Raw genomic sequence first — 109,399 nt, forward strand, 5'->3', positions numbered from 1 at the left:
GAGTTCAGCGCGAAGCAGATCTGGCCGTCCAGGCGGAGGAAGTCCTCCTCGCGGAGGGTTTGGGTGGGCTGCTCGCTCATGGACGCAAGTGTACCTGGGCAAGGCTTGCGAGGCATTTAGTTGTGCACAACTAAATTGTGTGCTCTACTTCTGGATGTCAGCCGATCACCGGCTGCACGGTCACCACCGCGAGAGGAACCCCCTGATGGACGCGCTGTACACCGCTGTCGCCACCGCCAACGGCCGCGAAGGCCGCACGGTCAGCTCCGACGGCCAGATCGACCTCGCTCTCGCCATGCCCCCGGCGCTCGGCGGCAGCGGCCAGGGCACCAACCCCGAGCAGCTCTTCGCGGCGGGCTACGCGGCCTGCTTCGCCAGCGCGCTCGGCCTGGTCGGCCGGCAGGCGAAGGTCGACACCGGTGAGGTGTCGGTCACCGCGGAGGTCTCGATCGGCAAGGACGACACGGGCTTCGGCCTGGCCGTCACCCTGCGTGTCGAGCTGCCGGAGTCCCTCGCCGGCGAGACGGGCGAGCTGCTGGTCAAGCAGGCCCACGAGGTCTGCCCCTACTCCAAGGCCACCCGCGGCAACATCCAGGTCGAGCTGGTGGTCGAGTAGCCCCCACGGGGGTCCTCCCCTAGGGCCCCCGACCCGCCCCCTCAGGGGTGGGTCAGGGCGTTCCCCGAGGACGGGCCGGTCCGGCGTGGCCATGATCGAACCATGTCGAACTCACCATGGCAGCGTGCGGCGTTCAGCGCCGGTCCGCTCTGCATGACGGCCTACGGGCTCATCCGGCTGACCGACGAGGAGCACGGCCCCGGGATGGCCTGGTCCTCGGGCCATCTCTTCTTCCTGGCAGCCGTGTTGTGCTTCGTCCCCGTCGTGCTGGGGATGCGGCGGATGGCCACTGAGGGCCGGGGCCGGGCCGGTCGGGGACTCGCCGGAGCCGGGGCGGTGACCGCACTGATCGGCGTGGCCGCCGTCCTCGCGCAGGTGGTCATCGACCTCGTCGCCGGGTTCCTCAGCGAGGACCGCGAGGCGATGCGCGAGCTCTTCCGGCGCGTCAAGAGCCACGCCGGCGTGGAGCCCGCCGTCTACACCGTCGGTCCACTCCTGTTCTACGTCGGCCTGCTGCTGCTCCTGACCCAGCTGGCGGCGCTGCGCCGGGCCGCGGCCTGGCGGCCCGGCGCGGTGGTCGCCGGCATCGTTGCCACGGGTGTCAGCCTGGACCTGCTGCCGCTGGCGGGGCTGTTGTTCCTCCTCGCCTTCGCGCCCCTGGGGCGGCAGGTCGACGACTTGGACCGGCGTCCACCGGCGACCACGGTTTCACCGGGCCGCTGACGGGACCGGCGCGGCAGGGACATGGTCCGTGAACAGGGATTCCGGGAGCGGGGCCAGGCCGAGCAGGCCCAGCGTCGTGTCCGTCGTGACCCGGTGCCAGGCGGCGGCCCGGCGGAGCATCGCGTGCCCGCCGTGCGGCATGGCGATGCCCGCCGCCCGGGCGCCCCGGGCCCGGGCCCGCCGTACGTAGTCCCACGACCCCTGCGCGTCGGTGACGCGGTCGGCCTCGTCGTGCAGGAGCACCACGGCCGTGTCCCCGAGGTGCAGGACCGGCTCACCCGGCGGGCACCACGGCGCGAGCCCCACCACCGCGCGGACCAGCGGATCGGCGGCGGCCCGCAACGCGGCGCGTCCGCCCATGGAATGCCCGACCAGCACCACCGGCAGGGGCCCGGCCACACAGCACAGCTCGCGCAGCGCCTGCCACACGTCGTGGACCGGATCCGCGCGGTGGCCGTTCCAGCCCCGGTGCTCGTAGCGGACCTCCGCCACCACCACGCCCCGCGCCGCCCCCGCGCCCGCGATCGCCCGCGCGAACGGACGCATCCGCAGCCCCGGCAGGTTCGCCCGCGGCGGCGCGTCGAGCCCCTCCGCCCGCCCCCCGTGCAGCAGGAGCACCGCGGCCGTAGGGTCCTGCGGCACCCGGTGCAGCACCAGCGCACCCGTCGGCCCCCTCACGCCCGGCCTCCCCGCGGCGGCAGCGGGAAGAACCCGCTGGTACGGGCGGTGTAGTCCGCGAAACCGGGCCGGTCCGCCATCCGGGCCTCCAGCAGCCGCTTGCCGCTCCCCACCGTCAGCAGCAGCGTCATGACCAGCGGGGACACCAGGCACAGCAGCGCGGCCCGCCAGGTCCCGCATGCCGGCAGGTAGAGCCCCCACCAGACCAAGGAGTCCCCGAAGTAGTTCGGATGGCGGGTCCACGCCCACAGACCCCGGTCCATGACCGCGGCCCGGTGCGCCGGATCGGCCTTGAACCGCGCGAGCTGGAAATCCCCCACGGCCTCGAAGCCCAGACCCGCTGCCCACAGCGCCGCTCCGAGTGCGTCGGGCACGCCGACGGGGGAGTCCACGTACGACGCGGTCTGGACGGGCAGGGAGACCAGCCAGACCAGGCCCGCCTGGAGCAGGTACACCGTGAGCAGGGCGCGCACCTGCGGATTCCCCCGCCCCCGGGCCAGGAGCTCCGCGTAGCGCGGGTCCTCGCCGTGCCCGCGGCCGCGCCAGGCGAGGTGGACGGCCAGCCGTAACCCCCAGACGACCGTGGCCGTGGCGACCAGGAGCCGCCGGCCGCCGTCCCCGTAACCGGCCGACAGGACGTACGAGACCACCGCGACCGCGGCGAACGCGAGGCCCCAGGCGATGTCCGCCGTCCGGTGCAGGCGCCGGGCCGTACCGACCGCGAAGGCCAGGAGCAGGACGGCGGCGGCCGCGCCGGCGGTCGCGGCCAGGTTGCTCCCGAGGGCCTCCCACGAGGCGGCGTTCACCGCCCCGCACCCAGCGAGACGTCCTCCGTCAGCAGCAGTTGCCGGACGTCGAGGTAGCGGGCCCGGAACCCGGCTTCCGAGTAGGCCAGGTAGAACTCCCACATCCGCCGGAACGTCGCGTCGAAGCCGAGCGCCGCCACGGCCTCGGCCCGCTCCGCGAAGCGCTCCCGCCACAGGCACAGGGTCTGCGCGTAGTGGTCGCCGTACCCCTGGTCGGAGACGATCCGCAGCCCCGCACCGGCCGCGTGCGCCTCGATGGCCTCGCGGGAGGGGATCAGGCCGCCGGGGAAGACGTACTTGCTGATCCAGGTGTGCGTACGGGCGGTCCCCAGCATCCGCTCGTGCCCCATGGTGATGGACTGGAGCGCGATCCGTCCGCCGGGAGCCACCGCATCGCGCAGGGCGCCGAAGTACGTCGGCCAGAAGTCCCTGCCGACCGCCTCGATCATCTCCACGCTCACCACCGCGTCGTACCGCCCTTCCAGGTCACGGTAGTCCCGCAGTTCCACGTCCACCCGGTCGGCGAGCCCCGCTGCGGCGATCCGGCGGCGGGCGAGGTGCTGCTGCTCCGCGGAGAGGGTCACCGTCGTCACCTGCGCCCCCCGGTCGGCCGCGCGCAGCGCGAGCTCACCCCAGCCGGTCCCGATCTCCAGCACGCGCTTGCCCGGGCCGACGCAGGCGAGGTCCAGCAGCCGGTCGATCTTCCGGTGCTGCGCGGCCGGCAGGCTCCCGCGGCGCGCGGGGAAGGAGGTGAACACGGCGGAGGAGTACGACAGGGTCTCGTCGAGGAAGAGCGCGAACAGCTCGTTCGACAGGTCGTAGTGGCGGTGGACGTTCTCCCGGGCCCCGGCCCGGGAGTTCAGCTGCGCCTCGGGCCGGCGCTGCACCCACGCTCCGCGCAGCCTGCGCAGCGGGGCGGGGACGAGGTCGTCCACGTGCACGGCGAGGACCGTCAGCAGGCCGGTCAGGTCGTCGCTGTCCCATTCGCCCGCCATGTAGGACTCGCCGAAGCCGATCAGGCCCTGCGCCCCGATCCGCCGGAAGAAGGCGTCCGGGTCGTGGACGGTCAGCGAAGGACCGATGCCGCGGGGCGGTTCGGCGCCGAAGCGGCAGCGCAGGGGCAGCGCGGTCACGGCACGCCGGACCAGCCGGCGGGCGACGGCCGCGTGCCCGAAGGGGGCCGCAGGAGGCCGCGCTACATCCGGCCACGCGTGGGCGCGGGGATCGGCATCGAAGTCGACGGCTGCGGCGTGCCGCTTCGTGTGTCCGTCGGCGGTGCGGGGGAGCGAAAGGGTCACGAGAGGATGCCTTCCTGGGGCGCGCGGTCGGGTCGGGGCTGCACGGGCAGCCCGCGGAGCAGCAGGCGGACAGCCTGTCGGCGGATCCCGGCCCAGACGGCGGCCGTGGACCACGGCCGCCTGGCGACCGCGCGCAGCAGGGCGAGGGAGGTGGCGGGGCGGTGCCGGCCGTGCAGGGTCGCGGTGAAGGCCCGCTGCCCGGCGCGTTCGAGCTGGACGGCGATCTCCAGCCGCTCCCGCGGCTCCGGCAGTCGCATGCGGTAGTGGCCGTCGACGGGGAAGAACGGCGAGACGTACAGCTCCTTCGCCGCCCCGGCCCGTCCGGCGTCGTCGGTCCGCAGCAGGTAACAGTGGCGCTGTCCATACGTGTTGTGGACCTCGCCCACGACACAGACCAGGGCTCCGGCGCGGTCGTGGCACCAGTACAGCGTCAGCGGGTTGAACACGTACCCCAGGACCCGGGCGTGGGCCAGCATCAGGACCCGCCCGCCGTCGAGGTGTACGTCGCGGGAGGCCAGGTACGCGTCGAGGCCGGCCCGGATGGTCGGCGCGGCGGCGAAGTGGTCCCGGGCGTCGAAGCGGGCCAGCGGGCGCAGCGGCCACGGGAGGCGGGGCAGTGCGTCCAGGTCCACGAGCCACATGTACGTGCGGTGCCGGAAGGAGTGCCGTACGGGGGCCGTCCGCACGTGGGAGACGACGCAGTCGTACAGGGCCGGCACGGCGACGGCGGGCAGGGCGGGGGGTGTCGGGACCGCCGCGGCCTCCGGGTCCGCCGGTGCCACCGGGATCTTCGGCTCCGCCAGGACCGTCCGGCCCGCCCGCTGCGCCACCGTGGGCGCCTCGACCCCGCTCACCAGCGGACCCCCAGCGCCGCGGCCGCCCGTACGCCCGAACGGCAGCCGTCCTCGTGGAAGCCCCATCCGTGGTACGCCCCGGCGAACGCGGTGACCCGCGTGTTCAGGCGGGGCAGCGCCCGCTGGGCGGCCACCGACTCGGGCGTGTAGACCGGGTGCGCGTAGTCCATACGGGCCAGGACGCGCTCGGGGTCGATCCGCCCGCCCGCGTTCAGGGTGACGACGTACCGGGTGGCGCCCGGCAGCCGCTGGAGGCGCGTCATGTCGTAGCTGACCCGGACCCCGTCCGCCCCCGGGAGGCAGTCGTCGAGGTGGTAGTTCCAGGAGGCCCGGGCTCTGGGCGAGCGGGGCAGCAGGCCGGTGTCGGTGTGCAGCACCGTCGGGTTCGCCTCGTACCGGAAGGCCCCGAGGATCCGCTGCTCGTCCCGGGTGGGATCGGCCAGCAGGCGCAGTGCCTGATCGGGGTGCGTGGCGATGACGACCGCGTCGTAGGCCTCGGTGGTGCCGTGCTCGGTGCCCACCAGGACGCCGCTCGGTATCCGGTCCACCCGGTTGACCGGGGTGGCGGTCCGGATGTTGCTGATCTCCTTGGCGGCCTTCTCCACGTAGGCCGCGCTGCCGCCGGTGACGGTCTTCCACTGCGGGGAACCGGTTACGGACAGCAGCCCGTGGTGGTCGAGGAAGCGGAACAGGTACGCGGCCGGGTACTCCAGCGCGGTCTCGGCGGGACAGGACCACACGGCAGACACCAGCGGTGTGATGAAGTGACCGACGAAGTACGGGGAGAAACCGCCGTCGGCGAGAAAGGCGCGCAGGGTGAGCTGCTGCGGGGGGCCGTCCCCGGCCAGCAGGGCGCGGGCGCGGCGGTGGAAGAGCGGTACCTCCGCCAGCAGCCGCAGGTACCGGCCGCTCAGGGCGGCCCGCCCGGTGAACAGGCCCGCGGGCCCGCGGGCACCGGCGTACTCCAGCCCGCAGCCGTCGCACCGTACCGACATGCTCATCTCGGAGTCCTGCGTGGCCACTCCGAGTTCGCGGAAGAGCCGGATCAGCAGGGGGTAGGTGCGCTCGTTGTGGACGATGAACCCCGAGTCCACCCGCGCCGTTCCGCCGCCCGGGGCCGGCAGTTCGTGGGTGTGGGCGTGGCCCCCCAGCCGGGGGTCCGCCTCGTACAGCGTGACGTCGCACGCCTTTTGCAGGACGTAGGCCGCGGTCAGTCCCGCCACGCCGCCGCCGATCACGGCCACACTCTGGGTACGCACAGTCCGTCACTCCCCACCGGTCGCCACGCCGCCGTCCGGGACGGCGTTTCCCCTTGCTTCGCGGCCGAAGCGCCCGCGGATTGGTGGCAGTTGCCGAAAGCGGAATCAGCAGCTGAGCGAGAGGTTGCACATTGATCGGGAATTGGCGACCTGGTTGACCAATCCGCACAGATGTCCGCTCCGAAGACCGGTCAAGAACGCGAACCTGGCAGCATCCGGAGCGGTCGGCCCTCTGAGTGGAAGGGCCGGTCCTTTCAACAGGAAAGGACTGTCATGCGACGGACGGACCCCGGCGGACCATCCGCCACCACCGGGCAACCGCTGCCCTTCGGTGTCCCCGACACCGCGGCTCCCCGGCTCGAAGACCTGATGTCCCGGGTGGCCCGCGGCGACAAGGACGCCTTCTCCGCCCTTTACGACGCGCTGTCCGGGACCGTGTTCGGACTGGTCGTCCGGGTCGTACGCGACCGCGCCCAGTCCGAGGAGGTGACACAGGAAGTGATGATCGACCTGTGGCGGCAAGCCGCCCGCTACCGCCCCGAACAGGGCAGCGTGCTCAGCTGGGCCGCCACCCTCGCCCACCGGCGGGCCGTCGACCGGGTCCGCTCCGCCCAGGCCGCGATCAACCGCGAACACGACCAGGCCGCCCGCCAACAGGCGCGCCCGTTCGACGAGGTGGCGGAACAGGTCGAGACCCGACTGGAGAGCGAACAGGTACGGCGCTGCATGCGCGGCCTGACCGAGATCCAGCGCCAGGCCGTCACCCTGGCCTACTACCAGGGCCTGACCTACCGTGAGGTCGCAGAGACCCTGCGCACTCCACTGCCCACGATCAAGACACGCATGCGCGACGGACTCATCCGGCTGCGCGACTGCATGGGGGTGACCACATGAAGCACGACGGGGAACTGCACACCCTCACCGGCGCGTACGCCCTCCACGCACTCACACCGGCGGAAGACGGGGTGTTCACCGCACACCTCGCCGACTGTCCGTCCTGCCGGCAGGAAGTGGCCGAATTCTCCGCCACCGCCGCCCGCCTGGCCGGGGCCGTCACCCAGCCGCCGCCTCCGCGCATGAAGGAAGCGGTCCTGTACGGCATCGAGTCGATCCGTCAACTGCCCCCGCTGCTCCCGGCCACGGGCAGGCCGATGACGTTCACCGCCATCCTGCGCCGCAAGGCCATCACGCTGGCCATCGCCGCGAGCATCGCCGGCGTGGCCGTGCTCGGCGGCGTCACCGTCCGGCAGAACCAGCTCGCCGAGGAGGCCCGGCAGCAGGCCCAGGCCACCGAACGCCGCCTCCAGGACGTCACCGCCGTCGTGGCCGCCGCCGACGCCCGTACGGTACGAGGTCGCACCACCACCGGCGCCACCACCTCCGTGGTCAGCTCCAAGCTGCAGAACAGGGCGGTCTTCATCGGCGCGGGGCTTCCCGACCCGGGCGCGGACCGGACGTACCAGCTCTGGTTCGAGGACCACGGCACCATGCGCCCCGCCGGGTTGCTCACGCAGGACGGGGCCACCCTCATGCAGGGCGGCATCCAGGGCGCCTCCGGGGTGGGACTCACCCTCGAACCCGCCGGCGGGTCCGCCCGGCCCACCACCCGCCCGCTGATGCTCCTCAACCTGCCGGCCTGACCCGCGACGCCTCACACCGGCCGGTCGGCGCCGGACTGTCGGGCGGGCTTCGGAGCGGGCTTCGGATCGGGTTTCGGATCGGGTTTCGGAGTGGTTCTCGGAGTGGGCTTCGCGCGGACGTGCATGCGTTCGCCCTGCCTGCCGAAGAGACTGAGCACCTCGACGGGCCGGCCATCCGCGCTGCTGAACCAGTGGGGCAGCCGCGTGTCGAACTCCGCGACCTCGCCGGGGCCGAGGACCAGATCGTGCTCCGGGAGCACCAGCCGCAGCCGGCCCTGCAGCACGTACATCCACTCGTAGCCCTCGTGGGTACGCAGATCCGGCTCGGAGCCCCGGTCCGTGATGATCATCTTGTACGCCTGAAGGGGACCCGGAGTCCGGGACAGCGGGACGAACGTACCGCCGCTCGGCAGCTCATGGGGGGTCAGTCGGACCCGGGGGTCGCCCACCTCGGGCGCCCCCACCAGGTCGTCCAGCGGCACGCGGTACGCGCCGGCCAGCGGCAGCAGCAGCTCCAGGCTGGGGCGGCGCTGCCCGGACTCCAGCCGGGACAGCGTGCTCTTGGAGATGCCGGTCGTCTCGGAGAGCGCGGCCAGCGTGAGGCCGCGCTTGGCACGGAGCCGCTTGAGCCGGGGGCCGACCTCGTCGAGGACGCTCTGGTAGGGCGGCGGTGCGCCGGCTGGCGTGTCGGATGGTGTGTCGGCTGGTGTGTCCACGGGGGCATTCCACCCCGCTGTCCCGGAAACAGCAACAAGAGTTGTCGTATCGGATCCGCGGCGGGCAGGCTCCGCGGCATGAGCCCACGCAGCGATTCCACCCCCGCACACGACAACGGCCGCCACGGCCACAGCCACGGACACGCGCACGCGCCCGGCCACGACTCCGGCCACCACTCCACCGACCTCGACTGGGACGTCATGGCGACCCAGCTGGAGAACGGCGCCGAACTGCAGCTCCCCGGCCTGCGCCGGACGGCGGCCCACCTCGGCGAGCTGCTCGGCCCCTCGGCCGAGGTCCGCCGCATCCTCGACATCGGCAGCGGACCCGGCGTGATGACCTGCGTGCTCGCCGAGGCCTTCGCCGGCGCCGAGACCGTCGCCGTCGACGCCACGCCCGGCCTGCTGGACCGCACCCTGGCCCGCGCCGGGAAGCTCGGCCTCGGCGACAGGGTGACCGTACGGCACGCGGAACTGCCCGAAGGCCTGGGCAGCGGTGACGGGCCCGGCGGGGACGGCCTCGGCACCGCGGATCTGATCTGGAGCAGCAAGACCGTCCACCACCTCGGCGATCAGCAGGGCGCGCTGAACGCGCTGGCCGGTGTGCTGCGGCCCGGCGGGGTGCTCGCCGTGACGGAGGGCGGCCTGCCGATGCGCTTCCTCCCGCGTGACATCGGGATCGGCAGGCCGGGCCTGCAAGCCCGGCTCGACGCCGTCCACGAGCACTGGTTCTCGGTCATGCGGACCGAACTCCCCGGCAGCACCCCCGTCGTCGAGGACTGGCCCGCGATGCTCCGCCGCGCCGGGCTGTCCCGCGTCGGGAGCTTCACGTACCTCCTCGACCTGCCGGCCCCGCTGGACGCGACGGCCCGTGCCTTCCTGCACACCCAGCTGACCCGGCTGCGGGAGGCCGCGAGCGACATGCTCGACGCGGACGACCTCGACACCCTCGACGTGCTGCTCGACCCCGAGGCGCAGCACGGCATCCTGCGCCGGCCCGACGCCTTCCTCCTGTCCGCCACCACCGTCTTCACCGGCGTGGGGGAGGACCCCCTGGAGGCGTGACCCGGGGCACAGGTGAGGGCCGAGTGGGGACGTGGCGGTGCGGGCACGTTCAGGGGGCGACACAATGACCACTGTTGTTCTCTTTGATCCAGTACGGAGGAATGGGCGGATGCTCAACGAAAGAGCGGGGCAGCAGGCGCGCCCGGAGGACCTGGTCGACGTGGCCCGGCTCGTGACCGCGTACTACGCACTGCACCCCGATCCCGCGGATCCCGGCCAGCGCGTCAGCTTCGGCACCTCGGGACACCGCGGCTCCTCCCTCGCCACGGCCTTCAACGAGGACCACATCGCCGCGACCAGCCAGGCGATCTGCGAGTACCGGGCCCAGCAGGGCATCGACGGCCCACTCTTCCTCGGTGCGGACACCCACGCCCTGTCCGAACCCGCCCGGGTGACCGCCCTGGAGGTCTTCGCCGCGTGCGGCGTGACCGTGCTCGTCGACGCCGCCGACGGCTACACCCCCACGCCCGCCGTCTCGCACGCGATCCTCACCCACAACCGCGGTCGTACCTCGGGCCTGGCCGACGGAGTGGTGGTCACCCCCTCGCACAACCCGCCCGCGGACGGCGGCTTCAAGTACAACCCGCCGCACGGTGGGCCCGCCGGATCGGATGCCACCGGCTGGATCCAGGAGCGAGCCAACGAGATCATCACCGGAGGCATGAAGGAGGTCCGGCGGATCCCCTTCGCGCGCGCGTCGGCGGCCTCGACCACGAGTACGTACGACTACCTCGGCACGTACGTGCGCGATCTGCCGTCCGTGCTCGACCTGGACGCCGTACGCGCCGCGGGCGTGCGCATCGGGGCCGACCCGCTCGGCGGGGCCTCCGTGGCGTACTGGGGGCGGATCGCCGAGGAGCACCGCCTCGATCTGACCGTCGTCAACCCGTACACCGACCCCACCTGGCGGTTCATGACGCTGGACTGGGACGGCAAGATCCGGATGGACTGCTCCTCCCCGTACGCGATGGCCTCGCTGATCGAGGGCCGCGGCCGGTTCCAGATCGCCACCGGCAACGACGCGGACGCCGACCGGCACGGCATCGTGACGCCGGACGGCGGACTGATGAACCCCAACCACTACCTCGCCACCGCGATCGAGTACCTCTACAGCCACCGCGAGCAGTGGCCGGCGGACGCGGGCGTCGGCAAGACGCTGGTGTCCTCGGGGATGATCGACCGGGTGGCCGCGGACCTGGGCCGCGAACTGGTCGAGGTGCCCGTCGGTTTCAAGTGGTTCGTGGACGGGCTCTCCGCGGGCAGCATCGGCTTCGGCGGCGAGGAGTCGGCCGGGGCCTCCTTCCTGCGCCGCGACGGCTCGGTGTGGACCACGGACAAGGACGGCATCCTCCTCGCCCTGCTGGCCTCGGAGATGCTCGCCGTGACGGGGCAGACCCCGAGCGAGCGGTACGCCGGCCTCACGGCCCGGTTCGGCGAGCCGGCGTACGCGCGGATCGACGCCCCGGCCACCCGGGAGGAGAAGGCGGTGCTGGGCCGGCTCTCCCCCGAACAGGTCACCGCCGACACCCTGGCGGGGGAGCCGGTCACGGCGGTGCTGACGGAGGCTCCGGGCAACGGGGCCGCCATCGGCGGCATCAAGGTCACCACGGAGCACGCCTGGTTCGCGGCCCGCCCGTCGGGCACGGAGGACGTCTACAAGATCTACGCCGAGTCCTTCCTCGGCCCCGACCACCTGGCCCGCGTACAGGAGGAGGCCCGTTCCGTCGTCTCGGCGGCACTGTCCGACTGATCCTCCCGCCGGCGAACCCCTCGCCGACCCCTCGCGGACGAACCCGCCACCCCGACCGGAGATTTCTCAGTAGGGTGGCGGGCTCCGGGAGTTCGCGCGGAGGGAGCAGGCATGCGAGGCGGTACGGTCGCGGTGGTCGGCGGGAGCGTTGCCGGTTGCGCGCTGGCCTCGGCGGCGGCCCGCGCGGGCGCCGACGAGGTGGTGGTGCTGGAGCGCACCCACGGACGGCTGGCGGACCGGGGCCTGGGGCTCTGCATCCACGACGGCCGGGCCGCCGAACTCGCCGCCACCGGCGCGCTGCCCGCCGGCATCGCCGCGCACCCCCTGACCCGGCGCCGCTGGATCGTCCGGGACGACGCGGCGGCCGGGCCGGCCGGGCGGGTGTTCTGGGAGCAGCCGTTCCCCTTCCACTCGTACCACTGGGGCCTGCTGTGGCGGGGGCTGCGGGAGGCGACACCCGCCTCGGTGGTCTACCGGCAGGGCGCGGCGGTGACGGGCGTGGCCGACACCGGCGAGCTGGCCGAGGTACGGCTGGCCGACGGGACCGCCGAGCGGTTCGACCTGGTCGTCGGCGCCGACGGGTACCGCTCGGTGGTGCGAAAGGCGGTCTGCCCCGGGTCCCGGCCGGTCTACGCCGGGTACGTGTGCTGGCGCGGCAACCTCGACGCCCGGGGGCCGGCCGCGCTCGGCGAGGGCGCGGTGCCCTCCGACGCGGTGACCACCATCTGCTTCACCGGCGGGAGCTGCGTCATCTACCCCACCCCCGGACCGGACGGCCCCCGCGTGAACTGGGTCCTGTACGCCATGCCTCCGCGGAGCGGCCGGCTGCCGTTCGACGACCCGACGAGCTTCCCGCCGGGGCGGGTGACCGAGGAACTCACCGCGCACCTGCACACGTTGCTGGAGCGGGAGTTCCCGCCCCACTGGGCGCGGGTGCTCGCCATGACGGAGCCCGCGGACACCTACGTCCAGCCCATCTACGACCTGGAGACGGCGCGTACGACGGCCGGGCGCCTGCTGCTCGCCGGCGACGCGGCCACGGTGGTGCGCCCGCACAACACGAGCGGGGTGGCCAAGGCCCTCCAGGACGCCACCGCGTTCGAGGACGCCTGGCGCCGGGCCGGCACGTGGGCCGAGCTGCTGGGCGGGTACCACGCCGCGCGCGGTGCGGCAGGTCGGGAGATGGTCGCCCTGGCCCGCCGCCTCGGCCGGGGCCAGGTGGAGCAGACCCCTGCCTGGGCCACGATGAACCACCGCGAGGTCCAGTCGTGGTGGCAGGAACTGCTCGACGGGGCCGCCGACATCGGCGGCCAGGCCATGAGGCCGTAGACCCGTACGCGAAGACCCGTCCCCGTAGACCCGTCCCCGAAGGCCCGTACCCGACCGGACAGTCCTGCCGCTCGTCATCGGCCAAGTGGAGTGTCACCGCCCCGGGAGTCGTACCGCAGGCCCTACGGTGATCCCGATGCGCCTGCCGGCGCAGCACCATGGGCGCGTGGCCGGGGAGTCGAGGCATGAAGCAGCGCTGGGGTGTCCTGGTCGCGGTCGGCGTCCTGGCGTGCGGAGCCGCCGGCCCGGTTCGGGGACTCACATGACGACCGTGCCCTCGGAGCGGCAGCACCCGTACCTGCCGGTCATGTCGTACTCGTGGCCGATGATGACGATCGTGCGGCAGACGGAGCAGACCGTGGGCGTCACTGGGTTCACCCGCAGAACGTACGTGTTCTCCAGCGCCAGGACTGCGTCCACGGACTCCTTGCCGTGCTCGGCGACGCCCTGTTCGATGAACTCGAAGGCGCCGTACTGGGCCCCGCACTCGCAGTCGATGCGGTTCGAGTACGCGGGCCCGATGTCCTTGACCCGCAGCTCCGAGCTGATCTTCTCCCGCTCCGCGCGCGATACGGGCTCCATGCCCCGGTCCTTGACCCGTTGCGGGGTCCAGTACCACGCCTTGAACGCCGCGGCCTGCGCCGGGGACAGGTAGAACGTCAACGATCTGCCGGCCTTCAGGGCATCCTGCACCGCCGCCACGACCGTGCTGTCGTCGGCCGACACGACGACCTTGCCGTCGCGGACCATGGCATCGATCTCGGCGAACGAGCTGCTCTTCATGGGACGTCCTTCCGGTGGGTTCCGTCGGCTCCGACCGTTCGATGCTCACCCGCCGCCGTGCCGTCGGCCAGCGGGCGCGGGCGACCGGGGGCCGCCCGTACGAGCGGGGCCCGCCGGGTGGCCGTCACTGAGCGGGGCGGCGGCACTGCGGCCTACCCTGGAGACGGCGGCCGTCCGCGGTGAGCGGCCCGGGCGGCCGCCCCGGCGGCTGCGGGCACGTACCCCTCCTTGAATCCCGCGCCCGCGGCGCCGGCACGGCGGCCGGTCACGGCGGGGCGGCGCGGTCACGGCGGGGCGGGACGCGGCGGGCGGCGCGGGCGTGGAGCCGAGCCGGAAGAGCCCTCGCGGTGGGACAGTGGATGCCATGTGCGGTCGATATGCCTCCAGCCGCGCCCCCGAAGACCTGGCCGACCTGTTCGAGGCCCGCTGGGATCCCCGGGAGACGCTGGCACCGAGCTGGAACGTGGCCCCCACCGACGAGGTGTGGGCGGTCCTCGAACGCCCCGACCGCACGACGGGGGAGGTGGAGCGCCGGCTGCGCGCCCTGCGCTGGGGCCTCGTCCCCTCCTGGGCGAAGGACCCGAACGGGGGCGCCCGGATGATCAATGCGCGGGTGGAGACGGTGCACGAGAAACCGGCCTACCGCCGTGCCTTCACCCGGCGCCGCTGCCTGCTGCCCGCCGACGGCTTCTACGAGTGGCAGTCCGTGGACGCCACCGCCACGGCGAAGGCGTACAAGCAGCCGTACTTCATCACTCCGCAGGACGCCGGGGTGATGGCCATGGCCGGGCTGTACGAGTTCTGGCGCGACCCGGCCGTGACCGACGAGGACGACCCGGCCGCCTGGCTCCTCACCACCACGATCATCACGACCGAGGCCACCGACGCGGCCGGCCGCATCCACCCCCGCATGCCCCTGGCCGTGGCCGCGGAGGACCAGGAAGCCTGGCTGGATCCCGCCCACGAGGACGTCCACGGCCTCCGGGCCCTGCTCCACACCCCGTCCGACGGCCACCTCGACGTACGGGCGGTGTCCACGGCGGTCAACAGCGTGCGGAACAACGGCCCCGAACTGCTCGAACCCCCGGCCGACCGCTGAGCCCGCGCCCGGTCAGGCGCCGATGGCCGCCATCAGCATCGGGAACGAGGACACCAGCTCGCGCTCCCAGTACGGCCACGCGTGGCCGCCCTGGTACGAGCACACCACCGCCGGAACGCCGAGCTGGGCGAGGCGCAGCCGCAGGTCCTGGTTCATGCCGTGAATGAGTCGTTCCACGCGTTCCGTGCCGTGGCGGACCGGGTTCGTGCAGCGCGTCGGGCTCGGCGGCGGGTCGCCCCACTGCCAGCCCGTACCGGCGTCCGTGCCGTCGCCGTACGAGACGTAGAGCGGGGTACCGGTCAGCCCGGCGGCCTGATGGACCGGGTCGTTGCGCTCCCACACGGCTCGCTGGCGCACGTCCGCCGGGTCCGCGGTGTCGTAGGGGAACCCCGGCTCGCCCCAGATGCGCCTCCAGTCGGTGTGGCACGCGCCGCCGGCGCCCTTCACCAGATCGGGCCCGGAGAGCCCGCCGTCGAGCGACAGGTGGAGCGTGCTGACCGCCCCGCTGTACGAGGCCACCGCGCGGAACATGCCGGGGTGCATGGCGGCGAGCTTCATCGCGCCGAGCCCGCCCATCGACAGCCCCGCGACGGCACGCTCCGTACCGGCGCGGTACCCGCTCTCCAGCAGCGGCCGCACCTCGTCGACCAGGTACGTCTCCCAGGCCGGAGGGCCGCCGCCGGCGGTGTTGTACCAGTCGCTGTATCCGCTGCACGGGCTGGTCTGCGGCAGGACCACGAGGACGTCCCGGGGGGCGGCCAGCTCCTCGATGTGGGTGTTGGCGGTCCAGTCGGTGTGGTCTCCAGGCCCGCCGTGCAGCAGCCACAGGACCGGCCACGTACGGGTGGCGGTCTTGGACCAGGCCGACGGCAGCAGCAGCCGCACCTTGACCGGCGCGTCGATCTCGGGCGAGGAGACGGTGAGATCGAGCGTCCGGTCGTCGATCCGCTGCTCCTCGACCACGTGGGCCGGGTTGTCGGCCGCACGGGCGGCCCCGGCCCCCGCCGGCTGCATCAGGAGTACGAGCGCAGTCAGTACCGCGGCTGCGTGTCGCGTGATCCGATGGTGCACGAGAACCTTCCGTCCGTCGGAAGCGCTGTTCCCCGGCCGGTCCCTCCGGACGCCGGTCACAGGACGGCTCGCACGGTGGCCCGCCCTCGTACGGTCAGGGCGTGCGGGGCGCGGCCCGGATGCGCGGGAAGGCGCAGCGGGCGGCTGCCCGGGGTGAGCGACCCGAGGACGCGCGGCCCCGCGGCGCCCGTGCACCCCGGGTCATTGCCCGGGAGGCCGTGCAGGGTGAGGTATCCGAGCACCGCGAAGGCGTAGGCCTCCTTCGCCTCCGCGGGCAGCCCCAGCTCCTGCGAACCGCGTACTGCCGTACCGCCCGTGCGGTCCGTATCGCCCGTATCGCCCGCCAGCTCGTCGCGGAGCATCGCCATCAGCGCGGGGTTCCGTACGCCGCCACCGGACACGAACACCTCGGTGGTTGCGAACGGGCGCAGCGCGTCGGCCACCGTCCGGGCGGTCAGACGCGTGAGGGTGGCGACGAGGTCCTGCGGCCGGAGCTCGCCGAACCCGGCCAGCCGGGCCCGCAGGTAGCCCGCGTGGAACAGCTCCTTGCCCGTCGTGCGGGGAGCCGGCATCCGGTAGTACGGCTCCCCGCACAGCAGCCGCTCCAGCAGCCCCTCGTGGACGCGCCCGGCGGCCGCGAGCGCGCCGTCCGCGTCGTACGCGAGCTTGCCGGCGCTCAGTTCACGGACCGCGGCGTCGATCAGTGCGTTGCCCGGGCCGGTGTCGAACGCCACGGGATCGCCGCCCGCCGGCAGCACGGTGACGTTGGCGATCCCCCCGATGTTCAGGGCGGCGGGTACGCCGGGGCGCCCGCGCAGGAGCATCAGGTCGATCAGACTCACCAGGGGTGCGCCCTGCCCGCCCGCCGCCACGTCACGCGGCCGGAACCCGGAGACGACCGGGCAGCCGCTGCGCTCGGCGATCCAGGCCGGTTCGCCGAGCTGCAGCGTGCCGTGCACCCGGCCGTCCTCGGCCCAGTGGTACACCGTCTGCCCGTGCGAGGCGACCAACTCGGCGCGTCCCGCGCACAGTTCCCGGTCGGCGCGGGCGGCGACGGCCGCGAAGGCCTGCCCGATCCGGGTGTCGAGGCGGCAGACCTCGGCCAGGGTGGTCGCCGCGGGCGGCAGGGCGGCGGCGAGGGCCTCCCGTACGTCCGCCGGGTACGGCTCGCTGATCATGCCCAGCGGCGCGAGGTGCAGCGCGCCGTCCTCGGCGCAGAGTTCGAGATCGGCGGCCGCGGCGTCGACGGCGTCGTACGAGGTCCCCGACATCAGCCCGATCACCCTCATCGCAGCGGCTCCCGATGGTCGCGGCCGCGCAGGCCCAGCAGGGCGAAGCAGCTGAGGGCGCAGGCGCCGGCGGCGTAGTACGCGGGCACGGAGGTGTCTCCCGTCCGGGCGATCAGGGCGGTGATGACGAGCCCGGCGCAGCCGGAGAACATCGCGTTGGCGAGGGCGTAGGCCAGCCCGAGCCCGGTACAGCGCACCCGGCGCGGGAACATCTCGGCGAGCATGGCCGGCCCCGGTCCGGCCATCAGACCGACCAGCGCACCCGCGAGCAGTACGGCCCCGGCCCTGGACCACGGCGAGGCGCCGGGGGACTGGAGCACGTGGAGGAGGGGGAGGGCGAGCACCACGACCCCGGCGGCTCCGCCCAGCATCACCGGGCGCCGGCCGATCCGGTCGCTGAGCGCCCCGGCGGGCAGGATCGAGGCGGCGAACCCGGCGTTGGCCAGGGCGGTGGCGAGCAGGGCCTCGCGCAGGGAGGCGCCCAGGGTGGCCTGGAGGTACGAGGGCAGGACGACGAGGAAGGTGTACCCGGCCGCGGACCAGCCCATGATCCGCCCGATGCCGAGGACGACGGCCCGCGCGAGCTCCCTGCGGCCGACGGGACGGGCGTCTGCCGCGGGAGCCGGCGGCGTGGGCGGTTCCGCCAAGGCCGTACGCAGCCACAGCGCCACCGCACCCAGCGGCAGGGCCAGCAGGAACGGGATGCGCCAGCCCCACGCGTGCAGGGCTCCGGCGGGCAGCGCGCTCGCCAGGGCGGCGGCCGTACCGGCCCCCGTGAGCAGGCCGAGCGCGACGGTGAAGGACTGCCAGGCGCCGAAGAGGCCGCGGCGGCCCACGGGCGCGTACTCCGTCATGAGGGCGACGGCCCCGCCGAACTCGCCGCCCGCGGAGAGCCCTTGCAGCACCCGCAGGAGGGTGAGCAGCCAGGGCGCGGCAGGGCCGATGGCGGCGCGGGTCGGCAGCAGCCCGATCGTCACGGTGGCGAGGGTCATGAGGCCGACGACCACGATGAGGGTGGGCCGCCGCCCCAGCCGGTCACCGAGCCGCCCGAACAGGACGGCGCCGACGGGCCGGAAGAAGAAGGCGAGCGCGAACGAGGCGTACGTGGCCACCAGCGCCTCGGCTCCGCTGCTCCCGTCGTACCGGAAGAAGTTCGCGGCGATAACGGTGGCCAGGCATCCGTAGACGCCGAACTCGTACCACTCGACGAGATTGCCGACCGACCCGGCGAGCAGCGCCCGCCGGGACGTGCTGCGGCGGACGGCCGGGGAACGCAGCTCAAGAGGTCTCACCCGTCAGAGGTCCTCGCCCGAGAGGAGGGGTTCGAACGCCGTGTACGCGGCGAAATCGCGGAAGTGTCTCGTGTAGAGCTCCGCTCCGTCGCCCAGGCTGTCGTCCGGTACCTCCGCGACATCGACGAGCTGCCGGAACGTCCAGGTGATCAGCTCGCCCTTCTCGTTCCGGTAGCTCGTTTCGAGGCCTTCGCCGTGGGCCCGGGCCTTCGACCTGGCCTCGTCCTCGGTCCGGGCGGTCAGCAGGACGAAGCTCTCCCGGTACAGGGGCGCTTGACTGCCGGAAGCCGCCGCGGCCTCTGCGACGCAGACGAGAACGGCGACGTACGTCCTCACTTCTTGAACCGGTTGTCGTTCAGCAGCTTCCACGCCGTCTGGCAGGACTTGAGCCCGCAGCCCCGGACGTACCCGAGCGTGTCCCCGTAGTGCTCCCCGGGGAACGCCTGCCGGATGGACCCTTTGCGGCACCGCGAGATGAAGTTGTTCGCGATCTCACCCAGGTTCTCGCCCGCCACGCACGCGTCCGCCGGGCGCAGCGGCACGGCACCGGCAGCCGTCGGCGCCCCGAACAGGACGGCGCACGCGAGGACGAGCGCGGCCGCACCACGCGCCGGCTTCCCGTTGACGGCCATGGTCAGCAGCCCGCGAGCTTCCCGTACGCGATCCAGACCTCGCCCTTGCCGTTGATGCTGACGTTGCCGGTCTTGTGCAGTCCGGTGTACTTCCCGCGGTACTTCCTGAGCTGCCCGAACTGCGATTCCAGGGAAAGGTACGGGGAATCGGGCCTCCAGTCGCCCGAGAACTCGGCGTACACCCCGTCGGTTCCGTCGGTGCCACTCGCCCAGCAGGCCCGACTGCCCGAATAGAGGACCAGGTTGCCGTCGTACTGCATCTCCAGGCGGTTGGCGCCGTTGCTGATGCACTGCCCGGGGATCAGCTTGTCGGTGAACGAGGTTCCGATGTTGCGGCACTGCGCCGCCCGCCCCGTCGCGGCGGAGACCTGCCCGGCCGGTACGGCTGCCGCCGCCAGCAGGCTCACCACCGCGAACGCCAGTGCACGGGTCGTGTTCCCGACCGTCTTCATGGACGCACCCTTCTACGCGTGATCACTTCCTTCGGCAATCACGAAAGGTAGCAGGTCGACTACGGAAAGTCGTGCCCCGTGGTGCCCTGTTGACGCGTACCGGGGCTGCGGACGGGCGGGCGGTCCGGGTGCTGGTCCGGTCCGCCGGGGACGGTGGTGCCGGGGACGGTGGTGCCGAGCCACTCGGCGCCGAGGAGGAGTTCGGCCGAGCGCAGTGCCGTGTAGGCGTTCCGTTGACCCATCAGGATGCACAGGGTGTAGGTGGCGTCGTCGAGCTCATCGCGTACGGCCGGGTCGTGGGGCGCGGCCAGGGCGCGGCGCCGCAGGCCGCGGTGCCGCTTCAGCAGCTCGCCGATGGTCTGCGGGTCGGGGAGCAGTCGCGTGTACGGCCGGGTCACGGACTCGGTGGCGGACCGGGCCTCGTCCATCGCGTCCGCCAGCGCCCTGCCGAAAGGGGCCGGAGGCTTGCCGCCGCCTCCCAGGAGGAGTACGGCCTCGGCCGTCTCGCGGAGGCCGGCGCCGGCGGCCCACGCCGTGTCTGCCAGGATCTGCCGCGCGGTATCGGCGCCGCACGGCACCACCGCCATCAGGACGGTGACGGCCTGTTCCGCGGTGGCCTGCTGGGGTGGTGTCTCGCTCATCCGCCTGATTCCTCATTCCTGCGGCTGCTGGTTCGGTTCGGGGTGTCCGCCCCCGTCGGCCCGGGTGGGGTGCGCCGTAGGCTGGCGGCAGGCAGCCCTTGCCGATTCCTCCCGGAAGGACGTACGTGATGAGTGCGAAGGCCCGCAAACTGTTCGAGGCGCTCGATCTCAACCATGACGGCACCCTGACCCGCCTGGAAGTGATCACCGCACTGCGGACGAAGGGCCCGACGCTGGCCGCCAACGGCGACCTGCCGTTCTGGGGTCTGGGGGATGTCGACGCCTCGTCCGCGCTGTTCGACGCCGCCGACAAGAACGGCGACAACGTGCTGACGTTCGAGGAGTTCGCCCAGGAGGTCGACCGCCGCTTCGGCTGGTAGCCGCAATCGGCCCGCCCCGCCCCGCCCCGCCCGGCGAATCGGCGAATCGGCGACGGCGGCTACGCCGTCCGGCTGTCGGTGTCCCGGTCCGGGCCGGACGCTTCGGCGGCGGCGAGCGTCGCGGCCCGGCGGCTCAGTACGACGGTGGCCGCGGCCGCGCTGAGCGCGAAGGCCATCACCACCGTGGCCGGCCGGTCCAACCGGTGCCGCGTGGCATGGTCGAGCGAGAAGCGGCCGGGCCCGGACAGGCCCAGGCAGGCCGCCACGAAGCCGAGGAAGGCCGGGTACTCGAAGCCGCCGGCCTGGGCGAAGAACCCGGCGGGCGCATGCACGGCGGCGGCGCCGGCCATGGCACCCGCGGCGGCGGCACCGGCCGCCGGAGTCGCCAGCCCCAGCGCGAGCAGCAACCCGCCGCCCGCTTCGCCGAGCCCGGCAGCGATCGCGCTCTCCCGGCCCGGGGTGAACCCCATGTGCTCCATACCCCGGGCAGTGCCCTCGATGCCGGCCCCGCCGAACCATCCGAAGAGCTTCTGCGACCCGTGTGCGAGCAGCACACCGCCGGCCCCCAGGCGCAGGGCGAGAAGTCCGAGATCCTTGCGATGCGTGAGCGGCATGAGGACAGGCCCTTCCGAAGGGGTTGCGTGTCACCTGGTCTCAAGCTTCACGCGAGCACACGGCGCGCGCACGCGCTGTGTGCTCGTCTGGCCGCACCCGCGGCGGGGCCAGACGAGGGTAAGGCATACAAACTGCTATGCATTTGATTGCTTTCACGGCATTCGCGCCATACGGTCCCCACGGATTCGAGCCTGGTTCCCTGGACAGCCGGAACGGCTGTGCACACTCCCACCGGAGGTCTGTATGCCTTGCCGTAAGTCACTCACGCTGCTGGCCGCAGCCGCGTTGCTCTCCCTCGGGGCCCCGGCGGCGGTCGCCCACGCGGCCGACGCCACCTGCTTCGGGCAGCCCGCGACCATCACCGGGTCCGGCACGATCACCGGGACGGAGGGCAACGACGTCATCATCGGGTCGGCGGAAGCGGACACCATCGACGGACTCGGCGGCAATGACCTGATCTGCGGACTCGGCGGCAACGACACGATCGCCGGCGGCCTGGGCGACGACCGGCTGGACGGTGGCGACGGCGCGGATCTCATGCGCGGCGACCTGCTCTCCACCAGGGCTCCCGTGGACGGCGGGGGCAACGACATCCTCTTCGGCGGGCCGGGTGACGACCGCATGGGCGGCGACAGCATGGCCTTCGGCTCCAGCGCGTCGGGCGGTGGCGACGACATCCTGTTCGGCGAGGCGGGCAACGACGCCATGATCGGCGACAGCCGCGGCGGCATCAACGCGACCGGCGGCGGCAGGGACATCCTCGACGGCGGACCCGGAGACGACAGCATCACCGGCGACTCCTCCGCCGAGGGCAGCGCGACCGGCCACGGCGAGGACGTACTGCTGGGCGGACCCGGCGTCGATGCCATCATCGGCGACAGCAACTCGGGCCACGCCGCGCACGGGAAGGGCGAGAGCGGCCTGACCGGCAAGCCCGCGCGCCCGGGTCGCCAGGGCCGTCCGACCCCGGCGGTGAAGCCCGCGCCGGGCGCGCCGGTCGCACCGGTCGCGCCCGTCGCCCCGGACGCGGCGGCGGGCGGCAACGACGTCATGGACGGGGGTGACGACGCGAAGGACACCTGCGACGGGACGGACGGAGCCGACATCGCGGTCCGCTGCGAGACCGTGTCGAACGTCCCGTAAGCGGTGACGGCCGGCGCTCGCGCTGCCGCGGTCAGTGGATTGCGTACCGCGCGGCGATGCCCTCGATGACGATCTGCAGACCCTCTTCGAAGTGCTCGTCGTACTCCTGGAAGAGGTGCGTACCGGCGGCCGCGGCGAGCGGGTAGTCGGCCAGGCGCTCGCCGCGCTCCGCCACGTCGTAGCCCTCCCGGCGCTCGCCCGGGGCGGGGTGGACGCCCTGTTCCTCGATCACGAAGCCGAGCGTGTAGGCGAAGGTCGTCGCCATGGCCCGTACGGCCTGCGGCAGTTCGAACCCGTCCGCCAGCAGGGCGCGCAGATGGGCCTCGGACTGCTTCGCGTGCTCGGTTCCGGTGAAGCGGGAGCCGGTGAACACGCGGGCGCCGTCGCGATAGGCGAGCAGGGCCTGGCGCAGGCCCCGATTGGCGACCGACATCCGCTCGCGCCAGGGTGTCGAGGAGGCGTCCGGCCAGGTTTCCTCCGGGCCCGTGGCCATGCGCCGGAACATCTCCGTGGCCATCTCGTCGATCAGCTCCTGCTTGTTCTTGAAGTGCCAGTACAGGGCCGGCGCCTTCACATCCAGCTCCTGCGCGATGGCGCGCAGGGTGAGCTTGTCGAGCCCGCCCTCGTTCAGCAGCCGCAGCGCGGTCTCGGCGACGGTCGAGCGAGTCAGGGGAGGGACGCGCGGCGGAGTCTGCTGCGGCTTGGCGTTCATCGTCTGCTCTGTCTCCCGGGGCGGTTCACTCTTCCGTGGCGTTGACAGCTTAACAACGTTAAGGGCATTCTTGCGTGAAGAGGCTCCTTAACGTTGTTAAGGAGCCGTGGCGAAGCGAGCGAACGGGGAGATCGATGAACCAGAGGCGATACCAGGAAGACCGGACCGATGTGCTGATCGTGGGCGCCGGTCCCACCGGCCTTGTACTGGCCTGTGACCTTGCCCGGCGCGGTGTGCGCGCCCTGGTCGTCGAGCGGTCGCCGGAGCTGTTTCCCGGTTCCCGCGGCAAGGGCATCCAGCCGCGGACCCTGGAGGTCTTCGACGACCTCGGTGTCCTGGAGGAAGTCATGCGATGGGGCGGCCAGGCGCCGATCGGCATGACATGGCAGGGCGGCTCCCGTGCCGGTGAGTTCCGCATGTTCGAGGACGTCGAACCGACCGAGGGCGCGCCCTACACCGGGCCCGCGCTGCTGCCCCAGTGGCGCACCCAGCGGATCCTGCTCGACAGGCTCCGCGAACTGGGCGGTGACGTCGTGTTCGGAGTCGAGCTGACCGGCCTCACCCAGGATGCCGAGTCCGTGTGCGCCACCCTCATACCGGTGGAGGGCGGGAGCCCGAAGTCCGTCCGCGCGGGATACGCCGTCGCCGCCGACGGCGGCCGGTCCACGGTCCGCCGGCTCGTCGGCATCAAGATGACCGGTGAGCGCGTCGACCCCGCCCCGATGCTCGTGGCCGATGTGGTCATACCGACGCTCGACCGGGACAACTGGCACATCTTCCCGCCCGCCGCGGGCGGCACGGGCTTCGCCGCCCTCTGCCCCTTGCCGCATACGCGGGAGTTCCAGTTCGTGGCCCAGTCGGCATCGGTCGGCAAGGAGGTCACGGCGGAGGAAGTGCGTGCGGTGGTCGCCGCGTTCACCCACATATCGGCCGAGGAAGTCACCGAGGTCCTGTGGGCATCGGACTTCACCGTGAACGCCGCGCTCGCCGACCGCTTCCGTGAGGGCCGGGTCTTCCTCGCGGGCGACGCCGCCCACATCCATTCGCCGGCGGGCGGCCAGGGGCTCAACACCAGCGTCCAGGACGCCTACAACCTGGGCTGGAAGCTCGCCGCCGTGCTGCGCGACGGAGCCCCGGAGGCGCTGCTGGACACGTACGAGGAGGAGCGTCTCCCCAATGCCGCCGCGATGCTGGGGTTGTCCACCCGCATCCACCGCGGTGAGGAGCAGCGTGGCGCCGCCACTCGCCAACTCGGCCTCGACCAGCGGCACTCCTCGCTCACCCGCGAGATACGCAGCGGCCTGGCCGACGAGGCCCTGGCCGCGGGAGACCGGGCACCCGACGGCAAGCGCGACGGGCTGCGGCTCTTCGACCTCTACCGCGGCCCCCACTTCACCCTGCTCGCGGTCGACACCCCGCTGCCGGAGCGACTCCCGCCGCTCCCTGGCCTGCGCACCGCACAGACAGGTGCGTACGAGGCCTATGGACGCGGCCTGTACCTGATCCGCCCGGACGGCTACATAGCCTGGGCCGGTCCCGGCGGCGACGCGCTCGAAGCCTCGGCCGACGACCTGCGGAGCTGGGCATCCCGGGTCGCACACCCCGCCCGGGTCGGTGTGTGAGGGGGCTCACGGGCCGGCGGTCAGGAAGATCTCGCCGCTCGTGCGGCCGGACCCCTACGGGCGAACGTAGGGGCGGGTCATGATCTCCATGTTGTGGCCGTCCGGGTCGGCGAAATAGGCGCCGCGACCACCGAACAGGCGGTTGATCTGCCCCGGTTCGGTGTGGTGGGGGTCGGCGTAGTAGGTCACCCCGACCGCCTCCAGGCGGGTGATCATGCCGTCGAACCGCTCGTCGGGCACGAGGAACGCGTAGTGCTGCGGCTGGATCGGCTCGTCGGTCATCGCGTAGTAGTCGAGCGTGACGCCGTTGCCGAGATCGACGGGCAGGAACGGCCCGAACGGAGCGCCGACCTCCAGTCCCAGGATCACGGCGAGGAACTGGGCCGACAGGCCCCGGTCCCTGGCGTGGACGACGGTGTGGTTCAACTGGACGGCGTTCGGGTACTGCTGGGTGTTCGACATGAGTGGTGTGTCTCCGGTTTCGGGTTCCCGTGGAAGGGCGCCGCACGCGGGCGCCGGGCGCAAGAAACGCGGAGAAAGGGCGGGCTCCTGGCCCGCCTCGGGCTCACGCCGAGGCCGGGAACCCTACTCGTACATGGCCCAAGGCCGACCCGGCAGTCACCCGGTCGACCTTAGTGATCATCACCGGCCTGCGCAACGCGCATTTCCCGCCGGGTCACCGACGCGTTCTGACCGCCGCCCGCACCCACGCGCGCTCCTGCAGGCGAAGGCGGGGCAGCGTCCCGAGCACCGGCGGACCCCATGCCACGAGCGCCGCCACGGCCGCCGACGCCCCCGTGACGGCGGCGAACCCGTAGGACCAGGTAGCCGACGTCCCACTGGGCAGCACCATGAACAGCAGCACCAGCATCGCCAGCCGCGCCCACATGCTCTCCAGCAGTCGCCAGGCCGCCGCCGCCAGCGGCACCATCCCCCACAGCACGTACCAGGGCTGTACGACCGGAGCGGTCACCACCAGCCCCAGCAGCGCCATGCCGGTGGCGTACTCGGGCCCCGTACGCGGCGCACGCCACGCGCAGAAGCCCACCAGGCACACGCCCAGCACCACCCCCACCGAGCGGGCGGCGGCGATCGCATCGGTCGCGGTACCCACGCCGAACCCCTCGGACAGCAGCCCGAGCACCCGGCCCACGTCCGTACTCGGCGAGAGCACCGTGTAGATCTGCGCGGGGCCCCGCAGGGTCGACAGCCACCCCCAGCCCTGGCCGCACACGGCCACGCCCAGGACCAGCGCCGCGAGACCCACCAGCGCGATCCCGGCCGCCCGCAGCCATCCCGCTCGCCGATCCGGCCGCCCGCCCACGGACCACGCGGCGGCGCACAGCAGAGCCACCGCGGCGGGAACCTTGACCAGCGCGGCCGAGACGAGCACGACGGTGCCCAGCACCCAGTGCCCCCGGCGGAAGGCCACCAGCCCCGCCACCATCAGGCCGATCATCAGCGCCTCGTTGTGGGCGCCGCCCACCAGGTGCACCAGGGCGAGCGGGTTGAGCACGGTCGCCCACAGCGCCCCGGCCTCCCCGGCGCCGGATGCGGAACCCCGCTCGGAACCCCACTCGGACGCGAGCCGCCCCACACCCCAGACGATCAGTGCCAGCCCGCACAGGGCCAGCAGCCGCATGCCCAGCACCGCGGCCACCGTGTGGTGCTCGCCGGTGACGGCCATCACGGCCCGCGTCGCCGAGACGGCCAGCGGCCCGTACGGCGCCGGTGCGTCCTGCCACATCTCCGGCACGTTGCCGGCGAGCGTACCGCCGAGCGCCGACGGCCCCAGCCGGTACACGTCCCAGCCCCGCACCGCCAGCGCGCCCTGCGCGACATAGCTGTACGCGTCGCTGCTGAAGATCACCGGGCCCGGGACGAGGGGCAGGACCCAGGACCACAGCACGGAGCGCAGCCGTCTCGGGCCGACCGGCTCCCCGGCCCGCAGCAGCCCGCCCAGCCGCCACCAGGCGACCACGAGCAGCACCAGCCCGGCGTACGAGGCCGCCGCTCCCAGCACCGTGTGCGCGGGGCTCCGCTGCGCCCATACCCCGTCAGGAACGCCGAAGGGCAGCGCGCCCGCCGACCAGCTCCCGGCGGCCAGCAGCACCGACCCGAGCGTTCCGATCAGCCGGCAACCCCGGACCGTGACCCCCACCTCAGACATGGCGGCAGCCTAGGGCGGGCAAGGCTGATGATCCGCCTGCCCGAGGCGTCAGGGAGGTGAATTTCGGGCGTCCTTACGCCAAGCGGGTCATCATGCCGACGGGCCGAGCCGGACGGGCAGTGAACGGTGGCCGTTGCTGATGAGGGAGGTGACGGGCAGCAGATCGTCGGCGGGCACCGCCGGCTCGATGGCCGGGAAGCGGTCGAAGAGCGCTTCGAGCGCGGTCGCGACCTCCAGCCGGGCCAGCGGGGCACCGAGACAGAAGTGGACCCCGTGCCCGAACGCGAGGTGGTCCTTCGTGATCCGCGTGACGTCGAAGGTGTCGGCGTCCGGCCCGTGCCAGTCGGGGTGCCGGTTGGCCGCGGCGTACGAGGCGAGGATCGCCTCACCCTTGGCGATGGTCCGCCCGTCGGCCAGCGGGATGTCGGCCAGCGCGAAGCGCATCGGCAGATGCTTCACGGCCGACTCGTGCCGCAGGGTCTCCTCGACGACGTCGCTCCAGCTGTTGCGCCCGGCGCGGACGTGGTCCAGCTGGCCGGGGTCGCTGAGCAGGGCGGTGACCGCCTGGTCGATGACGTTGACGGTCGTCTCGTACCCGGCGCTGATCATCAGGATCAGAGTGTCGCTCAGCTCGGAGTCCGAGAGCGCGGAGCCGTCCCCCTCCTCGTCGCGGGCGGCGATGAGCAGAGAGGTCATGTCGTCACCGGGCACGGCGCGCTTGGCGGCGATGAGCTCTGCGAGGACCTCGTAGACCCGGACCGTGTTCGCCGCGGCCTCCTCGGGGGTCAGGGTAGTGTCGAAGACCCCGTCCACCACCGTACGGAAGTCGCCGCGCTGCTCCTCGGGGAGGCCCATCAGGTGTCCGATGACCGCGATGGGCAGCGGGTAGGCGAGCCGTTCGCGCAGATCGGCCACCTCGCCCGGCGGGAGGGCGGCGAGCTCGTCGAGGAGGCCGGTGACGATGTCGTCGACGGTGTCACGGAGCAACGCCACACGGCGGGCGCTGAACGCGGGAGCCACCATCCGGCGCAGCCGCCGGTGGTCGGCTCCGTACGCGGTGAACATGTTGGTCACCGAGACCCAGAGGGCGAGCGGCCACGTCTGGACGGCCTGCTCGAACTCCGGCCAGTGCGCGCGGGCGTCCTTGGACACGTCCGGGCTGGTGAGCAACTCCTTGAGCAGGGCGGGGTCGGTGACGGCCCAGGCCGTTACGCCGAGTATGTCCACGCGGGCCGCGGGCCCTTGGGCGCGCAGCAGCCGGTGCTCCGCGTGCCGGTCGGCGCCGGCGGGGTCGAGGACCAGCGGTGCGGTGGGGGCCTGGTTCACGCGGGACTCCTTCGAGAGGTCGTGTAAGAGGTGTTCACGGCGGTGTGAGGGCTTCTCCATCTCCCGCACAACGTGCGTGGTGGGCGGGGTGTTCCACGGACGGTCAGGGTGTTACCCGTGAGTTCAAGGGGTTGCGTGAGGAGGAGATCGCTCCGCCATGGAGAGCACCGCGCCGACCGGCTCTCCACCGGTCCACGAACGCTGGACGTCTCCCGGCGGGGCGAAAACCACCGCGCCGCCGGGAGACGTCCACGCACCGCCGTCCGGTCAGGCGATCTGCCACCGCTGGTAGACCGAACCGGAACCCGGCTGCTGCGTGGCGAGGGCGCCGTCCGCCCCGGACGCGGTGGTCAGCAGGAGCGCGCTCTTCTTGTTGACCACCGAGTAGTCGCCCCCGCCGAGCGCGGTGAGCAGCCAGCGCTGGCCGTCTGCGCCCGTGCAGGCGCCCTGGACGACGGCAGCGCCGGGCGCCGTGGAGCCGCCCGACACGTCCGCGCAGAGCCTCGACGATCCGTTGACCATGGAGTAGGAGCCGTCGGCGTTGAGCGACAGCTGCCACTGCTGGTTGGGGCCGCCGTGCGGTGTCCAGGTGATCAGCTGCGTACCCGGCGCACTCGAACTCCCCGGGTCGTCGAGGGCCTTGCCGGCCGCGCCGAGGGTCCGGGCGCCGCTCAACTCGCCGCCGTACACCTCGAACTCGTACAGCGAATAGCCGTACGCGGTGCCGCGCCTGGTCCCGTACACGCGGATGTAGCGGCCCGATCCGGACAGGCCGGTGAGCTCCTGGACCCCGCCGGCGCCGGTCGCCGTGGTGTAGACCGTGCGCCAGGTCGCGCCGTCGTCGGAGAGCTGGATCTGGAAGGCCTTTCCGTACGCAGCCTCCCAGCGCAGCACCACGCGGCTCACGGCCTGACTGGATCCCAGGTCGACCTGGAGCCACTGCGGGTCGGCGTACGCGCTGGACCAGCGGGTGCCGGGGTCCCCGTCGGTGGCCGACGAGGCCGGGAAGTCGGCGGTCTCGGTACTGGAGGCGGTGGTCGGCCGGTTGCGCGCGAGGTTGCCGGGCTGGGCGAGACCGGGCCACGCGGGGTTGTGCCCGACCGCGGCCGCGATCGGGGTGAACGCGGCGTACGTGGCGGCCGGCTTGGGGGAGCCCCAGGTCTGCTGGGCCAGGGCGCGCAGCGGGTACATGATGCCCGCGGCGATCTGCTCCTGCGTCTCGGCGGTGGGGTTGTCGCACCACACGTGGATCAGCGAGCCGGGGTTCTTCGAGGGGTCGGTGAGGGTGGCCCCGCCCTCGAAGCGGTCGGGGGTCCAGGTCTCGTACATCCACTTGGTGTCGGGTTTGGCGCCCCCGAGCACGTAGTACGTCGGCGTCCAGGACTCGTTGGCGACGGTGTGGCCGGCCGCGGCCAGCTGCTGCGGGGTGAGCCCGTAGCTGTACCAGTACTCGACGAGGATTCCGGGGTGCGGCGTGAGCGTCCCGTCCCCGGCCTTGATGCCGTCGTTCCACATCCGGGTGGTCTTGCCGGCCGCCCGCACCAGGTCGTCGGCCCAGTTCACGAACCCGTAGTAGGTGTCCTTGGCGGTGGCGCCCGCCCCGTAGTGGGAGCGGGCGTAGCTGAGCAGCTGCGGGTACTTGGCGTAGTCGGTGACGTATTCGTCCGCGCCGATGTGCCAGTACGGGGCCGGGAACAGCGGCAGGTACTCGTTCACCAGGTCCTTGATCAGGGTGTACGAGGCCGGCAGCGAGAGGTCGATGAAATCGGGACTGGCCGTGCCGGAACTGTTCTTGAGCTTCAGCTCAGGGTGGGCGGCCAGGACGGCGTTCATGTGCCCCGGTGTGTCGATCTCGGGAACGATCGTGACGTGGTACTTCTGCCCGAGCGCGACGAGGTCGGCGATGTCCTGCTTGGAGTAGTGGTCCGCGGAGACGATCTCCGGGTGGGTGGAGCTCTCGAGCCGGAACCCGAAGGTGTCCGACAGGTGGAAGTGGAAGTAGTTGAGCTTGAGGTAGGCCAGCTCCTTGATGTGCTGCTCGACCCAGTCGACGGTGAAGAACTTCCGGCCCTGGTCGATCATGAGCCCGCGCTCCGCCTTGGCGGGCCAGTCGACCGCCGTACCGGCGGGCACCGACGCCGACTGGTGCAGGAGCTGGAGCACGGTACGGGTGCCGTAGAACGCGCCGGTGTCGGTCCCGGCCCGGATGGCGACGGACGCTCCGACGGTCAGCCGGTAGCCCTCGGCGGGCAGCCCCGGGTCACCGAGGCTCAGCGCGATGTCGCCCGGGGAGGCGCTCCCGGTGACGACGGCGACGGGACGTCCGGCCAGGGCGCCCAGGTCCTCGGCGAAGGTGGCGGCCTCGTCGGAGAGCTGGGCGGCGTAGGCGGGATCGACGACGATCCGGCCGGTCCCGGTGAAGGTGTAGGCACCGGTGCCGGCCGTCCACTGCCGCAGCGCCGGAACGGTCTGCGGCGGCCCGGCGGCGGCCTGCGCGGGACCGGCGACGGCGACAGCGGGTAAGGAGAGCGCGGCCACCGCGCAGACGGCGGCGACCAGCAATCTGAGCAGACGCATGGCGAGTCCCCAAGGCATGTGAGGGAAGGGGGAGTTCAGAACACGGCCAAAGTGCAGGCAAAGTGCAGCGCAGCGCCGGATGCATGTCAATAGCTGCTCGAAACCCCGCCCCACCGAGCAGGATCGCGCACCCACCCGTCACAGGGGTCGCGTGTTACCGTCGCGCCATGTCCAAGGGTGAAATAGACGCACTGACCGACGAGTTCTTCGGCGCGTTCGACAACCGGGGCGGCAAGACCGCCGACGTGGCCCGGATCCGGCGGCTGGTCCTGCCGGGCGGGGTGATCGTCAAGACGGGGCCGGAGCTCACGGTCCACACCGTCGAGGAGTTCATCGAGCCCCGCCGGAAGCTGCTGAACGAAGGCCGGCTGGTCGAGTTCTCCGAGTGGGAGACCTCCGAACGGACCGACATCGCCGGCGACATCGCGTCGCGGTTCGGCGAGTACCGGAAGTCCGGGATCCTGGACGGCGAGCCGTACGAGGGCCGCGGGACCAAGACCATCCAGTTCGTCCGCACCCCGGACGGCTGGCGGATCGCCGCGTTCTCCTGGTACGACCAGCCCTGAGCCGGCGCGGAGTCGGCGCTGAGCCGCCCGGCCTACGCCGACTCCGTGCCGGGCCCCGCGCCGCGCTGCCGCTGCCACCGCACCGCCGTGACCACGAGCACCAGCAGCGCGGCCGCCCCGTACGCCACGGCACTCACCGCCCCGCGCGAGCCGAACGCCTGGCCCGTGACGTAGACGGCGGGGCCGGCGACCGCGACGCCCAGCCACTCCCAGCGCCCGTCCAGGGCCACGAGCCCGACGAGCAGCAGGGCGTACCACGAATAGCCGGGCGTGAGCAGGACGAACGCCCACCCCGTCACCAACAGCGCGCCGCTCCACGGCCGTCGGGGATCCCCGCGCCACAGCACGTACCCGCACACGCCCGCCATCACGGCGAGCAGCACCGCCACCGCCCAGTCGCCCGGCAGCACCAGCCGCAGCAGCGCGTAGCGGGACCCGGCCGAGGGGTCCTCGTACCCCTCCTCCTCCACGTACCCGCCGAGGTACCCGAAGACGGAGCCGTGCGAGAGCAGCACGTACGGCAGGTACGCGAGCGCCGTGAACGCGGCGGCCGGCAGCAGTACGGCGACCGCGTCGCGCACCCGGCGCACGCCGGACAGGGCTCCCGGGAGGACGATCGCCGGCATCAGCTTCGTGGCGACGGCGGCGCCGAGGACCAGCCCGCCGCCCGCCCGGCGCGCCAGGCTCCGCGCGGCCACGAGCCCGAGACCGGCCACGGCCAGCAGCACCCCCAGTACGTCGACGTGCGCGTTGTTCACGGCTTCGATCGGTACGGCCGGGCACCACGCCCAGTACGCGACCCCGCGCGGGTCCGTGCCCCGGCGGCGCAGGATCAGCAACAGCGCGCCGCTCACGCCGAGGGACAGCAGCCCGCCGCCGATCTGGAGCGGTTTGTGCCGGGCGCCCTCGGGGGAGAGCCGGTCGACGGCCAGGAAGTACGCCTCGGCGACCGGCGGGTAGATCGTGTGCACGGCGGGCCGGTTGATCCGCGTGCAGTGCGGGGTGTCCCCGGCGGACGGGATCCGGGCCCGGTCCGGGCCGGTGCAGGCGGCGGCGCCCGTGGGGAAGAGCCACGGGTCGCGGAGCCGGCCCAGCGCCGGGTCCTGCGGGGCGTGGTCGTACGGGGAGACCCCGGCGGACTGCACCCGGCCGTCCCAGGCGTAGCGGTACGAATCGGTGCTGGTCCGGGGCGCCGCCACCAGCCCCGTCGCCGTCACCGCGACGGCCCCCGCCAGCACCAGCGGCACGACGAGCGCCGCCGGCACCCGGCGCAGCGCGAGCAGTGCGACCGCGAACAGCGCCCAGCAGGCCGCGTACCGCCAGGACAGTCCGGCGGGGTCGGTGAAATTGCCGTCGTAGCGGATGGTCCACACCAAGGCGGCGACGAGGGCCGAGAGACTGAGGACGGGGAGGGCGAGGGCGGGCAGGGCGCGGGCGGGGAGGGCGCGGGCGGGGAGGGCGCGGGCGGGGAGGGCGGAAGGGCCGGGGGCGGTACGCAGGTTCACAGCCGCAGCGTTCCAGGCAACGGCGCCCAGCGGGGTCCCGCGCCGCCCATGTCCGCGTTTCGTAAGGTGTCCGAACCGCCTCTGAGCGGCTTCCCGGGGGTGTCATGGGTCCATGCGCTTCCCCATCCGTCTCCCTTCCGACCCGCCCGTCACCTTCAAGGCGCGGCTGCACGACGCCCGGACCGCGACCGCCATCGGCCGCTGGCTCGGGCTCGCCTTCGCCGTCTGTTTCGCGACCGGTGTGCTCAGCCACTACTTCCAGCACCCGCCGCACTGGCTCGCCGACCGGCTGCCGAGCCGCCCCTATTGGGGCTACCGGTTCACCCAGGGACTCCACGTGGTCTCCGGGATCGCGGCGATCCCGCTGCTGCTGGCGAAGCTGTGGGCGGTCTACCCCCGGCTGTTCGAATGGCCGCCCCTGCGGTCGGTACGGCACGCGCTCGAACGGGCCTCCGTGGCGGTCCTGGTGGCGGCCGGTGTGTTCGAGCTGTTCACCGGCCTCCTGAACACCTTCCAGTGGTACCCCTGGCCGTTCTCCTTCGTCCCCGTGCACTTCGCGCTGTCCTGGCTGCTGCTGGGCGCGCTCATGGTGCACATCGCCGTGAAGTGGCCGGAGATCCAGGACCATTGGACCCGCCGCTCCCCGGGCACGCTCGCACTGCCCGAGGCCGACGGCCCCGACCGGCGCGCGCTGCTGGTCGGCGTCGCGGCGGCGGTGGGGGCGGTCACGCTGACGACCGCCGGGCAGTCCGTGACCGCGCTCGGGCGGCTCGACCTGTTCGCCCCCCGCGACCCCGCCGTCGGACCGCAGGGGCTCCCGGTGAACCGTACGGCGAAGGCGGCCGGGATCACCGCGGTCTCCGTACGGGACTGGCGGCTGACCGTCGCCGGACCGCGCCCGTACACCCTCACCCTCGACGAGCTGCGCGCGATGCCCCAGTACGAGGTGACGCTGCCCATCGCGTGCGTCGAGGGCTGGAGCAAGAACGCCCGGTGGACCGGGGTCCGCGTGCGCGACCTGCTGGAACGCGCGGGCGGCGGCCCGGGAGCCGGCGCCCGCGTGGAGTCCCTGGAGCCGGTCGGCGCGTACCGGGTGACGGAGATGGGCCGCGAGTACGCCCAGGACCCGCTCACCTTGCTCGCGCTGCGCCTGGGCGGCGAGGAACTCTCCCCGGACCACGGCTACCCGGCGCGGATCATCGCCCCGAACCGGCCCGGCGTGCTCCAGACCAAGTGGGTCGGCCGACTGGAGGTGGCGTGATGACGTACCGGTACGCGGTGGCAGGTCTCGGCCTGGTCCTGATGGGCCTGGGCGGCGCCCTGCTGGTCCAGCAGCCCTCGCCCTGGCGGATCGCGCTGTGGCTCGCGGGTGCGGTCGTGGTGCACGACGGGCTGATCGCGCCGCTCGTGATCGCGGTCGCCGCGCTCACCGGCGCCGTCGGCCTGCGCCTGCGTGGGGTCCCGCGCGCCGCCCTGATCGTCGCGGGTTCCCTGACCGCGATCGCCCTCCCGCCACTCCTGCGCCCGGGTGGGGCGGCCAACCCGACCGTGGTGCCGCTGGACTACCTGCGCAACTGGCTGCTGACGATGGCGGCCATCGCCGTGGCCACGGGCCTGTACGTCGTGGCGCGCACGGCGCGGCGCGGGGCGCGCCGGCGGACCTGAGCGGCCGGACACGCGAAAGCGGCTGACGCGCTCTCGCGTCAGCCGCTCTCCGTACTTCCGTATGTCCTGGTGAGCGCTCAGCGCCACAGCTGAACGAAGGCGCGGCCCGCCGCATGCCAGGTCACCGCCCGGGTCCACCCCGCGTCCGCCGCCTCCGTACGGAGCGCGCGGGGGCCGAGCCGGGCCCACGGGAAGGGCGCCCCACGGCCGCCGTTCCCGTCCTCGACGTGCACCTCGACGCGCTCGTCGACGTCCACGGTGGCCGCCTCGACCAGCAGGGTGCCGCCGGGGGCCGCGAGCCGGGCGGCCCGGCGCAGCAGGGCGCCGGGGTCGCCGCCGATGCCGATGTTCCCGTCGATGAGCAGGACCGTGCCCCAGCGGCCCTCGCTGGGCAGCGGGTCGAACACGGACCGGCACAGGGCGCTGCCGCCGGTGCGCACCGTACGGGCCACCGCCGCCGGGGTCACGTCCACGCCCAGCGCGGGCTGCCCGAGGCGGGCGAGGGCGGCGACCAGGCGGCCCGGTCCGCAGCCTATGTCCAGGACCGGGCCCTCGCAGCGGGCCAGGACGGTGTCATCGGCCGCGTCGGCTTCGGCGCACCAGCGCTCCACGTCGAGCGGCAGCAGCCAGCCGTCGCTGCGGCGCAGGAAGAGGGGCCCCCGTCCGGTGCGCACGGCGTCGGAGTACGGGTCGGCCCGCCAGGCCTGGGCGGTGGGCTCCACCGGCCGCGCGGACAGCTGCGCCGTCATCTGCGCGGTCACCGTACGGCCGCGCACAGCTCGGCGTGCAGGGCGGCGAACCGGGTCCCGGGTGCCGAGGCGGCCACCTGCACGGCGTCATCCGGCGTGTCGACGTCGCGCAGCGCCGGGAGGTCCCGTACGGCCCGCCCCGACGCGGTCAGCCGCAGGCGCTGCACCGTCCCGGTGTCCGAGACGGACATGGGCACGCCCAGCAGCAGCGCGGGATCCGGCTCGGCGAGCCCGAGGGCCCAGAATCCGCCGTCCGGGGCCGGGCCGAACCGGGCGTCCGTACCGTCGAAGTCGAGTCCCTGGGCGAGGAGCTCCGCCGTGACCTGTGGGGTGTCCATGCCGATCAGGAGCGCGGGACCCTCGTACAGGGCGAAGGCCGCGGCCAGCCGGACGTCGAGCCCGCCCGCGCACTGAGGGACCACCTCGATGCCGTCGGGCAGCCAGTGCGTCGGCGCCCCGTCGAGGTAGAGGACGCGCCGCCGGGCCGGCGTGGCGAGGACGGCGTCCAGGGTGTCCTGGAGCGAGGCCCGGGCCAGGGCGGCGGCCTGCTGCGGGGTGAAGTGCGGGGTCAGCCGCGTCTTGACCCGGCCGGGGACCGGGGCCTTGGCGACGACGATCAGCGTGCCCTCGCCGCGGCCGTCGTCGGTGCGCTCGCTCGCGTGGGTGCTCACGAGGAGACCCCGCCGGCCGGGACGGACCGGGTGCCGGGCGTCTCGGCCAGCACCCGCCGCATGTCCCGCACCGCGTGCCAGGTGCCCCGCCACGTGCCGGTGACCTTCGACCTGCCGGCGCGCGGCAGGTACGGGACGTCCGTCTCGGCCACCCGCCAGCCCGCGTCGGCCGCCCGTACGACCATCTGGAGCGGGTACCCGCTGCGCCGGTCGGTCAGTTCCAGGTCCAGCAGGGCCTCGCGGCGCGCGACCCGCATCGGTCCGAGGTCGTGCAGCCGCAGCCCCGTACGGTGGCGCAGCATCCGCGCCAGCGCGAGGTTCCCGGCGCGGGCGTGGGCCGGCCAGACGCCACGTCCCTGCGGGCGTCGCCGCCCGAGCAGCAGGTCGGCCTCCCCGGCCTCGACCCGGGCCGCCATGGGGGCGAGCAGCCCGGGATCCAGGGAGGCGTCGCAGTCGCAGAAGCAGACGAGGTCGGCGCGCGCGGCGAGCAGGCCGGCGTGGCAGGCCGCGCCGAAGCCGCGCACGGGTTCGCGCACCACGGTCGCCCCCAGGCTGCGGGCGATGTCGGCCGAGCCGTCTGTGGAACCGTTGTCGACGACGATGGCCCGCCAGCCGGCCGGCACCCGCGCCAGCACCCAGGGCAGCGCCTCCGCCTCGTCGAGACACGGCAGTACGAGGTCCGCGCGGGGCGGCACACAAGCAGAATCAGTCACGTCCACACCGTAGGAAGCGGGCGCGGACGAAAGGGGCTTTCACTCCTTACGAAACGCGGACGCCGTGCCCGATCCGGGGAGGGCGCCGTACACACGGACCGGAGCGGATGTCAGGCTGTGGCCATGGCAGTCAGCAATACGCAGAGTACGGACGAGGGCCGCGAGGCGGCCGGGGCGGGCACACCGGACCCCGTCCTGGGCAACATCCTGGTCGTCGACGACGACCCGACCGTTTCGGAGGTCGTGGCCGGGTACCTCGACCGCGCCGGCTTCACCGTGCGCCTGGCCGCCGACGGACCGGCCGCCCTGCGCGCCGCCGAGGAGCGGCGCCCGGACCTGGTGGTCCTCGACCTCATGCTGCCGGGCATGGACGGGCTGGAGGTCTGCCGGCGGCTGCGGGCGCGCGAGCGGGCCGCCGCCCTGCACGGCGGCCAGGGCGCGACCCCGCCCGTCCCGGTCATCATGCTCACGGCGCGCGGCGACGAGGACGACCGGATCCTGGGCCTGGAAGTCGGCGCGGACGACTACGTGACCAAGCCCTTCAGCCCGCGGGAACTCGTCCTGCGCGTGCAGTCCGTCCTGCGCCGGGCCGCCCCCGCCGCACCGGCCGCCGGCCCCCGGCTCACCGCGGCGGGCCTGATCCTGGACCCGGCGGCGCGCCGCGTCAGCAAAGACGGCCAGGAACTCGCCCTCACCCTGCGGGAGTTCGACCTCCTCGCCTTCTTCCTGCGGAACCCCGGGCAGGTCTGCGACCGGGAACGGCTCATGCGCGAGGTCTGGGGCTGGGACTTCGGTGACCTGTCCACCGTCACCGTCCACGTCCGCAGGCTCCGTGGCAAGATCGAGGACGACGCGGCGAACCCCCGGCTGATCCAGACCGTCTGGGGCGCCGGCTACCGCTTCGACACCCACCCCACCCCGGCGGCGCCCGCCACGGACCCGAGAACGGCGGACGGCCATGAACATGCGTGACCAGGACCTGCTGCTGATCGCCCTGTACGCACTCCTCGGTGCGGGCGGCGCCGGAGCGCTCGGCGCCGTCGCCCTGCGGATACTGCGGCGGCGCAGCATCGCCGTCTCCCTCGCCGTCGTGACCGCCGTCGCCGTGCTCGCGATGCTCGCCGGAACGCTCGCGGTGGCCTGGGCGATGTTCCTCTCCTCCCACGACCTGACCGCGGTGACGGTGGTCGTCGCGGTGGCCGCCGCGATCTCGCTGGGCACGGCCCTGCTGCTGGGGCGGCAGGTCGTACGGCGCTGCCGTGAGCTCGTCGAGGCCGCGCGCGTCTTCGGCGAGGAGGGCACCTTCACCACGCCCAGCGTGCCCGCCCCGGCCGAACTCACCGCGCTCAGCCGCGAACTGGCCCTGACCAGCGAACGCCTGACCGCGTCCCGGGAGCGCGAGCGGGCCCTGGAAACCTCACGCCGGGAGCTCGTCGCCTGGATCTCGCACGATCTGCGCACCCCGCTGGCCGGGCTGCGCGCCATGTCGGAGGCGCTGGAGGACGGCATGGCCGCCGACCCCGCCCGCTACCACCGGCAGATGCGCACCGAGGTCGACCGCCTCAACTCCATGGTCGGCGACCTCTTCGAGCTCTCCCGCATCCACGCGGGCGCCCTCAGCCTCAGCCCCACCCGGTTGAACCTCTACGACCTCGTGGGCGACGCCCTGGCCGGCACCGACGCCCTCGCCCGCGAGCACGGCGTACGGCTGGTCGGCGACGGGATCGCATCGCTCCCGGTGGAGGTGGACGGCAAGGAAATGACCCGCGTCCTGTCGAACCTGCTGGTCAACGCAATCCGCCACACCCCGGCCGACGGCACGGTCGCGATCGCCGCGGAAGCCCGAGAGGGCTCGGTGGTGCTGTCCGTCACCGACGCCTGCGGCGGCATCCCCGAGGAGGACCTCACGCGCGTCTTCGACACCGGCTGGCGCGGCACCCAGGCCCGTACGCCCCCGGGGGGCGCGGGCCTGGGCCTGGCGATCGTCCGCGGCATCGTCGAGGCGCACGAAGGGCACGCGCACGTCCGCAACGTCACCGGAGGCTGCCGCTTCGAACTGACCCTCCCGGCCCCCGCGTAGCGATAAGGGCTACTTGCAGGTGACGTTCACGTTCTCACTCCGTGCGGTCATGTTGAACTCCGGCACGTGCAGGGTGACGAACGCGCTCACCGTCTTCGTGTTCGCCATCACCGACCCCTCCACCACCTTGAGGAGGGAGACGCTCGTGGTGCCGGGGTTGAACGCGGCCGTGCCCGAGGAGATCGGATCGGCGCTGGACGCGTACGTCCAGAAGTAGCGGACCTTCCCCTGCCCGGTGCCCGTGATCTTGCCGTCGAACTCAAGCTTGGGCGGCTTGGTGCAGTCGACGGTGGTCCCCGACTTGGTCAGCGTCAACACCTCGACCTTGGTGACCTGCACGTTCCCCTTGCCGCTGCCCGGCTTCTCCCTGGGCGGGGTGACACAGGCGACTCGCTTGCCCTGCTTCGAGCCGCCCTCTCGGTAACCGACACCGTACGTGCCGTAGCGGACGCCCGGCCGGTCGAGCGAGCCCGCGCCGTCCACCGTGGTCCGGAAGGACGAGTTCCCCTCGACGCGCACCGACTGGTTCGGGGCGAATCCGCGCAGGTGGAGGTCGTAGCGCATGTTCCCGCCCGGATTGCCGCCACCGCTGCCCGGAGTCAGCTCGCAGGAGGGCGCCATCGGGGCCCGGGCGGCTGCCGGCCCCGCCGTTCGGCCCTGGGCCGCGAATGCGGGGGTCAGGGCGACCGAGGAGGCGAGGACCGGAGCCGCGAGAAGCATGAGACCCCGGTACCGGTTCGTATGCCGATTCATCGTGCTGTCCTTCCTGAGAGGAAAGCCCCCGATGTCGGACCACCAGGATATCGGGCGGGGACGAAGGTGCCGCGGCCGCCGAAATCCGGTCAGAGGACGTCCGCGTACGCGGTGAACCCGTCCGGCGAGCCGGCCAGGGACTCCACCGCCACGGCGTTGGCCGCGGCCGCGTCCCGTACGTGCACGAAGTCCCGCCGCTGGCCGCCGTCCTCGAAGACGCGCGGGGCCTCGCCCCTCGCCGGCGAGGAGCGCAACAGCGCGGCGACCCCCGCGTACGGGGTGTCGCGGGGCGTCCCCGGCCCGTACACGTTGTGGTGGCGCGGCGAGATCGCGGAGCCGCCGGTGGCGCGCGCCCAGGAGGCCGCGAGGTGCTCCTGGGCCGGCTTGGTGGTGGCGTAGACGTTCCGCGGGTCCATCGGGGCGTCCTGCGCGACCAGGCCGGGCGCGAGCTCGGCGCCGCAGCGCGGGCAGCGAGGCTCGAACCGGCCGGCCGCCAGATCGGCCCCGCGGCGCGGGCCGGGCCGGACCACGCCGTGCGCGGCGCACGCGTACCCGCGCATGATCCGACGCCGTGCCCCGGCCCGCCCGCCCGCAGAGGTGCTCTCCCGGCCGCACGTCACGGACCGTGAGACGTCTCGGGGATCCATGACAAGCTGGCCGGATGACGACCCACCCCGAGCGCTCCGCCGATCCCCGTCCCACCCCTGCCGGTCCCGTACCGTGGCCGGACGCGATCCGGGTTCACGGCGATCTCCTCGCGGCGAGGTCACGTGTCTACGACCCGTGCGGATTCACCTGCTCGCAGCCGGTTCCCGAGGCCGAGGGCGCCGCGTACGCCGCGCACGAATTCACCCTGGACGGACGCGCGGTCCGGTTCCGCGCGGCCAAGACGACGCCCACCAAGGTCGGGCAGTTCGTCACCGTGTGGAAGCGGTCCCCCGGCGGTCCCATCCAGCCCTTCGACACCGCGGACCGGGTGGACCTCGTCGTCATCAGCTGCCATGACGACGAGGGCTTCGGCCAGTTCGTCTTCCCGGTGGACGCGCTCCGCCGGCACGGCGTCGTATCGGTGGACGGCTCCGGCGGGAAGCGGGGCTTCCGCGTCTACCCGCCGTGGGTGGCCACCGCCAACCGCCAGGCCGACCGCGCGCAGGCGTGGCAGGTGGAGCACTTCCTCCACCTGCCGCAGGACGCCGCCGCCGACCTGGCCCGCGCCGAGGAGCTGTACCACCCATAAGGGTTCGGCTCAGCCGGTGGTGGCGGGCGAACGGGGCGGGGCCTCGCGCTGGTGCGGGACCGGGGGGAGCGCCGACGCCTGGAGCCCGTCGTGGTGGAGCTGGACCGTCCGCGTGGGCGCGGGGATCGAGATGCCCTCCGCCCGGAACCGCTCGTGCAGGCGCTTGATGAACTCGTGCTTGATCCGGTATTGGTCGCTGAACTCACCGACGCCCAGGATCGCCGTGAAGTTGATCCTGGAGTCCGCGAAGGTGTGGAACCGGACCTTGCCCTCGTGGTCGGGGACCGCGCCGTTGATGTCGGCCATCACGCTGTCGACCACGTCGAGCGTCACCCGCTCCACGTGCTCCAGATCGCTCTCGTAGCCCACGCCCACCTGGACCAGGATCGACAACTGCTGTTCCGGCTGGGTGAAGTTGGTCATGTTCGTCCGCGCGAGACGACCGTTGGGGATGATCACCAGGTTGTTCGACAGGTTGCGGACCACGGTGTTGCGCCAGTTGATGTCGACGACGTACCCCTCCTCCCCACTGCTGAGGCGGATGTAGTCACCCGGCTGCACGGTCTTCGAGGCGAGGATGTGGACGCCCGCGAAGAGGTTGGCGAGGGTGTCCTGCAAGGCCAGGGCCACCGCCAGACCGCCCACCCCGAGGGCGGTGACCAGGGGTGCGATGGACACGCCCACGGTTTCGAGCGCGACGAGCACACCCATCACGAGGACCACGATCCGCGTGATGTTGACGAAGATGGACGCCGATCCGGCGACGCCGGTCCGGGCCCCCGCCACCGACTGGACGAGACCGGCGATGACCCGGGCCGCGCTGAGCGTGGCGATGAGGATGAGCACGGCGGTCAGGGACTGGTTCACGAACCCCAGGACCCGCGCGGTGAGCGGCAGGGTCGAGGCGGCCACCGCGGCGCCGGCGATGACGGCCGCCCAGGGGGCGAGGGTGCGCAGCGCGTCGACGATGACGTCGTCGCCGGTCCATCGGGTCCGCTCGGCGTGCCGGCCCAGCCAGCGCAGCAGGGCGCGCAGCAGCAGCCCCGCCAGGGCGCCCGCGGCCAGCGCGATCCCGGCCACCACCCAGTCGTGCAGGAGGAGTTCCCGGTTCAACGGACGCCCTCCGCTCGGCGCCGGACCGGGGGAGCGGGGACGGGCCCGGCGGGCCGTCGTATGAGGTGTGTCGTCACCTTGTCACCTGTCAGTTTCTCGTGCGTGGAGCCGCGTTCGGGCGCGTGTACGCATTCCGGAACGGGCTGCCATCCTGCCCCATGGCCCGAGGCCCCTCAGCAGGCGGGCCGGTGTCAGGAGGCGGGGACCGTGGCCCTCGGTGTGTTCCAGCCGGAGATCCGGATCCTGGGCGCGGACCCGTGCAGGTCGGCGGTGCGGTAGGTCGCCGTCAGGGTGGCCGATTCGCCGGGCCAGAGGCTGATCTGGTTGTCGGACCACTGCACGGGCAGGACGGGGGTGTCCTTGCCGTCGACCAGGTGGAGGTCGGTGAGCAGGGCCGGGGTGTCCCCGGTGCCGGTGTTCCGTACGGTGACGACCGTCGTGGAGGTCGACGGCGCGTCGGCGCTCACGCTCGTCGCCGCCGTGGCGGAGACGGCCGCCTGAGCCATCGACCGCAGCCCGGTGAGATCGGCGTAGGCCGTGGCCGGCGTGTGGTACCAGTCGCTCTCGTCGTAGTCGAGGACGTCCCGGCGCGTGGAGAGCCAGTACACGTTGCGGCTCACCTCGCGCCCGGCGGCGTCGGTCAGGACCAGCCGTGCGAGATGGGTCGCGGACAGCCCGTCCAGGGACGCCGGGAGCGTCAGCGCGATGGCCTTCGCCCCGTCCCCGCCGACCGCCAGGCCGGTCACCGTCCGGTCGTACTTCTGCGTTCCGTCGGTGTTGAACAGGGAGACCCGCGCGGTCAGCCCCGACACCGCCGCCGTACGGCGGTTGAGGACGGCCACCGTGCGGTCGTCGTACGAGTACTGGATGTGCAGCGGCTCGTTCGCCTTCTTCGCGCCGAAGTAGGCGCCGTTCTGGTCGAGGTAGCGGTCCACGAGCTGCCAGTGCAGCGAGGTCCAGCCGCTGTTGAACATCCAGTAGATCACCCCCGTCGACGGCTTCGAGGCGTCGGTGGCGTTGCGCGCGTACGCCTCGTACTGCGCGCGGACGTTCTCGTACTGGGCGAGCTGCGCCTCGGCGACGTAGTCCTCCAGGCTGCGCGGGGCGCCGTACCGGGCGCTCAGCGCATCGTCGTAGAGCTTGAGCGTGGCGTACGTGCGCGAGGGCGAGCGGTGGTACTGCGGCGCGGCCGGGTCCTTCCACAGGGAGGTCAGCTCGGCCGGGGACATCATGCGGCGCAGGGTGTCGAGGGTGGGGATGTCGGGGCCCGCGCTGGTCTCGGAGTTGAAGCCGGTGGCCCCGCCCTCCCGCTTGTCGTACCAGTAGCCGGGCGGCACCCATTCGTACGGTCCCGGCATCCGCATCCCCGAAGCACCGGTGAGCGGCGCCGACTTGGCGGCCGCGGCGGGGATCACGGGGGTGGGCCAGTCGGCGGCCTTCAGCGCATCGACGTAGCCCCGCTCGATCTCCGCGTCCGGGGCGAAATCGCTGCCGATGAGGAAGGAGATGACGCTGGGGTGATCGCGCAGTCGGGCGGCCTCGGCCGCCATGGAGGCCTTGGCGACGGGGTGGTCGGATTGCGTCCAGCTCTCTCCGGCCTCGGTGCCGTTGACCTCGCCCTCCCATTTGGTGCAGCACTGCCAGCCGGGCAGGGTGAGGATCCCGTACCGGTCGGCGAGGTCGAAGAACTCGTCCTGTTCGAGGTGCCCTTCCAGACGCAGGGTGTTGAGGCCCAGGTCCCGTGCGTACGCCAGCCGGTCCTCCGTGTAGGCGGGGTCCCAGCGCAGCAGCTCGTCGGGGGACCATCCGGCGCCCCGGATCAGCAGCGGCCGGCCGTTGACGGAGTACTGGCGGGCGCCGTCCTTGTTGAGCGGCGCCTGCACGCTGCGGATGCCGAAGCCGTGGCGGGCCCGGTCGGAGACGCCGGCCCCGGCCCCGACGCCGGCCCCGGCGTCGGCCCCGGCGTCGGATCCCGGGACCGTGACCGCCAGATCGAGCTCGTACAGCTCCTGCGCACCCATTCCGGCCGGCCACCACACCCGCGGCCGGTCGAGGTGCAGCTGCGGGGTGTCGGCCGGGGTGAAGGCCACCGTCTTCGTCTCGTGGGCGCGCAGGGGCACGTCCCGCCGGAAGGCGATCCCCGACCCGATGCTGCCGGAGACCGCGGCGGTGACGGCCTCGGCCGACTCGTTGCGGACCTTCGCCTTCACGGTCAGGTCCGCGGAGGCCAGGGACGGCAGCGCCAGGCTCGTCAGTACGTGCGCGTCGCGCAGGGCGACGGGGCCGCCGCGCCGTACGAGCACGTCGCGGACGATGCCCATGTTCTCGTCCGGGGGCGGCTGCAACCAGTCGAGCCAGCCCATCGTGAGGTTCTTGCGCGGATCGTTCGGCTTGATCCGGAAGGCCACCGCGTTGGCGCCGTCCCGTACCAGTTCGGTGACGTCGAGCTCGTGGTGCGTGTACGCGCCGGCGACCGCGGACGCCGTGGCCACCTGCTTCCCGTTGACGAACACGTCCGCCGCGGAGACGACCCCGCTGAAGTCCAGGTACGTGCGCGCGGAGGTGTCGGCCACGGTGAACTCGGCGCGGAACCACCACGGCACGGTGAAATCGGCGGCCGGGATGCGCTGCTGGTCGGTGGAGTAGAAGGGGTCGGGATGCGTGCCGTCCGCGACCAGGGCGGCCAGCACGGTGGACCGGGGCCCCGCCGGGTGCCAGCCGGTCGTCCGGTAGCCCGGGGCGGAGACGAGGGCCGCCGCGTCGGAGACCTCGGCCGTCGAGCGGATGGCGTACCCGGACAAGGGCGTGGCGCTCCCCGCGGCCGCGGGGACGGCTGTCACCGCCCGTACGTGCGGCGCCCGGGGGGAGGGAGCCGCGGCCGGGGCGCCCGCGACGAGCGCGCCCAAGAGGCCGAGCAGGGCCAGGACGGAGGTTTCCCGTCGAACAACACGGACAGGAGAAGCGAACACGGTGGTCTCCGGGAGGCTCAGGCGGCGAGGGCCGAGGTGATCACGAGCGGCGGTTCGGCCCGCTCCGCGGTCCACGGGTAGCGGTCCAGAAGACCCGGGTCGGCGAGGGCCAGTGCCTCGTCCACCGTGGGCCGGCGCTGGGTGAGCGCGCGGAAGCGGGCGCTCTCGAGGAGGGCGGGCAGCCGGTCGACGGGCCAGGCGTGGTTGCGTACCTCCTGCCAGGTCCCGTCCGTGCGCCGCAGCCGGAGCGGCATCTCCTCGCCCGGCCGGTACGAGACCCCCGCGGCGCCCACGCGCAGCGAGGCGTACTCCAAGTCCGTGCACGTGGGGTCGGTGGACAGCAGGACGAGCGGGGACCCGGGCCGCAGCAGGCGGCGGATCTCGGCGAACACCCCGAGCAGGGCCTCCTCGGTCGGCAGCGACGCCAGGACGTGATTGCACATCACCGCGTCCGCGCACCCGTCGGGCAGGCCCGTCACCCGGCCGTCCCTGACCAGATGGAACTCCGCCACCGCCGTCGCCGTGCTGCGGGCCAGCGCCAGCATCTCGGCGGACGTGTCCACGCCCAGCACCCGCGCGCCCAGCACCCGCGCCGCCCGGTCGGCGACCCGGCCGGGCCCGCAGCCGTAGTCCACGAGCACCCCGTCCGCGCCGATCCGGCGGGACAGGGCCTCGAACACGAACGGATAGCCGAGCAGCCAGTCCGTGGCCGCCTCCACCGCCGCGAACGCCTCTGCCCCGGCGGGCCCGGACCAGGCGCCGCCCTCTTCCTCGTGTCCGTCTTCCGCATGTCCCTCTGACGCGTTGTTCACAGCTCCCCACTATCGGCCCGGCGGGCCGGGCGGCGGTTGCGGCGCGCCCGTCCGGCACCCCGACGGCGACGGTCGGCCAAGTGGGGCGAGTGCGGTGTTCCACCGGGGCGGCTGATGTTTCCGGCCCCGCGAGCCGGGCAGTGTGGTGGGCGCGGGCCCGGCATGATCCGAAAGACACGGCCCAGGCCCTCGAACGACGCGAAAGGCACGCCATGACCTCGTCCGTCGGCAGCGAGCCGCTCCCCAACGCCCGCGAGCTGTTCGACATCCCCGACGGCATCGCCTACTTCAACACCGCCAGCGTGGCACCGACGCTGCGCACCGGTCTCGTCGCGGGCGAGGCCGCCCTGCTCAAACGTGCCCAGCCCTGGCGGCTCCTGGGTCCCGACTGGTTCAGCGGGGCCGAGCAGCGCCGAGCGCTGTTCGCGGGCCTCATCGGGGCCACCGCCGATGACATCGCCCTCGTACCGGCGACCAGCTACGGGTTCGCGGTGGCCGCCGCCAATCTGACGGCGGGGGCCGGCAGCCGGGTCCTGGTCCTCGACGGCGAGTACCCGTCCGGGATCTACACCTGGTGGCGGTTCGCCGAGCGCACGGGGGCCTCGATGCTCACCGTCCGGCGCGAGCCCGGCCAGACCTGGACCGAGGCCGTCCTGGACGCCCTCGACGACACCGTGGCCGTGGTCTCGGTGCCCCGGGTGCACTGGACCGACGGCGCCCTGCTCGACCTGGACCGGATCGCCGATGCCACCCGGGCCGCCGGCGCCGCCCTGGTCATCGACGCCAGCCAGTCCGCCGGGGCGATCCCGATCGACATGCGCACGCTGCGGCCCGACTTCCTCGTCAGCGTCGGCTACAAGTGGCTGCTCGGCCCCTTCGGGCTCGGCTACCTGTACGTGGCTCCGGCCCGTCAGGAGGGGCGGCCGCTGGAGGAGAACTGGATCGTGCGCAAGGACTCCGACGACTTCGGTCGGCTCGTCGAGTACCGCACCGAGTACCAGCCCGGAGCCCGCCGCTTCGACATGGGCGCGCGCACCGCCTTCGAACTCACCCCCATGGCGCTCGCCGCCCTGGAACAGCTGTCGGCCTGGACCGTCCCGCGGGTCGCCGTCACCCTGGCGGCCACCACGGCCCGAATCGCCTCGGCGGCGAGGGAGCGGGGGCTGCCCGTCCCGGCGCCGCGCGGCCCGCACATGCTCGGCATCACGGTCCCCGACGGACTCCAGCGGCGCGTGGTGGCGGCGCTGGAGGAGGCGAACGTGTTCGTGGGGGCCCGCGGCTCGGCCATCCGCATCAGCCCCCATCTCCACACCACCGGCGCCGACATCGAACAGCTGCTGGCCGCTCTGGACGCCGCCCTGAACCGGTCGTGACCCGGCCCTGAACGGCAGCGCAGGAATGCCCTCTGCGTCGTTCTGGTGGAAACGCACACCTGTGCGTAGGATTCCGGCGTCCCATCGCACCTTGAACGCAGCTGTCCACAAAGCGAGTTCGGAGGTCATGTTGAGATCGAACCAGCGTGTCCCGCGTCGATTAGCCGTCCTGGCCGTGGGCTTGGCGGCCGTCCTGGCCGCCCCCGTCGGCTCGTCGGCCGTGGCTGCCGCGCAGCCGGCCGCGCCCGCGGTCACCACGGTGGCCGCCGCCCCGGCGGTGGCCTTCCCCGGCAATCAGGTCAACTACCAGTACGACGGCGCCCGACTGCAGATGTCCGCCACCGGCGGCACGAACCCGTACGCCTGGTCGGCGGTCAACCTGCCGACCGGCCTCACGATCAACGCCTCGACCGGGCTGATCTCCGGCGTGCTGCGCGGCAGCGGCACCCGCACCGTGACGGTCACCGCGAAGGACGCGGTCGGCGCCACGGGCTCCACCACGTTCACCTGGCGCGTGATCCGCGACGCCTGCCCCCGCTGCTGAACCGCCGGCCCCGAGCCCCGCGTCGCGGGGCACCCGGAAACCATCCGTGCGCCCTGCGGCGTCCCTGCGGGGGAGGGGGGGGTGGTGTTCATGTCAGAGGCCGAGCCGCGGGTGCGGGGGCTCGCCGCGCTGGTGCCCGTCGTGGCGGCCGCGGCCCTGTACGGCTGGGCGCACTGGTGCTACGCCGGCGCCTCGGCGCCGTCCGGCACGGTCGCGCTGGCGGGCGGAGCGGTCCTGGTCGTCGGCGCCTCGGTGCTGTACTTCGCGTGCGTCGGCGGGAGCCGGAGCGTCTTCGGGGCGCTCTTTCTGGCCCTCGGGCTGCTGCTCACGGTGACGGCCACGGATCAGGCGGCGGCGCGCGCGGAGGTCGCTCCGTGCGCCGTACGCGATGTGCAGGAGCTGACGACGAGCTCCGCCGGCGAGGGCCTCCCGGGCGAGAGGATCGTCTACCGCCACGTACTGAACTGCCCCGGCGGCTATCCGGACGAGCTCACGGACGACCGGCGCATCGCAGCCGCGGGCGGGGAGATCCGCGTCGCCTACGACCCGCGCCACCGGGTGTCCCCGGCGCTGGAGGGCGCGAACTCGCCCTGGGCGGCCGGTCTGGGCGCCGTGGTCCTGCTCGCCCTGAGCGCGCTGCTGGCCGGCGCCGGCCGCATCCGGGACGCGTAGGCCTCCCGTCGGGGAGCGGGTTATTCCGGCTTCGGGGGTACGTAGAACTCGGTCGTCGCGTGCACCGCCGCGGCCACGGCCGCCGCCGACTCGCCGGAGGCCGTGTGCGCCTCGCCCCATGCCTCGCTGCTGCCCGTCATGAACGCCCGGGCATCGTCCGACGCCATCCACGCGACCGCCTCCGACGGGTGCACGGAATTGCCCGCCAGGTGCATCCCGAGCCCCAGCACGGTGAGGTCCCAGCCGACACCGACCGCCCCCGGCCCGTACTGGCCCCAGAACTTCGGATCCACCACCGCAACGTGTTCGAGCTCGAAGACGGTCCGCTCCGCGCCCTCGGGAGACAGTCGTACCTCCACCTCGCTGAACCCGGGCGCCTGGCCCATCACCCAGCTCACCCGCAGCAGCCTCGGCGGCTCGCACCGCAGGATCTCCCCGCCCGCGTTCCCCTCCAGCTGGTAGCGCCCGCCCGGCCGCAGGTCGCCGCTGACCGGGAGGAACCACCGCCCGAGCCGGTCCGGGCTCGTACAGGCGTCCCACACGTCCTCGACGCCGGCCGGGTACGTACGGCGCAGCAGTACGGTCCGCGCCTCCTCACCACCCGCCTCGCGGCGGCCGACCTCGCGGTGGATGTCGTTGATCTGTCCGACGATGTCGCTCATCGCGCCTCTCCTCGTTCCTGTTCCCGCCGCTCGCGGCGGCCCCGCGCGAGCTCGGTGCCCAGCGCGTCCAACCGCTGCTCCCAGAAGCCGCGGAACCTGTCCAGCCAGGCGTCGACCTCGCGCAACGGCTCGGCCTGGACGGCGTACAACCGCCGGGTCCCTTCCGCCCGTACCACGGCGAAGCCGCTCTCCCGCAGCACCCGCAGGTGCTGCGACACGGCGGGCTGGGAGATCCCGAACTCTTGCCGGATCACCTCGCTGACAGCCCCGGACGGCTGCTCGCCGGCGGCGAGCAGCTCCAATATCCGGCGCCGCACGGGGTCTCCGAGTACATCAAAGGCGTGCACACCCGCCACTATGCCACCCCTCACTTATATAAGCAACGACTTAGATACCTCGCCCTCGCCGACGGCAGGCCCCGGCGATCGAGTGAATCCGCTTCCCGGACGGACACGCCACCGCGGTCTGCACGGCGGACCGATGACGGGGCCGGTACGGTCCGGTTCGGTTCGACGCATCGAGGACGAGGAGGGCCGGACGTGCCCATCGCAACCGTCAACCCCGCGAACGGCGAGACGCTCAAGACCTTCGACGAGCTGGACGCCGAGCAGATCGAGCAGCGCCTGGCAGCCGCGCACGCGGCCTTCCGCAGCTACCGCACGACGGGGTTCCCCGAGCGCACCCGTCTCCTCAATCGCGCGGCCGACCTGCTCGACCAGGACCAGGACGACATCGCCCGCACGATGACGATGGAGATGGGCAAGCCGCTCGCCGCCGCCCGGGCCGAAGCGGCGAAGTGCGCGAAGGCCATGCGCTGGTACGCGCGCAACGCCGAGGAGCTGCTGGCCGACGAGCACCCCGCGCAGGCCGAGGTGGCGGACGCCGGAGCCTCCCGCGCCCGGGTCCACTACCGGCCCCTCGGAGTGGTCCTCGCCGTGATGCCGTGGAACTTCCCCCTCTGGCAGGTGGTCCGCTTCGCGGCTCCCGCTCTGATGGCGGGCAACGCGGGGCTGCTCAAGCACGCGTCGAACGTGCCGCAGGCGGCGCTCTACCTGGGCGATCTCTTCGGGCGCGCCGGCTTCCCCGACGGGGTGTTCCAGACGCTGCTGGTGTCCTCCCGCGCCGTCGAGGGCATCCTGCGCGATCCCAGGGTCGTGGCGGCGACCCTCACCGGCAGCGAGCCGGCCGGCCGGGCCGTCGCGGCGGTCGCCGGCGACGAGGTGAAGAAGACCGTCCTGGAGCTGGGCGGCAGCGACCCGTTCGTGGTGATGCCGTCGGCCGACGTCGAACGGGCCGCGGCGGTCGCCGTCACGGCCCGGGTGCAGAACAACGGCCAGTCCTGCATCGCGGCCAAGCGGTTCCTCGTACACGCCGACGTCCACGAGGAGTTCACCCGCGCCTTCACGGCCCGGATGGCCGCGCTGACCGTCGGCGACCCGCTGTCCGAGTCCACGGACGTCGGTCCGCTCGCCACCGAGCAGGGGCGCGCCGACGTCGAGGCGCTCGTCGAGGACGCCGTACGCCGCGGGGCGACGGCCCTGTGCGGCGGGCAGCGGCCGACCGGCCTGCCGGAGGGCCTGGCGCAGGGCTGGTTCTTCGAGCCGACGGTACTCACCGGGATCACTCCCGAGATGCGCATCCACCGTGAGGAGGCGTTCGGCCCGGTGGCCACCGTGTACCGGGTGCGGGATCTGGACGAGGCGGTGGACCTCGCCAACGACACCCCCTTCGGCCTGAGTTCGAACGTCTGGACCCGTGACGAGGCGGAACAGGAGCGCTTCGTACGGGACATCGAGGCCGGCGGCGTCTTCTTCAACGGCATGACCGCCTCCCACCCGGCGCTGCCCTTCGGCGGTGTGAAGCGCTCGGGGTACGGGCGAGAGCTGTCGGGCCACGGCATCCGCGAGTTCTGCAACGCGAAGACGGTCTGGCACGCGGCCGAGCCCGGCAAGGGCTCGTAGGCGCTGTCGGACCGCGAGCGGCGCTCGGGCTCAGGCCCGGTGCGACATGCCCCTGTAGTAGCCGCTCAGGCTGCTGTGGTACTGCGGGTCCCCGAGATGTTTCTCCGCGTCGAACTCCGGGGCGGACTTGATCTGCTCCTTGGTGAGGTCGACGTGGATCCTGTGCTCGTCCATGTCGACGAGGCTGACGGTGCCCGCCGGCAGCAGTACGTGCTTGCCGAAGATCCACGGACCGGTGTCGACCACGAGGTAGGACGCGGCGGCTTCGTCCGAGTGCTTGTCGACCTTGCCGATGGAGCCGTCCAGCGCCTCGACCTTGCAACCGGTCAGGTCGGTCCCCGCCAGGCGTCCCGATGTCTCACGGTAGATCCACAGATTGACCATGGCGTCTCGCTCCTCCGTTCTGCTCGGTGGCTTCCACCCGCGCGCCTGCCCAGCCGTCCCCGCCCCACACCTCGGCCCGGTCAGGACGAGGCGTTCCCCCAGCCGTGTTCCAAGAGGTCGAACACCTCTCGCAGGGCCTTCTGCGGGTCCGCGTGGCCGCGGACCAGGCTCGGGCTCTCCATGACGAACCGGGCCAGCGCGGCGGTGCGGATGTCGCCCTCGGGGGCGCCGGTGGCCTCCGTGAGGGCGGTGACCAGGGCCTTCTCGTGCCGCAGCCACATCCGGTGCATGTACTCCTGCAGGGCGGGGGTCGAGTCCACCAGTGCAATGAACGTCGTGAACTCCGGGGTGTCCTGGCCGGCCGCCATGCGCGTCTGCGCCAGGTGGTCGCGCAGGGCGTGGAGCACGGACCGGCCGGGGGCCCGGTCGTGTACGGCCGCGACCAGCGCGGCCTCCTTGTCCTCGTCCTCGTCGAAGATGAGCGCTTCCTTGCTCGGGAAGTGCTTGAACAGGGTCGTCACCGCCACGTCCGCCGCCTCGGCCACGTCCCTGACGCCCACGTTGTCGAAGCCGCGCTCCGTGAAGAGCCGCAGGGCGGCGTCCGCCAGCGCCTTGCGCGTCTGGGCCTTCTTGCGCTCGCGGCGCCCTGTCGTCTCGCTCATGACCGCCATCCTACCGTGAGCCGACTAGCGACTAATTAAGGCTATCGGTTTCACTTTTGAACGAACGCAGGTTCCGCTCCGACATGCGGGGTAGGGGCCATTCGTGAACGAGCGGAAGGGATCAAGTGCCCGAACGAGGCGGCTCGGCCTGTACGGCGCCGCCACGGTGGTCGGCCGCTGCCGGGCCTTCTGCCGCAGCGCGATCGAGGACTGGGCCTGGCCCGAACCGGAACACTTCGGCGGGCTCACGCACGAGGAACGGGGCGCCGTCGTCGAGGACGTTCTGCTGCTGGTCTCCGAGGCGGTGACCAACGCGGTCAAGCACGGGGGAGGCCCCACGGAGCTCGTACTGAGGCTCGGCCCCTCCGGCCCGGATGCTGCGCTCCGGCGAGCGGGAGACCTGCGGATCGAGGTCAGCGACGCCAGCCGTGCGATGCCGCGGCTGCGGACCCCGACTCTGCTGGGGCTGCCCGGCGGATACGGCCTGATGGTGATGAACCTGCTGGCCAGGCGCTGGGGAGTGATGCCGCGGGACGGCGGGAAGACCGTCTGGTTCGAGGTGGCGGCCCCGGTTCCGGCCCGCGCGATGCGTTCGTTCCCCGACGGGTCGCCGCAGGCACAGCGGGGGCGCTGATCCCAGCCGGGGCCGGAGCCGTTCCGGAAGCTCCGGCGGATGCCGGACGCGGGACACCCGTACGGGGGAGAAGGCCGCGGCCGGCCAAGGCGAACGGGCCGGAACCGGCGGGGGAGTGCGAAGTTGCCCGTGGCGGTCGGTGGACACGGCCGTCGCGTTCCGTCCCGTCCCCGGATGCCCGAGGAGCCGGCCATGGCCCAGGTCCTTCGTCCCGCGCTGCACGCGACCGAGTCCTGCTGTGTCGGGCGCCGTTCACTGCTGCTCGGCACGGCTGCCTGGTGCGCCGCTGCCGCCGGGTGCGCGCCGGGTACGGGGCCGTCGGCCGCGACCCCGCCCGCCGCAGGCGTACGTACCCCTGCCGGGGCCGCGCGCGCCACCGCCTCGGCGCCCCCGGGGCGGCTTCCCGCCGCGGCTCCGTGGCGGCCGGGGCCGGGCGAGATCCAGCCCGCGGCCAAACTCGCCGCCGTACGGCTCGTCGAGGCGCTCGGGACCTGGCCGGCGGGCCGGGGCGGCCCGCGCAACGCCGCGGCGCGGGCCGCCGCGCTGGGCATCCCCGCGCCACTGGCCGCCCGGCTCGCAGCCGGGGCGGGCCCGCTGACGCCCGCCGCGGACCAGGCGGTCCTCCGCGTGATCGACGCCCAGTACGGCGGTCTCCTGCCCGACACGGCGAGCGTCCTGGTCCCCTGCGCCCAGTCCACCCGGACCGGCTCCGCCGTCCGCGAGGGCGGAACCACGATCGACGTACGCCTCGAACGCACCTCCGCGGGCTGGGCCGTCACCGCGCTGCACCCAGGGCAGCCGGGCCCCGCGGCACCCCTCGGTGCCTCGGCGCGGGCCGTGCTCGACCGGCCCCGGATCGAGCTGCCGCCCGCCTCGGCCGCAGACGTCCGCGGCGGCGCGGTGCACGAGAGCGTGCTACGCGGGATGCTCCGGCTCGCGGACACCTACCGGATGTCGGTCAGCGTGGTCCGGTCGGGACACCCGCTGAACGTGTTCGGCACCGACCGGCCGAGCGACCACCCGGTCGGCCGGGCCTTCGACGTCTGGGCCGTCGACGGCCATCCCGTCGTGGACCCCGCGACACCGCGGAGCCTCGTGACCGCGTTCATGCGCGCGGCAGCGGCCGCGGGCTCGTACAACGTCGGTGGCCCCGTACGGCTTTCGGGCGGAACCCGGCCGAACCAGTTCTTCTCCGACGCCACGCACCACGACCACGTGCACATCGGTTTCGCCACCTGAAGCTCCGCCGCCCCGGCACACGGATGAACACGCCCGGCCTCAGGGCCGGATGCTTGTAGCATTCCTGCCCATGTCGAAGCCTGACGACCTGCTCGTCGCCATCGCCGCCGCTGTGGAGTCGCAGCAGACCAATCAGATGTCGTTGACCGTCCTGGTGCACGGCGCCGTCATCACCGGCCGCCTCGCTCCCGAGAGCACGTGGCGCCGGCGGGTGGCCGAGGTCCTGGCGGACTCGGACCGGCTCGGTACGTTCGCGAGCCTGTTCTTGGACGCCGAAGACGGCGATTCCGCGCGCAGCGCACCACCGCCACCTTCCTACCTGCACTTCCACGTTGCCCGGATCCTCCAGGGCACCGTGGGCATCCCCGAGACCGGCGGGATGTACCGGATCGCGATCAAGGACGTCAGCGCCTGGACGATGGGAGACTTCAGCTACTCGGAGCCCGACTGATTTGCGGGCGTCCTCCAGGCATGAAATGCGGCGTGGATGGTACACGCAGGGTGTCCTGGTACGCCGAGTTGCCGGGGCGCTGGGAGGTAGTCGTGATTGTCCTCGGAGTGATCCTGCTGATCCTAGGGTTCGTCTTCGGAATTTCGATTCTGTGGACGATCGGCCTGATCCTGGTCGTCATAGGCCTGATTCTTTGGGTCCTCGGCGCTGTCGGGCACGCGGTGGGAGGTCGCAAGCACTATTACTGACGGCGGCCCCCACCCGTCGGCGGCCAAGCGCTGCGCCATACGAGCGAGTGGGCGGCACGCCGCCGGACCGGGCGCTGTCTCCCGGGGCAAGGTCGAACGCAGGCTGGCCGAGCGGCCGGCCCGGGATGCCTGCCAGGGAACGGGAGACAGTGCATGGGGCAGCGGATGAACCAACATACGGTGATCGCGATGGCCACGGTGGGCCTCGGCTTGGGGCTTCTGCTCCCCGGGGTCCCGGCGGCCGCCGCGCAAGCGGGCGCGGCGCACCCGGCACCGAACGCGGCCGCGCTCGCCGAGGCCGCCGACGCGCACGTGCAGGGCGTCGTGGTCAGCCGCGTATCCCTCTACGTCCGGGCCCGGCCGACGACGTCGGCGAAGGCGCTCGGCTCGCTGGACCCGTTCGAGAAGGTGCAACTGTCCTGCCAGGACAAGGGCCACTCGGTGGAGGGCAACAACATCTGGTACCGGCTGCACGGCGAGCCCGGCTGGGTCTCGGCCCGCTTCGTGCACAACTACACGCCGGTCCGCTGGTGCTGACCGGCGCCGCGCCGCGGCGCCCGGCCGGCCCGCGTCCTACCGGTCCTCGGCCGAGCGGTCGCGCCACAGCCGGCTGAGCCGCGGGCGCCGGGCGCGCTGCGTGCGAGAGTGCCGGTCGAGCTCCTCCACGAGCCGTTCGGAGCGCTTCTCCACGCCCAGTTCGTCCAGTACCCGGTCGGCTTCCGCGAGCAGGGCCCCGTACAGCTGCCACGTCCCGGGCCTCGCCCGCGCCTCCTCCCGCAGGAGTCGCGCGGCCCGCTCGCGGCTGACGCGCGCCGCCGCGAGCTCCTGCGTCAGCCGGACTTCCGCCTCCTCCGCGCTCGTGCTGATCTGCGCGGTGATCAGCACGGCGAAGCTCTCGACGGCGCTCGCCATGTGCGCGAACAGCTCCCGCAGCGCCTCCGCGAGGTGGTCCGGGAAGAGGGCTCCGTCCGTACGCGTCTTGGCGAGGTCGGTCAGCGTCCGGCAGCAGACGCGCAGGACCACAGCGCAGATCTCCAGGGTGTCCAGTCCCGTGCGGAGCACGAGGCGGAAGAGGAGCCCCTCCTTCACCCGGGGATTGAGCCGCAGGCTGTCCTCGGCCTGCCGCAGCGCCGCGTCCACGTGCGCGATGTCGTTGTCCAGTCGCCGGGCCTCGTGCAGCCGGGCGGCCGCCTTCTCCACCGGGGTGTGCTCCGCCAGCTCGCCGCCGAGGTGGACCAGCAGGTCGCGCATGCGGCCGGCGAGCGAGGTGATCGCCTCGCTCGCCGGCGCCACCCACACGGGCGGCGTGAGGAAGACGTTGAAAAGGAGCCCCACGACCGCTCCGATCAGCGTTTCCAGCACCCGGTCCCAGGCAGTGGCCGCCACCTGCGTCACCCCGAGCACCAGCATCGCGCTGATCGCGACCTCGGGGACGAACTCGTCCACCCGTACGAGATGGCCCACGACGAGCGAGGTGAGGATGACCAGCCCCAGGCTCCACCAGGTGAGGCCGACGAGGGCGCTGAACCCGATGGCCACGAGGACACCCGCGACGACCGAGTTCACCCGGCGGATGCCGGTGGTGAGGGTGGTGTAGAGGGTGACCTGTACGACGAGCAGCGCCGTCAGCGGTGCGGTCAGCGGCGCCGGCTCGCTGCTCAGCCAGAGCGCGACGACGTAGGACACGACGGCCGCCGCCGTCGACCGGACGGCCTGTACGACGACGGGCTCCCGGCGGCGGCTGACGAGGGTTCGTACGGTGACGATGACTTCCGGCATACGTGCCAGCCTTCCCGGACTCGGCGGCACCACGCGTCACACGGATCAAGACGGCACCACCGTACGCGAGGCGGGTTCCCCCAGGCTTCCCGCCGGCTCCGCCCGGCCGCGCCCCCTACCCCGTACGGCCTACGCCGTCTTCGGACCCGAGCGGCCCGGCCTCGGAGCCGGCCGCGCGACCCGGGGCTAGGGTGGGTCGGGGGGAGGTCGAGGGAGGTCGGAGCCGGTGTCGACGTCAAGCCATGAGGTGTTCGGGGCGCCGTGCTGGGTCAGCCTGATGACCGGCGACCTCGATGCCGCGCAGCAGTTCTACGGCGCCGTGCTGGGCTGGGGGTTCCGCCCCACCCGCCTCGGCGAGGGGTTCTCCGTCGCGATGCGCGACGGGGCGCCGGTCGCCGGCCTCGGCGGGCTGGCCCGGCGCCTGGGGGTCCCGGTGGCGTGGACACCGTACTTCGCCGTCGACGACGCGGACGTCACCGCCGCCCGGGTGCGCGAGCGCGGTGCCACGATGGCGGTGGGCCCGCTGGCCTTCGGTACCGGCCGGGCCGCGCTCGCCGCCGACCCCGACGGCGCGGTCTTCGGGTTCTGGCAGGGCGAGGTGATCCCGGACTGGACGGCGCATCCCGGCGGCGCCGCCGCATGGCTCGAACTGCGCACCCGGGACGCCTTCGCGGCAGCCGTGTTCTACGGCGAGGTCCTCGACTGGGCCTGCGAGCGCTCCGGGTGCTGCGACGTCTCGTTCGAGCACGACCACGTCGTCGTCCGCCGCGGCCGCGACACCGTCGCCGTGATCAGCGGCGGAGCCGTCGAAGAGGCCCCGGACCCGCAGGTCCGGCCGCGCTGGCACGTCCACTTCGACGTGCCGGACCTCGAAGCCGCCGTGGAGACCGCCACCCGGCTCGGCGGCCGCGCCGTGACACCCGTCCACACCACGCCCACGAGCCGCCGGATCACCCTGGTCGACCCGGGCGGCGCCCTCTTCACGATCGTGACGCTCCGGAGCACTCCGGGGGCCGACCGCCGGGGTTCGCCGTCCGGATGACGACAGCCGTCTCAACCGCGGGCGGCGAAGGCCTTCGTGAAGGCCAGCGGTTCCTGGACTATGGACGAGCACGTCGCGTCGGCGGAGTTCTTCGCGCCGCCCGGGCACTGCTTGTCACGGGCACCCGACCACATCGCCAGCCAGCCGAGGCCCTTGGCGCGGGCGAAGTCCACGAGCTGCTTGGCGTCGTCCACCTTGAAGATCTCGCTGGAGACGTCGTTGACCCCGATCATCGGTGTCACGGCCACCGCCTTCCACGCCGCCGCGTCGCTCAGGCCCAGTACGCCCTTGATCTGCGCCTGCGTCGCGGTGGCCGCCTGGATGGCGTAGCCGCCCATGTCGCCGCTGTACGCCGGGCCGTAGTCCATCGCCATGATGTTGACGGCGGACACCGTCACCCCGTTCCGCTTGGCATTGGCGATCAGGTCGACGCCCGGCTGCGTGAGCCCCTCCGGCATCACGGGCAGGGTGAACGAGACGTCGAGCCCGGGATGCGACTTCTGCAGCTGCGCGATGGCCTGCGCGCGCCGGGTGTTCGCCGCCGTGTCGGGCAGAGCCGCGCCCTCGATGTCGAAGTCCACCTTGGTCAGCCGGTAGGTGTCCACCACCTTGCCGTATGCGGCGGCGAGTTCGGCGGGGGAGGCGCACACCAGGCCCAGTTCGGAGCCGGACGCACCGCCGAACGACACCCGGACGTCCCCGCCCTTGGCCCGCAGGGCGGAGATCTGCGAGGCGACCCGGTCGTCCCCGAGGGCCGTGACCCCGCCCCACAGCGGGGAGCAGCCGCCGCCGGAGGTGATGAAGGCCAGGTTGAACTCCTTCACCCCCGTCTTGGCCGCCGTGTTCAGCAGGTCGAAGGCCGGGTAGAGCGAGGTGTCCACGTACGGCGCGAACCCGGCCGACGTGGTGCTGCCGCCGCCCGGGGGCACGGTCGGGGCCACGGTCGGGGTCGGCTTCGCCGTCGCCGTCGCCGTGGGTGCGGCCGTCGGCTCGGCGGTGGGCGAGGCGGAAGCCGTCGGCGCGGTGGTGGGCCGGCCACTCGGGCTGGGCGTCGGCCCGGTGGCCGGAGAGCACTTCTCCTTGTTGATGAGGCACCCCGTGGGACTGCCCGCGTTCCCGCTCGCGTTGGTCACGAACCCGACCGTGACGGAGGCGCCGGCCGCGAGCCCGGCCGTGTCCCACCGGGGCGGCTTGACCGTCACGTGCTGCCCGCTGACGGTGTGTTCGCCGTTCCAGAGGGAGGCGAGGGAGGTGCCGGCGGGCAGGTCGAATTCGAGGGTCCAGTCCTTGAGCGATCCGCCGCTGTGGTTGGTGACGACGTACTGCCCGGTGTAACCGGTGGTCCAGCTGCTCGCCTTGGTGAAGGTCGCGCCGACCGACGCTGCCTGTGCGGTACCGGTCAGCGCCAGGGCGGTGCCCCCGACGGCCGCCGCGACGGCCAGTGCCGCGGCCGCCTTCGTCTTGGCACTCGTCGTACGGCGATGGGAATGGCCAGCCATGAGGACCTGCCTCTGTGCTTGGGGGATGAGGTTCGAGCAGCACGCTAGCGGCCGCAAAACGGACGAATGTGCGGTTCGGGCGCCGCTCGCGCGTTCTTGAGGCCGCCTTAAGGAACGGATCGGGGAGGGTTAATGACCGCGGAGCGGTGGGCATGCCCCGCGATCAAGGAAGCCGACCGTCACCCCGGCCGTCGACGTAAGACTTTCGTCATCCGCAGATCCTGGCTCCCGGATCTCCCGCCGCATTGAATGTGGGGGAACGGAACGACGAAGAGGGGCTGGCATGACGGGGACGACGACGGGCGCGGTGTCGGGGACGGGCGTGGGGAGGCGTCGGCGCCGCCCGCTGCTGGCCGGAGTGCTGATCGCGGCGGCGCTGGTGCTGGGCGCCGGGCTGTACTGGGCCCAGCCGTGGAAGCTCTGGCAGAACTCCACGGTCAACGAGGCACTCCCCACCGCCTCCACCGCGCCGGCGCCCGGCTCCTCGCGGCCGGGAGCCGCCCCGGCGCCGGGACCGCAGACCATTGCCCAGGGCTCGCTGATCAGCCACGAGCACAGCACCACCGGCACGGTGAAGCTCATCAAGCTGCCCGACGGCTCGCGCACGCTGCGCCTCGAAAACCTCGACACCAGCAGCGGACCCGACCTGCGCGTGTGGCTGACCGACGCGCCGGTGAAGGAGGGCGCGGACGGCTGGTTCGTCTTCGACGACGGCAAGTACGTGAGCCTGGGCAAGCTCAAGGGCAACAAGGGCGATCAGAACTACGAGATCCCGGCCGATGTGAACCTCGCCGACTACTCCAGCGTCACCATCTGGTGCGACCGCTTCAACGTGTCCTTCGGCGCGGCCGCCCTCAGGGCCGCCTGAACGTACGGGCGAGCGCGGTGCCGATGCTGAACCGGTCGGCGATGCGGTCGAGAGTGGAGCCACCACTCGTCTGCCCGACGTGCCGTCACCCGGAGGGCGTGCGGCGGGCTTCAGGGTCGGGGGTATGAAGATCGCGCTCACCGCCCTCCTCGCGGCCGCCACGCTCACCCTGACGGGGGCCGCCCCCGCGCCCGCCCCCGCGTCCGTGACCGCGTCCGTGACCGCCGGATCCCGCGGAACCACCCGTACGGTCTCCGCCTGGCTGCCCTGGTGGAACATCGAGACCGGCTACCAGGACGCCCGGGCCCATGCCGACCAGCTCCACACGGTCAGCCCGTTCTGGTACGCCACCTCCTCCGCGACCGCCGTCAACGGCGAGACGGGCGCGGGGAACCGGCGGATCATCGACGGCCTGCACGCCAAGGGCATCAAGGTCGTCCCCACCGTCACCGAAAGCCTCGACGCCCCCGCGATGGCGGCCCTTCTGGGCGATCGGGCCCGCCGCGCCGCGCACGTGGACGCCCTGATGGCCGTCGCCGCGAGCCGCGGCTACGACGGACTCGACCTCGACTACGAGCGGATGACCGAGACCGAGGACGCGGCACTGCGCGAACGGGTCCGTACCGGCTACAACGCGCTGACCACCGAACTCTGCGCCCGCCTGCACGCCCTGGCCAAGCAGTGCGTGATCACGGTCATGCCCCGCACCCGCGACACGGGCCTGGCCTTCGACTACGCCCACCTGGGATCCGTCGCCGACCGCCTGCGCATCATGGGCTACAACCTGCACAACGCCCTGCAGGCACCGGGCCCGCTCTCCTCCCTGGCCTGGTACGAGGAGTTCCTCACCTACGCCACCGCCACCGCCAAGGTCTCCCGCGACAAGCTGGAGGTGGCCCTCCCCGCCTACGGCTGGAACTGGACGGTCGGCTCCACCGCCCGCGCGACACACGTCACCACCCAGGAGGCCGAGGCCCTGCGCCGCGCCGTGGGCGCGCCGTACACGTACGACACCGCCTCCGGAACCCCGCACTTCACGTACACGGACGACGCCGGCCGACGCCACGAGGTCTGGTACCAGGACGCCCGCGGCACGGCCGCCCACCTGGCCGTACTCACCCGCTTCGGAGTCCGCGCCCCCGGCCTCTGGGCCCTGGGCTTCGAGGCCCCCGACCTGTGGCCCACGCTGGCCGAGCGGTGATCCGCCCCCTGAGCCGGCGTCAGGCCTCCCGGATGAAACGGGTCAGGGCGGCCACGTAATCCTGGGGATGCGTCACATGCGGCATGTGACCGGCGCCGTCGAAGGTGGTGCGCCGGGCCTGCGGCAGGGCCTCGGCCAGCCGGTCGAGCACGGCCGCGAACCACCCCGGGCTCTCCGTCCCCCCACTGAGCATCACCGGCACGGTGCACGCGGAAAGCCCGTCGAGGTCCAGCGAGGCCCACTGCGGGTCGGACTGCTCGTCCAGCCAGGTCTGGGCGTGCGCCACGAATGCCTCCCGCATGTCCTGCGGCAGCCTGTCCCACATGCCGGACCCCATCGCGATCTCCTCCACGAACAGCCGGGCGCCCGGCCCGTCCTCGCCCTTGCGCAGGTGGTCCAGCACGGCGTCGACGGAGGTCATCGTCGGCTGCAGCTGCGCCAGCACCGCCGGGTCGTTCGCGACGACGCCGACGAGCGGCGGCTCGTGGGCGGTGATGCTCCGGAACAGCTCGGGCCGGCGCGCGGCCAGCCCCAGCACGACCGACGCCCCGAACGAGTTGCCGGCCACGTGGGCCGGGGCATCCCCCAGCCCCTCCATCAGCGCCGCCAGGTCGTCCTCGTCCTGCCGCCGCGTGCCCTGGCCCGGCGCCGAGTCGCTCCCGCCGTGCCCCCGGCGGTCGTACGCCACCACGGCGAAGCTCGCCTTCGCATCGGCGTCGATCGCGGGCTGCCAGACCCTGTGGTCGGTCCAGGATCCGTGCACCAGCACGAGGGGATCTCCCGTACCGGTCCTTTCGTAGAAGAGGTTCACACCGCCGGCGCGCACCTGTGCCATGTCGTGACTCCTCGGAGCGGGGGTATCCGTCGCAGGGTGTCTTAGCAGGCCCGGTCGCGCTTCCGCGCGCTGGCGCGCCGGTCGGAGGACCGGCGGCGCGCGGGCACAGGCGCAGGAGCGGGCGCAGAAGTGACGATCCGGTCTCGGATGCGGCGATCACCGTTGCTTCCGCCGCCGGCCGCCCGTTTGGCGGTCATGGAAGCAGCTTCTACGCGTCCAGTCGTGTCCCCGGAAGTTTCTTTCGCAGAGCTGAACGGCGCGTACTGGATCGACTCCGACTCCTCCCTCCACGGTACGGAGGAGTGCGCCCAGTGCGCCCTCCTGCGCGAGGCGACAGGTGGTGAGACCCCGGCCTTACGGGAGGACGCGGCGGCGGACGGCGCCTGCTGCGGCGGCATCGGCTGGGTGCTGACGACGGGACGGACCTTACTGGTGACCTGCGCGGCGATCACCGTCACCGCCGCGCTCGTCACCGTGGCACTGGGCTGATGGGTCCGGCGGTCCGCCGTCGCCGGTGGCTCGCGGTTGCGGGCGAGTTCGCTGAACCGCGGGTGCGCCGCGCCCTGTCCGTCGGCCCGCTCCGGACCTGCGGGCTTTCGGAGGACCGGTCCGTGCGCGTAGCGTGTTCGCATGACTACGACACCGGCTGAAGCGGGCGGGCCGAAGGTGCCGCCGTCCTCCCCGCCGCGTACGCCCGTCGAAGCGTCGCGAGACCGGCCCGTCGCGCGGCAGCCGGGTCGCCAGGCCGTGGACCGGGCCCGCCCGCGGATGGAGATCCGCAACCGGCAGACCGCGGGGCTGACGTTCCGCGCGGACCAGTGGGCCGCGAAGAAGGCCGGTGCCCAGGCGACGGCAACGGTCCGGGCCTGGGGGTACGCACACCTCGACGAGCCGGACCTGGACGCCGCCGTACGACGTCTCGTCCAGGCGGCGGTCGCCGACGGCGGGAAGCGGATCAGCGTCCACCTCGCCGACCAGGACCACCGCATCCTCGCCGTCGCGCTCAGCCACGTCGCCGGCGCCGCCCCCGGCGAGGACGCCGTACTCACCGAACTCGCCGCCCTGCGCACCGTCGTGAGCTGCGGCAGCGACGTTGCGCCCGACGGACGCCGGGTGTGGGCGCTGCTCGACGCCGCGCCGTGCACGTCCCGGGCACGGCCGTCGGGACCGGCCGCGGCCGGTCCCGACGCCGAGGGGTGAGGGCGGCTCAGGACGGGGCTGCCGCGGCCGGGTTCGGGCGGCCGGCCCTCGCCCGCCTCGATCCGGACGCGCGCCGCCCGCGGCGGCGGTGCAGCAGCGCGTCGAGGGAGAGGGCGGGGGCGCCCGCGAGGATCAGCGGGATCCAGGCCATCAGGTACACGAGGTCGTTGCCGTAGTAGTACGGGGTGGTCGGCCAGCTGACGGTCAGCCACAGGCTCAGGGAGATCAGGGCGCCGCCGAGAGCGGCGAACCGGGTCAGCAGCCCGGCCAGGGCGCCCAGTCCGACGGCCAGTTCCCCGAGGGCGATCGCGATGCCGAAGCCCACCGGGTCGTGCGAGGAGAGCTCGACCAGTCCCGGGAGGGCGGCGGAGTCCCGTACGGCGTCCATCTGCTGTCCGATCGAGCCGTCACCGGCGGCTGACAGGAACGCCGTGTCCGTCAGCTTGTCCAGCCCGGCGTAGACGAAGGTGATCCCGAGGAAGAGGCGCAGCGGCAGGAGTGCGTACTCGGCCGCTCGCGCGCGCAGGTCGGAGGATGTCGTAGTCACACCCTGCACACGCGGAAACGCGCGTCGCGGTTCGCTCGTATTCGGTTGCGGACGCGGTGAACCATGAGCCGCGTCCCCGCGTGTTCCTGCTGAGGCTGGGGTGGCAAGGGATGCTCCGGTCCGCTTCCGGTACGAGAAGGAGATACGGCAATGGGCGACACCACGCGTCGGCGCACGGTTCTCGCGGCGGGCGCCGCCACGCTGGCAGGCACCGTGCTGAGCGGCTGCGGCAGCGACGGCGGTACCGAGGCGGCAGCCGACAACGCAGCCGGTACCGCACCCGGTGACGTACAGGCCCAACCCTCGGCGGGCGCCGCGGCCGGCGGTGCCGGCGGCGGGGGGCAGGCACTCGCGCAGACGTCGGACATCCCGGTCGGCGGCGGCAAGGTGTTCAAGGACCAGAAGGTGGTGGTCACCCAGCCGATGGCCGGGCAGTTCAAGGCCTTCTCGGCGACCTGCACCCATCAGGGCTGCTCGGTGGCGACGGTGAAGGACGGGAACATCGTCTGCCCGTGCCACCAGAGCCTGTTCAAGATCTCGGACGGCACGGTCGCCGGCGGGCCCGCGACGCGGCCGCTGGCGGCGGCGAAGATAGCCGTGGAGGGCGACAAGATCTCCCTCGCCTGATCCGTCGAGTCCGCTGCCGGGCTCACCGAGCCCGGCAGCGGCGTCCGTCGGGCGACCTGGCGCCTTCGGGGGGACACTGGAGCCAGGGGGCCGATGCCGGACGAGCTGCGGCGAACGGAGGGCAGCCACGATGCTGGGAGACAGCAAGGGATTCAGCGGCTACTCGGTGGATGACATCGAAGGCGCCAAGGGCTTCTACGGCCAGACGCTCGGTTTGCGGGTGTCCGAGGACAACGGTCTGTTGACCCTGCACCTGGCAGGGGACACCGATGTGATGCTGTACCCGAAGGAGAACCACGAGCCCGCCACGTTCACGGTGTTGAACTTCCCGGTGGACGACATCGACCGGGCCGTCGACGAACTGGCCGCACGCGGTGTGTCGTTCGAGCGGTACGAGGCATTCGACCAGGACGCGAAGGGAATCGCCCGGGAGGCGCCCGGCCCCGCGATCGCCTGGTTCAAGGACCCGGCCGGAAACATCATCTCCGTCCTCCAGCCGAACGGGATGTAGCGGGACGCCACCGTCCGCCGAACCGGGGCCGGGGGCCCGACTGCCGGACGGTGGGTGGCCGCAGCCCGGAGGGGGTGGCTAGCCCCATGGTCGAGTCCTCGTCGTGCCGCGATGCTTGAAGCAGTTGAGGCGGACTTGAACGAGGAGGACGACATGCGGATCGTGGCAGCGGACGGCGTGACCGGAACGGCTCTGGCGGACGGCCGGATGAAGGTACGGACGGCAGAGCGCGGCGAGTTCCGCTGCAGCCCGGTGGGCTCGGCGATGTGGGTGGCCCTGCGGGTCAACGACGGGTTCCTGGAGCTGGCCGCGTCCTCCCTCGCCGATGCCTGGCAGACCGACGAGGGCAAGGTCCGTACGGCGATGAACGCCTGGGCCGAGCGCCTGATGGACGCGGGACTGCTCAAAGCCGCGGCGTGAACCCGGTCAGGCCAGGGCGGTCCCACCGTCCACGCTCACCACGGTGCCGGTGGCGTACGACTGCCGGAGCAGGTAGACGTACGCCTCGGCGACCTCCGCGACTTCGCCCACGCGTCCCAGCGGAAGGTTCGCTCCGGTCTGCTCGTACATCCGCTCCCGCTCGGCGGGTTCGATCCGTGACCAGAGCGGCGAGCGCACCACCCCCGCCGATACGGCGTTCACCCGGATCGGGGCGAGTTCCACGGCCAGGGCCCTGACCAGGGCCTCCACCGCGCCGCAGATACTCGCCGCGACGGCCCAGCCGGGTCCGGGCCGGCTGCTCGCGGTGCCGCTGGTGAGGACCACCGAGCCGCCCGGCCGCAGCAGGGGAGCGGCCGCCGCCACCGCGCCGAGGGCGCCGAAGTAGCGCAGGGCGAAGAACTCCCGCGCCGTATCGATGTCCAGCTCGTCGAGCCGCATCAGGGCGAGGGGCTCCCCGGCGGTGAACACCAGGTGGTCGAATGCGCCCACCCGCTCGAAGACCGCGCCGATCTGCGCGGGGTCGCGCAGGTCCGCCACTTCGGCCGACGTACCGGCCGGGAGGGCGGCAAGCGCGCGGGCGGCGCTGTCGGTGCTGCTCGATACGGTGACCACCTGGGCGCCCTGCCGGGCGGCCAGCGAGGCGGTGGCGAGTCCGATGCCTGACGTGCCGCCGAGGATGACGACACGGCGGCCGGAAAGTGAGGTGCTCATGGATGACCTTCTTGGTGCTGAGTACGGACGGGTGGAGCCTCCGGTGGCTCTTCCGATGCTGCCCCCTGTGCTGGGTCAGCGTCCAAGACCTGTCCGGCCTGCTGTCATACCCTCCGGGTATCAGCGTGTAGGTCAGGGCCGGACGGACTTCTCGGGTATAACGACGGGGTGGACGTCGACCTGAGGAAGCTCCGGTACTTCGTGGCCGTGGCCGAGGAACTGCACTTCGGGCGCGCCGCGGAGCGGCTGCACATCGCACAGCCGGTGCTGTCGCGGCAGATCCGGGCCCTGGAGAAGGAGCTGCGGGCGCAGCTGTTGCGCCGGGACCGCAGGGCCACGGAGCTGACCGCTGCGGGCAGCCGACTCCTGGAGGACGCGCCGGCCCTGCTGGCCGCGGCCGAGGCGGTGCGTCGGCGCGTGGCGCAGGCGGCGGTCGGGCAACTCCGTTTCACGGTGGGGTTCATGCCGGGTGTCACCGTCACCGCGGCCGTACGAGCCATGGCGGCGCGCCATCCCGACCTCGCCGTGGACGTGGTCCGCACCTCCTGGGACGAGCAGACCCGGGTGGTGCTCGACGGCCGGGTGGACGTGTGCTTCGTCCGCATGCCCGTCGACCGGCGGGGCCTGCGGCTGCGACCGCTGTTCGCGGAACCGAGGGTCGCGGTGCTCCCGGCCGACCACCGTTTGGCGGGCAAGGCGTCCGTCGGCATCGCCGAACTCGCCGCGGAACAACTGCTGCAGGACCCGGACGCGGTGCCCGAGTGGCGGGACCTGCCGGAGCGCCTCGCCGAGCAGCGGCATTCACGCCCGCGCCTGGTGGCGAACACGGTCGAGGAGAAACTGGAATACGTGGCCGCGGGGGAGGGGATCCTGGTCCTGCCTGTGTCGGTCGTGACCTTCTACACCCGCCCCGACGTGGTCCACGTACCGATCGAGGGCATCGCGGACAGCCAGGTCTGCCTCGCCTGGAGCGCGGGCCGTTCATCGCAACTCGTCCGGGATTTCGTCGAATCGGCCGCGGCCGCCCTCGCCGGGTGAAAGGGCTCGCAGCGGTCCTTGGTGATCCAGTACGGTCCGGGGCATGTTCATAGTCACCGTTACGTACACGGCGCCGCTCGAAGACGTAGAACCCTGGAGGCCGGCCCACGGCGACTGGCTGAAGCAGCAGATCTCGCGCCAGTCGCTCCTGGTGGCCGGGCGGCAGAAGTCACTCGCCGGTGGCGTGTATCTCGCCCCCCGGATGCCCGCCGAGGAACTCGACCGCCTTCTCGCCACCGACCCCTATGTCGTCAACGGCGTCGCCCACCACACCGTGACCGAGTTCACCCCGCACCTGGTCGTACCCGGCCTGGAGGCCCTCACGTCCTACGAGTGAGCCGCGGCACACGTCGGTTGACATGCCGTCCGGCCGTGCCGGACTCCTTACGGATCGGTGTCGCCCGCCGTCGGTACGCACAGCACCGGCACCGGCGACAGGTGCAGCAGCTTGTGCGGCGTGGAGCCCAGCAGGGCGCCGCGGATGGGGCTGTCGCCCCAGCTGCCGACGATGATGACCCGCGCCCGGTGGCGTTCCGCGGCGTCGAGCAGGGCCTGGGCCGGTTTCTCGTCGACCACCTCGACCGTCGACGGGACGCCGGCCTCGTCGGCGGCCTCGACGGCGCGGGCCAGGGCGCTGCGCCCCGCCTGGCGGACGGCTTCCCGGTGGGCCCGGTGCTCCTCGCCTACAGCGCCGGGCGCGGCGGCTCCGTAGACGAGGACGAGCGGCTCGCCGAAGGCGGTGGCGACCTCGAGGGCCACGTGCAGGGCCCGCTCCGCGCCGGGCGACTCGTCGTACCCCAGGACCACGGACATCAGGGACTCCCCTTGCCGTGGACGAGTGCCGGGTCGACCACGCCACGCCGCTCCAGCCAGAACCTGCCGTCATGTACCCGCCAGAAGCACATGATCAGCACGCCGACCACGGCGATCCCGATCCCGATCACCAGCGGCGGGCCGAGACCGAACCAGGAGACCCCGCTGGCCGAGTTCTCCGGATTCGACATGTCGCTGATCGACTCCTCCAGCAGCCATGCCAGCAGACCCGCCCCGACCACCGGCCCGAGGCCGATGAACAGGAAGTTGTGCAGGTTCTCCAGCAGGTGGCGGCGGTAGTAGACGGCGCAGGCCACCCCGGTCAGCGCGTAGTAGAAGGCGATGAGCAGGGAAAGCGCGGTCAGCGAGTCCAGGAGGGCGTTCTCGCTGATCTGGTTGACGGCGAGGTACCAGGCGATGGCGATGGCGGCGACCCACCAGGTACTCACGTCCGGGGTCCGGAACCGCGGGTGGATGTGCGCGAGCGGCGGCGGCAGCGCGTGCCGGCGGGCCATGGACAGGGCGGTACGGGAGGCCGGGATGATCGTGGTCTGGGTCGAGGCCAGGGCGGACGTGCAGACGGCGAGGAGCACGACCCAGTCCCAGCCGCCCATCACCTCGTGCGCGAGCACGGCGAAGATGGCCTCCTCCTCGCCCGCGTTCGCGGCGAGGAACGCGGTTCCGGCGTATGAGACGACGGCGAAGCCGACGGCCAGGTAGGTCACCAGGAGCACCACGGTCGACCAGATTCCCGCCTTGCCCGGCGCGGTGGCGGAGTCCTTCACCTCCTCGGTGAGGTTCACCGCCGACTCCCAGCCCCAGTAGATGAACACGCCGAGCAGCAGCCCGCCGGTGAGGGCGGCGCCGCCGGCACCGAAGGGGTTGAGCCAGGAGAGGGAGGGTTCGATGGAGTCGAGGGTGCTGGTGCCGGCGTACACGCGGTAGAAGGCGACCACCGCGAAGGCCAGGAGGAAGAACACCTGGGCGAGGATGAGGACGTCCTGGAGGTGGGCCGACAGCTCGGTGCCGATGACACAGATCGCGGTCATGGCGAGGATCACCACGACGGCGAGGGTCTGGCGGATCACCGGGTTCGCGGCCCAGCTGTCGAGGCCGGCGGCGAGCAGGCCGAATTGGACGGCGACGTCGGCCAGCGAGCCGATGACCAGGACGCCGGTCATCGTGATCGCCCAGCCGCCGAGCCAGCCGGCCCAGGGGCCCATGGCCCGCGTCACCCACGAGAACGTCGTCCCGCAGTCCTGGTCGACCTTGTTGAGGTAGTAGAAGGCGGCGGCGATCAGCAGCATCGGGACGAACGACGCCAGCATCACACCCGGCGCGTAGATCCCGACCAGCGCCACGATCGGCCCGATGACGGCGGCCAGCGAATAGGCGGGCGACGTGGAGTTGAGGCCGATGACGAGCGCGTCGAGGAACCCGATCGCGTTGTGTTTGAGCTCCGCGTTCGGGATCTCCGCGCCCGCTGCGCCGCCGGCACTGTCCTGGGCCATGTACGCATCGTCACGCACCCGGCGGCGGCGCGCGAGGCGCGTGGTCTGTCCGGGGGCCCGGCCGGGGAGGGCCTCTTGCGCGTCCACCGCCGAGCGGCTTTGGTGACCGGGGCGCGCCGGGGCACCGGGGCGGGCGGGCGAGCACCGGAAGGCGGCAGGCGGACGGATGACGGACACCCTCCAGACCGGCACGGAGGAGAGCGAGAACGGCCTCCCGCGCAAGGCGAGCTGGCGCCACATCGGACCCGGCATCGTCGTCGCCGCGACCGGCGTGGGCGCCGGAGACCTCGTGGCCACGCTCATCGCGGGCAGCAAATTCGGCTACACCCTGTTGTGGGCGGCGGTGATCGGCTGCCTGGTGAAGATCTCCCTCGCGGAGGCCGCCGGCCGCTGGCACCTCGCCACCGGACGCACGCTCTTCGACGGCTGGCGCAGCCTCGGCTCCTGGACCACGGTCTACTTCGCCGGGTACGTCGTCGTCTGGGGCTTCGTCTACGGCGCCGCCGCGATGTCCTCCAGTGCCCTCCCGCTCGCCGCCCTCTTCCCGGACACGATGGACCTCAAGGCCTGGGCCGTGCTGTGCGGGCTGGTGGGCCTGGTCTTCGTCTGGTTCAACCGGTACGCCGTCTTCGAGAAGGTCATGACCGTCCTGGTCGGCGTCATGTTCCTGGTCACCGTGTACCTCGCGATCCGGGTCACGCCGCACCTCGGCGCCGCCCTCGCCGGCCTCGCGCCCGTCCTCCCGGACGGTTCGCTGATCTACACGCTCGGCCTCATCGGCGGTGTCGGCGGCACGATCACGCTCGCCGCGTACGGCTACTGGGTCAACGCCAAGGGCTGGACGAACGCGGGCTGGATGAAGGTGATGCGCCTCGACAACCGGGTCGCGTACGTCACCACCGGAATCTTCGTCGTGGCCATGCTCTTCGTCGGCGCCGAGCTGCTGCACTCCTCCGGGGTGGCGATCGCGAAGGGTGACCGCGGGCTGCTCGGCCTCACCGACATCCTGGAGGACCGCTACGGAACAGCGACGGCCAAGCTCTTCCTGGTCGGTTTCTTCGCCACGTCCTTCACCTCCCTGATCGGGGTGTGGCACGGGGTGAGCCTGATGTTCGCCGACTTCGTGACGAAGTACCGCCCCTCCCTGGCCCCGGCCGGCACGAGCCGCGAGAAGTCCCTCCCCTTCCGGGCCTACCTGCTCTGGCTCACCTTTCCGCCCATCAGCCTGCTCTTCCTCGACCAGCCGTTCGGGCTCGTCATCGTGTACGGGGTCATCGGCGCGTTCTTCATGCCGTTCCTGGCCCTGACCCTGCTGTGGCTGCTCAACAGCTCACGCACACCGGCCGACTGGCGCAACGGGCTGCTGAGCAACGTGATGCTGGCCGCCGCCGGACTGCTGTTCGTGGTGCTGTGCGTACAGCAGGTACGGGAGCTGCCCTGGTAGCGGGCGGGCCGGGGTGATCAGAGGTGCGGCCCGGCCAGCCCGTCGCCGAGCGGGCTGCGCCGGTACAGCACCTGCCGTCCGTCACGGGCCCGCGACACCAGGCCCGTGGCGTGCAGGACGCGCAGGTGCTGGGACACGGCACTCGGGGTGACCCGGAAACGGCGGCGGCCGGCGCCCGGTTCCACAGCGTCGCCACTCCGCGGCTGGGGTACACCAGCGTCGGCGGCTCCTCCGGGCTGACCGGGGGCGCGGGTTTGTGCGCGAACACGGACGGTACGAGCAGCAGCCCGCGACCGGATGCGGCGACGCGGTGCCTGCCGATCATCTGGCCGATGTGCAGCACGCCGTCCTGCCACCGCAGGTTCGGATGTATGCCGGCGAACAGCAGCCGGGCGCCGCCCATGGCCAACTGCCGTGCCCGGTAAGTCATGTCGGCTTCCCGCCACCCTGCCCGCCGTCGCGAGCCGGGCGGGGTTCCGGACCAGGTGGGCGGGCAGTGGAACGGCCCGGAACCCCAGTAGGGGATCCGGGCCGCGGGTGACGGTGGATCAGTTCGTCTGGTAGACGCCGAAGATGTCGACGACCAGGTCGATGTCGTCCCAGCCGCGGTTCCAGACGTCGACGATGCCGTTGTTGCCCGTGCCCGCCTGGACCAGGTTCGGGACGGTCTCGCCCCGCTTCCAGTTCAGGTTGGACGAGTTGGGCGGCGTCGGCCAGGTCGCCCAGCCGTTGTCGTAGGCGGACAGCGAGTTCGGGTCCGGGGACACCGTGAGGTAGCCCTCGCCCCGGGTGTTGGTGACCGTGGTGTTCAGCACGTACGCCGTGTTCTGCGGGCGCGAGCTGGACAGCGGCATGTAGATGTAGCCCTGGCCGCCCATCGGGCCGTACACCGAGTCAGCCGGGTCGCGGGTGTCGAGGATGCGCTCCGGCAGGAACGGCAGGTAGGCGCCCTGGCTGTCCTTGCTGTAGTAGCCGACCACGTCGACGATGACGTCGGTGCCCTTCCAGGCGCCGTTGCGGATCTTGATCGAGCCGTCGGCGCCGACCGGCACGATGACCGAGTTGGCGACGGTCTGGCCACCGCGGAAGTTCAGGTTGGAGGTGGTCGGAGCCGACCCGCCGCTCGGGTAGACGGTCAGGTGGCCGTCCTCGCGCGGGTTGGTGACGGTCACGTTCAGCGCGACGGCCGTGGCGTTGTACGGAATGCCGTTCCGGCCGGTGATCTGGACCCCGGTGGTGCCCTGGCCGGCGACCTGTCCCTGGCCCTCGCGGGTGTCGAGGAAGCGGGTGGGGTTCAGCGGGGTGTAGCCGCTGGAGGAGGTGCGGGTGAAGTAGCCGGTGATGTCGGCGATGAGGTCGACCGGCTCCCAGCCGCCGTTGTAGAGGTCGACGTAGCCGTTCTTGTTGACCGGCACGATCACCAGGTTCGGGACGGTCTGGCCGGCCGAGAAGTTGACGTTCGACGTGGTCGGACGGTCGCTGCCCTCGGGGAAGACGGTGACGTGGCCGCCGCTGGTGGTGTTGGTGGCGGTGACGTTGAGGACCACGGCCGTGACACCGGCGGGGATCGAGCCGTTCCCGGAGATCTTGACGCGGGTGGTGGCGTACGGGGCGACCTTGCCCTGCGGCGCGCCCGTGCCGTTGCGCGTGTCCAGCAGGCGGGTGGGCGCGTACGGGGTGAAGTCGGAACCCGGCGTCACGATGTCGAGCTCGTTGGTGCCGCGCACGCCCGAGCCGTCGGACAGGGTGACCTTGATCGTGTACGCGCCGATCTCCGCGTAGGAGTGTGCCTCGGTCGAGTTGGTCGGCCCGTTGGCACCGAAAGTGACGCTGGTGCCGTCCCCCCAGGCGACGTTGACCGAGAGCGCGGTGCCCGGGTCGCTCGTGACGGCGAGGTCCAGGCTGATGCCGCGCGCGCTGGTCCCCTTGGCGGTCAGGCCGACCGTCGGCTCCGCGGCGGCGCTGGCCTCAGCCTGCGCGGAGGCACCGGCCTTGCCGTTGCCCTTGGCCGCGGACGAGGTGTGGACCGTACGCTCGGCAGGGCTCTTCACGGTGGTGAAGTTCGACGCCGCGACCTTGTTCAGGTCCACGTCGGGCACGGAGACCCCGTGCGCGCCCGCGGCGCCGGACTTGCCGGGATCCGCCTGGGCCACGCCCGGTATGAGACCCACGCTGGCTGCCACGACGGCAGCGGACATTACGAGTCGGCGATTGCGCACCGGCCCCCCCATTGTCGGTAAACGCTTGAACAGGTTCGAAAGCGTGCTCAGATTACACAGCCGCAGGGCGTTGACGAGCGGGTCCCCCCTGGGATCGCCACCCGCCGTCTGCCGCTGGAAGAGCGCCTTGAGATGCTCGCCGCGATCACTCGGAAAATCAAGGAATTAACGTCACGGGGCTCCTGTCGGAGCGTCTCCCCGGGCCAGCGGATCGGTGACGCCGCCGGGGGAGGCGAGGCGCTCGACGTCCCAGCCGTCCAGGGCGGCCGCGGACCGGTACAGGGAGCCGAAGAAATCGAGGACGGTCTGCCGGGGATGCGCTCCGGCGCGGACATCGTCGTAGTCCAGCGTGGCCAGGCGGCCGGTGCCCCGCTCGGCCCAGTGCGCGGCCGCCGGCCGCAGCGGCTGTTCGGCCAGGCCCGCCGGCTCCGGCGCGGCGTACGCGTAGAAGGCCGGCCGCGGGTAGTCGTCGTCGCCGAACCAGAAGCCGCAGCTGATGACCTCGCGCGAATAGGCTTCCCGGGTCACCGGGTCGACGTCGGGCCCCAGCTCGACGGAGCGGTCGGAGAACCGGGTGACCGCGATGTCGTACGAGTGCCAGAACAGGTGCACCGGGCTGACCTTCCCGGAGAAACCGGAAGCGAACTCCTCCAGCACCAGGTTGATCTGGCTGAGCACCCGCCAGTGCCGGTTGACCCAGAAGGGGTCGTAGGAGGCGTGCTCCGTGTCCTCGGCGAACGGCCGGTGCGCGTCGGGCAGGGTGTACGGATGGGGGTGCGCGAGGATCACCGCCACGCCGATCCGGCCCAGAGCGTCGAGCGTCTCGCGGTAGAAGGACGCCACCGACTGCCCGAGGAGCGGGAACGAGGTGGTCGAGCCGTCGAGACAGGACACGGTCAACCAGTGGTCGACGAAATCGAAGTCGATCGTGAAGACCGGATCGCCGTCGATCCCGCCCATCGGACGGGTCGTGATACCCCGCCCCGTGATATGGAACGGGACATTCCACCAGTGGTTGCGCCGTACGCTGCTCGCCAGCCGGATCTTGCCGACGATCTGCACGAACCGGTGCAGTGTCTCCTTGGAATCTCGCCACTCCGACAGCGGAATTGCCGGGAACAGGTCCACCGGACTCCCCCAGCTCGTTGCGCCACGCCTCACGGCTCGTACACCGACATCTTGACCCCACCGGGCCTGCGCTCAGGGCGCGACCTGCGGACGGCGGACGAACCGTCAGCCATGCGCTCGGGCCGGAGGTGCCGGGGCGGCCGGGGCGAGGAGGGCCAGGATGGCGGCGGAGGCGTCGAGCAGGGCCCGGGAACGCGCCGCGATGCCCGCCTCCCGGGCCGCCGGCGCCGACTCGACGGTGTCCCACCGGAGCCCGCTCCGCAGCTCGGGCAGCAAGATACGGAGCGGATCGATCTGGTACCCGGCGCTGCGCGGCTGGTGGACGATCCGGGCATCAGGGGCCATCCGGGCGACGCGTCGTCGCGACCCGACCGGCCGGACGCGTTCCGCGTCGACGTCGCCGCCGGCAGGGAGGCGTTCGTCCGCTGGACGGGCCGCACGCCGCAGGGCCCGGCCGGCGAAGAGGATCCCGGCGTCGCCCGACACGGTCATGGCGCACCCCGTCTACGGCTCCGCCGGCTGGCTCGCCGTGGGCAATCCCGGCCTGCGGACGGATGGGACCCTCTGTGAACTGCTGCGCCACGCCCACCGCCTGGCACGGGCGCGCCACGAGCGGCGCCGGGGTCGCTGCCCCCGAAAGCGCGTCCGGGCCGGTGCGGTCAGCCGTTGAGACGGCTGCCGACCGACCCGGACGTCACGATCAGAACGATCGCAACGATCAGACGAGGTCGAACCGGTCCAGGTCCATGACCTTGCCCCACGCGGCGACGAAGTCCTTCACGAACTTCTCCTTCGCGTCATCGCTCGCGTAGACCTCCGCGAGCGCGCGCAGCTCGGAGTTCGACCCGAAGACGAGGTCGGCCCGGGTCCCGGTCCACTTCACCTCGCCCGTGGTGACGTCGCGGCCCTCGAAGGTGTTCGCGTCCTGGGCCGTGGCCTTCCAGGTCGTGCCGAGGTCGAGCAGGTTGGCGAAGAAGTCGTTCGTCAGGGACTCGGGGGTCGCGGTGAACACGCCGTACGAGGACTGCTGGTGGTTCGCGCCCAGGACGCGGAGCCCGCCGACGAGGACCGTCAGCTCGGGGGCGCTCAGCGTCAGCAGGTTCGCCCGGTCGACCAGCAGGTACTCGGCCGGCAGCCGGTTTCCCTTCCCGAGGTAGTTGCGGAAGCCGTCGGCGACCGGCTCCAGCGCGGCGAACGACTCCACGTCCGTCTGCTCCTGGGAGGCGTCCGCGCGGCCCGGGGTGAAGGGGACCTCGACGTCGAAGCCGGCGTTCTTGGCGGCCTGTTCGACGGCCGCGCCGCCGGCGAGGACGATCAGGTCGGCGATCGAGACCTGCTTGCCGCCGCTCCGCGCCGAGTTGAAGGACTCCCGGATTGCCTCCAGCGTACGGAGCACCGTCGCGAGCTGGTCGGGGTTGTTGACCTCCCAGCCGGCCTGCGGCTGCAGGCGGATGCGCGCACCGTTGGCGCCGCCGCGCTTGTCGCTGCCGCGGAAGGACGAGGCCGACGCCCACGCGACGGAGACGAGCTCGGAGACCGACAGGCCCGAGGCGAGCACCTGGCTCTTCAGCGAGGCGATGTCGTCGGCGTCGACGAGCGCGTGCGTCACGGCGGGGAGCGGGTCCTGCCACAGGAGCGTCTCGGACGGGACCTCCGGGCCGAGGTAGCGCACGATCGGGCCCATGTCGCGGTGGGTCAGCTTGAACCACGCGCGGGCGAACGCGTCCGCGAACTCGGCGGGGTTGTCCAGGAAGCGCCGCGAGATCTGCTCGTAGGCCGGGTCCACGCGGAGCGAGAGGTCGGTCGTCAGCATCGTCGGCGCGTGCGTCTTCGACGCGTCGTGGGCGTCGGGGACGGTGCCCGCTCCGGCGCCGTCCTTCGGCCGCCACTGGTTCGCACCGGCGGGGCTCTCGAACAGCTCCCACTCGTACCCGAAGAGGATCTGGAAGAAGCTGTTGTCCCAGGCGGTCGGGGTGTCCGTCCAGATGCCCTCAAGGCCACTGGTGATCGCGTCGGCGCCCTTGCCGGTGCCGAAGCTGTTGCTCCAGCCGAGACCCTGCAGCTCCATCGGAGCGCCCTCGGGGTCGGCGCCGACGTTCTCCGCCGGTCCCGCGCCGTGGGTCTTGCCGAACGTGTGCCCACCCGCGATCAGGGCGACGGTCTCCTCGTCGTTCATCGCCATCCGGCGGAACGTCTCGCGGATGTCGCGGGCCGCGGCGAGCGGGTCGGGGTTGCCGTTCGGGCCCTCGGGGTTGACGTAGATGAGGCCCATCTGGACCGCACCGAGCGGGCTCTCCAGCTCACGGTCGCCGGTGTAGCGCTCGTCGTCGAGCCAGGTGGTCTCGGGGCCCCAGTACACGTCCTCGTCGGGCTCCCAGACGTCCGCACGGCCGCCGGCGAAGCCGAACGTCTCGAAGCCCATCGACTCCAGGGCGACGTTGCCGGTGAGGATCATGAGGTCGGCCCACGAGATGCTCCGGCCGTACTTCTTCTTGACCGGCCACAGCAGTCGGCGGGCCTTGTCGAGGTTTCCGTTGTCCGGCCAGCTGTTGAGGGGGGCGAAGCGCTGCTGACCGGCACCGGCGCCGCCGCGGCCGTCGCTGATCCGGTACGTGCCGGCGCTGTGCCACGCCATACGGATCATGAACGGGCCGTAGTGGCCGAAGTCGGCGGGCCACCAGTCCTGCGAGGTCGTCAGCACCTCGGCTATGTCCCGCTTCACCGCGGGGAGGTCGAGGGTCTTGAAGGCCTCGGCGTAGTCGAACTCCTCGCCCATGGGGTTGGCCACGGCGGGGTTCTTGGCGAGGATCTTGAGGTTGAGCCGCTCGGGCCACCACTGGCGGTTGCCGCCGCCCTGAGTCGGGTGCGCGGCGCGCTCGTGCGCGACGGGACACCCGCCTGCGGCCTCCGTCTTCGCGTCTACGGCGTTTGCATCATGGTTCTCAGACATGGGAATCCTTCCAAACCGGGCGGATCACGCTGCTAAGGAAAGGGGGCTGCGGAAGCGTCGTACGGGCGTGGCTGCGGTGAGGGTTGGCTACCGACCGAACCGATCCTACGATGGACGCAATCCAAGTCAAGAAGAGCACCAGTTGCATATCTGATAGGGATCCGGACACCTTCCTGAACTCCGGGCATCCCGCCTGACCTGATTGGGTGAACCGATATGAGTGACCTGCTGGGACGACTGCGAGAGCGCGGCTGGCGCCTGACCTCCCAGCGGCGCGTCGTTGCGGAGGTACTCGACGGGGAGCACGTGCACCTCACGGCCGACGAGGTGCATGCCCGCGCGGTGGAGCGGCTGCCCGAGATCTCGCGGGCGACCGTCTACAACGCCCTGGGCGAGCTGGTCACCCTCGGGGAGGTTGTCGAGCTGTCCACGGACGGCCGGGCCAAGCGCTACGACCCCAACGCCCGCCACCCGCACCACCACCTGGTCTGCTCCCGCTGCGGCACGATCCGCGATGTCCACCCGACGGGCGACCTGATGACGGGCCTCCCGGCGGAGGAACGGTTCGGCTTCACGGTGTCGAAGGTCGAGGTCACCTACCGCGGCCTGTGCCCGTCATGCGCTGACCAGGCCGCTTGACGCAGGTCCGGTCCCGGTTCGACGGCTCTGCCTACTCCTCCTGGCTGGGCCGCGAGATCGACCCTCCGTCCCCCGACGGCGCCGACCCGGTGGGGCAGGGCCTCGTACGGCGCTACCTGGCCGCGTACGGCCCTGCCGCCTCGGCCGACCTGCGCGCCTGGTGCGGCCTCGCCGGTCTGCCGGCCGCGGTGGCCGCCGTACGCGAGGAGCTGGTCGTTTTCCGGGACGAGCGGGGCCGGGAACTGCTGGACCTCCCCGACGCGCCGCGCCCCGACCCCGACACACCCGCCCCCGTGCGCTTCCTGCCGGCGTTCGACAACGCGATCCTCGGCTACCACGACCGCAGCCGGATCATCGACGACGCCCACCGCGGCCTGTCGGTGGCCGGCGAGCACGTCGTCCTGGTGGACGGCAGGGTCGCCGCGACCTGGAACGTCCAGGACGACACCGTGACGGTCACCCCGCTGCGCCGCCTTTCCGACGCGGACCGCACCAGCGTCGCCGAAGAGGGACGGGAGCTGGCGTCGTTCCTCTCCGACAACGAAGGCGGCCGCGTACGGATCGCCCGTACGTGACGTCAGGCAGTCGGGCGGTCAGGCGGTCAGGCCGTCTGGCGGAAGGAGCGGACGGCGGGCGACTTGGCCAGGGCCCGGGACATCCGCACCAGACCCGACGGGCTGCTCGGCGAGGTGAGGACCGCGCTCGCGGCCTGCGGCCCGGCGTCTTCCGGCGTGCTCCGCGCGCGGCCCCAGAGGACGACGGCCGTCGCCAGAGCGACCGCGTCGGCCACGGCGGCGGCCTCGTCGGCCGGACGGCCCGCCTCCAGTTCCTCCCGCAGCGCCCTCTCCCGTACCCCGGCGCGCAGGTACGGGCTGACCGCGAGGATCCCGTCGTGGATGTCCGACTCACGCTGCGTCAACCGGATCTCGATGGGCGTACACGGTCCGCCGGCCAGCGTGATGCTGTGCCGTGTCGCCCCCTGCAGCTCCCGCGACAACGGGCGCAGCTGGGAGTACCGGCGCCACATGCCCCACTGGCTCATGACGTGCTGGGAGACCAGCGGCAGGACGAACCCGGTAGCGATCAGGAGCGCGGACACGGAGGCGAGGGCCGGTGCGGCCTCCGTGCTGAGGACGTCCCAGTCGGCGTCCGCCCAGCGAGCGCCGATCGCGCTGAACTTCGCGACGTCGTAGAGGAGGTTCAGCACGTACCCGAAGGCGATCAGCCCCAGCCCCCCGCGCAGCGCACCGCGGACCTGGCGCGCCCACCGCCGGCACAGGAGCGTCATGGTGACCGCCGCCGTGGTGTGCGCCGCGAGGTAGAGGAGGATCATCTCCCGGATGTACGGGGTGCACGCGTAGTACGTGTCCAGATCGCGCAGGCGCTCGACGGGAGCCTCGCCGAGCGCGAAGAGGATGTTGATGGCCGCGATCACCCCGAGGGTCACGAGGTTGCACGAACGGGACCACCGGCGGGTCCGCTCCGCGTCCTGCGGGCCGCTGCTCCAGCGGAAGATGAGCACGATGTTGGCCCCGGAGAAGGCCGTGAGCAGTGAGAACACCAGCGGTGCGGCGGCGTTCGGGACTCCCGTCAACCTGTTGACCGCGACGAGGGTGGGAATCGCCGTGAAGCCGAACACGGCGGTGGCCAGTACGAGGAGGACCAGGACGGACCGCAGGAGTTCGTCGCGGGGGTTGCGCCACAGCGCGGGGAGCTTGAGCCCCGCTGCCGCGAGCAGCAGGGCTCCGGGCAGGTAGAAGCCCAGTCCGTTCGAGTCGTTCACGCCGTGCCCTGCTGTTGGTGCTGGTGTTCTTCGTGCATGGTCGGGCTCAGCGACCGGGAATGTCGAGATGCCGGTACAGGGCTTCGTGTCCTTCGGCGGTGGGGTGGACACCGTCGACGAGCAGCTCGGTCCTCCCGCGCAGCGGCTCCCACATGTCGAGGAAGTCGACGTGGTGTTCTTCGCACCAGGACCGCATCGCCTCGCGCAGCTCCAGTACGCGCGCCTCCGTGAAGCGCAGGCCCTCGTAGTCGCCGGTGCGCGCTTCGTCGATCCACGTGGGTCCCACGACGACGAGTCGGGCATTGTGGCCCAGGGCCGTGGCGGCCAGCGGGCCGAGGCGGTCCGCGACGTACGCCGGCCCGTCGTACGGAGCGCGCGGAGCGTGTGGGGCGTGCGCGGCGTGCGGGGAAGCGAGCGGCACGGCGGAGTCGTTGATGCCCGCGGCGACGAGGAGCGTGTCGGGCAGGCGGGGAGCCAGCAGTGCGGGCGTCTGCTCGCTGACGTCGGTGAGGAAGCTGCCCGGTACGGCCAGGTTGAAGACGCGGTGCGCGGCTTCGTTCCCCGCGATGTGGGCGGCCGCGAGGTGGCCCGTCCACCCTCCCCGCGGGTCACAGCGTCCGTACGCGATGCTGTCGCCCACGATGACGATCCGCTGGGCCGGGCGCAGCGGATCCGCGTCGAGGTAGGCCCAGGCGCTCTCCCCGGAGGTGAGGACCACCCGTCGGCGGGCGTAGTCGTCGACTTCGTACGCATCGGCCGCGGCCAGGTCCTGGTCGGTGAGATGCAGGACGGCGCCATCTACGGCGGAACCCGGGGCCCGCTCCAGGATCAGGTGTACGTCGAGCCCGCTGGCGGCGATCACGGCCGGGTCGGTGATCGGGAGGGGCCGGGTGGTGTAGCCGGCCAGCGACGCCGCAGACGTGGGCACGGCCCGCCCGAAGAGAGCGGTCTGTACCCGCTCGTCCCTCAGGGTGCCGAAGGAGAACAGGGTGTGGGGGCGTGATTCGGACACTGGGAGCCGCGTGGCCTTTCTTGAAATGATTGATCAACTCACCCTAACGGCCGCCCCCGGCCACCCGAACCGGGGACCCCACGCCGTCGGCAGTACCGGGGCGATCGCCTTCACAGCGGCGAGGGAGCACCGCCTGGTGTCCTTACTCCGGTCCCGCCCCACTACGTTGGGGGCATGAGTGACAGGACTCCGCTGGGAGAGTTTCTGAGGGCGCGGCGCGAGGGGCTCAAGCCGCACGAGGCGGGTTTGCCCGCGCACGGTCGGCGGCGGGTGCCGGGACTGCGGCGGGAGGAAGTCGCACTGCTCGCCGGCGTGAGCTCCGACTACTACATGCGGCTGGAACAAGGCCGCGAGACCAGTCCGTCGCCGCAGGTCATCGACGCGATCGCCGCCGCCCTGCGGCTCGACGACGAGGCGCACGACCACCTGCGCCGACTGCCCCGGGCCCCGTACCTGCGCGGCGGCACGCCCGTCGATGGCCAGGACCGGGTCAGCCCGCAGCTCCGACGGCTGCTCGACAGCTGGCCCGACACCCCCGCCTTCGTCCTGGGGCCGGCCCTGGACGTCCTGGCGCACAACACCCTCGCCGCCGCCGTGCACAGCGGGTTCCGGCGCTTCGACAACCTGGCCCGCATGGTCTTCCTCGACCCGGCCGGGCGCGACTTCCACCGGGACTGGGCTCGGGCCGCGCACTCCTGCGTATCCGAGATCCGCGCCGCCTACGGACACGACCCCGACTCCCCGCGGATCACCGAGGTCGTCGAGACGCTCCGTGCGCAGAGTCCGGAATTCGCCGAACTGTGGTCACGGCACGAGGTGAACGGCAAGACCCGGCAGGAAAAGCTCCTCGTGCACCCGGAAGCCGGAGCCCTGGAGCTCCAGTTCTCCGCGTTCACCGTGAACGATGCCCCGCACCAGCAGCTGGTCGTCTACCAGGCCGAGCCGGCCAGTGCCACCGCGGCTGCCCTCGCGGAACTCCTTTCCCGCAGCTGAGCCCGCGGATCGTGGGTGGGTGTGCGACACCTGGGATGACGGCGGCCTGGTTGGGCGTCCGGACCAGGGCGAGGCTGGTCCCGCGGCCCCGGGCGTTTGCCCGGCCGCGACCCCCGCCCTGTCCGGCGTACGGAAAGAAGATCCCCATGGCCGTCCACGACACCACCAGCGGCGCCGTCCTCGCGCAGATCCGGCGCCGCCCCGCCGAGCGGCGGCGCATCCTGTTCACCGGCGCGACCCTCGTCACCATGGATCCCGTCCTCGGCGTCATCGACCGCGGCGAACTCCTCGTCGAGGGCGACACGATCGCTGCCGTCGGCCGCGGCCTGAACGTCGAAGACGCCGTCGTCATCGACTGCGCCGGCGCGATCCTCAGCCCCGGTTTCGTCGACACCCACCGGCACGCCTGGCAGGCCCCGCTGCGCCGGATCATGCCCGACGTCGACGACCTGGGCGGCTACGTCATGTCCACCCTGGCCGGCCACGCCACCGTCTACCGGCCCGAGGACATGTACGTCGGCACCCGGCTGGCCGCCCTCACCGCGATCGACGGCGGCATCACCACGATGCTCGACTTCTCCCACAACTCCCGCAGCCGCGAGCACTCCGATGCCGCGGTCCGCGGCCTCCTCGACACCGGAATCCGCGGCGTACACGCCTCCATGGGCCCGCACTTCGGCACCTGGGACCGGCAGTGGCCAGGAGACCTGACCCGCCTCAAGGACACGTACTTCAGCAGCGACGACCAACTGCTGACCCTGCGCCTGGCGACCCTGGCCACCGACGAGATCGCCGGTCCCGCGCTCGCCTACGGACCCGAACTCGCACGCATCGCCCAGGACCTGGGCATCGGCGTGAGCGTGGACGCCGTCTTCGGCACGGCATCCTCCGAGGCCGTGCTTGGCTGGGCCAAGGACGGCATCCTCAGCCCCGACGTCACCCTCATCCACTCCACCGGACTGACCCCCGAGGCCTGGACGGCCATGGGGGAGACCGGCACCACCGTGGCGCTCGCCCCCACCTCCGACGCCCAGATCGGTCTGGAGACCGCGATCCCCGCCGTCGACGAAGCCCTGTCCGTCGGCATCCGCCCGGGCCTCAGCATCGACGTCGAAGTCGCCCTCGCCGGAGACATGTTCACCCAGATGCGGACCCTGCACGCCATCCAACGGATGCGAGCCGTCAATGCCGCCTACGGGACCGATCAGCAGCCCTCCCGCATCACCACCCACGACGTCCTGGACTTCGCCACCCTCCAGGGCGCCCGCACCAACGGACTCGCCGGCGTCACCGGCTCACTCACCCCGGGCAAGAAGGCGGACCTGCTGGTCATCCAGGCCGAGGACCTCAACAACATGCCGCTCAACGACCCGATCGGCACCGTCGTGCTGGGATCCGACGCGCGCAACATCAGCGCCGTCCTGGTCAGCGGCGAACCCCGCAAGTGGAACGGGCAGGTCCTGGACGTGGACCTGCCGGCACTGCGCCGTGATGTCCATGCTTCGCGCGACTACGTGCTGAGTACCCCCGCACCGGGGTCCCGTTCGTGACCAATGGCTGCCCTCTGCGCCAACTCACATGCCATCATGTCGAGTTGTGGCTGAGGGGGAGGCTATGGCAAATACCGCGGTCCGCGTGCGCCTCACACAGGGTGCGAGCGAGAGCGACATCAGGGCGCTGAAGGCGTGGCTCGAGCGGGAGCAGATGCTCGAAGCGCTGAAGAACAGCGGCAGGCTGGAGATCCACGAACGAGCGGGGACGGGGGACGGGCCCGCCAGCCCGATGGGAGCCGGTATGGACATCATGCTGGTGCTGATCGGCGCAGGGGCCCCCAAGTTGTTCGACGAAGTGTTCGAACAGGTCAAGAGCGGGGTCCGCGCGTGGCGCGAGAACCGCCGATCCGTGGAACGGGGCGAACCGCCAGAGGTCGACGTCGAGCCGGGCGGCGACGGGAGATAGCCCCGTGGCGCGCTTCGACCCGCGCGGGAAGGCGAACCGGGCGCTGCTCGTCGGAGTTCCCGGCTACGACTTCAAACAGCCGGAGCACCCCTTCGGCGTGTCGGGCGATCTCCAGGCGGTCGAACACAACCTCACCGGACTCGAACGGGCCCTCCGCGCCGGCGGGGTCTTCGCCGAGGACGGGATCACCGTCACCCGGCCGGGCACCGTGGACGAGTTCGACCAGCACCTGGACACCGCGGTCGACGCGGCCGGAGGGCTGCTCCTGCTCTACTTCTCCGGTCACGGAGCCGTGCCCAGCACCGGTGACGAGCTGTGGCTCCTCATGCGGAGGGCGACGATCGTCCCCGGCACCGAGTCCGTGTTCCGCGGCGCCGTGCCCTGGAAGAGCGTCCTCACCGTACTGTCCCGGGCGAGGGCGGAGCGGGTGGTCGTCATCCTCGACTGCTGCTACGCGGGCAACGCCTCGGCGGCATGGGACGCGCTCGACACCGCCCAGCGGCAGCGCACCTCGCTCCTGATGAGCGTCCAGGCCAACAACCGCATCGACGCGGGCGACGGCGAGCGCCCCACGCCGTTCACCGCGCAGCTCGTACGCCTCCTCCAGGACGGCGAGGTCGGCTTCGACGACCTCGCCGACCGGCTCCGGGCACACATGTCCGCGCACCACACGACGTTGCGCGAGCCCCCCGAGCCGTGGGAACCGCAGAGCCGATCGGCCACCTCCGGAGCCGACGTACTGCTCGCCGCCCCTCCCGCCGGCTCGCCGGGCAGGCGCCCGCCACCGCCCCCGCCGGCGCTCTTCGCCGAGCCGTACGGGACCGGCGGCCGGCGGCCTTCGCCGCAGTCGGCGCGAGCGCCGGGCGGTTTGCGGCCTCCCGGCCGAAGACCTGGTCGGCGCGGCAGGATCCTGCCCCTCACCGGCCGCGGCAGGCTCGCGGCCGTCATCGGCGTGCCCGTGGCCATCGCCGGTCTCGTCGCCACCGGCCTTGCCGTCCTGGACTTCGACGGCGGGGACGGGGCGCCCTGCAAGCCGCCGCTCGAACTCCGGCTGCTCACCGACCCCGATCTGGAACCCACCCTCCGCAAGGCGGCGGAGGCGTACCTCATGTCGAACGCGAACAGGACGGGAGAGGGCTGCAGGGCCAGCGGGATCACCGTCTACAGCGCCGGAGCCGCCGCCACCGTCACCGCGTTCAACCGGCAGTCCGACCCGTGGCAGCGGCCGACGGGCGACGACAACAACCCGCAGCGCGACATCGGCCCCCAGCCGGACATCTGGATCCCGGCTTCGTTCGCGAGCGTCGACCGGGCCCGCCTCACCTCCCCCGAGCGGACCTACGTCACCCTGGAGGCCGATCCCGAGCCGTTCGCGTACTCGCCGGTGGTGCTCGCCGTACCGCAGAACCTGGCCGCGGAGCCGGCCGCCGAGCGGGTGGGCAGCCTCGCGGCCCTGACGGAAGCGGTCAGGAAGCGCGAGGCGAGGGCCGAAGTGCGGCGCACGGACCCGGAGAACACCGACGCCGGCCTCCTCGCGACGATCGGCCTGTACGGCAGCGGTACGGCAGGCCAGGACCCGGCCTCCGCCGAGCGCGGTGTGGCCCAGCCGGGACCGCCCTCGCGCACCGGCGCGGAGCTGCTGTGCACGCTGCCCGACGACGACGCGGTCGACGACCGCACCACGGCACTGGTCCCGGAGTTCCTGCTGAAGACCGCAGTGGGCTGCGACAGCGCGACGCGGACCGGGCGGATGGCCGAGTACCCCGTCGACGTCCCGGGCCTGAGCCCGACGTTCGTACGGGTGCGCTGGCGGGGCGCCGACCGGGACAAGGACGCGCGGGACAACGCCGTGGAGCGGTTCCGTACCTGGCTCACCGGAAGGGAGGGCGGGACGAGGCCCGCGTCCGCGGCCTCCGGCGGACTCGCCGTATTCGGGCAGGACGGCTTCAGAAGCGGATCGGGCGGCCACCGGCCCCTCGGCGGCAGCGACTTCGGAGCCCTGGCCGACCCCGGCCTCCTCCCCGGCCCCGCCCTCCCGTCCTCGATGACCGAGGCGCTCAAGCGCTACCGGGAAGCCAACGGGCCCGGCCGGGTCCTCTTCCTGCTCGACTCGTCCGGATCCATGGGAGGCCTGTGGGAGGGCCCCGGCGGCGCACCCGGAATCATCGCCCAGTCCCTCGCCGGGCTCGGCGGCCAGGACGAATACGGGGTCTGGGGCGTGGCCACCGAGCCGGGCAGCTCCCGCCCGTACGGCGAAGTGCTGCCGTTCGGCAAGCACAAGCGCGACGATGCGCAGCGTACGATCCCCGCTTCGGCGCAGGTCAAGGACGTGGAAGCCGACCCCTACCAGGCCCTGGTCGCGGCCCTGGAGTACATGGCCCAGCGAGGTACCGACGACCATCGTCCGCAGCTGATCGTCTACGTCACGGACGACGAGGACAACAACAGGCTGACCGAGGGCGGCCGGCTGAACGATCTGCTCGCATCCGCGCGCGCGAGGAAGATACCGGTGGTCATGGCCTCCCTGGACAGCGGCGGGTGCGACAAGGGCAAGCCGGACGCGGCCGTCTCCGAGGCGAGCGGCGGCCGCTGCCTGGACACCAAGGGCGATCTCGTCGCCCGGCTGCGGGACGAGGTCGCCAGGACCGGAACGGGGGACGAGGGATGAACCACCACCTCGGACGCGGGCCCGGACGCGGCCCCGGACGCGTACGGCGCGGCGTGTCCGCCATGCTCCTGCTCCTTCTGCTCGCCGCGGGATGCGACGCGGGCGGCGGGAACGGATCCGACGTACGAGGCGGGCCCGGCGGCGGGCAGTCGGCCGCCGCGGGCACCGCCGACGTCGCGGGCGAGATCGTGCTGGCCAGCGGCCGGGACGTGACCGGCAAGGGCGGCATCCGCCAGCAGCTCATCGCGGAGTGGAACCGGCAGCAGGAGGCCAGGGGCTCCGGCTTCCGGGCCCGCCTGGTCGAGCTGCCCGGCTCGGCCGACCAGCAGCGCAGCCAGCTGCTCGCCGCGCTGCAGTCCGGCAGCGCCGAGTACGACGTGGTCAACCTCGACGTCACCTGGGTACCGGAGTTCGCGGCGGCGGGTCTCGTCCAGCAGCTCCCCGACCAGCTGGTCGACTCCGACGTCATCAAGTCCGTTGCGGACACGGCCCGCTGGGGAGACAACCTGTACGCCGTCCCCTTCAACAGCGACGTCGGGCTGCTCTTCTACCGCCGCGATTACCTGGCGAGCGCGGGCGTCACCAACACCGAACTCGGCAAGGGCACCGGCTGGCCCGTGATCCAGCAGCTGATCGGCGCGCTCGACGCCGCCGGGAAGAAGCTGCCCGGCCCCTACGCGAAGGGCTGGACCTCACAGCTCGACGCGTCGTACGAAGGCCTCACCGTCAACGGCATCGAGGCCTTCGCCTCCGCCGCCGACGGATTCGCACTCACCGACAAGGACGGCCGCTACGCCGGCTCCGTGGCCGACCTGCAGGCGGGGCTGGACGAGCTGCGCAACCGCACCCAGGCCGCGTACACCCTGCCGGACGCCGTTCACTCCGACGAGGCGGACACGCTCACCGACTTCGCGAACGGCCGTACGGGCTTCCTCCGCCACTGGCCGTACGCGTACCGCACGCTCCACCAGTCCCTGTCCGACCAGCAGCTCGGCGTGGCCCCACTGCCCGGGAAGGCGGTGCTGGGCGGCCAGAACCTGGCCGTGGCCAGGGGCTCGCAGCGGGGCGCCGCCGCCCGGCAGCTGGTCGGCTTCCTCACCGGCAAGGAGAGCGAACGCTGCCTGCTCGACGCGGGGTTCGCGGCCACCAGGCTCTCCGCGTACGAGGACAACGGCCTGGTCTGCAACGCGGCCAAGCCGTCCGGCCAGGCCACTGCGTCCCCGACGGGCGAGCGCACCGACCGGATGCCACGGGACGCGAACGGCCGCCCCGCCTACGCGCGCGGCACCCTGCTGCCCGCTCTGGAGAACGCCGTCCAGCGGCCGCGCACCCCCCTCTACGGCGCCTTCAGCCAGACGTTCACCGCTCAACTGTCCCGGCTCCAGAGCGACAAACCACCCTCCGGCGCCCAACTCGCCAAGGACCTGGACGCACAGTTGAAGAGGGCCCTGCCAACACGCTGACCCGCGGTCACGGGGCGCTACGCTCTGCCCGCCGAGCGCCGTGCCGAAGACCTCCACTCGCCGCACGGAAGCCCCGGACATAGGCCGGCCTTACCGAAGGCGGCCATGGTCCGCCGATCAGAACACGCCGATCAGACCGCTTCGTCGGCGATGGCCGTTCGGCCATCGCACAGTCGGCCGTGCGGCCGCCCACGGACGCTCGTGATTCCCGCCGGCACCTCCCGGCCCCGCCCAGCAGCAAGCCATCCTCGCCGAGAGGAACACCGTGCGCCGGCAGGCCGATCGGCCACCTTTGACCTGCGGCAAGGAGCTGACGTGCGTCACGCCGCCCGGCCGTGGTCGGCCTCCTGGTGCATGCCGTGGCACAGCGCCCAGACGATGAAGAGGTTGACGGCGACCAACACCGTGGCCCAGACGGGGTAGTACGGGATCCACAGGAAGTTGGCGATCGCGCCCAGACCTGCGACGAACACGCCGAAGAAGCGTGCCCACAGGGCTCCGGTGAGGACGGCGCAACCTGCCAGGACGATGAGGATGCCCAGGATGAGGTGGACCCAGCCCCAGCCCGTCAGGTTGAACTCGAACACGTAGTGGCGTGTCGCGAGGAACAGGTCGTCCTTGGCTAGGGCCGCGATTCCCTCGAAGACGGCCATCGCGCCACCGAAGATCATCAGCGCTGCCGCGAGGACGGTGGTTCCGGATGTGGGCCCGTGCCACGGACTCGGGTCGGCGTTGGCCGCTCTGGTCCGGGTGGAGTCACTGGCCATGTCGGCCTCCTTGCTTGGCGCGGCCGTCCGGTCAGCCGAGCTTGCCGGACCGCCGCGATCTCCGTCTCAGCGTGGCACGAGGGCCCTCCATCGGCACTCCGTCGGCACTTCGGGGTCAAGAATTCTTGACATCGTGAGTGCCGAGGAGGCCGTGGGGCACAGCGTGGACGAGGCTGGTCGGGGGTAGCGTCAACCGGCGGCTTCCCCGAACGCGCCGTGCCGCCCCGCGCCCGAGGCGAATCGGCCCGCTCCCGCCGCCGTCTCGCCCGCGGTCAGCGGAACCAGACCGTGCCGGTACTCCCCGGCCAGTGCCTCCGCCTCGTTCAGCCCGTGCTGTTCCAGGACGGACAACCGGTCGTGGCGCATGCACAGTTGGGGGAACGCGGCGATCTCGCGGGCCAGCGCTTCCGCGGCCTGGCGCGACTGCCCGGGGGCCACCACCCGGTTCGCGAGCCCGATCCCGTGCGCCTCGGCGGCGGTGACCGGACGACCCGTCAGGATCAGGTCCATGGCGCGGCTCTCGCCGATCAGCCGGGGCAGCCGCACCGTACCGCCGTCGATCAGCGGCACACCCCAGCGGCGGCAGAACACGCCGAAGACCGCGTTCTCCTCCGCGACCCGCAGATCACACCAGAGCGCCAGCTCCAGGCCCCCGGCCACCGCATGCCCCGCGACGGCCGCGATCACCGGCTTGCTCAGCCGCATCCGGGTCGGCCCCATGGGTCCGTCCCCCGAAGGGAGTACCTGATTGCCGCGCTCGGTACCGATGGCCTTGAGGTCGGCGCCGGCGCAGAACGTTCCGCCCTCGCCCCAGAGCACGGCGACGGCCGCGTCCTCGTCGGCCTCGAACCGGCGGAAGGCGTCTGCGAGCTGTGCCGCCGTCGGCCCGTCCACGGCGTTGAGGACCCCCGGCCTGCTCAGGATCACCGTGAACACCGGGCCGTCCCGTTCGACCCGCACCGCGGCCTGCTCACCCACCGTGCCCCACCCTCACTGGCCGTCCTCGGTGAGGGGACCGTAGTGGTACGTGAGCTCCCGCCAGGTCAGAGCGCCGCCGGGCTGATCCTCCTGGCCGGGGCGGTTGAACCGTGCCATCCGCCACGCGCCGCGGTTCGGGCCGTCACCGAGCCGTGTCCACGCGTCGAGGTCGGCGTCGAGAACGCGCGTGGGGCCGTCTTCGCCGGGGTCGGTGTCGTCCACGGGGGACCAGTGGCGCAGGTCGGGTCGCTGTGCCAGTCGTTCCTGGTAGGCGGCGGCCCGGGCCATGAAGTCGCGACCGCCGGCCGGGGCACGCTTGACGTGCTCCAGGTCGTAGGCGCTGGCGAGGCTGGTGAGCGTGTGGCGCATGTGACCAGCCTAAAAGCTTGAGCCCCGGTCCGGGAGCCGGTCCGGGGATCTGCTGCACTTCAGCTTTCGCGCCGTCGCAGTCTTCGAACGTTTTTGCGACATTGGTGACCGGAGGGCAGGTGGCACGGGGGCCGCGTACCCGTCACGGGCCCCGCCAGACATTGGCGAAGGCCGCCTTCTCGATCGACCGCCGCTGGCGTACGGCTTCCAGCTCCATCACCGCGTCGTTCACGATGGCCAGCACGGTCGTCACCGCCTCGTCGTCGAGGTCCGGCTCCTCCTCGGACGGCTCGCTCTGAAGGCCCACGACCGCCGCGAGGGCGGCGAGTACGGGCTCGTCCGCCTCCCGGCGGTTCTGGGCCTGGCGGCGAGCGGGCGAATCGGCCAGTTCCACGCGCTCGGACCCGAAGAACGACCGGCCACTGCGACCCCGCGTCAATTCGCCGTCCGCCTCAAGGGCGGTCTGGTACGCCGAGGCGAGGTCACGGCCCCTGCGCCACAGCCAGTCCTCGACCCGCTCGTACGGCACCTGCCGGGCCAGCGCCGCCGACGCCTCGTCCAACAGGCGGTCATCCGGCGCGGACTGCCCGCCCGGCACGATGCTGTCACCGTCCAAGGTGACGACCTGCGCACCGAGGAGATCGATCAGCTCGGCTCCCGCAAGCGCGAGCGACAAGTCGCCCTGCCCCACGGAATGGTTCGGCTGTGGATCCATGGCGATGATGAACAGGTCTTTCGCCGTCGTCATGAACGGCTCCCCTCGGAGTCACCGGCAGTGGTGTCCAGTATCGCCCCGGTGGGTGGAAGATCGCGGTGTCGGGGTCGGTGGATCGTTCAGCGGTCGTATCGCCGGTGGAAACGCTCCACCCGGCCCTCGGCGTCCACGATCCGCGCGGTCCCCGTGTAGAAGGGGTGGCTCGCCGACGAGATCTCGACGTCGACCAGCGGGTAGGTCTTGCCGTCCTCCCACTCGATGGTGCTCGACGCGCGCACGGTCGACCGGGTCAGGAACGCGGTGCCGGCCGCACGGTCGCGGAAGACGACGGAGCGGGATTCGGGGTGGATTCGGAGCTTCATGCGGTGACCTTCCTCATGCGTGTGGGCCGAGTGCGTGCCTACGTACCTGCGGGGCGAGGCCCCGTACGCCTCAGCGTTCCTCTCGAAAGGCGACGTGCCTTCCGGCCAGTGCGTCGTACTTGCGCAGGACGAGCCGGTCGGGGTTGTTCCGGGTGTTCTTGCGCGTCGTATAGGTGGTGCCGGTCCCGGCCGTCGACTTCAGTCGGACGACGGGGCGCGTGGTGTTGCGTGCCACGGGGTGCTCCTCTCGGTGACATTTGCGCGATGTTTGACTCGCGCATGCCAGCTGAGACCTGTAACAGGAGCCGGGGTCGATGCATTCCCGCTCCGCGGCGGAGCCCCCGGCCGGCGGAGCCCTGCCCGTTCCCCGTCCGAGTGATCATCGGTGTGGCTGCGTGTAGGGCGGGATGCGGCTGCCCAGGATGGCGGCATGTCGCTTCGATCTTCATCACTTCGCCGTGCACTGGTTCCGTTCGTGGCCGCCCTCGCGCTGTCGGCCACCGTCGTGTCCTCCTCGGCCGCCGCAGCGGAGGCCTGCGGTTCGATCATCACCGCGCCCCTCGCCGCGCCCGTCTCCGCCGACGATCCCTGTCCCAGCACCGACCCGGTTGTATGCCGTATCCGCGTGCTCCCCTGGGGGGAGAAGGTCGAGGCCCAGAAGACCCGCATCCGCTACCACGAGCTCCTCGATGACATGCACCGGACCGCCGCCGACATGCGGGCCGCCGGGGCCACCGACGAGGAGATCGCCAGGGAACTCGTCGACATGCGCAACCAGGCCAAGTCGATCACCCGCGCGGGCATGACCCCGGAGGAGGTCCGCATCCTGGAGGAGCGCAACATGGCCAAGTACGGCAATCCGCTCGGGCCCACGGCGGACCAGCTGTACGCCAAGTACGGCACGTGGCAGCAGGTCATCGATGCGTCGATGCGGACGAGCTATGCGGTCGACCGCGAACTCAGCCTTGAGTACAAGCCCTGCCCCGTCTAGATCCGGCGTGGCCGGCCGGGCCGGTGGCGAAGCCCGTCGAGCGGGATCGCCACCGCCCCACCGCCCGACCGCCCCGCCTCAGTCGATCCCGCCGCTGCCCTCGCCGGACTCCCGTTCCCAGGCCGCGGCGAACATCTCGTGCAGCGGTGTCGTCGGCAGGACCCGCCCGAACGGGCTGCGGATCTCGCCCCGCCACAGCGGGCGCACCCCGTGCGCGGCCAGCTTCGCCGCCTCCAGGGGCAGGTGCGGGGACTTCAGCTCGGTCCACTCCCCGGGCAGGAACAGGGTCCGGCCCGCCCGCGCCCGCTTGGCCTCCACCACCCTGCCCGATCCCAGCAGTTCCGTACGGGCCGCTGTGTGCCGCTTGGCCGACCAGCCGTTCCACCGCCGCACGTTCCGGTCGGTGGGCGCGGCCAGCGTCGCCAGCTGAAGGAACAGGGCGGCCGCATCCGCGCCGACCCCGAGCTGCTCCGACACCCGTACGACCAGCTCCGGGCAGGACCGCCGCGGGTCCGCCTCGTACGCGCCGGCCGGTACCGCCCCGGACCGGGCCCGGTGCATCATCCGCTCCAGACCGCCGCCCGCCAGCAGCGGAGCCACCCGGTCCAGCTCCTCGGCCAGGTCGGTGACTCCCCTCACCCGCTGCCACGCCTCCGGGTCGGCCACCGCTGCGGGCCGCAGGAACGAGGCACCGCCGGGCGTGCACACCACCAGTGGCCCGGAGTCGTACGCAGCTACCGGAACCGGTTCCTCCTCCTTGCGGCGGTCCATCGCCACCGGCAGCCGCCCGGGCCCGAACCGCTCCGCGATCCGCGCCGAGGCGTCCTGGACCCGCCCGCCGGCCAGCGCCACCAGCAGTTCCGGACGATCGAGCTCCGCCCGCAGCCGCTCGTACAGGTCCATCGCTCCGACGACGGCCGGATCACCCACCGGCCGATCCGTCCACGCCCACACCAGCGCGCTCGCCATCTGCCAGAGGGGGAGCCCCACCGGGGTGCGGTACGGCAGCTCCGGCCCGGCCGGCGGCACGGCCCGGACCTCCACGCCCGCCCCGTACGGTGTCGCCGCCAGCTCCCAGCCGGCGGCCTCCACGGTCGCGTCCGCGGCGGCCCCGTATCCGCCCGCGAGCCGCCGGGCCCACACCTCCGGGAGCCCCAGCTCGGCCTCCAGGGCGTCGGCCGCACCATCGTCCAGGGCGGGGAGCGTGCCGAGGCGCTCCCGCCACACCGCGGCCATGCGCTCCACGGCCGCCTCGATCCCGCCCGGCCGCCACAGCTCGGCCGGATCCTCGGGCAGGCCCGCCGCCAGGACGGCGCGCCGGCCCGCGCCTCCGAGCCGGGCGCGCAGCCGCTCGTACGACTCCGCCGTCATCGGCGTCGCCTTGTACGGGGCCTTGCGCGCCAGGGCGCGGTCTTCGTCGCGGTCGCACCGGCCGACCAGACCGGCCACCACGAGGCGGGCCACCGGCCCGCGTACGCCCGTCAGTCCTGCGAAGCGCGCGGCCGCCGACTCCGGCAGCGGGACCGGCCCGTGCTCCTCGACCGCCGCGATCAGGGCCCGCAGCCGGGCGGCGTCATCCCGTTCGACCCGGACCAGCCGCGCCCGGGGAACCGCCGCCGCCGGGTCACCGTCCGCTTCCTCCCCGGCGGCCGCCACGAACCAGCTCTCCGAGCCGCCGGCCCGCACCGGCCACGACGCCACCGCGATCCCGCCCCCGCGCAGCCCGTCCACGACCCCGGCGGACGCGCGGCCCACCCACCACCGGCCGCCCGCGCGGGCGAACGGCTGGTCGGCCCAGGTGTCCAGCAGCGCCAGCAGAGCGGCCCGCTCCGCGTCCGCGGTCGGTTCCACCGCCGCCCGCCAGGCGGCTGCGTCGATCGCGCCCATCAGCTGCGACCAGTCGTGCGGCGGCGCCGGCGGCGAGAGCCGGCGCACCTCCTCCACGATGGCCCCCGCCAGAGCGGCCCCGTCCGAGGCCAGCGCGCTCAGCGTCGCGGGCAGGTTCACATCGGGGCTGCGCCGCCACGGGTCGTCGCCCCCGTCCGAGACCAGCCCGAACAGCGCGGGCATCAGCTCGGTGTCCGGTGCGGACCCGCGCGGCAGGGCGGCCGGCGCCTGCGCGAGCAGGGTCACCCGCCGGTGCAGGGCGAGCCTGCGCCCCTCCACCCGGGCGGCCCGCCCGGCCACCGCCACGACGGCCTCGACCAGCACCGGGTCGCCGACGTCCGGCAGCTCCCGGGCCACGGCGGCGCGCAGCTCCTCCGCGTCCGCTCGGGCGGCCTTCAGCAAGGCGTCCGCCGCCTCCCGCCCCACCCCTCTCAGCGCCCGGGACCCGGCCGCGTCCCGGGTCCGCAGCAGGTACCAGAAGGCCGGCGGCAGGGCCACGCCCCCCGACGCGGTGACCCGGCGCACCGGAGCCACCCGCGGATTCCGTGGCGATGAGTGCCCGTCCAGCTCCCACAGCAAGGTGCCGTCGGCGGCGTACGCGCGCACGCCCGTCCGGGTCTGCGCCTCGGCGAGGACCACATCCTCCACGGGGTCCGCCGCCGTACCTTCCGGCGGGGCCCACAGGCCCCACGGCTCCTGCCCCTGCCGGTCGATGTCGAACCGGGCCGTACGCCCGTCCACGCTCTCCACCAGGTAGTGGTCCGGCGCGTGGTTCCGGTGCCGGGTGCGGAACAGCACCCGGGTGCCGACCAGCCCGTCCCGGCTGCCCAACGGGGATCCCGCCAGACCGGCGGGAAGCGGCGCCAGCTGCAGGGCCTCCGGGGCCAGGGCCATGCCGGCCTCGGACGGCTCCGCGGCAGGATCGCCACTCGCCGCGCGGCCCGGGAAATCCGGCAGCGAGACCACGCCCTGCGGCTCCCCGGTGACCGGGTCCACCACCTCCCACGGCCTGCGCCCGAACACGGCGTTGGTCCAGATCCGCGAGCCGTCGCCGAGTTGCAGCTCGTCCCGGTCGATGCCCTCCGTCCCACCCGGACGCAGGACCCGTCGGCCGCCGTGGCGCCCGCCCCCGTCGGCAGTCTCGAACTGGAAGCCGTACGCCCCGTCCAGACTGCCGCCGAACGGCACCAGACCACCCACCTCGTCCGGGGCGAACACCTCCGCGGGTCGCTCCGCCCACACGGCGGTGTCGCAGTAGTACGGACTCGGCTTGAGCGTCCAGCTCACCAGGAAGGAGCCGCCCACGTAGTGCACCGCGTACATCGTCGCGCCGTCGGGCACCGTGAACCGGCAGGATCCCCGCACCCCGTCCGGGCCGACGGCGACCGCCCGGTCCCGCCCGAACACCGTCAGCACCGGCCAGGTGGCGGTCACCCCGGCCACCCCCGGCAGCGCCTCTTCCGCTTCCTCGCCACCGGCGCCCGCCGCGAACTCGGCGTACACCGACTCCAGGGCCGGCCACGCCAGTTCCTCGGGCAGACCGGCCGCCAGCGAGCGCCGCAGCGCGCCGGCCGCCCCCGCCCCGGCGAGGGCGTCGGCGATCCCGTCGAGCGCCGACACCGTCGGCCGGTCCAGTACGGTCTCCAGCTCGGCCACGGCCTCCTCGGCCCCGGCCATACCGCCGCCGGCCACGGTGTCGACGAGCTTGCCGACCCGGACGGCGACCTCCTGGGCGATGCCCTCGTTGCCCGGCAGCAGCGTCACCGCCGAGCCGGCCCGGCGCCCGCGCGCCGGCCCCCACCGGGGCAGCAGATCCGCGTGGACGGTCCCCTCCAGCCGGGGGCCGAACACCGGGTCGGCGGCCAGCGCGGACAGGTCCCGCCGGGACCGTTCGCCCCAGAACCTCATCCGAGTCTCCGGCCCCGGGTCGACGACCGCGACCCCGGCCGCCAGACAGGCGTCCAGCACGTCCGCGTCGAAGCCCTGGTAGTGATGCCGGGTGGTGTGCACCGTCACCGCGGTGCCCTCCGCCCGCAGCCGCGGCCCCAACCGGCCCACCAGGTCGAGGAATTCCACCGGCAGCGGCTGCCGTGCCACCCCGCCGCCGGACTGCGCCGCATACTGGTACATCCGTACGTAGTTCCCCACCCAGTGGTGCAGCCCGCCCTCGGGCACCACCCGCCCGGCGGCCATGGCCTCTGCCGCGCCACAGCCGATGAGCATCCGCAGCCAGGCCCCGCCGTCGGTGACTCCGTCCGGGAAGACCTCCACCAGCCCCGCCGAGGTCGCGTCCGTCGGCGGATGGGCCGTCAGGACCTGGCCGGCGGCATCGAGCAGCGCGTCCGGCACGGACTTCTTGCGCGTGACCGACAGGATCGCGCCCACCAGCCGCGCGGCCTCCTCGTCCCCGTACCCGGCCCCCTTGGCGGAGGCCCGTACCCGGCGCACCAGATCGGCCGGCAGGTCCGCCGGCGAACCCGCCCACGCGGTCAGGAACGCCTCCAGGGCCGTGTGCGCGGCGGCCGGCTCCAGCGTCTCGGCGAGGAACCGCTGGTGCGCCCCGAACTCCTTGGCCGGCATGGCCCCGCCCGCCGCGAACAGCAGCGCGTTGGCCCTGCGGTATCCGGGGTCGACCGGGAGTCCGTGCTGGGCCTCGGCCGACCGCGCCGCCGCATAGGCCCGGCCGCCCGGGCGGCTCCCGTAGCCGATCAGCCGATGACCCACGGTGTCCCAGAACCACGGCAGATGCGCCGCCGGCAGCCGCCTCGCCCGCGCCGCCATCGTGTCCACGAACCGGCCGGGCTTGGTCCAGGACCGCCCGAGTTCGGTGCGCATGTCCTCGACCAGGTCGCGTGCGCCCGTTGCCGCACCCGGGTCGTGGGCGGCGACCCAGTCGGCGTACGTGGTCGAGGTGTGCGCACCGGCGGTGGGCAGCAGGGTTTCCAACGAGACGATCATGCTTCGCATCGTCGCACGCCCCACCGACAAGGCGCCGTCGGCCTGTTGGCCGGCGGGATGCCCGCGGCCGGGCCTACCGGCGGGTGGGCTCGTGGTCGGTGAAGAGGGCGATCATGCTGTGCGGGGCGTCGTCGTCGAAGCACAGCTCGTGGTTTCGGGCAGCCTCGGCGGCGGCAGCGGCGCTGCGGGGGAAGAGGGCTTCCTCGTACGCGGTGAGCGCGGCCTCGATGTCGTCCGGGTGCGCGGCGACGGCGTTGCCGAGCTCGGCGCCGTCGTACATGGCGAGGTTGGCGCCTTCGCCGGCGAACGGTGACATCAGGTGGGCGGCGTCGCCGAGCAGTGTGACGCCCGGCACCCGGTCCCACCGGTGGCCGATCGGCAGGGCGTTGACGGTCCGCGGAACCGGAGCGGTCTCGCCGTCCGTGATGAGGGCGGTGAGTTCCGGGGCCCAGCCGTCGAACTCCTCGGCCACGCGGGCCGTGGCCGCGTCCGCGCGGGTGAAGTCGATGGCGGCGATCCACTCCTGCGGCTTGTTGAGCGCCACATAGGTGTGCAGGACGCCGCCGGGTTCGCGGTGGGCGAGGATCCCCTTCCCGGGCGCGAGCGCGAAGAGTGCCCCGCCGCCGACTGCCCGTGCGCTGGCCGGGTGACGGGTGTCGCCGTCGAACAGGTACGTCTCGATGAAGGAGATGCCGACGTACTCGGGCCTGGCGGCGGACAGCAGGGGGCGGATCCGTGACCAGGCCCCGTCCGCGCCGACCAGGAGGCTCGTCGTCACGGTCGCCCCGTCCGCGAACGTCACCTCGTGCCGGCCGTCGCCGAGCGCGCGGACCGCGGTGGCCTTGCGGCCCCACTTGATCGTGTGGGCCGGCAGCGAGTCGAGCAGGATACGGCGCAGGTCGCCGCGGTGGACCTCCGGACGCCCACCCGTGCCGTCGTCGGGCTGGTCGAGGAGCACGGCTCCGTCCTTGTCGAGCACGCGCGAAGCTTCGCCGCCTTCGTGGACGAGGCCGAGGAATTCCTCGTACAGGCCCGCGGCCTTGAGGGCGAGCTGCCCGTTGTAGTCGTGGATGTCGAGCATGCCGCCCTGTGTGCGGGCGGTCGGCGAGCTCTCCGCCTCGTAGATCGTCGCCGGGATGCCGTGGACGTGGAGGACACGGGCGAGGGTCAGCCCTCCGAGTCCGGCGCCGATGATCGTGACATCAGTGGTCATGGTGATTCCTTGCCTGTCGCAACTCTGGAATGACGTTCCACGCCAGACTGGAGCGGCGTTCCAGGGATGTCAAGCTGGAACGTGGTTCCATGGCTGTGTCACGATGGATGCATGGCAACCAGGACGCGTCGTGCGGAGCGACGAGGCGAACCGCTCTCCCGGGAGCGCATCGTCGAGGCGGCGATCGGAATTCTCGACACGGCGGGTGAGGGTGGACTCACGTTCCGTGTGCTGGCCGAGCGTCTCACCACCGGGCCCGGCGCGATCTACTGGCATGTCTCGGGCAAGGACGAGCTCCTCAGCGCCGCCACCGAGGCCGTCGTCGCCGACACCATGACCGGCGCTCTCACCGATGCGACGCCGCAGGAGGCGATCCGTGACCTCGCGCTCGGCGTGTTCGACGCGATCGACGCCCACCCGTGGATCGGCACTCAACTCGCCCGCTCCCCGGGACAGTCGCCGATGCTGCGGGTCTTCGAACACCTCGGGCGCCAGGTCCGGGCGCTCGGCGTACCCCATGAGGCCCAGTTCACCGCCGCGTCCGCGCTGCTGAACTACATCCTCGGAGTGGGCGGACAGAACGCGGCCAACGCCCATGGACAGGAGTCGGAGGAGAACCGGACCGAGTTCCTCAACACCGTCTCGGCCACATGGGCAAACCTCGATCCCGACGAGTACGCGTTCACCCGTGACGTCGCGGAGCAACTGCGCGATCACGACGACCGGGTCGAGTTCCTCGCCGGAATCGACATCATCCTCACCGGAATCACGGCGTCGAGGGCCGGCTGACCCGGCGCCCGAGCACGCCTGGAGGGTGCGCTGCCGCTACCGAGACTGCACGGCGAACAGCTGGACGGCGTACTCGCCGCTCGTGCCGATCCCGGTCTCCTTGTACGTGCAGTTCAGGATGGCCGCACGGTGGCCTCTGGTGCTGTCCATCCACCCTTTGACATGTTCCGCGGAGGAGTGGAAGCCGGGTCCGGAGACGTTCTCCGAGGACGGCCCCGCAGGCGAGTAGCCGGCCCGCTGCATCCGGGCCAGGTCGCTGGACCCGTCCGAGCCGGTGTGCCCGGTGATGTTGTTCGCCGCCATGTCGTCGGCGTGGGCCTGGGCGGCCTGCATGAGCCGCGGGTCCTCCTTCAGGGGCTCGCAACCGGCCTTGTCCCGTTCCGCGTTGACCAGCTTAAGGATCTCGCCGGGGGAAGACTGCTGCACGGCGCGGGTGACGGCGGAGGCCGGGACCGCTGTCGCGGTCGCAGGGACGGCAGTCGCGGTGACCGCACTCGCGGTGACCGCGCCGCCCAGCATGAGCAGTGGCGCCGTACATGCGGCGGCACATGCGCGGCGAATCCGGCTGTTCTTGGTACGCATGGAGAGTTCCCCTTCGTCAGGGGTATGGGGAGACGACGCCGCCGCGGGATGCCGCGGGCACGGTGTCCTTGTCTTCTGGTTCCACCCTACGGCCGGGGGCACCGGCGTGCATCAGAGCTCGATCGAGAGGTGCACCCGCCCTGGGCGGACACAACTCAGTCGTCGGGTGCGGCTGTATGTGTTCTTTGTGGCTGGATATGATCGGCGCCTCTCGCTCGCGCGATCCAGCTCCGCCGCATCCCGAGGACCGATGTCTCCCATACCTGAAGGCACCCCAGGGCCGTCGACGGCCCGAAGACGGCGCACTGTGCGCCTCCGTACGCTGCTCATCTGGCTCGCCGTCGTCCCCACCGTGGCCATGGGCACCCAGGTGGCGGTGACCGCCGATCGGCTGCTGGTGCAGGCCGGCCACCTGCGCGACGACTTGGCGGCCAGCAAGCGGATCGGCGAGCCGCTGTTCCGGCTCATGGCCGAGCTGCAGGCCGAACGCAAGATGACCGCCGCACGCTGGGCGGGTACCCCCGTCCGTGACGCCGATCTGCGCGACCGCAGGGAGGCCACCGACCAGGCCGTGGCCGAATTCCGGCGCCTCGCGGCCGACTCCGGCGGCCGGCCGGAGTCCGCGCAGGCCGCGGAACACGTGCGGGACGTCAACACCCGCCTCGACCAGCTGACCGCCTTCCGCTCGCGCGCGGACGCCCGTACCGGCGTCGCCGCGCAGACGATGGCGTACTACGGCGAGGTCATCGACGGGATCACCGGTCTCTACCAGGGGGCGTTCAGCCACACCGATGACGCCGGTCTCGTCGAGGAGAGCCGCCCGGTCGTCGCCATGATCTCCGCTTCCGAGATGCTGGCCCGCCAGGACACGATCCTCACTCTGGCGGGGCCCTCCAGAGAGCTGACGCCCGCCGCCTTCGGTGAGTTCCTCGACGACGCCGGGGCGCACCGGCACCTGTACGACACGTGGATCGTGCCGTACCTGCCGCCCGCGGAGAAGCAGACGTACGAGCGGATCACCGCCTCGGACGCCTGGAAGACGAAGCTGCGCGTCGAGAACGCGATCGTCGCCCAGCACAAGATCACCGATTCCGGGATGAAACTGCCGTCCGATGTCGGCGACTGGCCGGCGGCGCACCAGGTGTTCGCGGCGCAGCTGGTCGAGCTCGGCAACCAGCGCTCGCGCGATCTGCTGGCGCACGCCGACGCGAACGCCGCCGAGCTGGAGACCGAGGTCTACTGGCTGGTCGGCGGAAGCGCCGGCGCACTGCTGCTGGTCGTGGCCGTCGTCATGGTCACCACCCGCTCGGTGCTCCGCCGCCTGCGGCGGCTGCACGAGCGCACCGTGGCCGTCGCCGAGCAGACGCTGCCGGACGTCGTGGCCCGGCTGCACCGCGGCCAGCCCGTCGACGACGCGATGCTGCCGGCCGTGAGCGGGCACCAGGACGAGGTGGGGCGGATCAACGACGCGTTCGCCCGGGTCGTCGCCGTGTCCGTCGACGGCCACCGGCAGCTCGCGGCCGAGCGGCACGGCTTCGGCATGTTCGCCTCCGGCATCGCCTCGCGCACCGGGAACCTGGTCAGCCGCCAGCTGAGCCTCACCGAGGACATCCAGGACACCTTCGGCCACGACGAGGCGCTGCTCGCCGAGCTGATGCGGTCCGACCAGCTGACCGTCGGCATGCGGCGGCAGGTCGAGAACCTGCTCATCCTGTCCGGCGGCGAGGTCCCCGACCCGCACACCGAGCCGATGCGGGTCGCCGACCTGCTGCGCGAGGCCGCGGCGGAGGTCGAGGACTTCCGGCGGATCGAACGGCACGCGCTGGACGAGGCGAGCGTCGAACCGAGCGTGATCAGCCAGATCAGCCACCTGCTGGCGGAGCTGCTGGACAACGCCACCCGGTTCTCCCCGCCCAGGTCGAAGGTGGTCATCCGGGCCGAACTGGTCGCGGACGGGTTGTCGGTGGAGATCGAGGACCGCGGGCCGCGGGTGGGCGCGGCCGGCTACGAGGAGATGAACCGGCGCCTGCACTCGGCCCCGCCCTACTCCGAACTCGCCGAGAACGCGCACCGGCTGGGCCTCTTCGTGGTCGGTCACCTGGCCGACCAGCTCAAGGCCAAGGTCACGCTGAGGCGTTCGGTGTACGGGGGGACCTCGGCCGTCGTCGTGCTGCCGAACGACCTGCTGGCGCGGCCGGCCGCCTCGGCCGCGTCCCTCGCCCCTGCCCCCGTGCCCGCCGCGGCCGATTCCGCGCCGGCCCCCGCCCCCGTCCCCGTACGGCGGGCAGCGGCCGAGCCGGGCCCGCGGCCGGCCGTCGCCGAGCGGCCGGAGCAGACGCCGGCGCCTGCGCGGCGTACGCCCGTGCTCAGGCCCGTGGCCGAGGACGGCGGCACCCGCCCCGCCCTCCCGGAGCGCGTCCCGCAGACCCACATGACCAGGCAACTGCGCGCACCGCGAGTGCCCGAGCCGGAGCCGGGCCCCGGCACGGACACCCCCGAAGAGGTCGCCGACGCCTGGGCGGACTATGAAGAGGGGACGCAGAAGGTGGAAGCCGAGCTCAGACAGGAACAGGATCAGCGATGACGACGACCCCCAACTCCGCGACGTCCAGCACTTCGGCATCGCACGACGCGATCTTCAGCGTCCTGGACAGCCACCTGAGCCGGATCGCCGGCATCCAGGGAGCCGTACTCCTCTCCAACGACGGGATCCCGCTCACCGCCTACCTCCTCGACCGGGACCAGTCGGAACGCATGGCGGCCGCGGCCTCCGGGATCGCAGCCACCATGAAGGCGATATCCCGGGAGATCGACGGCGGCCGCGTGATCCGCCAGCTGGTCGAGATGGACGACCGGTACCTCTGCGTCGTCGGGTGCGGGGAGGGCAGCACGCTCCTCGTGGTGACCTCCCGCAAGGCCCGACTCGGCGAGCTGGGCGGCGAGGCCGTACGTACCGCCCAGGCGCTCGGCGAATGGCTGGGCACACCCGATCGTTCCCAGGCGCCGAAGCCGTAATGCCCGAGCCCGAGATGCCGGAGCCCGAGCGGTCCGAACCCGAGCGGTCCGAATCCGAGGTGTCCGAATCCGAGGTGTCCGAACCAGAGGTGTCCGAACCAGAGGTGTCCGAGCCGGGGGAGCCGCAGCGCGGCAGCCGCCGCCGTACCCGGCTGTACGCGCTGACGGACGGCCGGACCGCAGCCCCGCAGACGGTCCTCACCATGGACACCACGATCACGGCCGCCGTCGGCCCCGACGCCCAAGGAGGCCTGCCCACCGAATGGCAGGCCGTCCTCGCCATGTGCGCCCCGCCGGGCGGGCTGGCGGTCGCCGAGATCGCGGCGCGGATGCGGATCCGGCTCACGCCGATGACGCTGCTGCTCGGCGAACTCGCGGACCGCGGGCTGATCCACCACCAGCCGCCCTTGCAGGGGGCGGAGACCACCAACGTCCACATGCTCATGAGAATCAGGGACAACCTTGCCCGGATATGATGGATATGACCCGTCTGTCGCCCCTGCTGGACAGGTGTCGCCTGTCAAGATCCTCGTCGCGGGAGGCTTCGGCGTCGGCAAGACGACCCTGGTCGAGACGATTTCCGAGATCGAGCCGCTGCGTACGGAGGAGCGGTTGACCGCGGCCGGCGTGGGCGTCGACGACCTCGACGGCATCGAGTCCAAAGCGGTCACCACCGTGGCGATGGACTTCGGCCGGCTCACCCTCACCGACGCGGGGGTCGTCCTCTATCTCTTCGGCACTCCGGGCCAGGAGCGTTTCTGGTTCATGTGGGACGACCTGCTGGCCGGCGCCCTCGGCGCGCTCGTCCTGGTCGACACGCGGCGCCTGGACCGCAGTTTCCCGGCGATCGACTTCTTCGAGAGCCGGGGGCTGCCGTTCGTGGTGGGCGCGAACTGCTTCCACGGCGAACAGTCGTACACCGCCGAGGAGATCGCCACCGCGTTGCACCTGCGCGACCCGGACACGCCCGTCCTCCTGCTCGACGCACGCGCCCGCACCGACGTCCGCGACGCGCTCCTCGCCCTCCTCGACCTGCTGATCAGTTCGGCGGACGCGGCGTAGCGAGGGGTGGGGTCCGTTCCTCAGGAATCCCCGTCGCCGGCGGCCGGAGGTCCGGCGGCGCCCGGGGTGGTGGCGGCCGGGGTGGTGGCGAGCTCGGCGAGGAGCGCCTCGGCGAGGCCCTCGCGGCGCATCCGCTGGTCCACGTACAGCATGGCGCTCGCCAGCTGACTGAATCCGATCTGGAAGATCTGGCCGGCGGCGCCGCCGAGGAGCACGAGGAGGAAGGCGAACACCAGGGCGGCGACGGCCCCCGCCGAGGGGGCGCTGCCCTCGGGTATCCCCTGCAGGGCGGGCATCATCGCGAACGTGCCGATGAGGTTGAACGGCAGCTGGATCGCGTACGCGATCGCCCCCGCCAGCATGACGGCGACCATGGTGTAGCCGAAGATCCGCCACCAGTCGCCCCGGACCAGCGCCGCCGAGCGCCGCAGCCCGGTGACCGGACCCGCGCCTTCCATGACCACGACGGCCGAGGCCAGGCCGAAGCGGATGTTGAGCCAGACGGCCAGCGGCGTGGCGGCCAGCAGCAGCAGCGGCAGGAGGCCGAGCAGCGCGATGACGCCGTCCTTGGACCCGGCGGAGAGCACCAACGGCAGCCACACCGCCAGGATGGCGAATACCGGGGAGCCGGCGATCAGGGCGCTGAGGAACAGCGCGCCGGCCACCGCGGGTGCCCGCCGGACCGAGGTCCGCCACAGCGCGCGGAAGGTGGTGGGGCGGCCCATCACGGCTTCCTTGAGGATCGCCGGACAGAGCGCGGCGATGACCGACATGCCCAGCATGCCGATGGTGAAGAGCAGGACGAACACCACGATGGCGGCGACGACCAGCGGGACGACGTGCTCGGTCGCCGGATCCTCGCCGAACGGCGGGTCGAAGACGGGTTCGAAGTGGTCGTAGACCGCGGCCACGGCGATGCCCACCACGAGGGCCATGGCCGGCAGGACGACGGCCTGCACGGCCAGCACCACACCGGCGAGCGTCTTCCAGTGGCCGCGGATGGTCGCGAACGATCCGCTGATGATGTCCCCGAGGGCCAGCGGACGCAGGGGTATCACCCCGGGCTGAGGCGCCGCCGGTGGCCACCCTCCCCACTGGGGAGCGCCACCCCAACCGCCCCCGTGCGCTCCCGGCCAGCTGTTCTGCGTCATGCACATGCTCCGTATGTCGTCCCCCTGTGGGACGCACAACATATCCCAGCTGGTCAGGGACATGGCAGGCTGCCGGTCGCTGCTGTGCCTGCGGACGTTCCTACTTGAACGGCACGTTGACGCAGGCGAGCCGCGCCCCGGCCGTACCGGCGGTGCCGGTTCCCGTGTGGGTGGCGTGCTCGTGGATCACCACGGAGCGGGCCTGATCGGCGCGGAACCGCCAGTCCAGGGTGGATGCCGAGGCGCCGTCGCCGTGGTGGTCGGTGGTGATGTCGAGCCACACCTCGTTGCGGGGATCGGCGTACGCGGGGTTCGTCGAGGGCTGCACGGGGTCCACGGCGTTCTGGTAGTGCGGCCCGGAGTCGTTCGGCTCGCTACCGCAGGGCTTCTGGTGCACGTGGGCGCCGAACGTCCGGTTCGCCTCCACGCCGTGGAGCCGCAGCTCCACGTGGGTGTCGTCGCCGACCCGCTCGGTGACGGTGACCTTGCCGCCGACGGGTACCGCTGCGGTGTCGAAGGTGACCGCCTGGTGTGCGGGCCGGCCCCCGGTCGCCCGGAACGACTCCTCGATCGTCACGCCCCGGTCGGCGACTGCGGCCAGGGGCAGGACGACAGCCAGGGAGGCGTTGAGCGCCGAAACGAGGAAGGACATCTTCCGCTCCTCTCACGACGGGTGTGCCGGATCGCCGGGGCCACAGCCCGGCGGGCGCTTCCGGGGAACATGGTTGCGCACCCGGCGGCCTCGTGCCGGGCGCCCCGAGGGTGTCGTCCCGGCTTTCCTTCGTCTGCGTCAGTGCCGGGCCTGCTGTCGAGCGAGGAAGTCGGTGATGAGCCCGAGCCACTCCTTCGGCCGCTCCGCGAAGGGGAGGTGACCGGAGGCGAGCTCGGCCGTCTCCGCTCCGGGGATGGCCGCCGCCAGCCGGCGCTGGAGGCCGGCCGGTACCAGGGAGTCGGCCGTGGTGACGATGACAAGGGTCGCAGCGCTGACCGCGGCGAGGTCCTCGCGTACGTCGGCCCGGCGGACCAGGTCGACCTGGGCGCCGGTGCCCGGCGGTATGGAGGAGGCGGTGGACTCGGCGGCCGCGCGTACCTGAGCGGGAGTCAGGGAGTTGAGCAGCGGTGCGCTCAGGGCCAGCTGGGCCAGGTACTGGGCGAGCAGGACGTGCTGTCCGGATTCGAAGAGCTGCTGCCAGATGCCGGCGGCCAGCTCGGTACGGGTGTCCACGTGGGCGAAAGTGGCGCTCAGGACGAGGGCGCTGACCCGTTCCGGGTGGCGGGCGGCGGTGCGGATGGCGACCGGGCCGCCCAGGGAGTATCCGCAGACGGCGAACGTCTCCAGACCTTCGGCGTCGGCCGCCGCGACGAGTTGGTCCGTCAGTTCGTCAAGGTCCAGAGGAGCTTCTGCGGCGGGGGTCGCTCCCGATCCCGGGAAGTCGATCCCGACCACGGTGTGCTCAGCGGCGAGCCCGTCCATGATCGATCCGTAGTTGGCCTCGATGCCGCCGCCCGCCCCGTGGGCCAGGAGGAGTCCGGGGCCGGATCCGCGGACTGAACGGGCGTAGGAGGCGCGGGATGCTTGGGTCATGAGGGGGTCCTTGAGTCGACGCGTTTGCATGGATGCGGCGTGGCGGGGGCGCGGGGCGGCACGACGCAGCGCCGGGTCAGATGGCTGCGAGAGGCGCGTGTCGTTCGCTGAGTCGGCGTACGGCTCGGGCGACGCGGGGGTCGGTTGCCGCGCGGAAGGGGTCGACCGGTGTGGCCCGGGCGCCGATGACGATGCCGGTCCGGCCGGTGAGTGCGGTGTCGGTGGCGGCGACGATGGAGGGCTTGGCCGCGACGGAGGCGGGGCCGGAGGTCGAGCGCTCGAACTTGCGGCGTACCAGGGGCCACAGGAGGCGCAGGGCGGGAGTGACGATCTTCGGGTCGGTCATGGTGCCGTTGGTCATGTCGGTGGCGGCGCCTCCGGGGTCGGCGGCGAAGACGGATACGCCGGTGCCGTCCAGCCGCGCGGCCAGGTCGAGGGTGTAGGCGAGGTTGGCGAGTTTGGCGCGGCCGTACCAGTGGAAGCCGTAGTAGCCGCCGGGCGGCTCGACGCTGTCGAACACCCGCTTGGCGGTCCCGACCGCGGCCGAGGTGACGTTCACGACCCTGCTCGGTGCGGCGGCCGTCAGGGTGGGCAGCAGCAGTTCGGTGAGCAGGTAGGGGGAGAGGTGGTTGACGACGAACGATGCCTCCACGCCGCCCAGATCCTGCCGGTCGGCGAACATCGCGCCGACGTTGTTGACCAGTACGGTCAGCGGTTCGCCCGAGACGGCGTGCTCGGAGGCGATCCGGTCGGCGAGCGCGCGTACTTCGCCGAGAGCGGCGAGGTCGGCGGCCAGGAACCGGGCCGGGTGCGCCGGGTTCGTCGCGTTGATGCGCTCGACCGCGCGGGCGCCCCGGTCGGGGTTGCGTCCGACCACGGTGACCGCGTACCCGGCGGCGGCCAGCCCCAGCGCCGTCTCCAGGCCGATGCCGGCGGTTCCGGCCGTGACCACAGCAGTTTTCTTCATGGCTCGTCCACTCCAGGCAGGCATTCGGATAGGTCATCCGCTTAATGCGACCGTAGCACACATACGGATGATGTATCCGTTTGGAGTTGCGGCCATGATGGTTACCGGTGATCAACGGCGCCCAGGCGGCCCCGGGCCGACGTGAAGGGACTGCGATGCGACACGCCACGGGCGATCACGCGCCCGGTACCGGCGGCTACGACGCCGAGCTGCGGCGCCACAACGAGGTGCTGCGCCGGGCGGCCGGCGTCCGGCTCCACGACCACGTCCTCGACATCGGTTGCGGCACCGGGCAGACCACCCGCCAGGCCGCGCGCAGGGCCCGGGCGGGCAGTGTGCTCGGGGTCGACATCTCGGCGCCCGCGATCGGGCGCGCCCGCGAGCTGGCTCGGGCCGAAGGACTGCGCAACGTCGCGTTCGAACAGGCCGACGCCCAGGTCCACCGCTTTCGGCCGGAGCGATTCGACCTGGTGATCAGCAGGTTCGGGACCATGTTCTTCGACGATCCCGTCGCCGCGTTCGCCAACATCGGGCGGGCGCTGCGCCCGGCCGGGCGCCTGGTGATGATGGTCTGGCAGGCCCGCGAGCGCAACGCATGGGACGTCACCATCCGCCGGTCCCTCGGAGCGGCCGAGGGGCCGGCGGCCGGTGCTTCCGAGGGGGGCGATCCGTTCTCGCTCGGCGATCCGCCGGCCGTGCAGGAGATCCTCCAGGCCTCGGGGTTCGCCGACGTCGCGTTCACCGACGTCCACGAACGGGTCTACTACGGTCCGGACGTGGTCGCCGCCCTCGACTGGGTCCGCGGCTTCACGTGCACCAGCGCAATCCTGAACGGGCTGGATCCGGCCGCCGTGCCACGCGCCGTCGAGAACCTGGGCGTGGCGCTCGCCGCGCATCTGGGTGACGACGGCGTCCGGTTCGACTCCCGGGCCTGGATCATCACCGCCCGGCGCGCCGGGACGGACTGAGGGGTGGTGGGCCGAGGCGCGCTGGGCTGCGGCCCCGGTCGGACGACGGCGCGGGTGCTCAGCGGAGGGTGGGGATCGCATCGCGGGTCTCGTCCACCTCGATGCCCGTGGTGCGGCGGCCGAGCGGCTCCGGTGGCGTTTCGTCCGAGCAGACGGTGCCCCGTGCGGGGAGCGCCAGGGCGGCGAGGTAGTCCGTGGCCAGGGCGCTGACGCATGCGCTCCGGTCGTAGACGGTGTGCCCTTCACCGGCGAACGTCAGCAGCCGTCCGCTGTCCAGCGTCCCCGCGAGGGCCACCGCGTCCTGGTACGGGGTGTCGTCGTAGCTGTCACGGGCGAAGTCCACGCCGGAGTTGCCGGGTCCGCCGGGGTGCAGCACCAGGACACCGGTGCGGTGCGCCGTGTCGGCCGCGGGGCGTCGGGTGACCGGTAGCGGGATCGTACGCCCGGTGGGCCTGCGGTGGTCCAGGGGCACCCGGGCGGTCGCGCACTCGAAGCCGTCGCCCGGGTCGTCGGCGTCCGCTCCGTCGCAGGGGCCCCAGGACAGGACGGGAACGGGCGGGGCGGTGAGGGGTGTCGCCGTGGCCGCCCCGGGCGCGCCCCCGAGGAGCACGGTGACGGCGATCAGGACGAGGGATGTCCCCCACACCGCTCGCTTGCGAGGGTCATCGGCCAAACGGGTCTGCATCGGCGGTTCTCCGTCATCGGCGGCGGCGTTGTGCACCGGCGACGACGTGGCTTCTGCCCAGCGCCCCTGTCGGTCCGGCAGGAGTTGATTCCGCCGGACGGGTGGCGGAGAAACCTTCCGGCTTCACGGCGCCGCATGGACGCGGCGGCGGCGCGGTACGGGTGCGGATGACCTTGATCGTCCTCATGAATCGAGAATTCCCGTGCGTCTTTGGCACGCCGTCACCGCCGCCTGCGGTGCCCTCGCCCTCACGACCGTCCTGGCCGCGCCCGCCCACGCCACCACCGGCGACTTCGGCTACAAGTTCGTCGGCTTCAGCGGCGAGGTCCAAGAGGTCACGCTCCACGACCCGGAGAGCTACGTCTGCATCACCATCGCCGAGGCCGCGGACCCGTCCGCCTCGGAGCCCGCCTTCGCGCCGCACAACGACACCGCGGCCTGGGCGATGGTCTTCACCGAGCCCGACTGCACCGGAGACTCCTGGACGCTCAAGCCCAAGGGACGGCCGGCCACGGACCGCCTGAAGCTCCGGTCGGTCGTCTTCCTCGACGAGCACTGACCGGCTCACGAACGGGGCCCCCGCCCGCCGGGGGCCCTGCCCGGGCCAGGGAGTGTCGTCAAAGTGGCGCCAGCCAGACGGGACTTTGACGACACGGCCTAGGTGCCCGTCGGCTGGCGGAGGCGGCGCCAGTAGCCGGCGAGGTCGTTCGTCGCGGCGGTGACCGAGTCCAGGCTCATCGTGGTGCGGGAGTCCCGTTCGTAGCGCTGCCAGTTCGGCATGGCCCGGTGGTTGGGATCGCCGGTGCGGATGAAGGAGATCCACGCCGCGTGCACGGTCGAGGCGAGCCCCTCACGGATCCGGGGGTCGAGCCCCGTCAGGAACGGCGCCTCCGACCACTTGTCGAAGTTGTCGAAGGCGAACGGCAGCTCCAGGCAGTGCGGCGCCGCCAGTTTGCCGCCGTACGCGGGCGTCGGTAGGTCGAACTGGTAGGCCCAGACCGGCCGCTTGCGGGCCGCCGCCCGCCGTTCGGCGAGCGCCAGGCCGGGCATCCGGAACAGGTCGTCGCTGATCAGGTCCATGAGCACGTCCACAGGCCGGGCGCCCGGCCGGGCCTCCTCGTACGCGCTGTACGCCTCGGACGCCCGGTTTCCGAAAGTGTCCCGCGCGCGTGCGAGCACCTGCTCCTTGGTCGCGGCGGCGTACGTCGGGTCGAGCGCGAAGGCGAAGTTGGCCTCCTCCCTCGTACAGCCGATCAGGATGTCGATGTCCGCC

Annotated in this window: 113 protein-coding genes and 3 pseudogenes (2 of these 116 cut by a window edge); 53 read left to right on the forward strand and 63 right to left on the reverse strand. The window is 72.5% G+C overall.

The window, feature by feature from the left end; translation table 11 throughout:
- On the reverse strand, positions 1 to 80 hold the 5' portion of the coding sequence (locus ACIQU4_RS08440) for a MarR family winged helix-turn-helix transcriptional regulator (RefSeq protein ID WP_385574989.1). 394 nt of this gene lie to the left of the window's left edge; the window shows 80 of its 474 coding nt (coding positions 1-80); its start codon is at positions 78 to 80; its stop codon lies off the left edge, out of view.
- Positions 81 to 205: 125 nt separating this feature from the next.
- Here ACIQU4_RS08440 and ACIQU4_RS08445 point away from each other — a divergent pair, with 125 nt between their 5' ends.
- Together ACIQU4_RS08445 and ACIQU4_RS08450 are read left to right on the forward strand one after the other, a co-directional pair.
- Complete coding sequence (locus ACIQU4_RS08445; RefSeq protein ID WP_403727334.1) at positions 206 to 616, forward strand: organic hydroperoxide resistance protein; 411 nt, start codon at positions 206 to 208, stop codon at positions 614 to 616.
- A 102-nt stretch (positions 617 to 718) separates the two neighbouring features.
- Entirely contained in the window at positions 719 to 1,339 is a 621-nt protein-coding gene (locus tag ACIQU4_RS08450) for a hypothetical protein (protein WP_403727336.1), read from the forward strand.
- On the opposite strand, the gene ACIQU4_RS08455 is transcribed toward ACIQU4_RS08450, so the two are convergent.
- The 5 genes from ACIQU4_RS08455 to ACIQU4_RS08475 all read right to left on the reverse strand — a co-directional run bounded on the left by ACIQU4_RS08455 (position 1,325) and on the right by ACIQU4_RS08475 (position 6,234).
- Positions 1,325 to 2,017 (reverse strand): alpha/beta fold hydrolase, encoded by a 693-nt coding sequence (locus ACIQU4_RS08455; protein ID WP_403727338.1) that lies wholly within the window; start codon positions 2,015 to 2,017, stop codon positions 1,325 to 1,327. The genes ACIQU4_RS08450 and ACIQU4_RS08455 overlap by 15 nt on opposite strands.
- Positions 2,014 to 2,823, reverse strand: coding sequence for a DUF1295 domain-containing protein (locus ACIQU4_RS08460; protein ID WP_403727339.1), 810 nt, complete (start codon positions 2,821 to 2,823; stop codon positions 2,014 to 2,016). The genes ACIQU4_RS08455 and ACIQU4_RS08460 overlap by 4 nt, the downstream gene beginning before the upstream one ends.
- Positions 2,820 to 4,121, reverse strand: a complete 1,302-nt coding sequence (locus ACIQU4_RS08465; RefSeq protein WP_403727341.1) for a class I SAM-dependent methyltransferase — start codon at positions 4,119 to 4,121, stop codon at positions 2,820 to 2,822. The genes ACIQU4_RS08460 and ACIQU4_RS08465 overlap by 4 nt, the downstream gene beginning before the upstream one ends.
- Positions 4,118 to 4,855, reverse strand: coding sequence for a DUF1365 domain-containing protein (locus ACIQU4_RS08470; RefSeq protein WP_403727742.1), 738 nt, complete (start codon positions 4,853 to 4,855; stop codon positions 4,118 to 4,120). Before ACIQU4_RS08470 ends, ACIQU4_RS08465 begins: the two co-directional genes overlap by 4 nt.
- 116 nt (positions 4,856 to 4,971) lie before the next feature.
- Positions 4,972 to 6,234, reverse strand: coding sequence for an NAD(P)/FAD-dependent oxidoreductase (locus tag ACIQU4_RS08475; protein WP_403727343.1), 1,263 nt, complete (start codon positions 6,232 to 6,234; stop codon positions 4,972 to 4,974).
- A 369-nt stretch (positions 6,235 to 6,603) separates the two neighbouring features.
- On the opposite strand from ACIQU4_RS08475, the gene sigK reads away from it, so the two are divergent.
- Complete coding sequence (sigK, locus tag ACIQU4_RS08480) at positions 6,604 to 7,128, forward strand: ECF RNA polymerase sigma factor SigK (protein WP_403727744.1); 525 nt, start codon at positions 6,604 to 6,606, stop codon at positions 7,126 to 7,128.
- Positions 7,125 to 7,874 (forward strand): anti-sigma factor domain-containing protein, encoded by a 750-nt coding sequence (locus ACIQU4_RS08485; protein WP_403727345.1) that lies wholly within the window; start codon positions 7,125 to 7,127, stop codon positions 7,872 to 7,874. The genes sigK and ACIQU4_RS08485 overlap by 4 nt, the downstream gene beginning before the upstream one ends.
- An 11-nt stretch (positions 7,875 to 7,885) precedes the next feature.
- On the opposite strand, the gene ACIQU4_RS08490 is transcribed toward ACIQU4_RS08485, so the two are convergent.
- Positions 7,886 to 8,590 (reverse strand): helix-turn-helix domain-containing protein, encoded by a 705-nt coding sequence (locus tag ACIQU4_RS08490; RefSeq protein ID WP_403727347.1) that lies wholly within the window; start codon positions 8,588 to 8,590, stop codon positions 7,886 to 7,888.
- A gap of 78 nt (positions 8,591 to 8,668) precedes the next feature.
- On the opposite strand from ACIQU4_RS08490, the gene ACIQU4_RS08495 reads away from it, so the two are divergent.
- From ACIQU4_RS08495 to ACIQU4_RS08505, 3 genes are all read left to right on the forward strand, one after another.
- On the forward strand, positions 8,669 to 9,655 hold the full coding sequence (locus ACIQU4_RS08495; RefSeq protein WP_403727349.1) for a class I SAM-dependent methyltransferase: 987 nt from the start codon (positions 8,669 to 8,671) through the stop codon (positions 9,653 to 9,655).
- Between the two features lie 109 nt (positions 9,656 to 9,764).
- Positions 9,765 to 11,405, forward strand: a complete 1,641-nt coding sequence (gene pgm, locus ACIQU4_RS08500) for a phosphoglucomutase (alpha-D-glucose-1,6-bisphosphate-dependent) (RefSeq protein WP_403727351.1) — start codon at positions 9,765 to 9,767, stop codon at positions 11,403 to 11,405.
- A gap of 111 nt (positions 11,406 to 11,516) precedes the next feature.
- A complete protein-coding gene (locus ACIQU4_RS08505) occupies positions 11,517 to 12,734 on the forward strand; it encodes an FAD-dependent monooxygenase (RefSeq protein WP_403727352.1) in 1,218 nt (405 codons plus the stop codon).
- 258 nt (positions 12,735 to 12,992) lie between these two features.
- On the opposite strand, the gene ACIQU4_RS08510 is transcribed toward ACIQU4_RS08505, so the two are convergent.
- The gene (locus tag ACIQU4_RS08510) at positions 12,993 to 13,517 is read right to left on the reverse strand and encodes a hypothetical protein (protein ID WP_403727353.1); all 525 of its coding nucleotides are present in this window, start codon (positions 13,515 to 13,517) and stop codon (positions 12,993 to 12,995) included.
- Between the two features lie 364 nt (positions 13,518 to 13,881).
- Between ACIQU4_RS08510 and ACIQU4_RS08515 the strand changes: the two genes are divergently transcribed.
- A complete protein-coding gene (locus ACIQU4_RS08515) occupies positions 13,882 to 14,616 on the forward strand; it encodes an SOS response-associated peptidase (protein WP_403727355.1) in 735 nt (244 codons plus the stop codon).
- Between the two features lie 12 nt (positions 14,617 to 14,628).
- On the opposite strand, the gene ACIQU4_RS08520 is transcribed toward ACIQU4_RS08515, so the two are convergent.
- The 7 genes from ACIQU4_RS08520 to ACIQU4_RS08550 are packed head-to-tail and all read right to left on the reverse strand — an operon-like array spanning position 14,629 to position 19,993.
- Positions 14,629 to 15,687 (reverse strand): alpha/beta hydrolase, encoded by a 1,059-nt coding sequence (locus ACIQU4_RS08520; RefSeq protein WP_403727356.1) that lies wholly within the window; start codon positions 15,685 to 15,687, stop codon positions 14,629 to 14,631.
- Between the two features lie 56 nt (positions 15,688 to 15,743).
- Positions 15,744 to 16,976 (reverse strand): anhydro-N-acetylmuramic acid kinase, encoded by a 1,233-nt coding sequence (locus ACIQU4_RS08525; RefSeq protein WP_403727358.1) that lies wholly within the window; start codon positions 16,974 to 16,976, stop codon positions 15,744 to 15,746.
- Positions 16,973 to 18,268, reverse strand: coding sequence for an MFS transporter (locus ACIQU4_RS08530; RefSeq protein WP_403727360.1), 1,296 nt, complete (start codon positions 18,266 to 18,268; stop codon positions 16,973 to 16,975). The genes ACIQU4_RS08525 and ACIQU4_RS08530 overlap by 4 nt, the downstream gene beginning before the upstream one ends.
- Before the next feature lie 3 nt (positions 18,269 to 18,271).
- Positions 18,272 to 18,604 (reverse strand): DUF4288 domain-containing protein, encoded by a 333-nt coding sequence (locus ACIQU4_RS08535; RefSeq protein ID WP_403727361.1) that lies wholly within the window; start codon positions 18,602 to 18,604, stop codon positions 18,272 to 18,274.
- Positions 18,601 to 18,900, reverse strand: a complete 300-nt coding sequence (locus ACIQU4_RS08540; protein ID WP_403727362.1) for a hypothetical protein — start codon at positions 18,898 to 18,900, stop codon at positions 18,601 to 18,603. Before ACIQU4_RS08540 ends, ACIQU4_RS08535 begins: the two co-directional genes overlap by 4 nt.
- 2 nt (positions 18,901 to 18,902) lie before the next feature.
- Positions 18,903 to 19,352 carry a hypothetical protein gene (locus ACIQU4_RS08545; RefSeq protein WP_403727364.1) on the reverse strand — a complete coding sequence of 150 codons (450 nt, stop codon included), beginning with the start codon at positions 19,350 to 19,352 and terminating at the stop codon, positions 18,903 to 18,905.
- A 59-nt stretch (positions 19,353 to 19,411) separates the two neighbouring features.
- On the reverse strand, positions 19,412 to 19,993 hold the full coding sequence (locus ACIQU4_RS08550) for a DUF5133 domain-containing protein (RefSeq protein WP_403727366.1): 582 nt from the start codon (positions 19,991 to 19,993) through the stop codon (positions 19,412 to 19,414).
- 128 nt (positions 19,994 to 20,121) lie between these two features.
- On the opposite strand from ACIQU4_RS08550, the gene ACIQU4_RS08555 reads away from it, so the two are divergent.
- Positions 20,122 to 20,373, forward strand: coding sequence for an EF-hand domain-containing protein (locus tag ACIQU4_RS08555; protein WP_403727368.1), 252 nt, complete (start codon positions 20,122 to 20,124; stop codon positions 20,371 to 20,373).
- Between the two features lie 59 nt (positions 20,374 to 20,432).
- Here the strand turns inward: ACIQU4_RS08555 and ACIQU4_RS08560 are convergent, their stop codons facing one another.
- Positions 20,433 to 20,987, reverse strand: coding sequence for a DoxX family membrane protein (locus ACIQU4_RS08560; protein ID WP_403727370.1), 555 nt, complete (start codon positions 20,985 to 20,987; stop codon positions 20,433 to 20,435).
- Between the two features lie 244 nt (positions 20,988 to 21,231).
- Between ACIQU4_RS08560 and ACIQU4_RS08565 the strand changes: the two genes are divergently transcribed.
- On the forward strand, positions 21,232 to 22,131 hold the full coding sequence (locus ACIQU4_RS08565) for a calcium-binding protein (protein WP_403727372.1): 900 nt from the start codon (positions 21,232 to 21,234) through the stop codon (positions 22,129 to 22,131).
- A 31-nt stretch (positions 22,132 to 22,162) separates the two neighbouring features.
- On the opposite strand, the gene ACIQU4_RS08570 is transcribed toward ACIQU4_RS08565, so the two are convergent.
- Positions 22,163 to 22,843 (reverse strand): TetR/AcrR family transcriptional regulator, encoded by a 681-nt coding sequence (locus ACIQU4_RS08570; RefSeq protein WP_403727374.1) that lies wholly within the window; start codon positions 22,841 to 22,843, stop codon positions 22,163 to 22,165.
- A 74-nt stretch (positions 22,844 to 22,917) separates the two neighbouring features.
- On the opposite strand from ACIQU4_RS08570, the gene ACIQU4_RS08575 reads away from it, so the two are divergent.
- A complete protein-coding gene (locus ACIQU4_RS08575) occupies positions 22,918 to 24,465 on the forward strand; it encodes an FAD-dependent monooxygenase (RefSeq protein WP_403727376.1) in 1,548 nt (515 codons plus the stop codon).
- A gap of 54 nt (positions 24,466 to 24,519) precedes the next feature.
- On the opposite strand, the gene ACIQU4_RS08580 is transcribed toward ACIQU4_RS08575, so the two are convergent.
- The 4 genes from ACIQU4_RS08580 to ACIQU4_RS08595 form a co-directional block, all read right to left on the reverse strand.
- Complete coding sequence (locus ACIQU4_RS08580; RefSeq protein WP_403727377.1) at positions 24,520 to 24,927, reverse strand: VOC family protein; 408 nt, start codon at positions 24,925 to 24,927, stop codon at positions 24,520 to 24,522.
- A 214-nt stretch (positions 24,928 to 25,141) separates the two neighbouring features.
- Positions 25,142 to 26,635: a polyprenol phosphomannose-dependent alpha 1,6 mannosyltransferase MptB gene (mptB, locus tag ACIQU4_RS08585; protein WP_403727379.1), complete on the reverse strand. Its 1,494-nt coding sequence runs from the start codon at positions 26,633 to 26,635 to the stop codon at positions 25,142 to 25,144.
- Between the two features lie 90 nt (positions 26,636 to 26,725).
- Positions 26,726 to 27,961, reverse strand: a complete 1,236-nt coding sequence (locus tag ACIQU4_RS08590; RefSeq protein ID WP_403727381.1) for a cytochrome P450 — start codon at positions 27,959 to 27,961, stop codon at positions 26,726 to 26,728.
- Positions 27,962 to 28,228: 267 nt separating this feature from the next.
- On the reverse strand, positions 28,229 to 30,538 hold the full coding sequence (locus ACIQU4_RS08595) for a family 20 glycosylhydrolase (protein WP_403727383.1): 2,310 nt from the start codon (positions 30,536 to 30,538) through the stop codon (positions 28,229 to 28,231).
- A 167-nt stretch (positions 30,539 to 30,705) separates the two neighbouring features.
- Between ACIQU4_RS08595 and ACIQU4_RS08600 the strand changes: the two genes are divergently transcribed.
- Positions 30,706 to 31,104 carry a DUF4440 domain-containing protein gene (locus ACIQU4_RS08600; RefSeq protein WP_403727385.1) on the forward strand — a complete coding sequence of 133 codons (399 nt, stop codon included), beginning with the start codon at positions 30,706 to 30,708 and terminating at the stop codon, positions 31,102 to 31,104.
- Positions 31,105 to 31,136: 32 nt separating this feature from the next.
- Here ACIQU4_RS08600 and ACIQU4_RS08605 read toward each other — a convergent pair whose 3' ends face one another.
- The gene (locus tag ACIQU4_RS08605; RefSeq protein ID WP_403727386.1) at positions 31,137 to 32,609 is read right to left on the reverse strand and encodes a glycosyltransferase 87 family protein; all 1,473 of its coding nucleotides are present in this window, start codon (positions 32,607 to 32,609) and stop codon (positions 31,137 to 31,139) included.
- Between the two features lie 112 nt (positions 32,610 to 32,721).
- Here ACIQU4_RS08605 and ACIQU4_RS08610 point away from each other — a divergent pair, with 112 nt between their 5' ends.
- Both ACIQU4_RS08610 and ACIQU4_RS08615 read left to right on the forward strand, forming a co-directional pair.
- Positions 32,722 to 33,870 carry a molybdopterin-dependent oxidoreductase gene (locus ACIQU4_RS08610; RefSeq protein WP_403727388.1) on the forward strand — a complete coding sequence of 383 codons (1,149 nt, stop codon included), beginning with the start codon at positions 32,722 to 32,724 and terminating at the stop codon, positions 33,868 to 33,870.
- Positions 33,870 to 34,274: a hypothetical protein gene (locus tag ACIQU4_RS08615; protein WP_403727390.1), complete on the forward strand. Its 405-nt coding sequence runs from the start codon at positions 33,870 to 33,872 to the stop codon at positions 34,272 to 34,274. Before ACIQU4_RS08610 ends, ACIQU4_RS08615 begins: the two co-directional genes overlap by 1 nt.
- 77 nt (positions 34,275 to 34,351) lie before the next feature.
- Here ACIQU4_RS08615 and ACIQU4_RS08620 read toward each other — a convergent pair whose 3' ends face one another.
- Genes ACIQU4_RS08620 through ACIQU4_RS08630 form a run of 3 tightly spaced genes read right to left on the reverse strand, consistent with a single transcriptional unit; the run spans position 34,352 to position 36,407 of the window.
- The gene (locus ACIQU4_RS08620) at positions 34,352 to 35,023 is read right to left on the reverse strand and encodes a methyltransferase domain-containing protein (protein ID WP_403727391.1); all 672 of its coding nucleotides are present in this window, start codon (positions 35,021 to 35,023) and stop codon (positions 34,352 to 34,354) included.
- 8 nt (positions 35,024 to 35,031) lie between these two features.
- The gene (locus tag ACIQU4_RS08625) at positions 35,032 to 35,694 is read right to left on the reverse strand and encodes a DUF2064 domain-containing protein (RefSeq protein ID WP_403727393.1); all 663 of its coding nucleotides are present in this window, start codon (positions 35,692 to 35,694) and stop codon (positions 35,032 to 35,034) included.
- The gene (locus ACIQU4_RS08630) at positions 35,691 to 36,407 is read right to left on the reverse strand and encodes a glycosyltransferase family 2 protein (protein ID WP_403727394.1); all 717 of its coding nucleotides are present in this window, start codon (positions 36,405 to 36,407) and stop codon (positions 35,691 to 35,693) included. Before ACIQU4_RS08630 ends, ACIQU4_RS08625 begins: the two co-directional genes overlap by 4 nt.
- A 204-nt stretch (positions 36,408 to 36,611) precedes the next feature.
- Between ACIQU4_RS08630 and ACIQU4_RS08635 the strand changes: the two genes are divergently transcribed.
- The gene (locus tag ACIQU4_RS08635) at positions 36,612 to 37,379 is read left to right on the forward strand and encodes a response regulator transcription factor (RefSeq protein WP_403727746.1); all 768 of its coding nucleotides are present in this window, start codon (positions 36,612 to 36,614) and stop codon (positions 37,377 to 37,379) included.
- On the forward strand, positions 37,372 to 38,487 hold the full coding sequence (locus ACIQU4_RS08640) for a sensor histidine kinase (protein WP_403727748.1): 1,116 nt from the start codon (positions 37,372 to 37,374) through the stop codon (positions 38,485 to 38,487). The genes ACIQU4_RS08635 and ACIQU4_RS08640 overlap by 8 nt, the downstream gene beginning before the upstream one ends.
- Before the next feature lie 9 nt (positions 38,488 to 38,496).
- Here ACIQU4_RS08640 and ACIQU4_RS08645 read toward each other — a convergent pair whose 3' ends face one another.
- Together ACIQU4_RS08645 and ACIQU4_RS08650 are read right to left on the reverse strand one after the other, a co-directional pair.
- Positions 38,497 to 39,207 carry a hypothetical protein gene (locus ACIQU4_RS08645; protein ID WP_403727396.1) on the reverse strand — a complete coding sequence of 237 codons (711 nt, stop codon included), beginning with the start codon at positions 39,205 to 39,207 and terminating at the stop codon, positions 38,497 to 38,499.
- A gap of 137 nt (positions 39,208 to 39,344) precedes the next feature.
- Positions 39,345 to 39,794: pseudogene (locus ACIQU4_RS08650) on the reverse strand (NAD-dependent epimerase/dehydratase family protein); the annotation flags it as partial.
- Between the two features lie 107 nt (positions 39,795 to 39,901).
- On the opposite strand from ACIQU4_RS08650, the gene ACIQU4_RS08655 reads away from it, so the two are divergent.
- A complete protein-coding gene (locus tag ACIQU4_RS08655; protein ID WP_403727398.1) occupies positions 39,902 to 40,477 on the forward strand; it encodes a MepB family protein in 576 nt (191 codons plus the stop codon).
- Positions 40,478 to 40,486: 9 nt separating this feature from the next.
- On the opposite strand, the gene ACIQU4_RS08660 is transcribed toward ACIQU4_RS08655, so the two are convergent.
- The 3 genes from ACIQU4_RS08660 to ACIQU4_RS08670 all read right to left on the reverse strand — a co-directional run bounded on the left by ACIQU4_RS08660 (position 40,487) and on the right by ACIQU4_RS08670 (position 45,371).
- Positions 40,487 to 41,590, reverse strand: a complete 1,104-nt coding sequence (locus tag ACIQU4_RS08660) for a mechanosensitive ion channel family protein (protein ID WP_403727399.1) — start codon at positions 41,588 to 41,590, stop codon at positions 40,487 to 40,489.
- Positions 41,591 to 41,781: 191 nt separating this feature from the next.
- On the reverse strand, positions 41,782 to 44,559 hold the full coding sequence (locus ACIQU4_RS08665) for a glycosyl hydrolase 2 galactose-binding domain-containing protein (RefSeq protein ID WP_403727401.1): 2,778 nt from the start codon (positions 44,557 to 44,559) through the stop codon (positions 41,782 to 41,784).
- Positions 44,560 to 44,576: 17 nt separating this feature from the next.
- On the reverse strand, positions 44,577 to 45,371 hold the full coding sequence (locus ACIQU4_RS08670; protein WP_403727403.1) for a class I SAM-dependent methyltransferase: 795 nt from the start codon (positions 45,369 to 45,371) through the stop codon (positions 44,577 to 44,579).
- Positions 45,372 to 45,583: 212 nt separating this feature from the next.
- Here ACIQU4_RS08670 and ACIQU4_RS08675 point away from each other — a divergent pair, with 212 nt between their 5' ends.
- From ACIQU4_RS08675 to ACIQU4_RS08685, 3 genes are all read left to right on the forward strand, one after another.
- The gene (locus tag ACIQU4_RS08675; protein ID WP_403727405.1) at positions 45,584 to 46,744 is read left to right on the forward strand and encodes an aminotransferase class V-fold PLP-dependent enzyme; all 1,161 of its coding nucleotides are present in this window, start codon (positions 45,584 to 45,586) and stop codon (positions 46,742 to 46,744) included.
- A gap of 175 nt (positions 46,745 to 46,919) precedes the next feature.
- Entirely contained in the window at positions 46,920 to 47,288 is a 369-nt protein-coding gene (locus ACIQU4_RS08680; protein WP_403727407.1) for an Ig domain-containing protein, read from the forward strand.
- 90 nt (positions 47,289 to 47,378) lie between these two features.
- Complete coding sequence (locus ACIQU4_RS08685) at positions 47,379 to 47,960, forward strand: hypothetical protein (RefSeq protein ID WP_403727409.1); 582 nt, start codon at positions 47,379 to 47,381, stop codon at positions 47,958 to 47,960.
- A 20-nt stretch (positions 47,961 to 47,980) separates the two neighbouring features.
- On the opposite strand, the gene ACIQU4_RS08690 is transcribed toward ACIQU4_RS08685, so the two are convergent.
- Both ACIQU4_RS08690 and ACIQU4_RS08695 read right to left on the reverse strand, forming a co-directional pair.
- Positions 47,981 to 48,622, reverse strand: coding sequence for an SRPBCC family protein (locus ACIQU4_RS08690; RefSeq protein WP_403727410.1), 642 nt, complete (start codon positions 48,620 to 48,622; stop codon positions 47,981 to 47,983).
- The gene (locus ACIQU4_RS08695; RefSeq protein ID WP_403727411.1) at positions 48,619 to 48,978 is read right to left on the reverse strand and encodes an ArsR/SmtB family transcription factor; all 360 of its coding nucleotides are present in this window, start codon (positions 48,976 to 48,978) and stop codon (positions 48,619 to 48,621) included. The genes ACIQU4_RS08690 and ACIQU4_RS08695 overlap by 4 nt, the downstream gene beginning before the upstream one ends.
- Before the next feature lie 183 nt (positions 48,979 to 49,161).
- Between ACIQU4_RS08695 and ACIQU4_RS08700 the strand changes: the two genes are divergently transcribed.
- Complete coding sequence (locus ACIQU4_RS08700; RefSeq protein WP_403727413.1) at positions 49,162 to 50,583, forward strand: NADP-dependent succinic semialdehyde dehydrogenase; 1,422 nt, start codon at positions 49,162 to 49,164, stop codon at positions 50,581 to 50,583.
- 30 nt (positions 50,584 to 50,613) lie between these two features.
- On the opposite strand, the gene ACIQU4_RS08705 is transcribed toward ACIQU4_RS08700, so the two are convergent.
- Entirely contained in the window at positions 50,614 to 50,967 is a 354-nt protein-coding gene (locus ACIQU4_RS08705; RefSeq protein WP_403727414.1) for a PRC-barrel domain-containing protein, read from the reverse strand.
- Positions 50,968 to 51,047: 80 nt separating this feature from the next.
- Complete coding sequence (locus tag ACIQU4_RS08710) at positions 51,048 to 51,629, reverse strand: TetR/AcrR family transcriptional regulator (protein WP_403727415.1); 582 nt, start codon at positions 51,627 to 51,629, stop codon at positions 51,048 to 51,050.
- Positions 51,630 to 51,732: 103 nt separating this feature from the next.
- Here ACIQU4_RS08710 and ACIQU4_RS08715 point away from each other — a divergent pair, with 103 nt between their 5' ends.
- The 5 genes from ACIQU4_RS08715 to ACIQU4_RS08735 all read left to right on the forward strand — a co-directional run bounded on the left by ACIQU4_RS08715 (position 51,733) and on the right by ACIQU4_RS08735 (position 54,738).
- On the forward strand, positions 51,733 to 52,263 hold the full coding sequence (locus tag ACIQU4_RS08715; RefSeq protein ID WP_403727417.1) for an ATP-binding protein: 531 nt from the start codon (positions 51,733 to 51,735) through the stop codon (positions 52,261 to 52,263).
- A gap of 192 nt (positions 52,264 to 52,455) precedes the next feature.
- Positions 52,456 to 53,502 carry a hypothetical protein gene (locus tag ACIQU4_RS08720; protein WP_403727419.1) on the forward strand — a complete coding sequence of 349 codons (1,047 nt, stop codon included), beginning with the start codon at positions 52,456 to 52,458 and terminating at the stop codon, positions 53,500 to 53,502.
- 70 nt (positions 53,503 to 53,572) lie between these two features.
- Positions 53,573 to 53,953 (forward strand): hypothetical protein, encoded by a 381-nt coding sequence (locus tag ACIQU4_RS08725; RefSeq protein ID WP_403727421.1) that lies wholly within the window; start codon positions 53,573 to 53,575, stop codon positions 53,951 to 53,953.
- A 92-nt stretch (positions 53,954 to 54,045) separates the two neighbouring features.
- Complete coding sequence (locus ACIQU4_RS08730) at positions 54,046 to 54,201, forward strand: DUF6131 family protein (RefSeq protein ID WP_220461305.1); 156 nt, start codon at positions 54,046 to 54,048, stop codon at positions 54,199 to 54,201.
- A 165-nt stretch (positions 54,202 to 54,366) separates the two neighbouring features.
- Positions 54,367 to 54,738, forward strand: coding sequence for an SH3 domain-containing protein (locus ACIQU4_RS08735; RefSeq protein WP_403727422.1), 372 nt, complete (start codon positions 54,367 to 54,369; stop codon positions 54,736 to 54,738).
- 36 nt (positions 54,739 to 54,774) lie between these two features.
- On the opposite strand, the gene ACIQU4_RS08740 is transcribed toward ACIQU4_RS08735, so the two are convergent.
- Entirely contained in the window at positions 54,775 to 55,980 is a 1,206-nt protein-coding gene (locus ACIQU4_RS08740) for an aromatic acid exporter family protein (protein ID WP_403727424.1), read from the reverse strand.
- A 277-nt stretch (positions 55,981 to 56,257) separates the two neighbouring features.
- On the opposite strand from ACIQU4_RS08740, the gene ACIQU4_RS08745 reads away from it, so the two are divergent.
- Positions 56,258 to 57,022 carry a VOC family protein gene (locus ACIQU4_RS08745; protein WP_403727750.1) on the forward strand — a complete coding sequence of 255 codons (765 nt, stop codon included), beginning with the start codon at positions 56,258 to 56,260 and terminating at the stop codon, positions 57,020 to 57,022.
- Between the two features lie 11 nt (positions 57,023 to 57,033).
- Here the strand turns inward: ACIQU4_RS08745 and ACIQU4_RS08750 are convergent, their stop codons facing one another.
- Positions 57,034 to 58,521 (reverse strand): cellulose binding domain-containing protein, encoded by a 1,488-nt coding sequence (locus ACIQU4_RS08750; protein WP_403727426.1) that lies wholly within the window; start codon positions 58,519 to 58,521, stop codon positions 57,034 to 57,036.
- A gap of 283 nt (positions 58,522 to 58,804) precedes the next feature.
- On the opposite strand from ACIQU4_RS08750, the gene ACIQU4_RS08755 reads away from it, so the two are divergent.
- Both ACIQU4_RS08755 and ACIQU4_RS08760 read left to right on the forward strand, forming a co-directional pair.
- Complete coding sequence (locus tag ACIQU4_RS08755; protein ID WP_403727428.1) at positions 58,805 to 59,389, forward strand: DM13 domain-containing protein; 585 nt, start codon at positions 58,805 to 58,807, stop codon at positions 59,387 to 59,389.
- A 124-nt stretch (positions 59,390 to 59,513) separates the two neighbouring features.
- Positions 59,514 to 60,590 (forward strand): glycosyl hydrolase family 18 protein, encoded by a 1,077-nt coding sequence (locus tag ACIQU4_RS08760; protein ID WP_403727430.1) that lies wholly within the window; start codon positions 59,514 to 59,516, stop codon positions 60,588 to 60,590.
- A gap of 19 nt (positions 60,591 to 60,609) precedes the next feature.
- On the opposite strand, the gene ACIQU4_RS08765 is transcribed toward ACIQU4_RS08760, so the two are convergent.
- Positions 60,610 to 61,425: an alpha/beta fold hydrolase gene (locus ACIQU4_RS08765; RefSeq protein ID WP_403727432.1), complete on the reverse strand. Its 816-nt coding sequence runs from the start codon at positions 61,423 to 61,425 to the stop codon at positions 60,610 to 60,612.
- 222 nt (positions 61,426 to 61,647) lie between these two features.
- Here ACIQU4_RS08765 and ACIQU4_RS08770 point away from each other — a divergent pair, with 222 nt between their 5' ends.
- Both ACIQU4_RS08770 and ACIQU4_RS08775 read left to right on the forward strand, forming a co-directional pair.
- On the forward strand, positions 61,648 to 61,914 hold the full coding sequence (locus ACIQU4_RS08770) for a hypothetical protein (protein WP_403727433.1): 267 nt from the start codon (positions 61,648 to 61,650) through the stop codon (positions 61,912 to 61,914).
- A 141-nt stretch (positions 61,915 to 62,055) separates the two neighbouring features.
- Entirely contained in the window at positions 62,056 to 62,625 is a 570-nt protein-coding gene (locus tag ACIQU4_RS08775) for a hypothetical protein (protein WP_403727435.1), read from the forward strand.
- Between the two features lie 7 nt (positions 62,626 to 62,632).
- Here ACIQU4_RS08775 and ACIQU4_RS08780 read toward each other — a convergent pair whose 3' ends face one another.
- Positions 62,633 to 63,172, reverse strand: a complete 540-nt coding sequence (locus tag ACIQU4_RS08780; RefSeq protein ID WP_403727436.1) for a DoxX family protein — start codon at positions 63,170 to 63,172, stop codon at positions 62,633 to 62,635.
- 150 nt (positions 63,173 to 63,322) lie between these two features.
- On the opposite strand from ACIQU4_RS08780, the gene ACIQU4_RS08785 reads away from it, so the two are divergent.
- From ACIQU4_RS08785 to ACIQU4_RS08795, 3 genes are all read left to right on the forward strand, one after another.
- Positions 63,323 to 63,799 carry a Rieske (2Fe-2S) protein gene (locus ACIQU4_RS08785; protein ID WP_403727438.1) on the forward strand — a complete coding sequence of 159 codons (477 nt, stop codon included), beginning with the start codon at positions 63,323 to 63,325 and terminating at the stop codon, positions 63,797 to 63,799.
- A 130-nt stretch (positions 63,800 to 63,929) separates the two neighbouring features.
- Complete coding sequence (locus tag ACIQU4_RS08790) at positions 63,930 to 64,310, forward strand: VOC family protein (RefSeq protein WP_403727440.1); 381 nt, start codon at positions 63,930 to 63,932, stop codon at positions 64,308 to 64,310.
- 111 nt (positions 64,311 to 64,421) lie between these two features.
- Positions 64,422 to 64,730: a PqqD family protein gene (locus tag ACIQU4_RS08795; RefSeq protein WP_403727442.1), complete on the forward strand. Its 309-nt coding sequence runs from the start codon at positions 64,422 to 64,424 to the stop codon at positions 64,728 to 64,730.
- A 6-nt stretch (positions 64,731 to 64,736) separates the two neighbouring features.
- Here the strand turns inward: ACIQU4_RS08795 and ACIQU4_RS08800 are convergent, their stop codons facing one another.
- Positions 64,737 to 65,462, reverse strand: coding sequence for an SDR family oxidoreductase (locus tag ACIQU4_RS08800; RefSeq protein WP_403727444.1), 726 nt, complete (start codon positions 65,460 to 65,462; stop codon positions 64,737 to 64,739).
- A 168-nt stretch (positions 65,463 to 65,630) separates the two neighbouring features.
- On the opposite strand from ACIQU4_RS08800, the gene ACIQU4_RS08805 reads away from it, so the two are divergent.
- A complete protein-coding gene (locus ACIQU4_RS08805; RefSeq protein ID WP_403727446.1) occupies positions 65,631 to 66,500 on the forward strand; it encodes a LysR substrate-binding domain-containing protein in 870 nt (289 codons plus the stop codon).
- Between the two features lie 43 nt (positions 66,501 to 66,543).
- Positions 66,544 to 66,837, forward strand: coding sequence for a YciI family protein (locus ACIQU4_RS08810; protein ID WP_403727448.1), 294 nt, complete (start codon positions 66,544 to 66,546; stop codon positions 66,835 to 66,837).
- A 47-nt stretch (positions 66,838 to 66,884) separates the two neighbouring features.
- Here the strand turns inward: ACIQU4_RS08810 and ACIQU4_RS08815 are convergent, their stop codons facing one another.
- Together ACIQU4_RS08815 and ACIQU4_RS08820 are read right to left on the reverse strand one after the other, a co-directional pair.
- Positions 66,885 to 67,313: a universal stress protein gene (locus ACIQU4_RS08815; protein ID WP_403727450.1), complete on the reverse strand. Its 429-nt coding sequence runs from the start codon at positions 67,311 to 67,313 to the stop codon at positions 66,885 to 66,887.
- A complete protein-coding gene (locus ACIQU4_RS08820; protein ID WP_403727452.1) occupies positions 67,313 to 68,824 on the reverse strand; it encodes an APC family permease in 1,512 nt (503 codons plus the stop codon). Before ACIQU4_RS08820 ends, ACIQU4_RS08815 begins: the two co-directional genes overlap by 1 nt.
- A gap of 166 nt (positions 68,825 to 68,990) precedes the next feature.
- Between ACIQU4_RS08820 and ACIQU4_RS08825 the strand changes: the two genes are divergently transcribed.
- Complete coding sequence (locus tag ACIQU4_RS08825; protein WP_403727453.1) at positions 68,991 to 70,268, forward strand: Nramp family divalent metal transporter; 1,278 nt, start codon at positions 68,991 to 68,993, stop codon at positions 70,266 to 70,268.
- Between the two features lie 17 nt (positions 70,269 to 70,285).
- Here the strand turns inward: ACIQU4_RS08825 and ACIQU4_RS08830 are convergent.
- The 4 genes and pseudogenes from ACIQU4_RS08830 to ACIQU4_RS08845 all read right to left on the reverse strand — a co-directional run.
- Positions 70,286 to 70,707 (reverse strand): annotated as a pseudogene (locus tag ACIQU4_RS08830) (ArsR/SmtB family transcription factor); the annotation flags it as partial.
- A gap of 109 nt (positions 70,708 to 70,816) precedes the next feature.
- Positions 70,817 to 72,451: a hypothetical protein gene (locus tag ACIQU4_RS08835; protein ID WP_403727455.1), complete on the reverse strand. Its 1,635-nt coding sequence runs from the start codon at positions 72,449 to 72,451 to the stop codon at positions 70,817 to 70,819.
- Positions 72,452 to 72,658: 207 nt separating this feature from the next.
- Positions 72,659 to 73,615 (reverse strand): DUF5996 family protein, encoded by a 957-nt coding sequence (locus ACIQU4_RS08840; RefSeq protein WP_403727456.1) that lies wholly within the window; start codon positions 73,613 to 73,615, stop codon positions 72,659 to 72,661.
- A 105-nt stretch (positions 73,616 to 73,720) separates the two neighbouring features.
- Complete coding sequence (locus tag ACIQU4_RS08845; protein ID WP_403727458.1) at positions 73,721 to 74,107, reverse strand: hypothetical protein; 387 nt, start codon at positions 74,105 to 74,107, stop codon at positions 73,721 to 73,723.
- Between ACIQU4_RS08845 and ACIQU4_RS08850 the strand changes: the two genes are divergently transcribed.
- Positions 74,106 to 74,285 (forward strand): DUF6194 family protein, encoded by a 180-nt coding sequence (locus ACIQU4_RS08850; protein ID WP_403727460.1) that lies wholly within the window; start codon positions 74,106 to 74,108, stop codon positions 74,283 to 74,285. The genes ACIQU4_RS08845 and ACIQU4_RS08850 overlap by 2 nt on opposite strands.
- Before the next feature lie 48 nt (positions 74,286 to 74,333).
- Here ACIQU4_RS08850 and katG read toward each other — a convergent pair whose 3' ends face one another.
- Entirely contained in the window at positions 74,334 to 76,565 is a 2,232-nt protein-coding gene (katG, locus tag ACIQU4_RS08855; RefSeq protein WP_403727462.1) for a catalase/peroxidase HPI, read from the reverse strand.
- A 216-nt stretch (positions 76,566 to 76,781) separates the two neighbouring features.
- Between katG and ACIQU4_RS08860 the strand changes: the two genes are divergently transcribed.
- Both ACIQU4_RS08860 and ACIQU4_RS08865 read left to right on the forward strand, forming a co-directional pair.
- On the forward strand, positions 76,782 to 77,204 hold the full coding sequence (locus tag ACIQU4_RS08860) for a Fur family transcriptional regulator (RefSeq protein ID WP_403727463.1): 423 nt from the start codon (positions 76,782 to 76,784) through the stop codon (positions 77,202 to 77,204).
- Positions 77,205 to 77,236: 32 nt separating this feature from the next.
- Positions 77,237 to 77,779 (forward strand): annotated as a pseudogene (locus ACIQU4_RS08865) (DNA glycosylase AlkZ-like family protein); the annotation flags it as partial.
- A 26-nt stretch (positions 77,780 to 77,805) separates the two neighbouring features.
- Here ACIQU4_RS08865 and ACIQU4_RS08870 read toward each other — a convergent pair.
- The gene (locus ACIQU4_RS08870) at positions 77,806 to 78,987 is read right to left on the reverse strand and encodes an MAB_1171c family putative transporter (RefSeq protein WP_403727465.1); all 1,182 of its coding nucleotides are present in this window, start codon (positions 78,985 to 78,987) and stop codon (positions 77,806 to 77,808) included.
- A gap of 46 nt (positions 78,988 to 79,033) precedes the next feature.
- Entirely contained in the window at positions 79,034 to 79,999 is a 966-nt protein-coding gene (locus ACIQU4_RS08875; RefSeq protein WP_403727467.1) for a GDSL-type esterase/lipase family protein, read from the reverse strand.
- A 174-nt stretch (positions 80,000 to 80,173) separates the two neighbouring features.
- Here ACIQU4_RS08875 and ACIQU4_RS08880 point away from each other — a divergent pair, with 174 nt between their 5' ends.
- The 5 genes from ACIQU4_RS08880 to ACIQU4_RS08900 all read left to right on the forward strand — a co-directional run bounded on the left by ACIQU4_RS08880 (position 80,174) and on the right by ACIQU4_RS08900 (position 87,082).
- Entirely contained in the window at positions 80,174 to 80,992 is an 819-nt protein-coding gene (locus tag ACIQU4_RS08880; RefSeq protein WP_403727469.1) for a helix-turn-helix transcriptional regulator, read from the forward strand.
- Positions 80,993 to 81,138: 146 nt separating this feature from the next.
- Positions 81,139 to 82,542, forward strand: coding sequence for an amidohydrolase family protein (locus ACIQU4_RS08885; protein WP_403727471.1), 1,404 nt, complete (start codon positions 81,139 to 81,141; stop codon positions 82,540 to 82,542).
- A gap of 85 nt (positions 82,543 to 82,627) precedes the next feature.
- Complete coding sequence (locus ACIQU4_RS08890) at positions 82,628 to 82,951, forward strand: hypothetical protein (protein WP_403727473.1); 324 nt, start codon at positions 82,628 to 82,630, stop codon at positions 82,949 to 82,951.
- Between the two features lie 4 nt (positions 82,952 to 82,955).
- A complete protein-coding gene (locus tag ACIQU4_RS08895; protein WP_403727475.1) occupies positions 82,956 to 85,619 on the forward strand; it encodes a caspase family protein in 2,664 nt (887 codons plus the stop codon).
- A gap of 62 nt (positions 85,620 to 85,681) precedes the next feature.
- Entirely contained in the window at positions 85,682 to 87,082 is a 1,401-nt protein-coding gene (locus ACIQU4_RS08900; RefSeq protein WP_403727477.1) for an extracellular solute-binding protein, read from the forward strand.
- A gap of 320 nt (positions 87,083 to 87,402) precedes the next feature.
- On the opposite strand, the gene ACIQU4_RS08905 is transcribed toward ACIQU4_RS08900, so the two are convergent.
- The 6 genes from ACIQU4_RS08905 to rpmG form a co-directional block, all read right to left on the reverse strand.
- Positions 87,403 to 87,849, reverse strand: coding sequence for a hypothetical protein (locus ACIQU4_RS08905; RefSeq protein WP_403727479.1), 447 nt, complete (start codon positions 87,847 to 87,849; stop codon positions 87,403 to 87,405).
- Positions 87,850 to 88,038: 189 nt separating this feature from the next.
- Positions 88,039 to 88,827 carry a crotonase/enoyl-CoA hydratase family protein gene (locus ACIQU4_RS08910; protein ID WP_403727481.1) on the reverse strand — a complete coding sequence of 263 codons (789 nt, stop codon included), beginning with the start codon at positions 88,825 to 88,827 and terminating at the stop codon, positions 88,039 to 88,041.
- 12 nt (positions 88,828 to 88,839) lie between these two features.
- Positions 88,840 to 89,196 carry a hypothetical protein gene (locus ACIQU4_RS08915; RefSeq protein ID WP_403727482.1) on the reverse strand — a complete coding sequence of 119 codons (357 nt, stop codon included), beginning with the start codon at positions 89,194 to 89,196 and terminating at the stop codon, positions 88,840 to 88,842.
- 142 nt (positions 89,197 to 89,338) lie between these two features.
- Complete coding sequence (locus ACIQU4_RS08920) at positions 89,339 to 89,944, reverse strand: GPP34 family phosphoprotein (protein ID WP_403727484.1); 606 nt, start codon at positions 89,942 to 89,944, stop codon at positions 89,339 to 89,341.
- Between the two features lie 86 nt (positions 89,945 to 90,030).
- Positions 90,031 to 90,273 (reverse strand): type B 50S ribosomal protein L31, encoded by a 243-nt coding sequence (locus ACIQU4_RS08925; protein ID WP_403727486.1) that lies wholly within the window; start codon positions 90,271 to 90,273, stop codon positions 90,031 to 90,033.
- A gap of 70 nt (positions 90,274 to 90,343) precedes the next feature.
- Positions 90,344 to 90,508: a 50S ribosomal protein L33 gene (rpmG, locus tag ACIQU4_RS08930; RefSeq protein WP_053081014.1), complete on the reverse strand. Its 165-nt coding sequence runs from the start codon at positions 90,506 to 90,508 to the stop codon at positions 90,344 to 90,346.
- A 195-nt stretch (positions 90,509 to 90,703) separates the two neighbouring features.
- On the opposite strand from rpmG, the gene ACIQU4_RS08935 reads away from it, so the two are divergent.
- Positions 90,704 to 91,264: a hypothetical protein gene (locus ACIQU4_RS08935; RefSeq protein ID WP_403727488.1), complete on the forward strand. Its 561-nt coding sequence runs from the start codon at positions 90,704 to 90,706 to the stop codon at positions 91,262 to 91,264.
- Between the two features lie 78 nt (positions 91,265 to 91,342).
- On the opposite strand, the gene ACIQU4_RS08940 is transcribed toward ACIQU4_RS08935, so the two are convergent.
- Together ACIQU4_RS08940 and ACIQU4_RS08945 are read right to left on the reverse strand one after the other, a co-directional pair.
- Positions 91,343 to 96,109 carry a hypothetical protein gene (locus ACIQU4_RS08940; RefSeq protein ID WP_403727490.1) on the reverse strand — a complete coding sequence of 1,589 codons (4,767 nt, stop codon included), beginning with the start codon at positions 96,107 to 96,109 and terminating at the stop codon, positions 91,343 to 91,345.
- 73 nt (positions 96,110 to 96,182) lie between these two features.
- Positions 96,183 to 97,322 (reverse strand): FAD-dependent oxidoreductase, encoded by a 1,140-nt coding sequence (locus tag ACIQU4_RS08945; RefSeq protein WP_403727491.1) that lies wholly within the window; start codon positions 97,320 to 97,322, stop codon positions 96,183 to 96,185.
- Positions 97,323 to 97,433: 111 nt separating this feature from the next.
- On the opposite strand from ACIQU4_RS08945, the gene ACIQU4_RS08950 reads away from it, so the two are divergent.
- Positions 97,434 to 98,111, forward strand: a complete 678-nt coding sequence (locus tag ACIQU4_RS08950) for a TetR/AcrR family transcriptional regulator (RefSeq protein WP_403727493.1) — start codon at positions 97,434 to 97,436, stop codon at positions 98,109 to 98,111.
- Positions 98,112 to 98,147: 36 nt separating this feature from the next.
- Here ACIQU4_RS08950 and ACIQU4_RS08955 read toward each other — a convergent pair whose 3' ends face one another.
- Positions 98,148 to 98,630 carry a CAP domain-containing protein gene (locus ACIQU4_RS08955; RefSeq protein WP_403727495.1) on the reverse strand — a complete coding sequence of 161 codons (483 nt, stop codon included), beginning with the start codon at positions 98,628 to 98,630 and terminating at the stop codon, positions 98,148 to 98,150.
- 370 nt (positions 98,631 to 99,000) lie between these two features.
- Between ACIQU4_RS08955 and ACIQU4_RS08960 the strand changes: the two genes are divergently transcribed.
- From ACIQU4_RS08960 to ACIQU4_RS08975, 4 genes are read left to right on the forward strand one after another with little or no spacing between them, the layout of a single operon-like run.
- The gene (locus tag ACIQU4_RS08960; protein WP_403727497.1) at positions 99,001 to 101,277 is read left to right on the forward strand and encodes a nitrate- and nitrite sensing domain-containing protein; all 2,277 of its coding nucleotides are present in this window, start codon (positions 99,001 to 99,003) and stop codon (positions 101,275 to 101,277) included.
- Positions 101,274 to 101,708, forward strand: a complete 435-nt coding sequence (locus tag ACIQU4_RS08965; protein WP_266572841.1) for a roadblock/LC7 domain-containing protein — start codon at positions 101,274 to 101,276, stop codon at positions 101,706 to 101,708. The genes ACIQU4_RS08960 and ACIQU4_RS08965 overlap by 4 nt, the downstream gene beginning before the upstream one ends.
- Entirely contained in the window at positions 101,708 to 102,184 is a 477-nt protein-coding gene (locus tag ACIQU4_RS08970) for a DUF742 domain-containing protein (protein ID WP_403727499.1), read from the forward strand. The genes ACIQU4_RS08965 and ACIQU4_RS08970 overlap by 1 nt, the downstream gene beginning before the upstream one ends.
- Before the next feature lie 34 nt (positions 102,185 to 102,218).
- The gene (locus ACIQU4_RS08975; RefSeq protein ID WP_403727501.1) at positions 102,219 to 102,770 is read left to right on the forward strand and encodes a GTP-binding protein; all 552 of its coding nucleotides are present in this window, start codon (positions 102,219 to 102,221) and stop codon (positions 102,768 to 102,770) included.
- Between the two features lie 20 nt (positions 102,771 to 102,790).
- Here ACIQU4_RS08975 and ACIQU4_RS08980 read toward each other — a convergent pair whose 3' ends face one another.
- The 4 genes from ACIQU4_RS08980 to ACIQU4_RS08995 all read right to left on the reverse strand — a co-directional run bounded on the left by ACIQU4_RS08980 (position 102,791) and on the right by ACIQU4_RS08995 (position 106,473).
- Complete coding sequence (locus ACIQU4_RS08980; RefSeq protein WP_403727502.1) at positions 102,791 to 103,828, reverse strand: hypothetical protein; 1,038 nt, start codon at positions 103,826 to 103,828, stop codon at positions 102,791 to 102,793.
- A gap of 193 nt (positions 103,829 to 104,021) precedes the next feature.
- A complete protein-coding gene (locus ACIQU4_RS08985; protein ID WP_403727504.1) occupies positions 104,022 to 104,573 on the reverse strand; it encodes a superoxide dismutase family protein in 552 nt (183 codons plus the stop codon).
- 138 nt (positions 104,574 to 104,711) lie between these two features.
- Positions 104,712 to 105,506, reverse strand: coding sequence for an alpha/beta fold hydrolase (locus tag ACIQU4_RS08990; protein ID WP_403727506.1), 795 nt, complete (start codon positions 105,504 to 105,506; stop codon positions 104,712 to 104,714).
- 76 nt (positions 105,507 to 105,582) lie between these two features.
- A complete protein-coding gene (locus ACIQU4_RS08995; protein ID WP_403727508.1) occupies positions 105,583 to 106,473 on the reverse strand; it encodes an SDR family NAD(P)-dependent oxidoreductase in 891 nt (296 codons plus the stop codon).
- A gap of 155 nt (positions 106,474 to 106,628) precedes the next feature.
- On the opposite strand from ACIQU4_RS08995, the gene ACIQU4_RS09000 reads away from it, so the two are divergent.
- Entirely contained in the window at positions 106,629 to 107,441 is an 813-nt protein-coding gene (locus ACIQU4_RS09000; protein WP_403727510.1) for a class I SAM-dependent methyltransferase, read from the forward strand.
- A gap of 58 nt (positions 107,442 to 107,499) precedes the next feature.
- Here ACIQU4_RS09000 and ACIQU4_RS09005 read toward each other — a convergent pair whose 3' ends face one another.
- Positions 107,500 to 108,126, reverse strand: coding sequence for an alpha/beta hydrolase (locus tag ACIQU4_RS09005; RefSeq protein WP_403727511.1), 627 nt, complete (start codon positions 108,124 to 108,126; stop codon positions 107,500 to 107,502).
- Between the two features lie 202 nt (positions 108,127 to 108,328).
- Between ACIQU4_RS09005 and ACIQU4_RS09010 the strand changes: the two genes are divergently transcribed.
- Positions 108,329 to 108,685, forward strand: coding sequence for a hypothetical protein (locus ACIQU4_RS09010; protein WP_403727513.1), 357 nt, complete (start codon positions 108,329 to 108,331; stop codon positions 108,683 to 108,685).
- A gap of 98 nt (positions 108,686 to 108,783) precedes the next feature.
- Here the strand turns inward: ACIQU4_RS09010 and ACIQU4_RS09015 are convergent, their stop codons facing one another.
- Positions 108,784 to 109,399, reverse strand: the final stretch of a protein-coding gene (locus ACIQU4_RS09015) for a carboxylesterase/lipase family protein (RefSeq protein ID WP_403727514.1). 1,028 nt of this gene lie beyond the right edge of the window; the window shows 616 of its 1,644 coding nt (coding positions 1,029-1,644); its start codon lies off the right edge, out of view; its stop codon occupies positions 108,784 to 108,786.

Source organism: Streptomyces sp. NPDC090741 (assembly GCF_044769045.1).
Lineage (GTDB): Bacteria > Actinomycetota > Actinomycetes > Streptomycetales > Streptomycetaceae > Streptomyces.

Coding starts and splice junctions, on each gene's coding strand:
- ACIQU4_RS08445 (WP_403727334.1), top strand. CDS start 206: ATGGACGCGCTGTACACCGCTGTCGCCACCGCCAACGGCCGCGAAGGC.
- ACIQU4_RS08450 (WP_403727336.1), top strand. CDS start 719: ATGTCGAACTCACCATGGCAGCGTGCGGCGTTCAGCGCCGGTCCGCTC.
- sigK (WP_403727744.1), top strand. CDS start 6,604: ATGTCCCGGGTGGCCCGCGGCGACAAGGACGCCTTCTCCGCCCTTTAC.
- ACIQU4_RS08485 (WP_403727345.1), top strand. CDS start 7,125: ATGAAGCACGACGGGGAACTGCACACCCTCACCGGCGCGTACGCCCTC.
- ACIQU4_RS08495 (WP_403727349.1), top strand. CDS start 8,669: ATGAGCCCACGCAGCGATTCCACCCCCGCACACGACAACGGCCGCCAC.
- pgm (WP_403727351.1), top strand. CDS start 9,765: ATGCTCAACGAAAGAGCGGGGCAGCAGGCGCGCCCGGAGGACCTGGTC.
- ACIQU4_RS08505 (WP_403727352.1), top strand. CDS start 11,517: ATGCGAGGCGGTACGGTCGCGGTGGTCGGCGGGAGCGTTGCCGGTTGC.
- ACIQU4_RS08510 (WP_403727353.1), bottom strand. CDS start 13,517: ATGAAGAGCAGCTCGTTCGCCGAGATCGATGCCATGGTCCGCGACGGC.
- ACIQU4_RS08515 (WP_403727355.1), top strand. CDS start 13,882: ATGTGCGGTCGATATGCCTCCAGCCGCGCCCCCGAAGACCTGGCCGAC.
- ACIQU4_RS08525 (WP_403727358.1), bottom strand. CDS start 16,976: ATGAGGGTGATCGGGCTGATGTCGGGGACCTCGTACGACGCCGTCGAC.
- ACIQU4_RS08540 (WP_403727362.1), bottom strand. CDS start 18,900: ATGGCCGTCAACGGGAAGCCGGCGCGTGGTGCGGCCGCGCTCGTCCTC.
- ACIQU4_RS08545 (WP_403727364.1), bottom strand. CDS start 19,352: ATGAAGACGGTCGGGAACACGACCCGTGCACTGGCGTTCGCGGTGGTG.
- ACIQU4_RS08550 (WP_403727366.1), bottom strand. CDS start 19,993: ATGAGCGAGACACCACCCCAGCAGGCCACCGCGGAACAGGCCGTCACC.
- ACIQU4_RS08555 (WP_403727368.1), top strand. CDS start 20,122: ATGAGTGCGAAGGCCCGCAAACTGTTCGAGGCGCTCGATCTCAACCAT.
- ACIQU4_RS08560 (WP_403727370.1), bottom strand. CDS start 20,987: ATGCCGCTCACGCATCGCAAGGATCTCGGACTTCTCGCCCTGCGCCTG.
- ACIQU4_RS08565 (WP_403727372.1), top strand. CDS start 21,232: ATGCCTTGCCGTAAGTCACTCACGCTGCTGGCCGCAGCCGCGTTGCTC.
- ACIQU4_RS08570 (WP_403727374.1), bottom strand. CDS start 22,843: ATGAACGCCAAGCCGCAGCAGACTCCGCCGCGCGTCCCTCCCCTGACT.
- ACIQU4_RS08580 (WP_403727377.1), bottom strand. CDS start 24,927: ATGTCGAACACCCAGCAGTACCCGAACGCCGTCCAGTTGAACCACACC.
- mptB (WP_403727379.1), bottom strand. CDS start 26,635: ATGTCTGAGGTGGGGGTCACGGTCCGGGGTTGCCGGCTGATCGGAACG.
- ACIQU4_RS08595 (WP_403727383.1), bottom strand. CDS start 30,538: ATGCGTCTGCTCAGATTGCTGGTCGCCGCCGTCTGCGCGGTGGCCGCG.
- ACIQU4_RS08600 (WP_403727385.1), top strand. CDS start 30,706: ATGTCCAAGGGTGAAATAGACGCACTGACCGACGAGTTCTTCGGCGCG.
- ACIQU4_RS08610 (WP_403727388.1), top strand. CDS start 32,722: ATGCGCTTCCCCATCCGTCTCCCTTCCGACCCGCCCGTCACCTTCAAG.
- ACIQU4_RS08615 (WP_403727390.1), top strand. CDS start 33,870: ATGACGTACCGGTACGCGGTGGCAGGTCTCGGCCTGGTCCTGATGGGC.
- ACIQU4_RS08620 (WP_403727391.1), bottom strand. CDS start 35,023: ATGACGGCGCAGCTGTCCGCGCGGCCGGTGGAGCCCACCGCCCAGGCC.
- ACIQU4_RS08640 (WP_403727748.1), top strand. CDS start 37,372: ATGCGTGACCAGGACCTGCTGCTGATCGCCCTGTACGCACTCCTCGGT.
- ACIQU4_RS08645 (WP_403727396.1), bottom strand. CDS start 39,207: ATGCTTCTCGCGGCTCCGGTCCTCGCCTCCTCGGTCGCCCTGACCCCC.
- ACIQU4_RS08655 (WP_403727398.1), top strand. CDS start 39,902: ATGACGACCCACCCCGAGCGCTCCGCCGATCCCCGTCCCACCCCTGCC.
- ACIQU4_RS08675 (WP_403727405.1), top strand. CDS start 45,584: ATGACCTCGTCCGTCGGCAGCGAGCCGCTCCCCAACGCCCGCGAGCTG.
- ACIQU4_RS08685 (WP_403727409.1), top strand. CDS start 47,379: ATGTCAGAGGCCGAGCCGCGGGTGCGGGGGCTCGCCGCGCTGGTGCCC.
- ACIQU4_RS08690 (WP_403727410.1), bottom strand. CDS start 48,622: ATGAGCGACATCGTCGGACAGATCAACGACATCCACCGCGAGGTCGGC.
- ACIQU4_RS08705 (WP_403727414.1), bottom strand. CDS start 50,967: ATGGTCAATCTGTGGATCTACCGTGAGACATCGGGACGCCTGGCGGGG.
- ACIQU4_RS08710 (WP_403727415.1), bottom strand. CDS start 51,629: ATGAGCGAGACGACAGGGCGCCGCGAGCGCAAGAAGGCCCAGACGCGC.
- ACIQU4_RS08720 (WP_403727419.1), top strand. CDS start 52,456: ATGGCCCAGGTCCTTCGTCCCGCGCTGCACGCGACCGAGTCCTGCTGT.
- ACIQU4_RS08725 (WP_403727421.1), top strand. CDS start 53,573: ATGTCGAAGCCTGACGACCTGCTCGTCGCCATCGCCGCCGCTGTGGAG.
- ACIQU4_RS08735 (WP_403727422.1), top strand. CDS start 54,367: ATGAACCAACATACGGTGATCGCGATGGCCACGGTGGGCCTCGGCTTG.
- ACIQU4_RS08740 (WP_403727424.1), bottom strand. CDS start 55,980: ATGCCGGAAGTCATCGTCACCGTACGAACCCTCGTCAGCCGCCGCCGG.
- ACIQU4_RS08745 (WP_403727750.1), top strand. CDS start 56,258: ATGACCGGCGACCTCGATGCCGCGCAGCAGTTCTACGGCGCCGTGCTG.
- ACIQU4_RS08750 (WP_403727426.1), bottom strand. CDS start 58,521: ATGGCTGGCCATTCCCATCGCCGTACGACGAGTGCCAAGACGAAGGCG.
- ACIQU4_RS08755 (WP_403727428.1), top strand. CDS start 58,805: ATGACGGGGACGACGACGGGCGCGGTGTCGGGGACGGGCGTGGGGAGG.
- ACIQU4_RS08760 (WP_403727430.1), top strand. CDS start 59,514: ATGAAGATCGCGCTCACCGCCCTCCTCGCGGCCGCCACGCTCACCCTG.
- ACIQU4_RS08765 (WP_403727432.1), bottom strand. CDS start 61,425: ATGGCACAGGTGCGCGCCGGCGGTGTGAACCTCTTCTACGAAAGGACC.
- ACIQU4_RS08775 (WP_403727435.1), top strand. CDS start 62,056: ATGACTACGACACCGGCTGAAGCGGGCGGGCCGAAGGTGCCGCCGTCC.
- ACIQU4_RS08785 (WP_403727438.1), top strand. CDS start 63,323: ATGGGCGACACCACGCGTCGGCGCACGGTTCTCGCGGCGGGCGCCGCC.
- ACIQU4_RS08790 (WP_403727440.1), top strand. CDS start 63,930: ATGCTGGGAGACAGCAAGGGATTCAGCGGCTACTCGGTGGATGACATC.
- ACIQU4_RS08795 (WP_403727442.1), top strand. CDS start 64,422: ATGCTTGAAGCAGTTGAGGCGGACTTGAACGAGGAGGACGACATGCGG.
- ACIQU4_RS08800 (WP_403727444.1), bottom strand. CDS start 65,462: ATGAGCACCTCACTTTCCGGCCGCCGTGTCGTCATCCTCGGCGGCACG.
- ACIQU4_RS08810 (WP_403727448.1), top strand. CDS start 66,544: ATGTTCATAGTCACCGTTACGTACACGGCGCCGCTCGAAGACGTAGAA.
- ACIQU4_RS08815 (WP_403727450.1), bottom strand. CDS start 67,313: ATGTCCGTGGTCCTGGGGTACGACGAGTCGCCCGGCGCGGAGCGGGCC.
- ACIQU4_RS08820 (WP_403727452.1), bottom strand. CDS start 68,824: ATGGCCCAGGACAGTGCCGGCGGCGCAGCGGGCGCGGAGATCCCGAAC.
- ACIQU4_RS08825 (WP_403727453.1), top strand. CDS start 68,991: ATGACGGACACCCTCCAGACCGGCACGGAGGAGAGCGAGAACGGCCTC.
- ACIQU4_RS08850 (WP_403727460.1), top strand. CDS start 74,106: ATGGCGCACCCCGTCTACGGCTCCGCCGGCTGGCTCGCCGTGGGCAAT.
- ACIQU4_RS08845 (WP_403727458.1), bottom strand. CDS start 74,107: ATGACCGTGTCGGGCGACGCCGGGATCCTCTTCGCCGGCCGGGCCCTG.
- katG (WP_403727462.1), bottom strand. CDS start 76,565: ATGTCTGAGAACCATGATGCAAACGCCGTAGACGCGAAGACGGAGGCC.
- ACIQU4_RS08860 (WP_403727463.1), top strand. CDS start 76,782: ATGAGTGACCTGCTGGGACGACTGCGAGAGCGCGGCTGGCGCCTGACC.
- ACIQU4_RS08880 (WP_403727469.1), top strand. CDS start 80,174: ATGAGTGACAGGACTCCGCTGGGAGAGTTTCTGAGGGCGCGGCGCGAG.
- ACIQU4_RS08885 (WP_403727471.1), top strand. CDS start 81,139: ATGGCCGTCCACGACACCACCAGCGGCGCCGTCCTCGCGCAGATCCGG.
- ACIQU4_RS08900 (WP_403727477.1), top strand. CDS start 85,682: ATGCTCCTGCTCCTTCTGCTCGCCGCGGGATGCGACGCGGGCGGCGGG.
- ACIQU4_RS08905 (WP_403727479.1), bottom strand. CDS start 87,849: ATGGCCAGTGACTCCACCCGGACCAGAGCGGCCAACGCCGACCCGAGT.
- ACIQU4_RS08915 (WP_403727482.1), bottom strand. CDS start 89,196: ATGCGCCACACGCTCACCAGCCTCGCCAGCGCCTACGACCTGGAGCAC.
- ACIQU4_RS08920 (WP_403727484.1), bottom strand. CDS start 89,944: ATGACGACGGCGAAAGACCTGTTCATCATCGCCATGGATCCACAGCCG.
- ACIQU4_RS08925 (WP_403727486.1), bottom strand. CDS start 90,273: ATGAAGCTCCGAATCCACCCCGAATCCCGCTCCGTCGTCTTCCGCGAC.
- ACIQU4_RS08935 (WP_403727488.1), top strand. CDS start 90,704: ATGTCGCTTCGATCTTCATCACTTCGCCGTGCACTGGTTCCGTTCGTG.
- ACIQU4_RS08940 (WP_403727490.1), bottom strand. CDS start 96,109: ATGATCGTCTCGTTGGAAACCCTGCTGCCCACCGCCGGTGCGCACACC.
- ACIQU4_RS08945 (WP_403727491.1), bottom strand. CDS start 97,322: ATGACCACTGATGTCACGATCATCGGCGCCGGACTCGGAGGGCTGACC.
- ACIQU4_RS08950 (WP_403727493.1), top strand. CDS start 97,434: ATGGCAACCAGGACGCGTCGTGCGGAGCGACGAGGCGAACCGCTCTCC.
- ACIQU4_RS08955 (WP_403727495.1), bottom strand. CDS start 98,630: ATGCTGGGCGGCGCGGTCACCGCGAGTGCGGTCACCGCGACTGCCGTC.
- ACIQU4_RS08965 (WP_266572841.1), top strand. CDS start 101,274: ATGACGACGACCCCCAACTCCGCGACGTCCAGCACTTCGGCATCGCAC.
- ACIQU4_RS08970 (WP_403727499.1), top strand. CDS start 101,708: ATGCCCGAGCCCGAGATGCCGGAGCCCGAGCGGTCCGAACCCGAGCGG.
- ACIQU4_RS08985 (WP_403727504.1), bottom strand. CDS start 104,573: ATGTCCTTCCTCGTTTCGGCGCTCAACGCCTCCCTGGCTGTCGTCCTG.
- ACIQU4_RS08990 (WP_403727506.1), bottom strand. CDS start 105,506: ATGACCCAAGCATCCCGCGCCTCCTACGCCCGTTCAGTCCGCGGATCC.
- ACIQU4_RS08995 (WP_403727508.1), bottom strand. CDS start 106,473: ATGAAGAAAACTGCTGTGGTCACGGCCGGAACCGCCGGCATCGGCCTG.
- ACIQU4_RS09000 (WP_403727510.1), top strand. CDS start 106,629: ATGCGACACGCCACGGGCGATCACGCGCCCGGTACCGGCGGCTACGAC.
- ACIQU4_RS09005 (WP_403727511.1), bottom strand. CDS start 108,126: ATGCAGACCCGTTTGGCCGATGACCCTCGCAAGCGAGCGGTGTGGGGG.